Origin of the sequence: Enterobacter sp. 237C8 (assembly GCF_034106865.1) — a bacterium.
Lineage (GTDB): Bacteria > Pseudomonadota > Gammaproteobacteria > Enterobacterales > Enterobacteriaceae > Enterobacter > Enterobacter asburiae_B.
In genome coordinates this window covers 1-102,567 of the sequence record NZ_JAWNDF010000011.1, presented here as the reverse complement: position 1 = coordinate 102,567, position 102,567 = coordinate 1, and the positions used below count along the sequence as shown (strand labels likewise).

Annotated in this window: 92 protein-coding genes, 2 rRNA genes and 1 riboswitch; of the genes, 46 read left to right on the top strand and 48 right to left on the bottom strand. The window is 55.9% G+C overall.

Annotated elements, in window-relative coordinates:
- The 3 genes from USF70_RS20005 to btuB all read right to left on the bottom strand — a co-directional run.
- A 16S ribosomal RNA gene (locus USF70_RS20005) occupies nucleotides 1-586 on the bottom strand; the annotation flags it as partial.
- A 383-nt stretch (nucleotides 587-969) separates the two neighbouring features.
- Nucleotides 970-1,821 (bottom strand): glutamate racemase, encoded by an 852-nt coding sequence (gene murI, locus USF70_RS20000; protein WP_232938999.1) that lies wholly within the window; start codon nucleotides 1,819-1,821, stop codon nucleotides 970-972.
- Nucleotides 1,766-3,613 (bottom strand): TonB-dependent vitamin B12 receptor BtuB, encoded by a 1,848-nt coding sequence (btuB, locus tag USF70_RS19995; protein WP_320735949.1) that lies wholly within the window; start codon nucleotides 3,611-3,613, stop codon nucleotides 1,766-1,768. The genes murI and btuB overlap by 56 nt, the downstream gene beginning before the upstream one ends.
- Before the next feature lie 65 nt (nucleotides 3,614-3,678).
- Nucleotides 3,679-3,855: riboswitch (cobalamin riboswitch) on the bottom strand.
- Nucleotides 3,856-3,959: 104 nt separating this feature from the next.
- On the opposite strand from btuB, the gene trmA reads away from it, so the two are divergent.
- On the top strand, nucleotides 3,960-5,060 hold the full coding sequence (trmA, locus tag USF70_RS19990; RefSeq protein ID WP_045888834.1) for a tRNA (uridine(54)-C5)-methyltransferase TrmA: 1,101 nt from the start codon (nucleotides 3,960-3,962) through the stop codon (nucleotides 5,058-5,060).
- 80 nt (nucleotides 5,061-5,140) lie between these two features.
- Here trmA and USF70_RS19985 read toward each other — a convergent pair whose 3' ends face one another.
- Entirely contained in the window at nucleotides 5,141-5,500 is a 360-nt protein-coding gene (locus tag USF70_RS19985; protein WP_008501783.1) for a YijD family membrane protein, read from the bottom strand.
- A gap of 9 nt (nucleotides 5,501-5,509) precedes the next feature.
- Nucleotides 5,510-6,148, bottom strand: a complete 639-nt coding sequence (gene fabR / locus USF70_RS19980; RefSeq protein ID WP_008501784.1) for an HTH-type transcriptional repressor FabR — start codon at nucleotides 6,146-6,148, stop codon at nucleotides 5,510-5,512.
- A 196-nt stretch (nucleotides 6,149-6,344) separates the two neighbouring features.
- On the opposite strand from fabR, the gene sthA reads away from it, so the two are divergent.
- Entirely contained in the window at nucleotides 6,345-7,745 is a 1,401-nt protein-coding gene (gene sthA, locus USF70_RS19975; protein ID WP_008501785.1) for a Si-specific NAD(P)(+) transhydrogenase, read from the top strand.
- On the opposite strand, the gene oxyR is transcribed toward sthA, so the two are convergent.
- The 4 genes from oxyR to argC all read right to left on the bottom strand — a co-directional run bounded on the left by oxyR (nucleotide 7,728) and on the right by argC (nucleotide 12,247).
- Complete coding sequence (gene oxyR, locus USF70_RS19970) at nucleotides 7,728-8,645, bottom strand: DNA-binding transcriptional regulator OxyR (protein WP_023309664.1); 918 nt, start codon at nucleotides 8,643-8,645, stop codon at nucleotides 7,728-7,730. The two genes, sthA and oxyR, sit on opposite strands and share 18 nt — an antisense overlap.
- 337 nt (nucleotides 8,646-8,982) lie before the next feature.
- Entirely contained in the window at nucleotides 8,983-10,356 is a 1,374-nt protein-coding gene (argH, locus tag USF70_RS19965) for an argininosuccinate lyase (RefSeq protein WP_033146923.1), read from the bottom strand.
- A gap of 103 nt (nucleotides 10,357-10,459) precedes the next feature.
- Entirely contained in the window at nucleotides 10,460-11,236 is a 777-nt protein-coding gene (argB, locus tag USF70_RS19960; RefSeq protein ID WP_120785294.1) for an acetylglutamate kinase, read from the bottom strand.
- 6 nt (nucleotides 11,237-11,242) lie between these two features.
- Nucleotides 11,243-12,247 (bottom strand): N-acetyl-gamma-glutamyl-phosphate reductase, encoded by a 1,005-nt coding sequence (gene argC, locus USF70_RS19955; RefSeq protein WP_320735948.1) that lies wholly within the window; start codon nucleotides 12,245-12,247, stop codon nucleotides 11,243-11,245.
- Between the two features lie 88 nt (nucleotides 12,248-12,335).
- Here argC and argE point away from each other — a divergent pair, with 88 nt between their 5' ends.
- From argE to gldA, 5 genes are all read left to right on the top strand, one after another.
- Nucleotides 12,336-13,487 (top strand): acetylornithine deacetylase, encoded by a 1,152-nt coding sequence (gene argE / locus USF70_RS19950; RefSeq protein WP_023309677.1) that lies wholly within the window; start codon nucleotides 12,336-12,338, stop codon nucleotides 13,485-13,487.
- A gap of 271 nt (nucleotides 13,488-13,758) precedes the next feature.
- Entirely contained in the window at nucleotides 13,759-16,410 is a 2,652-nt protein-coding gene (gene ppc, locus USF70_RS19945) for a phosphoenolpyruvate carboxylase (RefSeq protein ID WP_023309665.1), read from the top strand.
- A 94-nt stretch (nucleotides 16,411-16,504) separates the two neighbouring features.
- Nucleotides 16,505-17,269: a helix-turn-helix transcriptional regulator gene (locus USF70_RS19940; RefSeq protein WP_064673070.1), complete on the top strand. Its 765-nt coding sequence runs from the start codon at nucleotides 16,505-16,507 to the stop codon at nucleotides 17,267-17,269.
- A gap of 128 nt (nucleotides 17,270-17,397) precedes the next feature.
- The gene (gene fsa, locus USF70_RS19935; RefSeq protein ID WP_320735947.1) at nucleotides 17,398-18,060 is read left to right on the top strand and encodes a fructose-6-phosphate aldolase; all 663 of its coding nucleotides are present in this window, start codon (nucleotides 17,398-17,400) and stop codon (nucleotides 18,058-18,060) included.
- A 12-nt stretch (nucleotides 18,061-18,072) separates the two neighbouring features.
- On the top strand, nucleotides 18,073-19,176 hold the full coding sequence (gene gldA / locus USF70_RS19930; RefSeq protein ID WP_008501794.1) for a bifunctional L-1,2-propanediol dehydrogenase/glycerol dehydrogenase: 1,104 nt from the start codon (nucleotides 18,073-18,075) through the stop codon (nucleotides 19,174-19,176).
- An 83-nt stretch (nucleotides 19,177-19,259) separates the two neighbouring features.
- Here the strand turns inward: gldA and katG are convergent, their stop codons facing one another.
- The 4 genes from katG to metB all read right to left on the bottom strand — a co-directional run bounded on the left by katG (nucleotide 19,260) and on the right by metB (nucleotide 26,297).
- Nucleotides 19,260-21,440 (bottom strand): catalase/peroxidase HPI, encoded by a 2,181-nt coding sequence (katG, locus tag USF70_RS19925; RefSeq protein ID WP_039264223.1) that lies wholly within the window; start codon nucleotides 21,438-21,440, stop codon nucleotides 19,260-19,262.
- A 147-nt stretch (nucleotides 21,441-21,587) separates the two neighbouring features.
- Nucleotides 21,588-22,475, bottom strand: coding sequence for a methylenetetrahydrofolate reductase (metF, locus tag USF70_RS19920; RefSeq protein ID WP_033146931.1), 888 nt, complete (start codon nucleotides 22,473-22,475; stop codon nucleotides 21,588-21,590).
- 226 nt (nucleotides 22,476-22,701) lie between these two features.
- Nucleotides 22,702-25,134 (bottom strand): bifunctional aspartate kinase/homoserine dehydrogenase II, encoded by a 2,433-nt coding sequence (locus USF70_RS19915; RefSeq protein WP_032662744.1) that lies wholly within the window; start codon nucleotides 25,132-25,134, stop codon nucleotides 22,702-22,704.
- A 2-nt stretch (nucleotides 25,135-25,136) separates the two neighbouring features.
- Nucleotides 25,137-26,297, bottom strand: coding sequence for a cystathionine gamma-synthase (metB, locus tag USF70_RS19910; protein WP_320735946.1), 1,161 nt, complete (start codon nucleotides 26,295-26,297; stop codon nucleotides 25,137-25,139).
- A 276-nt stretch (nucleotides 26,298-26,573) separates the two neighbouring features.
- Here metB and metJ point away from each other — a divergent pair, with 276 nt between their 5' ends.
- Complete coding sequence (gene metJ, locus USF70_RS19905; protein ID WP_007369220.1) at nucleotides 26,574-26,891, top strand: met regulon transcriptional regulator MetJ; 318 nt, start codon at nucleotides 26,574-26,576, stop codon at nucleotides 26,889-26,891.
- A 48-nt stretch (nucleotides 26,892-26,939) separates the two neighbouring features.
- Here the strand turns inward: metJ and rpmE are convergent, their stop codons facing one another.
- Entirely contained in the window at nucleotides 26,940-27,152 is a 213-nt protein-coding gene (gene rpmE, locus USF70_RS19900; protein WP_003862040.1) for a 50S ribosomal protein L31, read from the bottom strand.
- A 200-nt stretch (nucleotides 27,153-27,352) separates the two neighbouring features.
- Here rpmE and priA point away from each other — a divergent pair, with 200 nt between their 5' ends.
- From priA to rraA, 7 genes are all read left to right on the top strand, one after another.
- Nucleotides 27,353-29,548 (top strand): primosomal protein N', encoded by a 2,196-nt coding sequence (priA, locus tag USF70_RS19895; protein ID WP_087822923.1) that lies wholly within the window; start codon nucleotides 27,353-27,355, stop codon nucleotides 29,546-29,548.
- Nucleotides 29,549-29,667: 119 nt separating this feature from the next.
- Entirely contained in the window at nucleotides 29,668-30,693 is a 1,026-nt protein-coding gene (cytR, locus tag USF70_RS19890; RefSeq protein ID WP_023309683.1) for a DNA-binding transcriptional regulator CytR, read from the top strand.
- Between the two features lie 93 nt (nucleotides 30,694-30,786).
- Nucleotides 30,787-31,776 carry a cell division protein FtsN gene (gene ftsN / locus USF70_RS19885; protein ID WP_232938986.1) on the top strand — a complete coding sequence of 330 codons (990 nt, stop codon included), beginning with the start codon at nucleotides 30,787-30,789 and terminating at the stop codon, nucleotides 31,774-31,776.
- A 94-nt stretch (nucleotides 31,777-31,870) separates the two neighbouring features.
- A complete protein-coding gene (hslV, locus tag USF70_RS19880; RefSeq protein WP_008501802.1) occupies nucleotides 31,871-32,401 on the top strand; it encodes an ATP-dependent protease subunit HslV in 531 nt (176 codons plus the stop codon).
- A gap of 9 nt (nucleotides 32,402-32,410) precedes the next feature.
- Nucleotides 32,411-33,745, top strand: coding sequence for an HslU--HslV peptidase ATPase subunit (gene hslU, locus USF70_RS19875; RefSeq protein WP_023309685.1), 1,335 nt, complete (start codon nucleotides 32,411-32,413; stop codon nucleotides 33,743-33,745).
- A 68-nt stretch (nucleotides 33,746-33,813) separates the two neighbouring features.
- On the top strand, nucleotides 33,814-34,734 hold the full coding sequence (gene menA / locus USF70_RS19870; protein WP_320735945.1) for a 1,4-dihydroxy-2-naphthoate polyprenyltransferase: 921 nt from the start codon (nucleotides 33,814-33,816) through the stop codon (nucleotides 34,732-34,734).
- Nucleotides 34,735-34,826: 92 nt separating this feature from the next.
- Complete coding sequence (rraA, locus tag USF70_RS19865; protein ID WP_023309687.1) at nucleotides 34,827-35,312, top strand: ribonuclease E activity regulator RraA; 486 nt, start codon at nucleotides 34,827-34,829, stop codon at nucleotides 35,310-35,312.
- A gap of 589 nt (nucleotides 35,313-35,901) precedes the next feature.
- On the opposite strand, the gene zapB is transcribed toward rraA, so the two are convergent.
- Nucleotides 35,902-36,141 (bottom strand): septal ring assembly protein ZapB, encoded by a 240-nt coding sequence (gene zapB / locus USF70_RS19860; RefSeq protein ID WP_010436935.1) that lies wholly within the window; start codon nucleotides 36,139-36,141, stop codon nucleotides 35,902-35,904.
- Between the two features lie 399 nt (nucleotides 36,142-36,540).
- Between zapB and USF70_RS19855 the strand changes: the two genes are divergently transcribed.
- The 4 genes from USF70_RS19855 (at nucleotide 36,541) to fpr (ending at nucleotide 40,924) form a co-directional block, all read left to right on the top strand.
- Nucleotides 36,541-37,386 carry an MIP/aquaporin family protein gene (locus tag USF70_RS19855; RefSeq protein ID WP_014885705.1) on the top strand — a complete coding sequence of 282 codons (846 nt, stop codon included), beginning with the start codon at nucleotides 36,541-36,543 and terminating at the stop codon, nucleotides 37,384-37,386.
- 21 nt (nucleotides 37,387-37,407) lie between these two features.
- On the top strand, nucleotides 37,408-38,916 hold the full coding sequence (gene glpK / locus USF70_RS19850; protein ID WP_023309688.1) for a glycerol kinase GlpK: 1,509 nt from the start codon (nucleotides 37,408-37,410) through the stop codon (nucleotides 38,914-38,916).
- Nucleotides 38,917-39,070: 154 nt separating this feature from the next.
- Nucleotides 39,071-40,081: a class II fructose-bisphosphatase gene (gene glpX, locus USF70_RS19845; RefSeq protein ID WP_054829771.1), complete on the top strand. Its 1,011-nt coding sequence runs from the start codon at nucleotides 39,071-39,073 to the stop codon at nucleotides 40,079-40,081.
- Between the two features lie 96 nt (nucleotides 40,082-40,177).
- On the top strand, nucleotides 40,178-40,924 hold the full coding sequence (gene fpr, locus USF70_RS19840; protein WP_320735944.1) for a ferredoxin--NADP(+) reductase: 747 nt from the start codon (nucleotides 40,178-40,180) through the stop codon (nucleotides 40,922-40,924).
- On the opposite strand, the gene USF70_RS19835 is transcribed toward fpr, so the two are convergent.
- Nucleotides 40,925-41,344 (bottom strand): DUF805 domain-containing protein, encoded by a 420-nt coding sequence (locus USF70_RS19835; protein ID WP_023293600.1) that lies wholly within the window; start codon nucleotides 41,342-41,344, stop codon nucleotides 40,925-40,927.
- A 112-nt stretch (nucleotides 41,345-41,456) separates the two neighbouring features.
- On the opposite strand from USF70_RS19835, the gene USF70_RS19830 reads away from it, so the two are divergent.
- Nucleotides 41,457-42,053, top strand: a complete 597-nt coding sequence (locus USF70_RS19830) for a DUF1454 family protein (protein ID WP_023309692.1) — start codon at nucleotides 41,457-41,459, stop codon at nucleotides 42,051-42,053.
- Nucleotides 42,054-42,164: 111 nt separating this feature from the next.
- Nucleotides 42,165-42,932 (top strand): triose-phosphate isomerase, encoded by a 768-nt coding sequence (tpiA, locus tag USF70_RS19825; RefSeq protein WP_033146941.1) that lies wholly within the window; start codon nucleotides 42,165-42,167, stop codon nucleotides 42,930-42,932.
- Between the two features lie 99 nt (nucleotides 42,933-43,031).
- Here the strand turns inward: tpiA and USF70_RS19820 are convergent, their stop codons facing one another.
- The 6 genes from USF70_RS19820 to cpxP form a co-directional block, all read right to left on the bottom strand.
- Nucleotides 43,032-44,336, bottom strand: coding sequence for an SLC13 family permease (locus tag USF70_RS19820; RefSeq protein WP_232938982.1), 1,305 nt, complete (start codon nucleotides 44,334-44,336; stop codon nucleotides 43,032-43,034).
- Between the two features lie 73 nt (nucleotides 44,337-44,409).
- Nucleotides 44,410-45,153 carry a CDP-diacylglycerol diphosphatase gene (locus USF70_RS19815; RefSeq protein WP_320735943.1) on the bottom strand — a complete coding sequence of 248 codons (744 nt, stop codon included), beginning with the start codon at nucleotides 45,151-45,153 and terminating at the stop codon, nucleotides 44,410-44,412.
- Between the two features lie 107 nt (nucleotides 45,154-45,260).
- Complete coding sequence (locus tag USF70_RS19810; protein WP_023309695.1) at nucleotides 45,261-46,250, bottom strand: sulfate ABC transporter substrate-binding protein; 990 nt, start codon at nucleotides 46,248-46,250, stop codon at nucleotides 45,261-45,263.
- A 237-nt stretch (nucleotides 46,251-46,487) separates the two neighbouring features.
- Nucleotides 46,488-47,450, bottom strand: a complete 963-nt coding sequence (pfkA, locus tag USF70_RS19805; protein ID WP_023309696.1) for a 6-phosphofructokinase — start codon at nucleotides 47,448-47,450, stop codon at nucleotides 46,488-46,490.
- 174 nt (nucleotides 47,451-47,624) lie between these two features.
- Nucleotides 47,625-48,518: a CDF family cation-efflux transporter FieF gene (gene fieF, locus USF70_RS19800; protein ID WP_023309697.1), complete on the bottom strand. Its 894-nt coding sequence runs from the start codon at nucleotides 48,516-48,518 to the stop codon at nucleotides 47,625-47,627.
- A 152-nt stretch (nucleotides 48,519-48,670) separates the two neighbouring features.
- The gene (cpxP, locus tag USF70_RS19795) at nucleotides 48,671-49,177 is read right to left on the bottom strand and encodes a cell-envelope stress modulator CpxP (protein WP_032662714.1); all 507 of its coding nucleotides are present in this window, start codon (nucleotides 49,175-49,177) and stop codon (nucleotides 48,671-48,673) included.
- A gap of 150 nt (nucleotides 49,178-49,327) precedes the next feature.
- Here cpxP and cpxR point away from each other — a divergent pair, with 150 nt between their 5' ends.
- Both cpxR and cpxA read left to right on the top strand, forming a co-directional pair.
- Nucleotides 49,328-50,026 carry an envelope stress response regulator transcription factor CpxR gene (cpxR, locus tag USF70_RS19790; protein ID WP_006179159.1) on the top strand — a complete coding sequence of 233 codons (699 nt, stop codon included), beginning with the start codon at nucleotides 49,328-49,330 and terminating at the stop codon, nucleotides 50,024-50,026.
- Complete coding sequence (gene cpxA, locus USF70_RS19785) at nucleotides 50,023-51,396, top strand: envelope stress sensor histidine kinase CpxA (protein WP_023309731.1); 1,374 nt, start codon at nucleotides 50,023-50,025, stop codon at nucleotides 51,394-51,396. The genes cpxR and cpxA overlap by 4 nt, the downstream gene beginning before the upstream one ends.
- Nucleotides 51,397-51,449: 53 nt before the next feature.
- On the opposite strand, the gene yiiM is transcribed toward cpxA, so the two are convergent.
- Both yiiM and sodA read right to left on the bottom strand, forming a co-directional pair.
- Nucleotides 51,450-52,124, bottom strand: coding sequence for a 6-hydroxyaminopurine reductase (gene yiiM, locus USF70_RS19780; RefSeq protein ID WP_047059165.1), 675 nt, complete (start codon nucleotides 52,122-52,124; stop codon nucleotides 51,450-51,452).
- Between the two features lie 195 nt (nucleotides 52,125-52,319).
- The gene (gene sodA / locus USF70_RS19775; RefSeq protein WP_004203668.1) at nucleotides 52,320-52,940 is read right to left on the bottom strand and encodes a superoxide dismutase [Mn]; all 621 of its coding nucleotides are present in this window, start codon (nucleotides 52,938-52,940) and stop codon (nucleotides 52,320-52,322) included.
- Nucleotides 52,941-53,228: 288 nt separating this feature from the next.
- Here sodA and rhaT point away from each other — a divergent pair, with 288 nt between their 5' ends.
- Nucleotides 53,229-54,263: an L-rhamnose/proton symporter RhaT gene (rhaT, locus tag USF70_RS19770; protein WP_039264206.1), complete on the top strand. Its 1,035-nt coding sequence runs from the start codon at nucleotides 53,229-53,231 to the stop codon at nucleotides 54,261-54,263.
- Here rhaT and rhaR read toward each other — a convergent pair whose 3' ends face one another.
- Complete coding sequence (gene rhaR, locus USF70_RS19765) at nucleotides 54,264-55,112, bottom strand: HTH-type transcriptional activator RhaR (RefSeq protein ID WP_033146946.1); 849 nt, start codon at nucleotides 55,110-55,112, stop codon at nucleotides 54,264-54,266.
- A 73-nt stretch (nucleotides 55,113-55,185) separates the two neighbouring features.
- Entirely contained in the window at nucleotides 55,186-56,022 is an 837-nt protein-coding gene (gene rhaS / locus USF70_RS19760; RefSeq protein ID WP_232938979.1) for an HTH-type transcriptional activator RhaS, read from the bottom strand.
- Nucleotides 56,023-56,323: 301 nt separating this feature from the next.
- Here rhaS and rhaB point away from each other — a divergent pair, with 301 nt between their 5' ends.
- The 5 genes from rhaB (at nucleotide 56,324) to rhaM (ending at nucleotide 61,497) form a co-directional block, all read left to right on the top strand.
- On the top strand, nucleotides 56,324-57,793 hold the full coding sequence (rhaB, locus tag USF70_RS19755; protein ID WP_320735942.1) for a rhamnulokinase: 1,470 nt from the start codon (nucleotides 56,324-56,326) through the stop codon (nucleotides 57,791-57,793).
- Nucleotides 57,790-59,049 (top strand): L-rhamnose isomerase, encoded by a 1,260-nt coding sequence (gene rhaA, locus USF70_RS19750; protein ID WP_320735941.1) that lies wholly within the window; start codon nucleotides 57,790-57,792, stop codon nucleotides 59,047-59,049. Before rhaB ends, rhaA begins: the two co-directional genes overlap by 4 nt.
- Before the next feature lie 116 nt (nucleotides 59,050-59,165).
- Nucleotides 59,166-59,996 (top strand): rhamnulose-1-phosphate aldolase, encoded by an 831-nt coding sequence (gene rhaD / locus USF70_RS19745; protein ID WP_096151175.1) that lies wholly within the window; start codon nucleotides 59,166-59,168, stop codon nucleotides 59,994-59,996.
- A 41-nt stretch (nucleotides 59,997-60,037) separates the two neighbouring features.
- Nucleotides 60,038-61,186 carry a lactaldehyde reductase gene (fucO, locus tag USF70_RS19740; protein WP_320735940.1) on the top strand — a complete coding sequence of 383 codons (1,149 nt, stop codon included), beginning with the start codon at nucleotides 60,038-60,040 and terminating at the stop codon, nucleotides 61,184-61,186.
- Nucleotides 61,183-61,497, top strand: coding sequence for an L-rhamnose mutarotase (rhaM, locus tag USF70_RS19735; protein WP_320735939.1), 315 nt, complete (start codon nucleotides 61,183-61,185; stop codon nucleotides 61,495-61,497). Before fucO ends, rhaM begins: the two co-directional genes overlap by 4 nt.
- Here the strand turns inward: rhaM and USF70_RS19730 are convergent.
- From USF70_RS19730 to USF70_RS19715, 4 genes are all read right to left on the bottom strand, one after another.
- Nucleotides 61,485-62,762, bottom strand: a complete 1,278-nt coding sequence (locus USF70_RS19730; protein WP_232938975.1) for an MFS transporter — start codon at nucleotides 62,760-62,762, stop codon at nucleotides 61,485-61,487. The two genes, rhaM and USF70_RS19730, sit on opposite strands and share 13 nt — an antisense overlap.
- 44 nt (nucleotides 62,763-62,806) lie before the next feature.
- Nucleotides 62,807-64,930, bottom strand: coding sequence for an alpha-galactosidase (locus USF70_RS19725; protein ID WP_320735938.1), 2,124 nt, complete (start codon nucleotides 64,928-64,930; stop codon nucleotides 62,807-62,809).
- A 103-nt stretch (nucleotides 64,931-65,033) separates the two neighbouring features.
- Nucleotides 65,034-66,029, bottom strand: coding sequence for a LacI family DNA-binding transcriptional regulator (locus USF70_RS19720; RefSeq protein ID WP_033146955.1), 996 nt, complete (start codon nucleotides 66,027-66,029; stop codon nucleotides 65,034-65,036).
- Between the two features lie 17 nt (nucleotides 66,030-66,046).
- Nucleotides 66,047-66,595 carry a helix-turn-helix domain-containing protein gene (locus USF70_RS19715; protein ID WP_033146956.1) on the bottom strand — a complete coding sequence of 183 codons (549 nt, stop codon included), beginning with the start codon at nucleotides 66,593-66,595 and terminating at the stop codon, nucleotides 66,047-66,049.
- A 103-nt stretch (nucleotides 66,596-66,698) separates the two neighbouring features.
- Here USF70_RS19715 and USF70_RS19710 point away from each other — a divergent pair, with 103 nt between their 5' ends.
- Entirely contained in the window at nucleotides 66,699-67,358 is a 660-nt protein-coding gene (locus tag USF70_RS19710; RefSeq protein ID WP_023309745.1) for an AzlC family ABC transporter permease, read from the top strand.
- Nucleotides 67,358-67,681 (top strand): AzlD domain-containing protein, encoded by a 324-nt coding sequence (locus USF70_RS19705; protein ID WP_033146957.1) that lies wholly within the window; start codon nucleotides 67,358-67,360, stop codon nucleotides 67,679-67,681. Before USF70_RS19710 ends, USF70_RS19705 begins: the two co-directional genes overlap by 1 nt.
- 39 nt (nucleotides 67,682-67,720) lie before the next feature.
- On the opposite strand, the gene USF70_RS19700 is transcribed toward USF70_RS19705, so the two are convergent.
- Together USF70_RS19700 and fdhD are read right to left on the bottom strand one after the other, a co-directional pair.
- The gene (locus tag USF70_RS19700) at nucleotides 67,721-67,933 is read right to left on the bottom strand and encodes a DUF1471 domain-containing protein (RefSeq protein ID WP_033146958.1); all 213 of its coding nucleotides are present in this window, start codon (nucleotides 67,931-67,933) and stop codon (nucleotides 67,721-67,723) included.
- Nucleotides 67,934-68,047: 114 nt separating this feature from the next.
- Nucleotides 68,048-68,884, bottom strand: a complete 837-nt coding sequence (fdhD, locus tag USF70_RS19695; protein WP_232938973.1) for a formate dehydrogenase accessory sulfurtransferase FdhD — start codon at nucleotides 68,882-68,884, stop codon at nucleotides 68,048-68,050.
- A 373-nt stretch (nucleotides 68,885-69,257) separates the two neighbouring features.
- On the opposite strand from fdhD, the gene fdnG reads away from it, so the two are divergent.
- Genes fdnG through fdhE form a run of 4 tightly spaced genes read left to right on the top strand, consistent with a single transcriptional unit; the run spans nucleotide 69,258 to nucleotide 74,781 of the window.
- A complete protein-coding gene (gene fdnG, locus USF70_RS19690) occupies nucleotides 69,258-72,308 on the top strand; it encodes a formate dehydrogenase-N subunit alpha (protein WP_094935278.1) in 3,051 nt (1,016 codons plus the stop codon).
- Between the two features lie 12 nt (nucleotides 72,309-72,320).
- The gene (gene fdxH / locus USF70_RS19685; protein ID WP_320735937.1) at nucleotides 72,321-73,223 is read left to right on the top strand and encodes a formate dehydrogenase subunit beta; all 903 of its coding nucleotides are present in this window, start codon (nucleotides 72,321-72,323) and stop codon (nucleotides 73,221-73,223) included.
- Entirely contained in the window at nucleotides 73,220-73,855 is a 636-nt protein-coding gene (gene fdoI / locus USF70_RS19680; protein WP_010436852.1) for a formate dehydrogenase cytochrome b556 subunit, read from the top strand. The genes fdxH and fdoI overlap by 4 nt, the downstream gene beginning before the upstream one ends.
- The gene (gene fdhE, locus USF70_RS19675; protein WP_023309751.1) at nucleotides 73,852-74,781 is read left to right on the top strand and encodes a formate dehydrogenase accessory protein FdhE; all 930 of its coding nucleotides are present in this window, start codon (nucleotides 73,852-73,854) and stop codon (nucleotides 74,779-74,781) included. The genes fdoI and fdhE overlap by 4 nt, the downstream gene beginning before the upstream one ends.
- Nucleotides 74,782-74,820: 39 nt before the next feature.
- Here fdhE and USF70_RS19670 read toward each other — a convergent pair whose 3' ends face one another.
- Together USF70_RS19670 and USF70_RS19665 are read right to left on the bottom strand one after the other, a co-directional pair.
- Nucleotides 74,821-75,192, bottom strand: a complete 372-nt coding sequence (locus USF70_RS19670) for a type II toxin-antitoxin system VapC family toxin (protein ID WP_182382869.1) — start codon at nucleotides 75,190-75,192, stop codon at nucleotides 74,821-74,823.
- A 2-nt stretch (nucleotides 75,193-75,194) separates the two neighbouring features.
- The gene (locus USF70_RS19665) at nucleotides 75,195-75,437 is read right to left on the bottom strand and encodes a CopG family transcriptional regulator (RefSeq protein ID WP_094935276.1); all 243 of its coding nucleotides are present in this window, start codon (nucleotides 75,435-75,437) and stop codon (nucleotides 75,195-75,197) included.
- A 199-nt stretch (nucleotides 75,438-75,636) separates the two neighbouring features.
- Here USF70_RS19665 and USF70_RS19660 point away from each other — a divergent pair, with 199 nt between their 5' ends.
- Nucleotides 75,637-76,557 (top strand): alpha/beta hydrolase, encoded by a 921-nt coding sequence (locus USF70_RS19660; RefSeq protein ID WP_033146962.1) that lies wholly within the window; start codon nucleotides 75,637-75,639, stop codon nucleotides 76,555-76,557.
- Between the two features lie 8 nt (nucleotides 76,558-76,565).
- On the opposite strand, the gene fabY is transcribed toward USF70_RS19660, so the two are convergent.
- The 6 genes from fabY to USF70_RS19630 form a co-directional block, all read right to left on the bottom strand.
- The gene (gene fabY / locus USF70_RS19655) at nucleotides 76,566-77,507 is read right to left on the bottom strand and encodes a fatty acid biosynthesis protein FabY (RefSeq protein ID WP_033146963.1); all 942 of its coding nucleotides are present in this window, start codon (nucleotides 77,505-77,507) and stop codon (nucleotides 76,566-76,568) included.
- 44 nt (nucleotides 77,508-77,551) lie between these two features.
- On the bottom strand, nucleotides 77,552-77,989 hold the full coding sequence (dtd, locus tag USF70_RS19650; protein ID WP_033146964.1) for a D-aminoacyl-tRNA deacylase: 438 nt from the start codon (nucleotides 77,987-77,989) through the stop codon (nucleotides 77,552-77,554).
- Complete coding sequence (locus USF70_RS19645; RefSeq protein ID WP_033146965.1) at nucleotides 77,986-78,867, bottom strand: virulence factor BrkB family protein; 882 nt, start codon at nucleotides 78,865-78,867, stop codon at nucleotides 77,986-77,988. Before USF70_RS19645 ends, dtd begins: the two co-directional genes overlap by 4 nt.
- Nucleotides 78,861-79,460, bottom strand: coding sequence for a glucose-1-phosphatase (yihX, locus tag USF70_RS19640; RefSeq protein WP_143347721.1), 600 nt, complete (start codon nucleotides 79,458-79,460; stop codon nucleotides 78,861-78,863). The genes USF70_RS19645 and yihX overlap by 7 nt, the downstream gene beginning before the upstream one ends.
- Nucleotides 79,461-79,548: 88 nt before the next feature.
- On the bottom strand, nucleotides 79,549-80,019 hold the full coding sequence (locus USF70_RS19635; RefSeq protein ID WP_033146967.1) for a hypothetical protein: 471 nt from the start codon (nucleotides 80,017-80,019) through the stop codon (nucleotides 79,549-79,551).
- Nucleotides 80,016-80,759: a winged helix-turn-helix domain-containing protein gene (locus tag USF70_RS19630; protein ID WP_167819601.1), complete on the bottom strand. Its 744-nt coding sequence runs from the start codon at nucleotides 80,757-80,759 to the stop codon at nucleotides 80,016-80,018. Before USF70_RS19630 ends, USF70_RS19635 begins: the two co-directional genes overlap by 4 nt.
- A gap of 545 nt (nucleotides 80,760-81,304) precedes the next feature.
- Between USF70_RS19630 and USF70_RS19625 the strand changes: the two genes are divergently transcribed.
- A complete protein-coding gene (locus tag USF70_RS19625) occupies nucleotides 81,305-81,922 on the top strand; it encodes a transcriptional regulator (protein WP_033146969.1) in 618 nt (205 codons plus the stop codon).
- A 71-nt stretch (nucleotides 81,923-81,993) separates the two neighbouring features.
- Nucleotides 81,994-84,840 carry an autotransporter outer membrane beta-barrel domain-containing protein gene (locus tag USF70_RS19620; protein ID WP_320735936.1) on the top strand — a complete coding sequence of 949 codons (2,847 nt, stop codon included), beginning with the start codon at nucleotides 81,994-81,996 and terminating at the stop codon, nucleotides 84,838-84,840.
- 82 nt (nucleotides 84,841-84,922) lie between these two features.
- Here the strand turns inward: USF70_RS19620 and typA are convergent, their stop codons facing one another.
- On the bottom strand, nucleotides 84,923-86,746 hold the full coding sequence (gene typA, locus USF70_RS19615) for a ribosome-dependent GTPase TypA (protein WP_023333895.1): 1,824 nt from the start codon (nucleotides 86,744-86,746) through the stop codon (nucleotides 84,923-84,925).
- Nucleotides 86,747-87,124: 378 nt separating this feature from the next.
- Here typA and glnA point away from each other — a divergent pair, with 378 nt between their 5' ends.
- The 4 genes from glnA (at nucleotide 87,125) to USF70_RS19595 (ending at nucleotide 91,401) form a co-directional block, all read left to right on the top strand.
- Nucleotides 87,125-88,534 carry a glutamate--ammonia ligase gene (gene glnA, locus USF70_RS19610; protein ID WP_023309763.1) on the top strand — a complete coding sequence of 470 codons (1,410 nt, stop codon included), beginning with the start codon at nucleotides 87,125-87,127 and terminating at the stop codon, nucleotides 88,532-88,534.
- Between the two features lie 171 nt (nucleotides 88,535-88,705).
- On the top strand, nucleotides 88,706-89,755 hold the full coding sequence (glnL, locus tag USF70_RS19605) for a nitrogen regulation protein NR(II) (RefSeq protein WP_008501857.1): 1,050 nt from the start codon (nucleotides 88,706-88,708) through the stop codon (nucleotides 89,753-89,755).
- An 11-nt stretch (nucleotides 89,756-89,766) separates the two neighbouring features.
- Nucleotides 89,767-91,179: a nitrogen regulation protein NR(I) gene (gene glnG / locus USF70_RS19600; RefSeq protein WP_023309765.1), complete on the top strand. Its 1,413-nt coding sequence runs from the start codon at nucleotides 89,767-89,769 to the stop codon at nucleotides 91,177-91,179.
- Between the two features lie 111 nt (nucleotides 91,180-91,290).
- Nucleotides 91,291-91,401 carry a YshB family small membrane protein gene (locus USF70_RS19595; protein ID WP_023333898.1) on the top strand — a complete coding sequence of 37 codons (111 nt, stop codon included), beginning with the start codon at nucleotides 91,291-91,293 and terminating at the stop codon, nucleotides 91,399-91,401.
- Between the two features lie 72 nt (nucleotides 91,402-91,473).
- On the opposite strand, the gene hemN is transcribed toward USF70_RS19595, so the two are convergent.
- Nucleotides 91,474-92,847 carry an oxygen-independent coproporphyrinogen III oxidase gene (gene hemN, locus USF70_RS19590; protein WP_087822904.1) on the bottom strand — a complete coding sequence of 458 codons (1,374 nt, stop codon included), beginning with the start codon at nucleotides 92,845-92,847 and terminating at the stop codon, nucleotides 91,474-91,476.
- A 188-nt stretch (nucleotides 92,848-93,035) separates the two neighbouring features.
- Nucleotides 93,036-93,551: a Der GTPase-activating protein YihI gene (gene yihI, locus USF70_RS19585; RefSeq protein WP_032644299.1), complete on the bottom strand. Its 516-nt coding sequence runs from the start codon at nucleotides 93,549-93,551 to the stop codon at nucleotides 93,036-93,038.
- A 577-nt stretch (nucleotides 93,552-94,128) separates the two neighbouring features.
- Here yihI and yihA point away from each other — a divergent pair.
- Complete coding sequence (gene yihA / locus USF70_RS19580) at nucleotides 94,129-94,758, top strand: ribosome biogenesis GTP-binding protein YihA/YsxC (protein WP_023309768.1); 630 nt, start codon at nucleotides 94,129-94,131, stop codon at nucleotides 94,756-94,758.
- A 310-nt stretch (nucleotides 94,759-95,068) separates the two neighbouring features.
- Here the strand turns inward: yihA and polA are convergent, their stop codons facing one another.
- On the bottom strand, nucleotides 95,069-97,861 hold the full coding sequence (polA, locus tag USF70_RS19575; protein WP_167819602.1) for a DNA polymerase I: 2,793 nt from the start codon (nucleotides 97,859-97,861) through the stop codon (nucleotides 95,069-95,071).
- Nucleotides 97,862-98,301: 440 nt separating this feature from the next.
- Between polA and USF70_RS19570 the strand changes: the two genes are divergently transcribed.
- Nucleotides 98,302-99,210: an acyltransferase gene (locus tag USF70_RS19570; RefSeq protein WP_167819603.1), complete on the top strand. Its 909-nt coding sequence runs from the start codon at nucleotides 98,302-98,304 to the stop codon at nucleotides 99,208-99,210.
- A gap of 23 nt (nucleotides 99,211-99,233) precedes the next feature.
- On the opposite strand, the gene dsbA is transcribed toward USF70_RS19570, so the two are convergent.
- From dsbA to USF70_RS19555, 3 genes are all read right to left on the bottom strand, one after another.
- Nucleotides 99,234-99,857, bottom strand: coding sequence for a thiol:disulfide interchange protein DsbA (gene dsbA / locus USF70_RS19565; RefSeq protein WP_033146975.1), 624 nt, complete (start codon nucleotides 99,855-99,857; stop codon nucleotides 99,234-99,236).
- 27 nt (nucleotides 99,858-99,884) lie between these two features.
- On the bottom strand, nucleotides 99,885-100,871 hold the full coding sequence (locus tag USF70_RS19560) for a serine/threonine protein kinase (RefSeq protein ID WP_320735935.1): 987 nt from the start codon (nucleotides 100,869-100,871) through the stop codon (nucleotides 99,885-99,887).
- Between the two features lie 75 nt (nucleotides 100,872-100,946).
- Nucleotides 100,947-101,216 (bottom strand): YihD family protein, encoded by a 270-nt coding sequence (locus USF70_RS19555; protein WP_008501866.1) that lies wholly within the window; start codon nucleotides 101,214-101,216, stop codon nucleotides 100,947-100,949.
- 68 nt (nucleotides 101,217-101,284) lie between these two features.
- On the opposite strand from USF70_RS19555, the gene mobA reads away from it, so the two are divergent.
- A complete protein-coding gene (gene mobA, locus USF70_RS19550; RefSeq protein ID WP_047059138.1) occupies nucleotides 101,285-101,869 on the top strand; it encodes a molybdenum cofactor guanylyltransferase MobA in 585 nt (194 codons plus the stop codon).
- Nucleotides 101,866-102,369 (top strand): molybdopterin-guanine dinucleotide biosynthesis protein MobB, encoded by a 504-nt coding sequence (gene mobB, locus USF70_RS19545; protein ID WP_033146978.1) that lies wholly within the window; start codon nucleotides 101,866-101,868, stop codon nucleotides 102,367-102,369. Before mobA ends, mobB begins: the two co-directional genes overlap by 4 nt.
- Nucleotides 102,370-102,467: 98 nt before the next feature.
- Here mobB and rrf read toward each other — a convergent pair.
- Nucleotides 102,468-102,567 (bottom strand): 5S ribosomal RNA (gene rrf / locus USF70_RS19540); the annotation flags it as partial.

Genomic DNA, 102,567 nt, shown 5'->3' with positions numbered 1-102,567 from the left:
CCGCCTGCGTGCGCTTTACGCCCAGTAATTCCGATTAACGCTTGCACCCTCCGTATTACCGCGGCTGCTGGCACGGAGTTAGCCGGTGCTTCTTCTGCGGGTAACGTCAATTGCTGAGGTTATTAACCACAACACCTTCCTCCCCGCTGAAAGTACTTTACAACCCGAAGGCCTTCTTCATACACGCGGCATGGCTGCATCAGGCTTGCGCCCATTGTGCAATATTCCCCACTGCTGCCTCCCGTAGGAGTCTGGACCGTGTCTCAGTTCCAGTGTGGCTGGTCATCCTCTCAGACCAGCTAGGGATCGTCGCCTAGGTGAGCCGTTACCCCACCTACTAGCTAATCCCATCTGGGCACATCTGATGGCAAGAGGCCCGAAGGTCCCCCTCTTTGGTCTTGCGACGTTATGCGGTATTAGCTACCGTTTCCAGTAGTTATCCCCCTCCATCAGGCAGTTTCCCAGACATTACTCACCCGTCCGCCGCTCGTCACCCAGGAGCAAGCTCCCTGTGTTACCGCTCGACTTGCATGTGTTAGGCCTGCCGCCAGCGTTCAATCTGAGCCATGATCAAACTCTTCAATTTAAGTTTGATGCTCGTGAATTAAACTTCGTAATGAATTACGTATGTTCACTCAGAGACTTGGTATTCATTTATTGTCCGAAGACATTAAGAATCCATGTCACTTTGAGTGCCCACACAGATTGTCTGATAAATTGTTAAAGAGCAGTTGCAACGCGGCGTTAAGCTCACCGTTGCGAGGTCCCGTATATTACGTTTTCCTCATTCAGAGTCAAGCGATTATTTTTGCTTTTCTCTGCAGGTGTTCATCTCTGAACCCCGCTAACCCGGCGGCCTGTAAGCCGTTGTTCCGTGTCAGTGGAGGCGCATTATAGGGAGTTCTCAGACGTTGACAACCCCTCTTTTAAAAAAAACTTTCAACCGTCTCTTTTTTGCTCAAAACCGTGCTACAGCGCCAGTTTTTCGAGCGTTTCAAAGCCATAACGGCGTAAAACGGGTAAAAGTTGCTCAGTCTCTTTCGTGATGGTCATACAAAACGCGATATTCGCATCGGTAGATTTCGCATCCGGCGCTTCATGTTCCAGCAGCCAGGCCGTACGACGAGCGATAGCCGCACCGGAATCCACCAGGCGCGTCCCCTCCGGCAATACCTCTAATAGCTCTTCCTGTAATAGCGGGAAGTGGGTGCAGCCCAGCACAACGGTATCCGGGGGTTCAGGCATGCGCAGCCACGGACGAAGAATACGACGCAGCTCGTCGAGTGATACCGCCTTTCCATGCAGCTTCGCTTCAGCCATCTCCACCAGCTCAGCCGAACCCAGCATCGCAATCTGGCATTCGTTGGCAAAACGGTCGATCAGCTCGCGGGTATAAGGACGCTTTACCGTGCCTCGCGTTGCCAGCAAACCCACAATGCCGTTCGCCGTCAGGCGCGCGGCAGGCTTTATCGCAGGAACGACACCCACAACCGGGAACTGGAATTTTTCACGCAGGGCGGGAAGAGAAACGGTGCTCGCCGTATTACAGGCGATGACGGCCAGCGCAAGGGGATAGCGCTTTTGTACCGCGGTGACGATTTCAACCACACGCTCAACAATAAAATCTTCGCTCTTTTCCCCATACGGGAAAGCGACGTTATCGAAGGCGTAGATGTAATGGAGATCCGGCAGGAGATGCCGAATCTCATCATAGACCGAAAGCCCACCGACGCCGGAATCAAACACCAGCACGGTGGGACGCGGATTAGAAGGTGTAGCTGCCAGACAAGGTGTATTCCCGTCCTGCAGTTTGGTAGCCATAAACTGTCTCGTAATCTTTATCGAACAGGTTGGCTATTTTACCACGAACTGTGAGATGTGAGGTGACAGGATACGAAACTGCGACATCCCACAGGCTGACACCGCCCATTTTTACTTTCTCAGACGGATAAGCACCAAAGTCAGTGTCGTAACGCGTACCGAGATAGTGATAAGTCAGGCTCCAGTCGAAATCATAGATCTGCGTGTCGAGCTGATATTTCACCTGCTGTTTAGCACGACGGTCCAGAAGTTCGTTGGTTGCGGCATTGCGGGCATCCACATAATCGTAGCCAACAGTATGCGTCAACGGACCCGTATCAAACGATGCTGTCGCTTCCACACCTTTAATGCGCGCTTTACCGACGTTGTAATATTGCTGAAGGTTATTATCGAAGTCGATGAGATTATCGACGTCATTACGGTAGCCGGAGACGCGCCAGCTCACGCCGGCCGTCAGGCCTTCAAACGCACCTTCCCACTGCTTGCTCTCTTCTGGATCAAGATGGTCATTGCCATAGAAACCATAGAGTTGACCCAGATTCGGTGCTTTATAGGCCGTACCATAAGAAGCAACGAAGCGGTAACCCTCCACGAACTCCCAGGCCGCACTACTTTGCCAGGTGCCATGGCGACCGAACTGAGAGTTGTCATCGCTGCGAACCGCTCCTTCCAGAGTGAAGTCACCAAACTGCTGCAACCCGGTCAGGTAAACGCCGGTGTTACGCAGGTCGTAGCCGTTGGTTACGTAGTTTGTACCCGGCTCGGTGCTCTGCTTCTGCCAGTCAACGCCCGCGCCAATGTTTCCATGGCCAACATCAACGGAGTTCAGCCACTGGACGTTGTACTGTTTGATTTCATCCAGGGTGGCTGTCGAATCGTAGCGGCCCAAATTTGGGTCGTAGTTATAGTCCTTGCTGTGGCTATAGCTGGTGAGCAGCTGTGAATGGAAGATGTCATCATTGAAGCGCAATCCTGCATCCCAGGTCTGACTATAGAGCTGGCGGGTATCGACCAGTACGTCAGGGGTAAATGAACTGTAGTAACCGTCGTAGGCAGTACGGTTGCTGTAGCCAAAGCCGCGAACAAATCCGCTCCACTGCTCCGAGAATGCGTGATCCACTGCACCATAGAGCGTTTTATTCATAAAGCCGTCGCGATCGGTCTGGGCAAGGCCACCATTGTTGCCGTCCGCAACCACATCAAACCCTTTGGTATAGGTGTAATCACCCGCAAGCGTGACGCGCGTGCTGTCGCCCAATGTTTGCTGAGTACTGCCGCCATAATTCTGGTAACCATGCGACCCTACACCTGCATTCAGCGTGGTACCGTCCTTCGCGCGAGTGGTAATAATGTTTACGACTCCGCCAATCGCGTCCGAGCCGTATACCGCCGAACGCGGTCCACGAACATATTCGATACGCTGCACCAGGGAGATCGGGAACTGGCTGAGATCGGACGACCCCGTAATGCCCGCCTGGTTAAGGCGGATCCCATCAACAAGGATCAGGACATGGCTGGAGTTGGTGCCACGTATAAAGAGAGAAGAGAGTTGCCCCATCCCGCCATTTTGCGCCGTATCCACGCCGGGCAGGCGACGCATAACATCAAGGACTGAGGTTGATTGCCAACGGTCAATATCGGCACGCGTAACAACGGAGGTTGCAGCCAGAATAGTTTTTTCAGGTTGTTCAAAACGATTTGCCGTCACCACCAACGAGTCGGCGCTATCCTGCGCCCAGCCCGAAAATGCCGTGACGGACAACGCCGTCAACAGCGATACTTTTTTAATCATTGTTAAAGCATCCACAATATAAGAAGGATGCCGCAGGCCTCATCAATAGCACGCGATGATGAAACCAAATGCGACGTGATCCCGGCAGGTCTTCGGGCTAGGTGGCTATATAAGGATGAAGACTTCCCATTTTCACAGTGTCTACAACACTCATCCCGCCAGACTTTACCGCTGCGCGTCAGCTCCAGATTTACACTGGATTCCCTTTTCACTCTCAGGAGACCGGAAACAGAATGCTACAATTAGACACGTATGGATGTCCAGACAGCTATTGCCCATTAAATCTGGACATCCCCTGAACAATGCCTACAATCCCCGCGTAATTCTTTATCACTCAGGACGCATCATGACCCCAGAACACCTCCCGACAGAACAGTACGACGCGCAGCTGGCAGAGAAAGTCGTCCGCCTGCAAAGTATGATGACGCCTTTCAACGCGCCCGTTCCCGAGGTGTTCCGCTCTCCCGTCAGCCACTACCGCATGCGCGCCGAATTCCGCATCTGGCACGACGGCGACGACCTGTACCACATCATTTTCGATCAGCAGACGAAGTCCCGTATTCGCGTGGACAGCTTTCCGGCAGCGAGCGAGCTCATTAACCAGTTGATGACGCTGATGATGGACGGCGTGCGCAACAATCCGGTACTGCGTAACAAGCTGTTCCAGATTGACTACCTGACCACGCAAAGCAATCAGGCGATTGTCTCCCTGCTGTACCACAAAGCGCTCAATGACGAGTGGCGCGAGCAGGCAGAAGCGCTGCGCGATGCGCTGCGCGCGCAGAACATCAACGTTCACCTGATTGGCCGCGCGACAAAAACCAAAATCATGCTGGATCAGGACTACATCGACGAGCGCCTGCCGGTGGCAGGTAAAGAGATGGTGTATCGTCAGGTCGAGAACAGCTTCACCCAGCCAAACGCTGCGATGAACGTGCAGATGCTGGAGTGGGCGCTGAAGGCGACGGAAGGGTCAACGGGCGATCTGCTTGAGCTCTACTGCGGTAACGGCAACTTCTCGCTGGCGCTGGCGCGTAATTTCGATCGCGTTCTGGCAACGGAAATCGCCAAGCCGTCGGTGGCTGCCGCGCAGTACAACATTGCCGCTAACCATATCGATAACGTGCAGATCGTTCGTATGTCCGCGGAAGAGTTCACGCAGGCCATGAACGGCGTTCGCCAGTTTAACCGCCTGGAAGGGATCGATTTGAAAAGCTACCAGTGTGAGACGATTTTTGTCGACCCGCCGCGCAGTGGCCTGGACAGCGAAACCGAGAAGATGGTGCAGGCGTACCCGCGTATTTTATACATCTCCTGTAACCCGGAGACGCTGTGCAAGAACCTCGAAACACTAGGCCAGACGCACAAGGTTGAACGTCTGGCGCTGTTCGATCAGTTCCCGTATACGCACCATATGGAGTGCGGCGTTTTACTTACCGCACGGTGATCTGTAGGCCGGATAAGCGTAGCGCCATCCGGCGTTTTTGGCAGGTGGCGCTTCGCTTACCTGCCCTACAAATAAATTCATTACTCCGGTAACTGGCTCTTACGGCTACGCATGCGCGAGCCAATCCAGAACACCAGCGCCACAGACAGTACCGCAGGGAAGAAGTTAGAGCCGATATCCGGATACTCCGCGCGAACCACCGTGCTATACAGCAATACGCCCAGAATAAAGCAGGCAGCGGCCAGCCCCGGTAACCCCACCGGCATGGTGCGGTTCAGGTAACGTTGATGCAGGCAGTAAACCGTCAGCACCAGCGCAATAAGCGGGAAAATCGAAAATGGAACAATTGAGCTAAAAATAGCGGCAAACGTACCATTAATGGATAAGCCAGCGATCAATGCCAGCAACAGCGTCCCTTTATCCTGACCTGACTGTTTCATTACTCACCTTCACTCTTCGGTTTGATGTGCCAGTTTCTCTTGTTCACGGCGATACCAGTAGTACGCGCCTTTGGAGATCATCCTGAGCTGCAATACCAGTCGCTCTTCGAGCTGTTTGCGTTGTTCAATGCTGACATCCAGCGCTTCGGCACCCGCGCTGAAAACAATCGTCACCATCGCCTCGGCCTGTGCTTCAGTAAACGCACGCGGCATATGGTTTTCGAGTTCAAGATAGTCGGCAAGTTCCGCGATGAAGTGCTGAATTTCACGCGCGACGGCGGCACGAAACGCCGCCGATGTGCCCGAACGCTCGCGCAGAAGCAGACGAAACGCGTTGGGGTTATTGCCGATAAATTCCATAAAGGTCGATACGGAGGTGCGGATCACGCTGCCCCCTTTGGCGATACGCTGACGCGCCTGGCGCATCAGCTGGCGCAGCATCAGACCGCTCTCGTCGACCATAGTCAGGCCCAGTTCATCCACATCACGGAAATGACGATAGAAGGACGTTGGCGCAATCCCGGCCTCGCGTGCGACTTCGCGCAGGCTCAAACTGGCAAAACTCCGCTCAGCACTCAGTTGACTGAATGCGGCTTCCACCAGCGAACGCCGGGTTTTCTCTTTTTGTTGTGCTCTTACGCCCATCACGATAGTTGAATCCTTCCAAAGGCCTGATGGCACTATACCAGAGAATAAAATTAATCTGTTTGCCTGGCTTTGTGAATGATTGTTTACGTGCGGTTTGTGCTCCACTGCCGGAAAAAAGCACAACGATAATTGGGTTACTCTGCCAATGATGTTATGATTCTGTTGCTTTTATGTATAAGAACAGGTAAGCCTTACCATGCCACATTCCTACGATTACGACGCAATAGTTATTGGTTCCGGCCCCGGCGGCGAAGGTGCTGCTATGGGTCTGGTGAAACAGGGAGCCAGAGTAGCGGTCATCGAGCGCTACCATAATGTCGGCGGCGGTTGCACCCACTGGGGCACCATCCCTTCGAAAGCCCTCCGCCACGCCGTTAGCCGCATTATCGAATTTAACCAGAACCCTCTTTACAGCGACCACTCCCGACTTCTTCGTTCATCCTTTGCTGACATCCTGAATCACGCGGATACCGTTATTAACCAGCAGACACGCATGCGTCAGGGATTTTATGAGCGTAACCACTGTGAAATTTTGCAGGGCAACGCGCATTTTGTGGATGAACACACCCTGGCACTCGAATGCCACGACGGTTCGGTTGAAACCATCACGGCTGAAAAATTTGTGATCGCCTGCGGCTCACGCCCTTACCATCCGGCCGACGTGGACTTCTCGCATCCGCGCGTCTACGACAGCGACTCGATTCTGAGCCTGCACCACGAGCCTCGCCACGTCATTATCTATGGCGCAGGGGTCATTGGTTGCGAATATGCGTCGATCTTCCGCGGAATGGACGTCAAAGTTGACCTGATCAACACTCGTGACCGCCTGCTGGCGTTCCTGGATCAGGAGATGTCGGACTCTCTCTCCTACCACTTCTGGAACAGCGGCGTGGTGATTCGCCACAACGAAGAGTACGAGAAGATCGAAGGCTGCGACGACGGGGTGATCATGCACCTGAAGTCCGGTAAGAAGCTGAAAGCAGACTGTCTGCTGTACGCCAACGGTCGTACCGGCAACACCGATTCACTGCAGCTGGAAAATATCGGGCTTGAAACCGACAGCCGCGGTCAGCTGAAGGTCAACAGCATGTATCAGACCGCCCTGCCGCACGTTTACGCGGTCGGCGACGTGATTGGCTACCCAAGCCTGGCCTCAGCCGCTTACGACCAGGGACGCATCGCCGCACAGGCGCTGGTAAAAGGCGAAGCGACGGCGCACCTGATCGAAGATATTCCGACGGGGATCTATACCATCCCGGAAATCAGTTCAGTCGGGAAAACCGAGCAGCAGCTGACGTCAATGAAGGTGCCTTACGAGGTGGGACGTGCCCAGTTTAAACATCTGGCGCGGGCGCAAATCGTGGGGATGAGCGTGGGAACGCTGAAGATCCTGTTCCACCGCGAGACCAAAGAGATCCTCGGCATTCACTGCTTTGGTGAACGCGCGGCGGAAATCATTCATATCGGCCAGGCGATAATGGAGCAGAAAGGCGGTGGTAACACCATTGAGTACTTCGTTAACACCACCTTTAACTACCCGACCATGGCGGAAGCCTATCGGGTAGCCGCGCTGAACGGCTTAAACCGCCTGTTTTAACGCGCTGTCAAAATGGCCATCCATCGAACCACGGATGGCCTCTGCCAGCTGCTCATAGCGGCTACGCAGCGGTGAACCCGGACGATACACCAGGCCGATAGTGCGACGCGGCTCCGGCTTAATGCACGGCAGATAAACCACGCCATCACGCTTACGCTCGCGCGGCACGGCCAGCGCAGGCAGCAGCGTAATACCGCTTCCCGCCGCGACCATATTACGCAGCGTTTCCAGGCTGGTTGCGCGGAAATGGGTATCCTCATCCGCACCCGCTTCGAAGCAGAAGCCCATCGCCTGATCGCGCAGGCAGTGACCATCTTCCAGCATCAGCAGCTTTTCACCGGCCAGATCGGCCATCGGTACGCGATCGCGGTTCGCCCACGGGTGATCTTCATAGATCGCCAGCATCATCGGCTCATCGAACAGCGGCACTTCAATAAAGGCTTCACTCTCTTTCACCAGCGCCAGAATGGCGCAGTCGAGCTTGCCGCTGTCTAACTGCGCCAGCAGCTGATGGGTTTGCGCTTCATGCAGGTACATTTCGAGTTTCGGGAACGTCTGGTGCAGCATCGGAATGATGTGCGGCAGCAGGTACGGGCCAACGGTTGGGATCAGGCCGATATGCAGCGGGCCGGACATCGCCTCCCCCTGCTGGCTTGCCATTTCCTTGAGCACTTTGACCTCGCGCAGCACGGTGCGCGCCTGATCCACCAGCAGCAGACCTGCCTGTGTGAACAGAACCTTACGACTGGTGCGCTCCAGCAGCATCACGCCCAGCTCGTCTTCCAGCTTGCGGATCTGACCGCTCAGCGTGGGCTGGCTGACGTGGCAGGAATCTGCCGCGCGGCGAAAGTGACGATGCTCGGCTAACGCTACCAGGTATTCAAGATCACGAATATTCATTATTCATCCTCCGTCGCCACGATAGTTCATGGCGATAGATAGCATAGCAACGAACGATTATCCCTATCAAGCATTCTGTTGAATAATACACCACATAGACGAGGCGGCACGTGTTTGACCCTTGACGTCCCCGCACCGTCAGCGAGTTTCTCTCAAAACTCGAACAACTAAAGCCAACGTGAACTTTTGCGGACCCCGTGGTCCGCTTTTTTTTTGCGTAAAAGAGCCCGGGGATAAAAGCAAAATGGCAACCGAAGTTGCCATTTTTAGTGTTTGCTCCCTCTCCCCGTGGGAGAGGGCCGGGGTGAGGGCACCAGCCCGCACTGTTCAAACCAAATCAAACCAACCGGTTTTTCGCATCCGCTATCGCCTGCGCCACCTGCTTCGGCGACACGCCGCCTTTCGCGGCACGTTTATCCAGACAAGACTGCAGCGCAAGGATCGGATACACATCATCCCCGATAACCGCGCTGAACTTCTGCAGGTCTGCCAGCGCCAGATCTTCCAGTGGTTTACCCTGACGAATGGCTTCCACCACCGCTTCACCCACAATGTGGTGCGCTTCACGGAAAGGTACGCCTTTCGCCACCAGATAATCCGCCAGTTCGGTAGAGTTCGCATAGCCCTGCTGCGCCGCTTCCTGGCAGCGCGGACGTTTCACCTGAATGCCGTCCAGCACCAGGGCGCCCATATGCAGACAGTCCAGCCAGGTGTCGAGCGCGTCGAACAGCCCTTCTTTGTCTTCCTGCATGTCTTTGTTATACGCCAGCGGCAGCCCTTTCAGGGTCATCATCATGCCGGTCAGCGCGCCCTGCACGCGGCCACATTTGCCGCGGATCAGCTCCAGCGCGTCCGGGTTTTTCTTCTGCGGCATCAGGGAGGAGCCTGAGGTCACGCGGTCGGAGAGCTCGACGAAGCCCGCTTCGCCAGAGTTAAAGAAGATCAGGTCTTCGGCAAAGCGCGACAGATGCACCATTCCGATAGACGCATTGGAGAGCAGCTCCAGCACGTGGTCGCGGTCGGACACGCTGTCCAGGCTGTTACGGGTGGCGGAAGCAAAGCCCAGCCAGCCTGCCAGCTGCTCACGGTCGATTTCATACGCCGTACCGGCCAGCGCGCCGCTGCCCAGCGGGCTGACGTCCAGACGCTTCAGGGTATCCTGCAGACGGCTTTCGTCACGCGCCAGCATCTCGACGTAGGCCAGACACCAGTGAGCGAAGGTCACCGGTTGGGCGCGCTGCAGGTGGGTATAACCCGGCATCACCGCGTCCTGGTTGTTCTGCGCGGTCTCCACCAGCGCACTCTGCAGCTGGCGGTTAGCCGCCAGCAGTTCGCCAACGGTATCTTTGCACCACAGCTTCAGATCGGTGGCGACCTGGTCGTTACGACTGCGGCCGGTATGCAGCTTTTTACCCAGCTGGCCGACTTTGTCGATAAGTTTGCCTTCCACCCAGCTGTGAATATCTTCAGCATCGCTTTCGAGGATCTGCTGCGGGTTAAGACGCACCTCTTCCAGCAGATTGTTCAGCGCTTCTTCCAGCTGTAATTGTTCGTCGGCGGTCAGTACGCCCACCGTCACCAGCGCCCTGGACCAGGCCACAGAGCCGACAATATCCTGTTCGGCCAGGCGGTAGTCGAAGCGCAAAGAGTCGTTGAACTGTTTGAACCGCTGATCCGCTGCCTGTGTAAAACGCCCACCCCAAAGTGCCATAACATGATTCCTTTATTCGTTAGTTCTGCCGGGTGGCGCTTCGCTTACCCGGCCTACGGTCTTGTAGGCCCGGCAAGCAGAGCGCCGCCGGGCATTAAATCGATTACGCCAGAATACGCGTGCCAATCGGCGTGCCGTTAAACAGCGCCGGCAGTTGTTCCGCGTGACGCCAGGAGGCGATATCCACCGGGCGGCCCAGCGTGCGTGCGGCATCCAGCGCGGCGTTCACTTTGACGATCATGCCGTCGGTAATAATGCCCTGGGCAATCAGCTGCTCGGCTTTCTCAGCCGTCATTTCCGCAATGCGCTGGCCTTTGCCGTCCAGAATGCCGCTCACGTCGGAGAGCAGGATCAGATCTGCACCCAGCGTTGCCGCCAGTGCCGTCGCCGCCTGGTCAGCGTTGACGTTCATCAGCTCGCCCTCTTCGGTCACGCCGATAGAGCTCACCACCGGCAGGAACCCCCCTTCCAGCAGCGTGTTAATCAGCTTAGGTGAACCCGGCTGCGCCAGTCCAACGTGGCCGAGCTCTTCGTCGAGCTGGGTCACTTTTACGCTATCGCCATCGCCCAGACAGAGGCCAACGGATGCGATGTGGTGTTTCTTCGCCCACGCCAGCAGCGTTTTGTTCGCCGTACCCGCCAGCGCACCGGTAATGATGTCAATCTGGTCAGCAGGCGTGACGCGCAGGCCGTTCTTCTTTTTCACCGGCAGGTTGAGCCCTTTCATCAGCTCATCCACCACGCAGCCGCCGCCGTGCACAATCACCAGCGGACGCTGGTGTGATTCGCGATAGTTCACCAGCGCGGTAAACAGACGCTCCAGTGCTTCTTCGCTGTCCAGCAGTACACCACCGAGTTTGATAATTAATGGGTTCATCATCACACCTTAAATAAGAGCCTGCGTTTCCGGGAAACCGAAACGAATATTTGCACACTGCATTGCCTGTGCGGCAGCGCCTTTGAGTAAGTTATCTTCCGCGGCGACAACGATGAGATGCTCGCCCTGCACGGCAAAGCCGATGTCGCAGAACGGCAGGCCGACCACGTTTTTCAGCGCCGGCACGCCTTTATCGTACAGGCGCACCAGCGGTTTATCCGCATACGCCTGCGTGAAGGCCTCGTTAACCTGCTCTTTGGTCACGCCCGTTTTCAGGCGGCAGGTAATGGTTTCGAGGATCCCGCGCGGGAAGCTGCCCAGATGCGGCGTGAAAATGACGTCCGCGCCCAGATGCGTCGTGATTTCAGGGTGATGACGGTGATTAAACACGCCATACGGCTGAAGGCTCACTTCGCAGAAGCTGTTGGAAATAGCGGCCTTGCGTCCTGCACCGCTCACGCCGCTGGTGGCGTTGATCACCGGCCACTGGCTCAGATCCAGCAGGCCTGCGTCGATCAGCGGCTTCAGGGAAAGCTGCGCCGCCGTCGGGTAGCAGCCCGGAACGGCAATCAGGTCCGCTTCTTTCAGTTTATCTGTGCTCCACTCCGCCAGTCCGTACACCGCTTTTTCCAGCAGTTCCGGATGCTGATGGGTGAAGCCGTAATATTTTTCGTAAAACGCACCGTCGTTCACGCGGAACGCGCCGGAAAGGTCGAAGACCACGCAGCCAGCCGCCAGGAACTGCGGCGCCAGGTCGTGGCTGACCTCGTGCGCGGTGGCTAAAAACACCACGTCGACGCCGTCGGTAAACTCGCTGATGTCAGACATGGGCTGCAGCGGCAGATCGACAAGACCCTTAAGCTGCGGATGCAAATCGGAAATTAACTTTCCTGCATCATTGCTTTGCGCTGACACGGTCAAAGCGGTTATGGTCATATGTGGATGGCGATTCACGTAGCTTACAAGCTCTGCGCCCGCATAACCGCTAGCGCCTATAATCAGCGTATTCAACATCGGGTTCCTTTATGCTCAACGTTAATGTATTTTTATTCACATTTATTGCATGAATATTGATACTATCACGACCTAAGGTGTGTCAACAATGAAAATGAACTTACCGCCATTTATCGAGATCTACCGCGCCCTGATTGCCACTCCGTCCATCAGCGCAACGGAAGAAGCGCTGGATCAGAGCAATGAGTCTTTAATCAATCTGCTGGCGGGTTGGTTTAGCGATCTTGGGTTTAACGTTGAGGTTCAGCCCGTTCCCGGAACACGCCACAAATTTAACCTGCTCGCCAGCACCGGAACCGGTGCGGGCGGCCTGCTGCTGGCCGGCCATACCGACACTGTGCCGTTTGACGATGGCCGCTGGACGCGCGATCCGTTCACCCTGACCGAGCACGACAACAAGCTCTATGGCCTGGGCACCGCCGACATGAAAGGCTTCTTCGCCTTTATCCTCGACGCGCTGCGTGACGTGGACGTGACGAAGCTGAAAAAACCGCTCTACATTCTGGCGACCGCCGACGAAGAAACCAGCATGGCGGGCGCGCGCTACTTCTCTGAAAACACGTCGATTCGCCCGGATTGCGCGATCATCGGCGAGCCGACGTCTCTGCAGCCGATTCGCGCGCACAAAGGCCATATCTCTACGGCCGTGCGCGTGCTGGGTCAGTCCGGCCACTCCAGCGACCCGGCGCGCGGCGTGAACGCCATCGAGCTGATGCATGACGCCATCGGCCGCATCATGACCCTGCGCGACGATCTGAAAGAGCGCTACCACTACGACGCGTTCACCGTGCCGTATCCGACGCTGAACCTCGGCAGCCTGCATGGCGGCGATGCCTCCAACCGTATCTGCGCCTGCTGCGAACTGCATATGGACATCCGCCCGCTGCCGGGCATGACGCTGAGCGATCTCGACGGCCTGCTGAATGAAGCGCTGGCTCCGGTGAGCGAGCGCTGGCCGGGCCGCCTGACGGTCTCCGAACTGCATCCGCCGATCCCGGGTTACGAATGTCCGCCGGATCATCAGCTGGTTGAAGTGGTGGAAAAGCTGCTCGGTGAGAAAACCGACGTGGTGAACTACTGCACCGAAGCGCCGTTTATTCAGACGCTTTGCCCTACGCTGGTCCTTGGCCCCGGCTCCATCAACCAGGCCCACCAGCCGGATGAATATCTGGAAACCCGCTTCATCAAGCCAACCCGCGAACTGATTACCCAGGTTGTGCATCACTTCTGCTGGCATTAAAACCGCACCGAATAGTCCCCTCTCCCAGTGGGAGAGGGTTAGGGTGAGGGCAACAAATCGCATGATCTCCGTCACATTCCCATAAGCATCTCTTATCTGACGCAATGCGAATTAAATTTCGTAAATTGCCCGCATTTATTCGTTTGCTGAACCGTTTTCGCAGCAATTGACGACGGGGGTTTTACGTGGCTTTATAAAGGGAGATGACAAAATAATGTCCAGATGATTTTCGCCTGGGCATAAACAAAAATGATGGGGTGACTGGGTTTTTATGAACGAACAATATTCCGCGTTGCGTAGTAATGTCAGTATGCTCGGCAAAGTGCTTGGAGATACCATCAAAGACGCGTTGGGGGAGAACATCCTCGACCGCGTTGAAACCATCCGCAAGCTGTCTAAATCTTCCCGTGCCGGTAACGAGGCCAGTCGTCAGGAGCTGCTCACCACCTTGCAGAACCTCTCTAACGATGAGCTGCTGCCCGTTGCACGCGCATTCAGCCAGTTCCTGAACCTGGCTAACACCGCTGAGCAATACCACAGCATTTCGCCAAACGGCGAAGCGGCAAGCAACCCGGAAGTCATTGCCCGCACCCTGCGTAAACTGAAAGACCAGCCAGACCTCAACGAAGCCACCATCAAAAAAGCGGTGGAATCGCTTTCGCTGGAGCTGGTGCTGACCGCACACCCCACTGAAATTACCCGTCGCACCCTGATCCACAAAATGGTGGAAGTTAACAACTGTCTGAAGCAGTTGGATAACAAAGACATTGCCGACTACGAACGTAACCAGCTGATGCGCCGTCTGCGCCAGCTGATTGCCCAGTCCTGGCACACCGATGAAATTCGTAAGCATCGTCCAAGCCCGGTCGACGAAGCCAAATGGGGCTTTGCGGTGGTGGAAAACAGCCTGTGGGAAGGGGTGCCTAACTACCTGCGCGAGCTGAACGAACAGCTGGAAGAGAACCTCGGCTACCGCCTGCCGGTCGACTTTGTTCCGGTGCGCTTCACCTCCTGGATGGGCGGCGACCGCGACGGTAACCCGAACGTGACCGCGGAAATCACCCGTCACGTCCTGCTGCTGAGCCGCTGGAAAGCGACCGACCTGTTCCTGAAAGACATTCAGGTGCTGATCTCCGAGCTGTCGATGGTTGAAGCGACACCGGAACTGCGCGCGCTGGCCGGAGAAGAAGGCGCCAGCGAGCCGTACCGTTTCCTGATGAAGAAACTGCGTGGTCAGCTGATGGCCACTCAGGCCTGGCTGGAAGCGCGTCTGAAAGGTCAGCGCCTGCCAAAACCAGAGGGTCTGCTCAGCCAGAACGAACAGCTCTGGGAGCCGCTGTATGCCTGTTATAAATCACTGCAGGCCTGCGGGATGGGCATCATCGCTAACGGCGAACTGCTCGACACCCTGCGCCGCGTGAAGTGTTTCGGCGTGCCGCTGGTGCGTATCGACGTACGTCAGGAAAGTACCCGTCATACCGAAGCGCTGGGCGAGCTGACCCGCTATCTCGGCATCGGCGACTATGAAAGCTGGTCCGAAGCCGACAAACAGGCCTTCCTGATCCGCGAGCTGAACTCGAAGCGCCCTCTGCTGCCGCGCAACTGGGAGCCAAGCAACGAAACCCGCGAAGTGCTCAACACCTGTAAAGCGATCGTGGACGCACCGAAAGGATCGGTGGCCGCCTATGTGATCTCCATGGCGAAGACCCCGTCCGACGTGCTGGGCGTTCACCTTCTGCTGAAAGAAGCGGGAATCGACTACGCCCTGCCGGTCGCCCCGCTGTTTGAGACCCTCGACGACCTGAACAACGCCAACGACGTCATGACCCAGCTGCTGAATATCGACTGGTACCGCGGCTTTATTCAGGGCAAACAGATGGTGATGATTGGCTATTCCGACTCCGCGAAAGATGCGGGCGTGATGGCGGCATCCTGGGCGCAGTATCAGGCGCAGGACGCACTGATCAAAACCTGCGAGAAAGCCGGTATTGAGCTGACCCTGTTCCACGGACGCGGTGGCTCGATTGGCCGTGGCGGCGCACCTGCACACGCAGCGCTGCTTTCACAGCCGCCGGGAAGCCTGAAAGGCGGCCTGCGCGTCACCGAGCAGGGCGAGATGATCCGCTTCAAGTACGGTCTGCCGGAAGTGACCATCAGCAGCCTGTCGCTCTACACCAGCGCTATCCTGGAAGCAAACCTGCTGCCACCGCCGGAGCCGAAAGCATCCTGGTGCCATATCATGGACGAGCTGTCTGATATCTCCTGCGATCTGTACCGCGGCTACGTGCGTGAAAACAAAGATTTCGTTCCTTACTTCCGCTCGGCAACGCCTGAGCAGGAGCTGGGTAAACTGCCGCTGGGCTCACGTCCTGCGAAGCGTCGCCCGACCGGTGGCGTAGAGTCTCTGCGCGCGATCCCGTGGATCTTCGCCTGGACGCAGAACCGTTTGATGCTGCCCGCCTGGCTGGGTGCCGGTGCCGCGCTGCAAAAAGTGGTGGAAGACGGTAAACAGAACGAACTGGAAACCATGTGCCGCGACTGGCCGTTCTTCTCTACCCGTCTGGGCATGCTGGAGATGGTCTTCTCGAAAGCTGACCTGTGGCTGGCGGAATACTACGACCAGCGTCTGGTGAAACCAGAGCTGTGGGCGCTGGGTAAAGAGCTGCGCGAACTGCTGGAAGGCGACATCAAAGTGGTACTCGACATCGCCAACGACTCACATCTGATGGCGGACCTGCCGTGGATTGCCGAGTCTATTCAGCTGCGTAACATCTACACCGACCCGCTGAACGTCCTGCAGGCAGAGCTGCTGCACCGTTCGCGTCTGGCGGAAGAAGAAGGTAAAGAGCCGGATCCGCGCGTTGAACAGGCGCTGATGGTGACGATTGCGGGCGTTGCTGCGGGTATGCGTAACACCGGCTAATACTCTATGCCCGGCGGCGCCGCGCTTGCCCGGACCTGTGACTGGTAGGCCGGGTAAGCGTTAGCGCCACCCGGCACATTTCGGTAGTCTTCTCATGCATTCCGATATCACCCGAATTTTGGCAGACCTGGTAAACCGCACGCTACCGCTGGGTCAGATTCATTTCTCAGCGCTGTCTGAACAGCATTCCCGAACATCTCCCTGCCTCGTCATTACCCTTGATGCCCCCTGTGAGGCGATATTTTCATCCTTTGGACACTTAACGCATCCATCGTCTAACGCCCTGAGCATACATTTCGGTAAGCAGCTGCTGACTATCGAGTTACAGCATGACAATACGCTTGTGCAGCAGCTCCAGGTTGCCCGTCGCGGTCCGCGAACGGGTGCTTTTCTTCTGCAGACGCTAGCCGAATTACAGATGCAGCCGGATGAGCAAGAGACCGCGATACTGGTGGTATTAAGCTTGCTCAGCCACTGCCGGGATCTGCTTGGCAGCGATATCCACACCGCCAGCCGCAGCCGCGCCCTGTTTGAGGCCATTCGCCGCTTCATCGAAGAACATCACGCTTCGGCGTTAACCCGTGAATCCGTCGCGCAGGCGTTCTACGTCTCGCCGAACTACCTTTCCCACCTCTTTCAGAAGATTGGCAACGTGGGGTTCAACGAATATCTGACCCAAACGCGACTCGAACACGCGCGCCAGCTGCTCAAAGGCTACGATCTTAAAATCAAAGATATCGCCGCACGCTGTGGGTTTACAGACAGCAATTACTTCTGCCGTCTCTTTCGCAAGCACACCGAACGGTCTCCTTCCGAATATCGTCGCCAGTATCACAGCGAGCTGACCGCCAAAAAATAGCATTGTGATCGCTCTCGCACTTCGCTAAGGACATTACATTTGTCCAGTATTTGGCAAAATTGGCCTGTATCCGCCCTGCCTGCCCGCGTCTTATCCTTTATTCAACCTTTCTGACTTAAGGAAAAATAATGGAACTGTACCTGGATACCGCCAACGTGGCGGAAGTTGAACGCCTGGCGCGGGTCTTCCCCATTGCGGGGGTCACCACCAACCCGAGCATCGTTGCCGCCAGCCGTGAATCCATCTGGGACGTGCTGCCGCGTCTGCAAAAAGCCATCGGGCCGGAAGGCACGCTGTTTGCTCAAACCATGAGCCGCGATGCCGAAGGGATGGTGGCAGAGGCCAAACGTCTGAGTAACGCCGTCCCGGGCATCGTGGTGAAAATCCCGGTGACGGCTCAGGGGCTCATCGCGATTAAAGCGTTGAAAAAAGAGGGGATAGCCACGCTGGGGACCGCCGTTTACAGCGCGGCACAGGGCCTGCTCGCCGCGCTGTCAGGCGCGAAATATGTCGCGCCGTATGTAAACCGCGTAGACGCTCAGGGCGGTGACGGCATTCGCATGGTCCAGGAGCTGCAATCCCTGCTGGAACTGCACGCGCCGGAAAGCAAAGTGCTGGCCGCCAGCTTCAAAACGCCGCGGCAGGCGCTGGACTGCCTGCTGGCGGGATGCGAGGCAATCACGCTTCCCTTAGACGTAGCGCAACAAATGCTCGGCACGCCAGCGGTAGAGTCAGCCATAGAGAAGTTCGAGCAGGACTGGAAAAACGCGTTTGGTAACCTCAACCTCTAAGGGAGAACTGTTATGGACCGTATCATTCAATCGCCGGGAAAATATATCCAGGGCGCTGATGTGCTTACCCGTCTCGGCGACTATCTGAAACCCCTGGCCAATCGCTGGCTGGTTGTCGGCGATAAATTTGTGCTGGGTTTTGCCGAAGAGACCCTGCGCCAGAGTTTTAAAAAAGCCGAACTGCACGCCGAAATCGCGCCGTTTGGCGGCGAATGTTCGCAAAATGAAATCGATCGGCTGAAAAAGCTGGCAGACAGCGCCGACTGCCTGGCGGTGCTGGGTATCGGCGGTGGTAAAACGCTGGATACCGCTAAAGCGCTGGCCCATTTTATGGACGTGCCGGTCGCTATTGCCCCGACAATCGCCTCCACCGATGCGCCATGCAGCGCCCTTTCGGTCATTTACACCGACAGCGGTGAGTTCGATCGCTACCTGATGCTGCCGCACAACCCGAACATGGTAATCGTCGATACCAAAGTGGTCGCGGGCGCGCCGGCACGCCTGCTGGCCGCCGGGATTGGCGATGCGCTGGCAACTTGGTTTGAAGCACGCGCTTGCTCGCGCAGCGGCGCGACCACCATGGCGGGCGGCAAATGTACGCAGGCTGCACTCGCGCTGGCCGAGCTGTGCTACAACACGCTGGTTGAAGAGGGTGAAAAAGCCATGCTGGCCGCGGAACAGCATGTGGTTACACCGGCGCTGGAACGCATTATCGAAGCCAACACCTATCTCAGCGGCGTAGGCTTTGAAAGCGGCGGGCTGGCGGCGGCACACGCTATTCATAACGGAATGACGGCGGTACCGGACGCGCACCACTTCTATCACGGTGAAAAAGTGGCGTTTGGCACGCTCACGCAGCTGGTGCTGGAAAACGCGCCGGTAGAAGAAATAGAGACCGTCGCCGCGCTTTGTCACAGCGTTGGGCTGCCGATCACGCTGGCGCAGCTGAACATCAAAGAGGATATTCCGGCCAAAATGCGTCTGATCGCGGAAGCCTCCTGTGCCGAAGGGGAAACTATCCACAACATGCCCGGCGGCGTAACGCCGGATCAGGTATATGCGGCACTGCTGGTGGCCGACCAGTATGGGCAGCGGTTCCTGCAGGAGTGGGAGTAAATAGCGTGAATAAAAATCCCCGCATCAGCGGGGATTTTTTTGCCCGTAGGCCGGGTAAGCGTTAATGCCACCCGGCACAAGGGTTACTGCAGGTCAAACCGGTCCAGATCCATCACCTTCGCCCATGCGGCAACGAAGTCGCGGACAAACTTCTCGCTGGCATCGCTGCTGGCATAAACCTCTGCCAGCGCGCGCAGGACGGCGTTAGAACCGAAGACCAGATCGGCGCGGGTGGCGGTATATTTCACTTCACCGCTGGCGCGATCGCTTCCGGCAAACAGTTCATTAGATTCGTCGGTTGCCTTCCACTGGGTGTTCATGTCCAGCAGATTCACGAAGAAATCGTTGCTCAGCACGCCCTCGCGGTCGGTAAACACGCCATTCTTGCTGCCATCAAAGTTTGCACCCAGCACGCGCAGGCCACCGATCAGCACCGTCAGCTCAGGCGCGGTCAGCGTCAGCTGCTGGGCTTTGTCGATCAGCAGTGACTCAGTGGTGGACACGTCCACCTGCGCACGGTAGTTGCGGAAGCCGTCGGCAATCGGTTCGAGCAGGTTAAACATCTCGATATCCGTCTGATCCTGACGCGCATCCACGCGCCCTGGCGTAAACGGAACGTTGACGTAAACGCCTGCCGCTTTCGCCGCCTGCTCAACGCCCACGACGCCCGCCAGCACGATGATATCGGCCAGGGAGGCTTTGTTGGTGGTGCGCTGGATAGCTTCCAGAGCCGGCAACGCGCGAACCGCTGCGGCGTTCACATCCCAGTCGCGCTGAGGAGCCAGCGCCAGACGCGCGCCGTTGGCGCCGCCGCGCTTGTCGCCGCCGCGGAAGGTCGACGCTGACGCCCACGCAACGGAAACCAGTTCGCTCACGGAGAGGCCAGAGGCAGCGATTTCCGCCTTCAGGCTTTCAATGTCTTCTTTCGACGGATTGAACACCGCCTGCGGCAGCGGGTCCTGCCAGATCAGATCTTCTTTCGGCACTTCCGGGCCAAGGTAACGCGATTTTGGCCCCATATCGCGGTGGGTCAGCTTGTACCACGCGCGCGCGAAGGCTTCGTTGAAGGCCTGCGGATCGTTCAGGAAGCGGCGGGAAATTTTCTCGAATTCCGGGTCAAAACGCAGCGTCAGGTCGGTGACCAGCATGGTAGGTTTGCGTTTTTTCGACGGGTCGAACGGGTCAGGCATGATTTCCGGCGCATCCACGGCTTCAAACTGAATCGCACCCGCCGGGCTGCGGGTCTGCACCCATTCGTATTTGAACAGGTTCTCGAAGAAGTAGTTGCTCCACTGGGTCGGAGTTTGCGACCAGATAACTTCCAGACCAGAGGTAATGGCATCTGCGCCAATTCCCGTGCCGTGCGTGCTGGCCCAGCCCAGGCCCTGCGCTTCAATCGGCGAGGCTTCCGGGTCGGTGCCGACGTGCGTGGCTTCACCCGCGCCGTGGGTTTTGCCGAGGGTGTGGCCGCCCGCGATCAGCGCAACGGTCTCTTCGTCGTTCATCCCCATGTTGCCGAAGGTGGCACGAATGGCCGCCGCAGCAGACAGAGGTTCACCGCTGGCGTTTGGCCCTTCCGGGTTCACATAAATCAGGCCCATTTCGGTGGCGGCGAGAGGTCGCTTCGCCAGCGCCTCCGGGTCACGGTGGGTTAGCCAGGCTTTTTCATCACCCCAGTTCACGTCCAGGTCTGGTTCCCAGACGTCTTCACGCCCGGCACCGAAACCAAACGTACGGAAGCCGGAGTTCTCCAGCGCCACGTTACCCGCGAGGATAAACAGGTCGGCCCAGGAAATTTTTTGGCCGTATTTTTGCTTGATTGGCCACAGCAGACGGCGCGCCTTATCCAGGCTCACGTTATCCGGCCAGGAGTTCAGCGGCGCAAAGCGCTGTTGACCGCGGCCTGCGCCACCGCGCCCGTCAACGGAGCGATAGGTCCCCGCGCCGTGCCAGGCCATACGGATAAACAGGCCCGCATAGCTGCCCCAGTCGGCAGGCCACCACGGTTGAGAGTCGGTTAAAAGGGCTTTGAGGTCGCCTTTAAGGGCGGAGTAATCAAGTTTGCTGAATTCTTTGCGGTAGTCGAAGTCTTCACCCAGCGGGTTCGAACGATTGGAATGTTGGTTAAGAAGATCGATGCGGAGTTGTTTTGGCCACCAGTCGCGGCTGCCTGTACCTGCCCCCGCGCTGTGATCGACGCCGCCCTGGTGGAACGGGCATTTGCCGACCGATGCCGCTTTATTGGTCTCGTCTGACGTGCTCATCGCTATGCTCCCTTTTACAGTGTTACCGTTACGATATACACCACTAGCAATAAGTTATAGTTGAATTAATCCACAGATTCGATAGCTAATACCTTTTAACTATTCGCGTAACTAAAAAGCCCTCGTAATACGAGGGCTTTGTGCTTATTACGCCGGACGAACGCCCAGCGTATGGCAAATGGCGTAGCTCATCTCCGCGCGGTTCAGCGTATAGAAGTGGAAATCTTTCACCCCTTCACGGCTTAAAATTTTCACCATGTCCATCGCGATATTGGCCCCCACCAGCTTGCGGGTTTCCGGGTCATCGTCCAGCCCTTCGTACATTTTGGACATCCACAGCGGAATGCGGACATTGGTCATATCGGCGAACTTCTTCGCCTGTTTGAAGTTAGAGACCGGCAGAATGCCCGGGATAATTTCAACGTCGATGCCCGCGGAGACGCAGCGGTCACGGAAACGCAGGTAGCTTTCCACATCAAAGAAGAACTGGGTAATGGCGCGGTTCGCGCCGGCGTCCACTTTACGCCTGAGGTTCAGCAGATCGGCCTGGGCGCTTTTCGCTTCCGGATGCACCTCAGGATAAGCGGCAACGGAGATATCAAAATCAGCCACCTCTTTCAGCAGCGCGACCAGATCGGCGGCATACATGTCCGGCTTACCGCTGCCCGGCGGCAGGTCACCGCGCAGAGCGACGATATGACGAATGCCGTTATTCCAGTAATCCTGGGCGATGGCCCGCAGCTCGTCGCGGGTCGCGTCGATACAGGTGAGGTGCGGCGCCGCTTCCAGACCGGTACGATCTTTGATGCCTTTAATGATGCTGTGCGTACGGTCACGCTCGCCGGAGTTAGCACCGTAAGTCACGGAGACGAACTTCGGCTTCAGGCTGCTGAGACGATCGATAGAGCTCCACAGAGTTTGCTCCATTTCACTGGTGCGCGGCGGGAAAAATTCAAAAGAGACGTTAATCTGGCCGTTTACTTCGGCCAGGCTCTGATTCAGTGCTTCCCGCTGGTTGGCGTGAAAAAAGCTCATACCTTACCTCTATCAATCGCATGTCGTTATTTGTTGTGTTGTGAACTTCTATACGTTTAGACGTCCAGATGTAAAAATGACGGAAAAGCGGAGGGACGTCAACATAAATAATCAACAATAACGGTGAGGTTTGCTCAGGGAATATGAGGGAAATTCAGGATGAGGGTGAGTGCGGTCTGAGGCCCTCACCCTAACCCTCTCCCACAGGAAGAGGGAAAATCAGGCTTTACAGCAGCTTAGCCAGACGGTTGATGTCGGACTGAATGGCTCCAGCGGTGACATCGCGTCCCGCGCCAGGGCCGCGGATCACCAGCGGGTTATCGCGATACCAGCGGCTTTCGATGGCGAAGACGTTATCGCACGGCAGCAGCGCCGCCAGCGGATGTTCAGGACGCACCGCCTCGACGCCGACTCGCGCTTTTCCGTTGGCCTCGAAACGCGCCACATAGCGCAGCACCAGCCCCATCTCGTTCGCCGCTTCCAGACGCTGTACCATCTGCTCGTTAAGCTCTTCACCATTTTCAAAGAAATGATCCACAGAACCTTCTTCACAGCCGGCAGGCACCAGCGATTCGACGCGTACGGCGTCCGGTTCGATGTCATAACCGGCTTCACGCGCCAGGATCACCAGCTTACGCATCACGTCTTTGCCGGAAAGGTCAACGCGCGGATCGGGCTCGGTTAAGCCCTGCTGCCACGCCTGATCCACCAGGTCGGTGAACGGTACGGTGCCGTCAAACTGCAGGAACAGCCAGGAGAGCGTGCCGGAGAAGATACCGCTCAGCGCCAGAATGCTGTCGCCGCTTTCAATCAGGTCACGCACGGTGTGGTTAACCGGCAGGCCAGCCCCAACGGTGGCGTTATAGAGCCAGTGGCGCCCTGTTTTTTCAAACGCGTCGTGGATCTGGCGGTATTTATCGGTGCTGCTCGCCCCCGCCAGCTTGTTCGCACTGATGACGTGGAAACCGTGGCTGGCGAAATCCAGATACTGATCCGCAAGCTGTTCGCTTGCGGTAACGTCCAGCACCACCAGATCGTCATACGGGTGCGCACGCATCCAGAGGAACAGCGACTCTTCATCCTGCTCTACGGCTTCATCATTAAAGAAGGCAAGCGCGCGGCTGGCGTCCAGCCCTTCGTAGTTCAGGAGGCTGCGGCGGCTGTCCACCACGCCCGCAAGAATGAATTCAAATCCGGTACGCGCCGAGAGCGTCACCTGTTCGCGGGCAAACAGTTCCAGCCAGCGGGAACCGATGTTGCCTTTCCCGAACAGCACCAGGCCGATGCGCTTTTCCGCGCGGAACAGGGAGGTGTGCAGACCCTGAATCAGGCTCTCGGTTGGGCCTTTACGCAGGACGGCGACCAGGCTGATGCCCTCTTCCGACTGCCAGGTGAATTCCACCGGCTGGCCTTTCAGCTGCTGCCAGAAGCGGTGGCAATGCAGCGGGTTACGGGTGACGCCCGCGCCCACCATCGCCACCAGCGCCAGCCCCTGACGCAGGCGAAGCTCGCCCGGCAGGCCCGCTTCATCCAGAATTTTCAGCGCGCTGTCCGCCACTTCCGCGGTATAGCAGAACTGCAGCAGCTGGCGATCGTTATGCACGCCAACGGCCAGCGGACGCACCTGGGCGCGTTTCAGGATCGTGTCGATATCTTTATGCGCCAGCTTGAAGTCCTGGCCCGCAGGCACCTGGAACTCAATCAGGCAGATGTCGTCGTGGCTGGTGACAATACGCGCCCCGGTACCGGACGCCAGCACGCGCTCAATACGCGTAGAGCCTTGATCCGGGGTGTAACTGCAGCGCAGCTGGAGGTCGATATCGCTGCCGGAAACCGGCTGCAGCGTGCGCGCGTGCAGTACCGGCGCGGCCAGACGCGCCAGCTCGCTGGCTTCGTCGAGACGCAGCAGCGGCAGCAGGCAGGCATCTTTTACTTTGCGCGGGTCCGCGCTGTACACACCGGCCACGTCGCTCCAGATGGTGACGCGGGACACGCCCGCCAGGGCACCAATCTGCGTTGCCGAGTAGTCGGAGCCGTTACGGCCCAGCAGCACGGTTTCGCCCGCGTTGCTGCGGCTGATAAAGCCGGTGACGACAATACGTTTGCCCGGGTGCTGCACCAGCAGCTGTTGCAGCAGCGGGTAGGACAACCCTTCATCCACCTGCGGCTGCGCGGCGCGTTCGGCGCGCAGGAAATCACGCGCGTCGAGCCAGGCCGCTTCCACGCCCAGGTGTTGCAGCACGGCGGCCATCAGGCGCGCGGACCACACTTCACCGTGGCCCACCACTTCGGCATACACCGCGTCGGTAATTCCGCTGTCCAGCAGGGCAGCCAGACGCTCAAGGTCATGCGTAAAGGCGCTGATCAGCCCGTCCGCCACGTCCGCAGGCAGCAGGCCGGCAATCAGCTCGCTCTGGTAACGGCGTAAGGACTGTTGCACCTGATGCGCAGAAAGGCGATCGGTCTGGCTCAGTTTCAGCCAGCTAATCAACTGGTTGGTGGTGCTGCCCGCCGCCGAGACAACCATCATGTCACCCGGCTGTGAATATTCCGTCATGATCCCTGCAACGCGCAGGTAACATTTCACATCAGCAAGACTACTACCACCAAACTTGTGCAGTTGACGACCCTTCGCCCCTGCCTGCGCTATCACACTCATGATTACCCCTTGGCTGCGATCCGGAAGGCATTTTCCAGATCGGCAATTAAATCTTCAGAATCTTCAATGCCGGTTGAGATACGCAGCAGCGTCTCAGAAATTCCGGCGGCGGCACGAGCTTCCGGTGCCATACCTGCGTGCGTCATGGTCGCGGCGTGGGAGATCAAGCTTTCAACCCCACCTAAGGATTCCGCCAGCGTAAACAATGACAGCCCGCCCAGGAAGCGACGCAGCGTTTGCTCGTCACCGTCCAGTTCAAAACTTAACATCGCGCCAAACCCTTTCTGCTGACGCGCGGCAATCTCGTGCCCCTGATTTTCCGGCAGCGACGGGTGATAAAGCTTTTTCACCAGCGGCTGGGTTTTCAGGAAATCGACAATCGCCTGGGCATTGCGCTGCGCCACGTCCATGCGCGGCGACAGCGTGCGGATGCCGCGCAACAGCAGATAGCTGTCGAAGGCCCCCGCGGTGACGCCAATATTATTGGCCCACCATGCCAGTTCGGTGACAACGTCGGAATCTTTAGCAATCACCACGCCCGCCACCACATCAGAATGGCCGTTCAGATATTTAGTGCATGAATGCAATACCAGATCGGCACCCAGTGCGAGTGGGTTCTGAAGGGCCGGACTGAGGAACGTATTATCCACTACACTTATCGCTCCCGCATCCCTTGCGAGCTGACAAATTTTCGCAATATCGACAACGCGCAACAATGGATTGCTTGGACTTTCCACCAGAACCAGCTTCGGTTTCTCTGCCAGGGCCTGTTTCAGCGTCTGTTCGTCGTTTTGATCGACAAACAGGACGCGATAGCAGCCGCGTTTCGCCAGGCTGTCAAACAGGCGATAGCTGCCGCCGTAGCAGTCGTGCGGCGCGACCAGCAGATCGCCGGGTTTCAGGAACACCGTGGTCACCAGGTGAATAGCGGACATCCCCGTATTGGTTAATACTGCACCTGCGCCACCTTCCAGCTCGGCCAGCGCGCGCTGGGTCACGTCACGCGTAGGGTTGCCACGACGCGAATAATCATGCGCGCGGGGTTCATTAAATCCGGTGAAATTATAGGTACTGGAAAGATGAATCGGCGGGACAACGCAGCCGTACTGCTCGTCATCATTTAATCCGCTACGCACTGCAATAGTGGCCTGTTTACGCGTCATGGTGAGGGCTTCCTGGCGAATGAGGTGAAAAGTCAGGCACCAGAGTAAACACTGAAAGTATGGACGTCAATACATCTGGACATCTAAACTTCTTTGCGTATAGATTGAGCAATGCGCAAATAGCCGTTAAAATTATATGCTTTAGTGCACGCTGCAGCGGCAATATCCGTGCCACGGTATCGTCTCTACGGTAAACTAGACAAGATTGCGGTTCAAAACGGGTGGTTACAGGTTTTGCACCTTTAAATAAATGACTGAGAGGATTAAAGGTATCTCATGGCTGAATGGAGCGGCGAATATATCAGCCCATACGCTGAGCACGGTAAGAAGAGTGAGCAAGTAAAGAAAATTACGGTTTCCATTCCTCTGAAGGTGTTGAAGATCCTCACCGATGAACGTACGCGTCGTCAGGTGAATAACCTGCGCCACGCGACCAACAGCGAACTGCTGTGCGAAGCGTTTCTGCATGCGTTTACCGGTCAACCGTTGCCGAACGATGAAGATCTGCGTAAAGAGCGTAGTGATGAAATCCCGGAAGAGGCGAAGGTGATCATGCGTGAACTGGGTATTGACCCGGATACGTGGGAATACTGAGAAGCGGATACAAAAAAGGCACCTTGCGGTGCCTTTTTTTCGGGAAACTTATTTAGCGCCCGGGATGCTGAAACGCTTGTTGAAGCGGTCAACACGGCCACCGGTTGCAACGTCACGCTGCTTACCAGTGTAGAACGGGTGGCATTTGCCGCACACGTCCAGGTTCAGATCGTGACCCACGGTAGAGCGGATCTGGATAGAGTTACCGCAAGAACAGTTTGCAGTAATCATTTCGTATTTCGGGTGAATATCTTTTTTCATGGGAGAACCTCAGTTAAGGCCGCGTCGCTCTTCCAGCCCTAACGCCAGACACCACGCGATGTTGATTGTAAGTTCTTTGGCGTAAAGTACACCAAAGGCGGCGAATCATACAGAATTTGACCAACGTATGCAAACTGATCCGCACGCCGCTTTTACTAATGTGTATACTAACGCGCCACTTTTCAAGTCAGGAAGATTCGATGCCCGTCGCTCACGTTGCCCTGCCCGTTCCGCTTCCCCGCACCTTTGACTACCTGCTGCCCGACAGCATGAGCGCCAAAGCGGGCTGCCGCGTGACCGTGCCGTTTGGCAAACAGCAGCGCGTGGGGATCGTCGTCTCCGTCAGCGATAAAAGCGAATTACCGCTTAACGAGCTGAAGTCGGTCGTTGAGGTGCTGGACAGCGAGCCGGTTTACTCCACCAGCACCTGGCGACTGCTGCTGTGGGCGGCGGATTATTATCATCACCCGATTGGCGACGTGCTGTTCCACGCCCTGCCCATCATGCTGCGCCAGGGCAAAAGCGCCAGCCATGCGCCGATGTGGTACTGGTTTGCCACCGAGCAGGGCCAGGCGGTGGATATCAACAGCCTGAAGCGATCGCAGAAACAGCAGCAGGCGCTGGCGGCGCTGCGTCAGGGAAAAATCTGGCGACATCAGGTCGACGAGCTTGAGGTCAGCGAAACGGCGCTACAGGCCTTAAGAAAGAAAGGGCTGAGCGAACTGGCCAGCGAAGCTCCCGCTCTTTACGACTGGCGGGTGAGTTTCTCCGTTTCAGGGGATCGCCTGCGTCTGAATACCGAGCAGGCCACCGCCGTGGGCGCGATTCATAGCGCCTCCGATCATTTCTCTGCCTGGCTGCTGGCGGGGGTCACCGGTTCCGGCAAGACCGAAGTCTACCTGAGCGTGCTGGAAAACGTGCTGGCTCAGGGCAAACAGGCGCTGGTGATGGTGCCGGAAATTGGCCTGACGCCGCAAACCATCGCCCGATTCCGCGAGCGCTTTAACGCGCCGGTTGAGGTGCTGCACTCCGGCCTGAACGACAGCGAACGCCTCAGCGCCTGGCTGAAAGCCAAAAACGGCGAAGCGGCGATTGTGATCGGCACCCGCTCGTCGCTGTTTACGCCGTTTAAAAATCTTGGCGTTATCGTGATCGACGAAGAGCACGACAGCTCCTATAAACAGCAGGAAGGCTGGCGCTATCACGCCCGCGATCTGGCGGTCTATCGCGCGCACAGTGAGCAGATTCCCATTATTCTCGGCTCCGCCACGCCTGCGCTCGAAACGCTGCACAACGTGCGCCAGCGTAAGTACCACATGCTGCGCCTGACGCGTCGGGCGGGGAATGCCCGTCCGGCCATTCAGCACGTGCTGGATCTGAAAGGTCAGCAGGTTCAGGCCGGGCTAGCGCCTGCATTGATTACCCGCATGCGCCAGCACCTGCAGGCGGGGAACCAGGTCATTCTGTTTCTGAACCGCCGCGGATTCGCCCCCGCCCTGCTGTGCCACGACTGCGGCTGGATTGCCGAGTGTCCGCGCTGCGACCACTACTATACCTTCCACCAGGCCCAGCGGCATTTGCGCTGCCACCACTGCGACAGCCAGCGCCCGGTGCCGCGCCAGTGCCCGTCGTGTGGTTCAACCCATATCGTACCGGTCGGTCTGGGGACGGAACAGCTGGAACAGGCGCTTGGCCCCTTCTTCCCGGACGTGCCTATCTCGCGTATCGACCGGGATACCACCAGCCGCAAGGGCGCGCTGGAACAGCAGCTGGCGGAAGTGCATCGCGGCGGCGCGCGCATCCTGATTGGCACCCAGATGCTGGCCAAAGGCCACCACTTCCCGGACGTCACGCTGGTTGCCCTGCTGGACGTAGACGGCGCGCTGTTTTCTGCAGATTTCCGCTCAGCCGAGCGCTTCGCCCAGCTTTATACCCAGGTGGCAGGGCGTGCCGGTCGCGCCGGTAAACAGGGCGAAGTGGTGTTGCAAACGCACCATCCTGAGCACCCGCTGCTGCAAACTCTGCTGCATAAAGGCTATGACGCCTTTGCCGAGCAGGCGCTGGCCGAACGCCAGACCATGCAGCTGCCGCCGTGGACCAGCCACGTCATCATCCGCGCGGAAGATCACAATAACCAGCAGGCGCCGCTTTTCCTGCAGCAGCTGAGAAACCTCCTGCAGGCCAGCCCGCTGGTGGATAATCAGCTGTGGATCCTGGGCCCGGTGCCAGCGCTCGCGCCAAAGCGCGGCGGACGTTTCCGCTGGCAAATCTTACTTCAGCACCCCTCACGTGTTCGCCTGCAGCATATCGTCAGCGGCACGCTGGCGCTCATCAACACGCTGCCGGAAGCGCGAAAAGTGAAGTGGGTACTGGACGTCGATCCCATCGAAGGCTGAAGACGGATCGAAAAATTTAACGCTCCTCACACTTTTTATGAAAATTCTGTAACCGATTCCATTAACTATCTGTAAAAATGGTGATGTCAGAAGTTCGGTGTTCAGGCGAGGAGAAGACGTTGAAGTCCAGGAAAGAGGTTGCACCGGCGACCATGAAAGACGTTGCCCAGAAAGCACAAGTCTCTACGGCAACGGTATCCCGCGCATTAATGAACCCGGATAAAGTCTCCCAGGCGACCCGAAACCGGGTAGAGCAGGCTGCGCTTGAAGTGGGCTATTTCCCACAGGCGATGGGGCGTAACGTCAAACGCAATGAGTCTCGCACCATTCTGGTGATTGTGCCGGATATCTGCGACCCCTTCTTCAGCGAGATTATCCGCGGTATTGAAGTTACGGCAGCGGAACAGGGTTACCTGGTGCTGATTGGCGACTGCGCTCACCAGAACCAGCAGGAAAAAACCTTCATCGATCTCATTATCACCAAGCAGATCGACGGCATGCTGCTGCTTGGCTCCCGCCTGCCGTTTGATGCCAGCATTGAAGAGCAGCGTAATTTACCGCCGATGGTGATGGCCAACGAGTTTGCGCCGGAGCTGGAGCTGCCGACGGTCCACATTGATAACCTCACCGCCGCGTTCAACGCCGTAAACTATCTTCAGGAACTGGGGCATAAGCGTATTGGCTGTATTGCCGGGCCTGAAGAAATGCCGCTGTGTCACTATCGCTTACAGGGCTACGTTCAGGCGCTGCGCCGTACCGGCGTCACCGTCGATCCGCACTACATTGCGCGCGGTGACTTTACCTTCGCCGCGGGTGGACAAGCGCTTGAGAAACTTCTGGACCTGCCTGAGCCGCCAACCGCCGTATTTTGTCACAGCGACGTGATGGCGCTGGGCGCATTGTCGTACGCCAAACGCCGCGGCCTGCGGATACCAAAAGATTTATCGATCATCGGATTCGACAATATTTCGCTTTCAGAATTTTGCGATCCGCCGCTCTCAACGGTCGCTCAGCCGCGCTACCAAATCGGCCGCGAAGCGATGCTCCTTCTGCTGGATCAGCTTCACGGTCAAACAGTTAGCAGCGGCTCGCGGTTGCTGGACTGCGAACTGATTGTCCGCGGCACTACCCAGGCATTGACTTAAAGTAAACGTCTTTCGGATACCCTTATCTGGTCAAAGCCCCGCCGCTTAAGTAACATGGCGGACTGACGAACGAATAAATACAGCGAAACGATAGTGGCACAACGAGATTATGTACGTCGCGGCCAGCCGGCACCTTCGCGACGCAAAAAGAGTAGCTCAAGGAAAAAGCAACGTAACCTGCCTGCTGTCTCGCCAGCAATGGTCGCTATTGCTGCGGCTGTAGTCGTCGCCTTTATTGGTGGCCTGTACTTCATCACGCACCATAAAAAAGAAGAGTCTGAGGCGCTTCAGGCCAGTAAAGTTGCCGGAAATGGCCTTCCTCCGAAGCCTGAAGAGCGCTGGAGGTATATCAAAGAGCTGGAAAGCCGTCAGCCCGGGGTGCGTGCGCCAACCGAACCTTCTGCGGGTGGTGAAGTGCAGAATGCGAATCAGCTGACGGATGAACAGCGTCAGCTGCTGGCCCAAATGCAGGCCGATATGCGCCAGCAGCCTACGCAGCTGAACGAAGTACCGTGGAATGAGCAGACGCCAGCACAGCGCCAGCAAACGCTGCAGCGACGTCAGGCGCAACAGCAGATCCAGCAACAGCAGCAGTGGGCGCAAACCCAGCCGGTGCAGCAGCCGAAAGCACAGCCGCGGGTAACGGAACAGCCATACCAGCAGCAGACGCGTACGGCGCAGTCTCAGCCTGTCCAGCAGCAGCCGAAAACGCAGCCGCAGAAACAGGCGGCTCAGCCGTATCAGGATCTGCTCCAGACGCCAGCGCATACCACCGCGCAGCAGCCGAAAACGCAGCAGGCCGCGCCGGTGACCAAAGAGACCGAAGCGCCGAAGCAGACGGCTGAGAAAAAAGACGAGCGCCGCTGGATGGTACAGTGCGGTTCGTTCAAAGGCGCAGAGCAGGCGGAAACGGTACGTGCTCAGCTGGCCTTTGAAGGGTTTGATTCGCGTATTACCACCAATAACGGCTGGAATCGCGTGGTGATTGGTCCGGTCAAAGGCAAAGAAAATGCCGATGGCACCATTTCTCGTTTGAAAATCGCCGGCCACACAAACTGCATTCGACTCGCCTCCGGGGGTTGAAACCCCCGAAATCCCCCCCATCTATCATTTAATTCAGCCCTGAGCACAGGCTCAGGGCTTCTGTTTCCCGATTCTGTAACCAGGGGGTCTGCTCGTGACAACAATAGTAAGTGTACGCCGTAACGGCCATGTGGTAATCGCCGGTGATGGCCAGGCCACGCTGGGTAATACCGTCATGAAAGGCAACGTGAAGAAAGTGCGCCGCCTCTACAACGACAAAGTGATCGCCGGTTTTGCAGGCGGCACGGCGGACGCCTTCACGCTGTTTGAACTGTTTGAACGCAAACTGGAAATGCACCAGGGTCATCTGGTGAAAGCTGCCGTTGAGCTGGCGAAAGACTGGCGTACCGACCGCATGCTGCGCAAGCTCGAAGCGCTGCTGGCCGTGGCCGATGAAACCGCCTCGCTGATCATCACCGGTAACGGTGACGTCATTCAGCCGGAAAATGACCTGATTGCCATCGGCTCTGGCGGCCCTTATGCCCAGGCTGCAGCCCGCGCGCTGTTGGAAAATACCGACATGAACGCGCGTGATATCGCGGTGAAGGCGTTGGATATTGCAGGTGATATCTGCATTTATACCAACCACAACCACACCATCGAAGAATTGACCTCCAAAGCGTAAGGATCTCCCATGTCTGAAATGACCCCACGCGAAATTGTCAGCGAACTGAACAAACATATTATTGGCCAGGATAACGCCAAGCGTTCCGTCGCTATCGCCCTGCGTAACCGCTGGCGTCGTATGCAGCTTGATGAAGAGCTGCGCCACGAAGTGACGCCGAAAAACATTCTGATGATCGGCCCGACCGGCGTCGGTAAAACCGAAATCGCCCGTCGTCTGGCGAAGCTGGCTAACGCGCCGTTCATCAAAGTGGAAGCCACCAAGTTCACCGAAGTGGGCTATGTGGGTAAAGAAGTGGACTCCATCATCCGCGATCTGACCGACTCGGCGATCAAGATGGTGCGCGTCCAGGCGATCGAGAAAAACCGCTATCGCGCGGAAGAGATGGCCGAAGAGCGCATTCTCGACGTGCTGATCCCACCGGCAAAAAACAACTGGGGCCAGGCAGAGCAGCAGGCGGAACCTTCCGCGGCGCGCCAGGCATTCCGCAAAAAACTGCGTGAAGGCCAGCTGGACGACAAAGAGATTGAGATCGATCTCGCTGCCGCGCCAATGGGTGTGGAAATCATGGCGCCTCCGGGCATGGAAGAGATGACCAGCCAGCTGCAGTCCATGTTCCAGAACCTGGGCGGCCAGAAGCAGAAAGCGCGTAAGCTGAAAATCAAAGACGCGATGAAGCTGCTGATTGAAGAAGAAGCGGCGAAGCTGGTAAACCCGGAAGAGCTGAAGCAGGACGCTATCGACGCGGTTGAGCAGCACGGTATCGTGTTTATCGACGAAATCGACAAAATTTGTAAGCGCGGCGGCAACAGCTCCGGTCCGGACGTATCCCGCGAAGGCGTTCAGCGCGACCTGCTGCCGCTGGTTGAAGGCTGCACCGTCTCCACCAAGCACGGCATGGTGAAAACGGACCACATCCTGTTTATCGCTTCAGGGGCGTTCCAGGTTGCCAGCCCGTCGGATCTGATCCCCGAACTGCAGGGGCGTCTGCCAATTCGCGTTGAGCTGCAGGCGCTGACCACCGAAGATTTCGAACGTATCCTGACCGAGCCAAACGCCTCTGCTACCGTACAGTACAAAGCGCTGATGGCGACCGAAGGCGTGAACCTCGAGTTCACTGAAGACGGTATCAAGCGTATTGCCCAGGCCGCATGGCAGGTCAACGAAACCACCGAGAACATCGGTGCGCGTCGCCTGCATACCGTGCTGGAACGCCTGGTTGAAGATATCTCTTATGACGCGAGCGACCTTAACGGTCAAACCGTTACCATTGACGCAGAATATGTGAGTAAACATCTGGATGCGTTAGTGGCAGATGAAGATCTGAGCCGTTTTATCCTATAATCGCGGTTACTGGATTCTCATCACGTTTAATGGGGGCTAATGCCCCCATTTTTATTGGCTAAATACTTATGACTGACATCAGCCGTACTCAGGCGTGGCTCGAAAGTCTGCGCCCTAAAACGCTTCCTCTGGCCTTTGCCGCAATTATCGTCGGCACCGCCCTTGCCTGGTGGCAGGGTTATTTTGATCCGCTGGTCGCCGCGCTGGCACTGATTACCGCCGGCCTGCTGCAAATTCTCTCCAATCTCGCCAACGACTACGGCGACGCGGTAAAGGGCAGCGACAAGCCGGACCGCATAGGGCCACTGCGCGGAATGCAGAAAGGGGTGATTACCCAGGCGCAGATGAAACGCGCGCTGATTATCACCGTAGCGCTGATCTGCGTATCCGGCCTGGCGCTGGTGACGGTGGCGTCTAAGACCACCAGCGATTTCATTGGCTTCCTGGTGCTGGGTTTACTGGCCATTATCGCGGCCATCACCTACACCGTCGGCACGCGTCCTTACGGTTATATTGGGCTCGGGGATATCTCCGTACTGGTGTTCTTCGGCTGGCTGAGCGTGATGGGAAGCTGGTACCTGCAGGCGCATACGGTGATCCCTGCCCTGTTCCTGCCCGCGACCGCCTGCGGTCTGCTGGCGACGGCGGTGCTCAACATCAACAACCTGCGCGACATCGACAGCGATCGCGAGAACGGCAAAAATACCCTGGCGGTTCGTCTGGGGCCGGTCAATGCGCGCCGCTATCACGCCTGTCTGCTCATTGGCGCGCTGGTTTGCCTGGCGCTGTTTAACCTGATTTCCTTGCAGAGCTTGTGGGGCTGGCTGTTTGTGCTTGCCGCGCCGGTGCTGATTAAGCAGGCTCGCTTTGTGATGCGTGAACTCAGCCCGTCCGCCATGCCGCCGATGCTGGAACGCACGGTAAAAGGCGCGTTGCTGACTAACCTGTTGTTCGTCATCGGGATTGTTTTAAGCCAGACGCTGCGTTAGCTGACAAATATCAATTAACAATTGATGATTTTGCCAACAACGCATTTCGCACGATATACTGAACACATTCGCAGCAACTGAGCGTTAAACCTATGAAATACGATACCTCCGAGCTTTGTGACATCTACCAGGAAGATGTCAACGTCGTTGAACCGCTGTTCTCCAACTTTGGTGGGAGGTCGTCGTTTGGCGGTCAAATCGTCACGGTGAAATGTTTCGAGGACAACGGGTTGCTGTACGATCTGCTCGAACAGAATGGCCGCGGCCGCGTTCTTGTGGTCGACGGCGGCGGTTCCGTGCGCCGTGCATTAATTGATGCTGAACTGGCCGGCATTGCCGTCCAGAATGAGTGGGAAGGCCTTGTGGTGTACGGTTCCGTACGTCAGGTGGACGATCTGGAAGACTTGGATATCGGGATTCAGGCCATCGCGGCCATACCGGTAGGGGCGGCGGGTGACGGCATCGGCGAAAGCGACGTGCGCGTCAATTTCGGCGGCGTGACCTTCTTCTCCGGGGACCATCTCTACGCCGATAATACCGGCATTATCCTGTCCGAAGACCCGCTGGATATCGAGTAGTAAAAAGTCAGCGAGAACCATAAAAAAACCGCCAACAGCAATGTGGCGGTTTTTTTGTCCCCTCAGGATTCGCGGTCCGTTGGGAAGTTTTGCAGACTAACACCAGGGAGTTTCATCATACTCTCGTCCAAACCTTGGGCAACCCCTCAGAACCTTTATAAAGTCCTAATTGCCTATGAATACCTTAACTCCCCGGTTGATGCTCATTATGATGAAGCGTCCCTTTCCGCCATCTCGCAAATGGGCATCGGTCCAGGGAAAGGTGTATTCACTACCGTAAAGCAGGCTAATACCAGGGCTTGTGTCACCGACTTATCACCGGTGGTGAACGGTGGAGCGGTTAGCTGCAGGGACCGCATAATGAAACGCTATTTATGTATCGCGTTCATTGTCGCCAGCGTACTCGTTGTAAAGAGTGATGAACCCAATGTGTTCGTTGCTTTTGCTATGACAGCGCAGGACAAGTAGCGTTAAGGCCGCCTTTGGCGGCCTTTTTTATGGTGATCGCCGACTGACATCAAACCATAAAAAAAGCCGGGTGGCGGCGACGCCTTACCCGGCTTATTTCATCTGTATTTCCCGAGAGAAATTAGACCTCTTCCATACGTCCCAGCAGCGCCTGCAGGCGATCCTGCCAGCCGTTCTGCTGTTCGCGCAGCTGGTTGTTTTCGCGCTCCAGCTCTTCGCGGCCGTGCTGAGCGTTCTGAACTTCCTGCGCCAGGCTGTTGTTCTTTTCTTTCAGCTCTTCAATTTCCATCTGCAGCAGGGTGATGGTGTCAATCGCCTGCTGTACTTTCGATTCCAGTTTCTCAAACACTTCTAAAGACATGATGCTACCTCTCCTGAATTGCAAGGCGACGCTTTAACATAAACGCGCATGACATATACCGTCGATTGTATGGAGCGCGGCGCTCTGTGTCCAGCGACACACCGCGCAGATCGCGGTTTGCAACACTTTTAGGTCTGGTCCTGGTGTGTTCGCATCATATACCCCTAAATTGTTAACTGATTCGTTAATGAAATGATTCAGCTCACATTCCTGTACTGATGCAAAAATGTGCTTTATGGCGCGAAAACGCTCATTTTATTGACACAGACCACACATTTTGATTTCGATATTTCTCGTTTTTGCTCGTTAACGATAAATTAACACTATGTCTACAGGGCATCGTGGCTGTCACGGGCGGCCATGCTAACAATAAACATCAATTTCTTCAGGATTCCGATTATGAGTCAGACATCAACCTTAAAAGGCCAGTGCATTGCCGAGTTCCTTGGTACCGGGTTGTTGATATTCTTCGGAGTGGGCTGTGTCGCTGCACTGAAAGTGGCGGGTGCCAGTTTTGGTCAGTGGGAAATCAGTATCATCTGGGGTCTGGGCGTGGCGATGGCCATCTACCTGACTGCAGGGGTTTCTGGTGCACATCTTAACCCGGCGGTGACAATCGCACTGTGGCTGTTCGCGTGCTTCGACGGACGCAAAGTTGTTCCTTTCATTCTTTCTCAGTTTGCCGGCGCGTTTTGCGCAGCGGCGTTAGTTTACGGGCTTTATTACAATCTTTTCATCGACTTCGAACAGACGCATCATATGGTACGCGGCAGTGTCGAAAGTCTGGATCTGGCAGGTATCTTCTCAACCTATCCAAACCCGCATATTAATTTTGTGCAGGCGTTCGCAGTTGAAATGGTGATTACCGCTATTCTGATGGGCGTTATCCTGGCGCTGACCGACGACGGAAACGGCATTCCGCGCGGCCCGCTGGCACCCCTGCTGATTGGTTTGCTGATTGCGGTAATTGGCGCATCCATGGGCCCGCTGACCGGATTCGCGATGAACCCGGCACGTGATATCGGACCAAAAGCCTTTGCCTTTATCGCTGGTTGGGGCGACGTCGCCTTCACCGGTGGCAAAGACATTCCTTACTTCCTGGTACCGCTGTTTGCGCCGGTTGTCGGGGCTGCGCTGGGTGCGTTTAGCTACCGCAAATTAATTGGTCGCCACTTACCGTGCGACACCTGTGTGGAAGAAGAGAAGGAAACGACTTCTACCGCACAACAAAAAGCTTCGCTGTAATCTGACTACGGGACACATACCATGACCGAAAAAAAATATATCGTTGCGCTCGACCAGGGCACTACCAGCTCCCGCGCTGTCGTAATGGATCATGACGCGAACATCGTCAGCGTGTCACAGCGCGAATTTGAGCAAATTTATCCTCGTCCAGGCTGGGTAGAACACGACCCGATGGAGATTTGGGCATCACAAAGCTCCACGCTGGTCGAAGTGCTGGCGAAAGCCGATATCAGTTCCGACGAGATTGCCGCGATTGGTATTACCAACCAGCGTGAAACGACGATTGTCTGGGAACGCGAAACCGGTAAGCCCATTTACAACGCTATCGTCTGGCAGTGCCGCCGTACATCCGAGATCTGCGAACAGCTGAAGCGCGACGGTATGGAAGAGTACGTGCGCAGCGCCACCGGTCTGGTGGTTGACCCGTATTTCTCCGGCACCAAAGTGAAATGGATCCTCGACCACGTAGAAGGTTCACGCGAGCGTGCTAAACGCGGCGAGCTGCTGTTCGGTACCGTCGATACCTGGCTTATCTGGAAGATGACCCAGGGACGCGTTCACGTGACCGACTACACCAACGCCTCGCGTACCATGCTGTTCAACATCAACACCCTTGAGTGGGATGACAAGATGCTGGACGCGCTGGACATTCCGCGCGCGATGCTGCCTGAAGTGCGTAAGTCTTCCGAAGTGTACGGCCAGACCAACATCGGCGGTAAAGGCGGCACCCGTATTCCTATCGCCGGTATCGCCGGTGACCAGCAGGCGGCGCTGTTCGGCCAGCTATGCGTCAAGGAAGGGATGGCGAAGAATACCTACGGCACCGGCTGCTTTATGCTGATGAACACCGGCGAGAAAGCGGTGAAATCAGAAAACGGCCTGTTGACCACCATCGCCTGCGGCCCGCGCGGCGAAGTGAACTATGCGCTGGAAGGTGCGGTGTTCATGGCGGGTGCATCCATTCAGTGGCTGCGCGACGAGATGAAGCTGATCAGCGATGCGTTCGACTCCGAGTACTTCGCGACCAAAGTGAAAGACACCAACGGCGTGTACGTGGTGCCTGCGTTCACCGGTCTGGGCGCGCCGTACTGGGACCCGTATGCACGCGGCGCAATTTTCGGCCTGACGCGCGGTGTGAACTCTAACCACATTATTCGCGCTACTCTCGAATCCATCGCCTACCAGACACGCGACGTGCTGGAAGCGATGCAGGCTGACTCCGGCATTCGTCTGCACGCCCTGCGCGTGGACGGCGGTGCGGTAGCGAATAACTTCCTCATGCAGTTCCAGTCCGACATTCTGGGCACCCGCGTTGAACGCCCTGAAGTGCGTGAAGTCACGGCGCTGGGCGCGGCGTACCTTGCCGGTCTGGCGGTAGGCTTCTGGCAGAACCTGGACGAGCTGCAGGAAAAAGCGGTTATCGAACGCGAATTCCGCCCGGGCATCGAAACCACCGAGCGTAACTTCCGCTACAGCGGCTGGAAAAAAGCGGTGAAACGCGCCCTGGCGTGGGAAGAGCACGAAGAGTAATCCCCCTCACCCCGGCCCTCTCCCCAAAGGGGAGAGGGTGTTTTAAGTCCCCTCGCCCCTTTGGGGAGAGGGTTAGGGTGAGGGGAATACAGACCGCACCTTACCCACTCTGTGATAAACTTCGTGCAATTCCTTTTGATTGCACGAGTACCTCATGAAACGTGAACTTGCTATCGAGTTTTCCCGCGTCACCGAAGCGGCCGCTCTTGCAGGCTATAAATGGCTGGGCCGTGGCGACAAAAATACCGCAGACGGCGCAGCCGTCCATGCCATGCGTATTGTACTTAACCAGGTCAACATTGACGGCACCATCGTGATCGGCGAAGGCGAGATCGACGAAGCGCCGATGCTCTACATCGGTGAAAAAGTCGGTACCGGCAAAGGCGATGCCGTGGATATCGCGGTTGACCCGATCGAAGGCACCCGCATGACGGCGATGGGTCAGGCCAATGCGTTAGCGGTGATGGCCGTGGGCGATAAGGGTTGCTTCCTCAACGCGCCGGATATGTACATGGAAAAGCTGATTGTCGGTCCGGGCGCAAAAGGCGCAATCGATCTTAGCCTGCCGCTGGAAGAGAACCTGCACAACATCGCCAAAGCCCTGGGCAAACCCCTTAGCGAACTCACCGTCACCATTCTGGCGAAACCGCGCCACGACGCCACTATCGCGCAAATGCAAAAGCTCGGCGTGCGCGTGTTTGCTATCCCTGACGGTGACGTTGCCGCCTCGATCCTGACCTGCATGCCGGACAGCGAAGTCGACGTGCTGTACGGCATCGGCGGCGCGCCGGAAGGTGTGGTCTCCGCGGCAGTGATCCGCGCGCTGGATGGCGATATGCAGGCCCGTCTGCTGCCCCGCCATGAGGTGAAAGGCGACAGCGAAGAGAACCGCCGTATCGGGGAAAACGAGCTGGCGCGCTGCGAAGCGATGGGCATCGAGGCCAATAAAGTGCTGGCTCTGGACGAGATGGCGCGTAGCGATAACGTTGTCTTCTCGGCGACCGGCATCACCAAAGGCGATCTGCTGGACGGCATCACCCGCAAGGGCAATATGGCCACCACTGAAACGCTGCTGATCCGCGGTAAATCACGCACCATTCGCCGCATCCAGTCTATCCACTATCTCGACCGCAAAGACCCGGACGTGCAGACGCACATTCTGTAAAACCGTTTGATCGATAGAGCTTTCCGGCCCTGACGGGCTGGAAATTACCACCACAAGTACGGAAGATAGAACAGAGAAACAGCACAGGAGAAGATCATGGCGGACTGGGTAACAGGTAAAGTCACAAAGGTACAGTTCTGGACCGATGCGCTATTTAGTCTCACCGTACATGCTCCCGTTCACCCGTTTAAAGCCGGGCAATTTGCGAAGCTGGGACTGGATGTCGACGGCGAGCGCGTGCAGCGCGCCTACTCTTACGTTAACGCGCCTGATAACCCGGATCTCGAGTTCTATCTGGTCACCGTTCCTAAAGGTAAGCTCAGCCCGCGCCTTGCCGCCCTTAAGCCCGGCGACGAGGTGCAAATTGTGAGTGAAGCGGCAGGCTTCTTTGTGCTCGAAGAGATCCCTGACTGCGACACGCTCTGGATGCTGGCAACCGGTACGGCCATCGGCCCTTATCTCTCTATTTTGCAGTACGGCAAAGATCTGGAGCGCTTTAAAAACATCGTGCTGGTTCACGCTGCGCGCTACGCCGCAGACCTGAGCTATTTGCCGCAAATGCAGGCGCTGGAGCAGCAGTACGGCGGGAAGTTAAAGATTCAGACGGTGGTCAGCCGCGAAACCGTAGCAGGAGCGCTTACCGGCCGCGTGCCGGCGTTAATTGAGAGTGGAGCCCTGGAAGACGCGGTGGGTTTGCCGCTGAACGCTGAAACCAGCCACGTCATGCTGTGCGGCAACCCGCAGATGGTGCGTGACACGCAGCAGCTTCTGAAGGATACCCGGCAGATGACGAAACATCTTCGCCGCCGACCGGGCCATATGACCGCCGAACACTACTGGTGATCAGCGGTATTTCACCTCGACGGTGTCTTTACCGTATTTGTTTTCGCTCTGGGTGCCAATAAACGCGCCCAGATCGACAATCATCATCACGAAGATGACCGACGGCAGCAGCCTGCCCACGACCCACGGCAGGATGGACGGCAGCATCGCCCAGTTTCCCGCCACCAGCATCCACGCCAGAATAATCAAAAATGCCCACGCGCCGGAACGTCCGCGATCGTGCAGCCGTTTTACGACAACCGCCGCCGTTGGCCATAGCAGACAGACCAGCGCGAAGGCCGCCGTTTGCGTGCTCAGCCAGGCGTTGTAAGCAACGAAAAACAGAAGCAGCATGGCGACAACCCACGTCACCATCCAGATCCAGAAATCACGGCGTCCAATACGCCCTTTGAATGAAAACAGCCACTGCTGTATGGTCATGTAAGGTTCCTTATTATCGTATAGCGCGCATTTTACCCTGGAGTTGTGACCTTTTGACAAGCCGACCAGATATCGTTTTAATCATGAGCACTTACGGCCAGGGGCAATGTTGATGAAAAGTTCGGCACGTTCTCTTTTCCTGTGTTTAGCGCTGCTCAGCGCGGGTTATCCCCTGCACGCCGCCGAAACCACAGCCCCGACCACAGCACCCTATCTGCTGGCGGGCGCACCGTCGTTCGATCAGTCCATCAGCCAGTTTCGTGAAACCTTCAATCAGACCAACCCCACGCTGCCGCTGGATGAGTTCCGTGCCATTGATGGCTCGCGCGATACCCCCACACTGACCCGTGCGGCAAGCAAGATAAATGAGAATTTGTATGCTTCCACGGCGCTGGAGCGCGGTACGTTAAAAATCAAAAGCATGCAAATCACCTGGCTGCCGATACAGGGGCCAGAGCAGAAAGCCGCTAAGGCGAAAGCGCTGGAGTACATGAGCGCGGTACTGCAGGCCTTTACCCCTGCGCTGACGAAAAAGCAAAGTCAGCAAAAGCTGCAAAAACTCCTTACCGCCGGGAAAAACAAGCGTTACTACGCTGATACCGAAGGCGCGATCCGCTATGTTGTGGCGGACAACGGCGAAAAAGGACTGACCTTCGCTGTTGAACCGATTAAGCTGGCACTATCTGACACCCTCGGCGGGGCGAATTAATGACAAAAAGCAAAGCCTTTCGAGGGAAAATCTCTATACTGATTCACAGACCATGCTGCCCGACAGGGTGGCCATATTCCTTAATTCGCTTATTTAGCGTGGAGAATTGAAATGCGACATCCTTTAGTGATGGGTAACTGGAAACTGAACGGCAGCCGCCACATGGTAAACGAACTGGTTGCGAACCTGCGTAAAGAGCTGGCTGGCGTGACGGGCTGCGCGGTTGCTATCGCTCCGCCGGATATGTACCTGGATCTGGCTAAACACGCCGCTGACGGCAGCCACATCATTCTGGGCGCGCAGAACGTTGACGTTAACCTGTCTGGCGCGTTCACCGGTGAAACCTCCGCTGAAATGCTGAAAGATATCGGCGCGAAATACATCATCATCGGCCACTCCGAGCGTCGCACCTATCACAAAGAATCCGACGAGTTCATCGCGAAGAAATTCGCTGTGCTGAAAGAGCAGGGCCTGATCCCGGTTCTGTGCATCGGTGAAACCGAAGCGGAAAACGAAGCGGGCAAAACCGAAGAAGTGTGCGCACGTCAGATCGACGCAGTGCTGAAAACCCAGGGCGCGGCAGCGTTCGAAGGCGCAGTAATCGCGTACGAGCCAGTCTGGGCGATCGGTACCGGCAAATCTGCAACCCCTGCGCAGGCTCAGGCGGTTCACAAATTCATTCGTGACCACATTGCTAAAGCCGACGCGAAGATCGCTGAGCAAGTGATTATTCAGTACGGCGGTTCCGTAAATGCTTCCAACGCTGCTGAGCTGTTCACCCAGCCAGACATCGATGGCGCGCTGGTTGGCGGTGCATCCCTGAAAGCTGACGCTTTCGCGGTGATCGTTAAGGCAGCTGAAGCGGCTAAACAGGCGTAATTGCCTTTGTGGCGGGTGGCGCTTGCGCTTGCCCGCCGCTCTTCTCCTCCCTCTCCCTTTAGGAGAGGGTTGGGGTGAGGGGAAACCGCTCGCACCGAACTACACTTTCCCCAGCAAACTAAACCACAGATAATCCAGCGGCAGCAGCACCAGATAAGTCGCTATCGCCAGCGCCAGACAGAGCACCATCCCCGCCCTTGCAGGCACCTTTCCTAACCCCATCGCCACGACAATCGGCGACGCCTGATACGGCAGCAGCGGCGTGGAATAGCCCAGCACCTGAATCATGATCACCGACAGCAGCGGAAAACCGGTCGCGTCCGAAAAACTCTGTGCCAGAGTGGTGTACAGCGCCGGGACGCCGTTGGCGGTCATAATGAAGTTGAGCGCCGTGGTAATACCGGTCAGCGCCAGGAAACTGGTGAATGGTCTGTCTGCATCCAGCGGCATAATGCGAAGCAATGCCTCGCCCACGGCCGTTCCGATACCGGTTTGCGTCACCACGATCGCCAGCCCAAGAATGCCCGCGACGTAAATACAGGTACGCATATTCACCCCCGCAGAAAACTCTTCCCCGGTGATAAAGCCAACGCGCGGCAGCATAACGATGACCGACGCCGCCAGCCCCGTCCACGCCGGCCCTACGCCGTGCCAGCTCTCCGTGACCCACATCCCCAGCACCACCGCCAGCAGCCAGGCAAGACGCTTTTCATCCCGCCCCATAGGATCAGACGGCGCCTGTTCCTTCGGCGGTTTTGGGCTGCCGGGAAATAGCCAGCAGATGAGGCCAATCAGAATCAGGCCTTTGAGGATACCGAGCACCGGCGTGTGCAGCAGCAGATACGGGACATAGTTCAGATGGATGCCGTACGAGCCTTCCGCCGCACCGCTCATCACCAGGTTAGGGACGTTAGCAGGCAGGATCGTCGCCGAAAGCTGGAAAGTCCCGAACCCCACCGCCAGCGCCAGCCCGAACCAGGCGCGGGAGCCGTCGGCGATACCGGCGCGTTTTGCCATCGCCGCGACAATCGGCATCAGCAGCGCAATACGTCCCATGTTCGACGGCATCACAAACGCCAGCGCGTAGCTCAGCAGCACCACGCTCGCCACCATCATCACCCAGGAGTCGGTGAGCTTTGCCGACAGCGCCCGGGCGGCCCTGTCCGCCAGTCCGGTTTTACGGATCGCCACGCCAAGCACAAAGCCGCTGAATACCAGCCAGAAAGCCGACGAGGCAAAACCGCCGAAGATGACCTCCGGCGGAGCGATTCTGGCGGTCATCGCCGCCGTGAAGAACAGCAGCGCGGTGATAAATTCCGGCAATAGCGACGTCGCCCACAGCACGATGGTGACGCCAACGATCAGTGAGGGCAGCAGCAAAGGATACGTTAACCAGAGCGACATACCTGTCTCCTGTAGAATTTTTCAGCAAGTCTACGGTGACAGGCAGCCCGAGTAAACGCGATTTATGGTGGGGTTACTTCAGGATAGTGCATTGATGATCCTGCAGTTCCTCCGCGGACGCGCGGTTAAGCGTGAGCAGGTTACGCTCGGTCGCCAGCAAAACAAAAGAGCCATCCGACTGCTGCGCCATTGCCAGCGCGAAACGCCCCATATGGTCGCGCGCTTCCGGCAGCTCTTCCGCCAGCATCATAAACGGGCTGCGCTTGACCAGTTCATTCTCCGTCACGCGGCGAGCAAGATACTCATGTCCTTCCAGCCCCCCAGGAAGAGGCAGCCACTGGGTGCTGATTTCTCCCTGTGCCGCGTTGAGCTTCTCGCGCACGTCCGGGCGCAGGCAGGAGATATGAATATGGAAATGGTTCTGCGTGCGCCCTGTCGGGGAGTTAATCGTCAGCGAAATGGCGCTGTCAGGCACCTCGGATCCGCGCTTCAGGGTCATAAAGCTGCGCGACTGCCACGCCAGCCAGAAAAAGTTCGGCGTATGAGCGTCGGTCAATAGCGGGCTCTCGGTGCCGTTGATGCGATATGTCGGCATCAGCAGGTATTGCAGCGGCCCGTTGCGATCTTTAAATACCACATAGCCTGCATCCGTTTTCACCTGCGCACAGGGTGCAGGGTTACGGTTCTGGATCTGATTCGGCACGCACTGGTCGAGAACGATATGTCGCAACGCATTCGGATTACCCGCCTTCATCCAGTACACACCGCCAGCGGCAAGGGCGATGACAATGAGGAGCAATAAGATAATTTTTTTCACAACGCGTTCCCTGTTTTCAGTAGAGGCAAAAGAGTAACGCAAAATGATGACCAAATAAAAAACCCGGCGGATTTCTCACGCCGGGTCACCGTTTCACAGGCTAATGGTTAGCGCTGGCTAATTTGGTCGAAGGTACCGCCATTGGAGAAGTGCTCTTTCTGCGCTTTGGTCCAGCCGCCGAACACATCGTCAATAGTGAATAGCTTCAGTTTTGGGAACTCCCCTTCGTATTTCTTGGCGACCGCCGCATCGCGTGGACGATAGAAGTTTTTCGCCGCAATTTCCTGGCCTTCTGGCGAGTACAGATACTTCAGGTAGGCTTCCGCCACCGCTTTGGTATCTTTTTTCTCAACCACTTTATCGACTACAGAGACGGTAGGTTCAGCCAGAATCGATTCGCTCGGGGTCACGATCTCGAATTTGTCCTTACCCAGCTCGTGGGTCGCCAGCAAGGCTTCATTTTCCCAGGCAATCAGCACGTCGCCAATCCCGCGCTCGACGAAGGTGTTGGTGGCGCCACGCGCGCCGGAGTCCAGCACCTCAACGTTTTTATACAGCGCCTTCACGAATTCCTGCGCTTTGGCCTGGTCGCCATTGTTGTGATGCAGTGCATAACCCCACGCGCCCAGGTAGTTCCAGCGAGCGCCGCCGGAGCTTTTCGGGTTCGGGGTAATCACAGAAACGCCCGGTTTGATCAGGTCGTTCCAGTCTTTAATTTGTTTCGGGTTTCCTTTACGCACCAGGAAGACGATGGTCGAGGTGTAGGGTGCGGAGTTATCCGGCAGGCGTTTGATCCAGTTTTTGTCGATGCGGCCGCGCTCGGCGATCGCGTCGACATCGTAGGCCAGCGCCAGGGTCACCACGTCGGCTTCAATACCGTTTATCACGGACGTCGCCTGCTTGCCGGAGCCGCCATGCGACTGGCGAACCACCACGTTATCGCCGGTTTCCTGTTTCCAGTGTGCCGCAAACGCTTTGTTGTATTGCTCGTACAGTTCACGCGTCGGGTCGTATGACACGTTCAGTAACTGGATATCCTTAGCCAGAACGCTGGTCGATGCCAGCAATAATGTTAAACCCACGCCCCATTTATTCATCGCCCAGCTCTCTTGTGTAGTGTTTTGATGAATGCAGCGTGCCAGAAAGCGATTCGAGGATTAAAGAATAAAAAAAGATTGGCTATAACGTAGTGGAATAAAAGAAGTGGATGAACGGCCTGATGCCCTCACCCCACCCCTCTCCCACGGGAGAGGGAGCAACCATAAAAAACGGTAACCCAGGGGGTTACCGTTTTGCATTTACCTTGCCGCCACCCGGCACAAAACAAACGCCGATCAGTACAGTTTTTTCGCGCAGTCCAGCCAGTCACCTTTGAACGGACGCTTCATGTTTTCAATCGCGTCGATGATGTCGTGGTGAACCAGTTTTTCGTTCTGAATACCGACGCAGCGGCCGCCGTGACCCTGCAGCAGCAGATCGATAGCGTACGCGCCCATACGGGACGCCAGAATACGGTCGTAAGGGCCTGGGGAACCGCCGCGCTGGATGTGACCCAGAACGGTCGCGCGGGTTTCGCGTTTGGTTTCGGCTTCGATGTACTTCGCCAGCTCGTCAACGTCACAGATGTGCTCGGTGATAGCCACGATCGCGTGTTTTTTACCTTTCGCGATGCCCGCTTTGATTTCAGCCACCAGATCTTCACGGCTAAATTCGACTTCCGGCACGACGATAAATTCGCAACCGCCCGCAATGGCTGCCGCCAGCGTCAGGTCGCCACAGTAACGGCCCATCACTTCAACGATAGAGATACGCTGGTGAGAAGAAGAGGTGTCACGCAGACGGTCAATCGCTTCAACAACGGTACCCAGTGCAGTAAAGAAGCCGATCGTGTAGTCAGTACCTTTGATGTCGTTGTCGATGGTGCCCGGCAGACCGATGCACGGGAAGCCCATTTCGGTCAGACGTTTTGCACCCATGTAGGAGCCGTCACCACCGATAACCACCAGGGCGTCCAGGCCGCGTTTCTTCATGTTTTCGATAGCCACTTCGCGAACGTGTTCATCACGGAATTCCGGGAAGCGCGCGGAACCGAGGAAAGTACCGCCACGGTTGATCATGTCAGACACGCTGTAACGGTCGAGCTGAACCATACGATCTTCATACAGGCCCAGATAACCGTCATAAACGCCAAAAACTTCCAGGCCTTCCGTCAGCGCTGCACGGACAACACCACGAATTGCCGCGTTCATGCCCGGCGCATCACCGCCGCTTGTCAACACACCGATTTTCTTAATCATGACTACCTCTGAACTTAGGAATGCAAAATTGAAATCTGTTGCCGGAAGAAACTTATCGACCAACGAATACTGCAAATAGTATATCAATCCCTTCCAGCTGAATTGATTCAGGTCAGACCAAACGGCGGTAATTTATACACAAAATGCTGGCCTGGCTCACTTTTTTACAACGAATTACGAAAGCCCAACATGACCGGGTACAACCGAGCAGGGATCCTGGTGAATGATGACGTCTGAACCAGGAAAACGCTGCAAAATCGCCTGCTCGACCTGCTCAGCAATAACGTGAGCCTGAACCAGTGGCAGGTTGTCTTCCATTTCAATATGAATCTGAATAAAGCGGGTCGGCCCTGACTGCCGCGTTCGAAGATCGTGTGCACCGCTGACGCCGGGCCAGGAGGTCACGATAGAAAAAATTTCATTACGTTCTGAGTCCGGGAGGGCGCGGTCAAGCAGTGATTGCACCGCTTCATACCCCATCCGCAGGGCGCTATATAAAATATAGATACCAATCCCTAACGCAAATAACGCATCGGCGCGATGCCAGCCATACCAGGCCAGACCGAGCGCAATAAGAATAGCCCCATTCATCATAACATCAGATTGATAATGAAGCATATCCGCCCGTACAGCCTGACTTTGCGTTTTGCGAACAACCCAGCGCTGGAACGTTACCAGAACAAGTGTGCATATAAGCGCAACGATCGTCACAACTACGCCCACGCCGGGATCGTTCATCGGTGTCGGCGAAACGAGATGCTGAATGCCGGTTAAAAACAGGAACAGCGCAGAGCCGGAAATGAACATACTTTGCGCCAGCGCGGCCAGCGACTCCGCTTTACCGTGCCCAAATGTGTGCTCTTCATCCGCTGGCTGCAGCGAGTAACGCACCACCAGCAGGTTGGTCAACGAGGCGGCAATGTCCATCAGCGAGTCCACGAGCGCCGCCAGAATACTGACCGAGCCGGTATACCACCAGGCAAAGATTTTAATCAGTAACAGACTGGAGGCCATGACGGTCGCCGCAATGGCGGCCCGGCTTACCAGTCTTCCATAGGATTGATTCATAAACGCTCCTGTCATGTCATGCCGCTAGTATAACGGAAGCATGGGGAGTCTAAGGATGAATAAACGGTTAACAGGGCGGATGCGGGGCAAAAAAAACCCCCACATCATGTGGGGGAAGACAGGGATGGTGTCTATGGCAAGGAAAACAGGGTTTACTGGTTACTACGGGTACTGCTATTGCTACTGAAAAACGTCGTTTCTGAGCTTCGCTGCATCCGTGCAACCTCACGCAGCTGGTCCATTCGCTGCTGATGTCTGGCATTCAAAACCGCTTGCTGCTCGGGCGTTAGCAGATGGAACATCTGGTTGCGGACCTTCGCCATCTCTACCTGGCGGGCAACCTGTTCCTGTGCCATTTTTTCGGCCTGAGCGCGTACAGCGCTTTCGTCAAAATTTTCTGCGGTGACAAGGCGATGCATTGTCTCCATTTCGCTAACATTAACAGGGGGCTGGTCGTGTCGTGCCCTCTGCATCAGATCTCGCATCTGTTGACGCTGATGTTCGGTTAAACTTATGCCGTCAAACATATGGCTTTGGCTGCTGTTCTGCGTTGCGCCCTCTTGTAAGGGACTGTTATCGCTGATGATAGCTTCAGCAGCCTGGCTAAACGCACTGAACGCCAGCGTTGAGGCCATGACGGCAGCGGTAACTTTGCGCATCACTTGCTCCCAAAATCTTTCGTGTCGCGATTCAACGAGAGACAGTCTACGATTCAGGCTGCAAACATGCGTCAGGGGGTGTAAAACAACGTAAAGTCATGGATTAGACAGCCTTGATGTCGTAATTTCTGCCTCGGAGGTATTTAAACAATGAATAAAATCCTGTTAGTTGATGATGACCGAGAGCTCACATCCCTTTTAAAGGAGTTGCTCGACATGGAAGGTTTCAACGTCCTGGTTGCCCATGATGGCGAGCAGGCGCTGAGTCTCCTTGACGACAGCATCGATTTACTTTTGCTCGACGTGATGATGCCGAAGAAAAACGGTATTGATACGTTGAAAGAGCTTCGCCAGACACACCAGACTCCCGTTATTATGCTGACCGCGCGCGGCAGCGAACTTGACCGCGTACTCGGCCTTGAGCTGGGCGCGGATGACTATTTACCCAAGCCGTTTAACGACCGTGAACTGGTTGCCCGTATTCGCGCTATCCTGCGTCGTTCCCACTGGAGCGAGCAGCAGCAAAATACCGACAACAGCTCGCCTACTCTTGAAGTCGACTCCCTGAGCCTGAACCCGGGCCGTCAGGAAGCAAGCTTTGATGGCCAGACGCTGGAACTGACCGGCACGGAGTTCACCCTGCTGTATCTGCTGGCGCAGCACCTCGGCCAGGTGGTTTCGCGTGAACATCTAAGCCAGGAAGTGCTGGGCAAACGCCTCACCCCGTTTGACCGCGCCATCGACATGCACATCTCTAACCTGCGCCGTAAGCTGCCGGAGCGGAAAGATGGTCACCCATGGTTTAAAACCCTGCGTGGTCGCGGTTATCTGATGGTTTCCGCTTCATGATAGGAAGCTTAACCGCCCGCATCTTCGCCATCTTCTGGCTGACGCTGGCACTGGTTTTAATGCTCGTTTTGATGTTGCCAAAACTCGACTCACGCCAGATGACGGAGCTTCTCGACAGCGAGCAACGTCAGGGCGTGATGATCGAGCAGCACGTGGAAGCCGAGCTGGCAAACGATCCGCCAAACGATTTAATGTGGTGGCGCAGGCTGTTTCGCGCTATCGACAAGTGGGCGCCGCCCGGACAACGCCTGCTGCTGGTGACCAGCGAAGGCCGCGTGATTGGGGCCGATCGCAATGAAATGCAGATTATCCGCAACTTCATTGGCCAGGCGGATAATGCCGATCATCCCCAGAAGAAGAAATATGGCCGCGTAGAGATGGTAGGGCCTTTCTCCGTCAGGGACGGAGAGGATAATTATCAGCTCTATCTGATCCGTCCGGCGAGCAACTCCCAGTCTGATTTTATCAACCTGCTGTTTGACCGCCCTCTCCTGCTGCTGATTGTCACCATGCTGGTCAGCTCACCGCTGCTGTTATGGCTGGCGTGGAGCCTGGCAAAACCGGCGCGTAAGCTGAAGAATGCCGCCGATGAGGTGGCGCAGGGTAACCTGCGACAACACCCTGAACTGGAAGCAGGTCCGCAGGAGTTCCTTGCCGCCGGAACCAGTTTTAACCAGATGGTGAGCGCCCTCGATCGCATGATGACCGCACAGCAACGTCTGCTGTCGGATATCTCGCACGAGCTGCGTACCCCGCTTACGCGCTTGCAGCTTGGCACCGCGCTGCTGCGCCGCCGCAGCGGTGAGAGCAAAGAGCTGGAGCGTATTGAAACGGAAGCGCACCGCCTGGACAGCATGATCAACGACCTGCTGGTCATGTCGCGCAATCAGCAGAAAAACGCGCTGGTCAGCGAAACGGTGAAAGCGAATCACCTCTGGCACGAGGTGCTGGACAACGCAGCGTTCGAAGCGGAACAGATGGGTAAATCCTTTACCGTCAACTTCCCGCCGGGCCCGTGGCCGCTGTACGGTAACCCCAACACGCTGGAAAGCGCGCTGGAGAACATCGTGCGGAACGCTCTTCGCTACTCGCATACGAAGATTGAGGTGGCGTTCTCGGTGGATAAAGACGGGATCACCGTCATTGTCGATGATGACGGCCCAGGCGTGAGCCCGGAAGACCGCGAGCAGATTTTCCGTCCGTTCTATCGTACCGATGAGGCGCGCGACCGGGAATCGGGCGGCACGGGACTGGGTCTGGCGATTGTTGAAACCGCCATGCAGCAGCACCGCGGCTGGGTGAAAGCCGACGACAGCCCGCTGGGTGGGCTACGGTTAACGCTGTGGCTACCGTTGTATAAGCGTTCGTAGCTGTTAGTGCCGGGTGGCGGCTTCGCCTTACCCGGCCTACTTTCTGCGGAGGACTATTTCCCCCACAATCTCCGCGAATTATCCTCGATCTTGCTGCTTAAACGCCGCTTCTGCATCGTTCTTGTCCAGCTGATGGATAATCCCGCCGCCGACAGCAGGCGGTGATACTGTTCGTCGTCAAACGGCATATGCCAGGCAATGGCGCAGGCGTCATAAACAGACACATCGCTCAGGCGCGACGCCAGCTCAAGCGGCGCGTCCGCTGAAACCTGCCCAGCCAGCACCACGCGATACAGCCAGCCGGTTTTACCCGCTTTTTGCAGCTGGGCCGACATATCCTGAATACCGAAGTGGTAGTTGAGCTTGAAGCACGGCGAGCGTGGCTGCGTCACCTGAATCAGGGCATCGCCCCAGCGGTAGATATCACCGATAAACACGTTCTTTTCGGTGAGCCCTTCGGTGGAGAGATTCTCGCCAAACGCGGGGGCAACAAAGAGGTCCGCCTGCTCGGGAAACTCGGTTTTCCAGTGCTGATAGTGTTCACGCGGGTAGTGGCACAGCGCGCGATCGGGCCCGCCGTGGATTTTCTTTTCGGCCTGCTCGTCACCCGCAAGCCCGAGGTCGGTTAACGTCAACTCACCGTCGACCTGAATTTTGGCGATGGCACTTGGGCGGCTGCCGTCGTACTCCCTTACCTTGCCTGTAAACACGTTCACCGGGTAATGCATTGCTGCTCCTTTATATGCCCTAAATAATTCGAGTTGCAGGAAGGCGGCAAGAGAGTGAATCCCCAGGAGCTTACTCAAGTAAGTGACTGGGGTGAGCGAACGCAGCCAACGCACCTGCAACTTGAAGTATGACGGGTATACAGATACAAAAAAAGCGAGTCATAAGACTCGCTTCTCACAGGCGTCAATGCAACCTTATTTTTTAGCGGCGAAACGCGCTGCTGCTTCGTCCCAGTTCACCACGTCCCAGAAGGCTTTGATGTAGTCCGGACGACGGTTCTGGAATTTCAGGTAGTAAGCGTGTTCCCACACGTCCAGACCCAGGATTGGGAAGCCGGATGCGCCAGAAATCGCTTCACCCATCAGCGGGGAGTCCTGGTTAGCAGTAGAAACCACCGCCAGCTTGTCGCCTTTCAGAACCAGCCACGCCCAGCCAGAGCCGAAACGGGTTGCAGCGGCTTTTTCGAATTCCGCTTTGAAGTTGTCAACGGAACCGAAGTCGCGCTCGATGGCCGCTTTCAGGTCGCCCTGCAGGGTGGTACCGGTTTTCAGGCCTTTCCAGAACAGGCTGTGGTTAGCGTGGCCGCCAGCGTTGTTACGCAGAACGGTTTTCTTGTCCGCTGGCAGCTGGTCCAGCTTGGTGATCAGCTCTTCAGCAGACAGGTTAGCGAACTCTGGCAGGCTTTCCAGCGCGGCGTTCGCGTTGTTCACATAGGTCTGGTGGTGTTTAGTGTGATGGATTTCCATCGTCTGCTTGTCGAAATGCGGTTCCAGTGCGTCGTAGGCATACGGCAGGGATGGCAGTGTATAACTCATAATCCTCTCCATTATTGTCGGGCGGCACAGCTGTTAATGCCGCGTAAGCAGTTGGTTCATTATAGTTAATTAAATGATATTGAAAATGATTATCAATGCCGTAGTTTTTATAAGGTTATTCGTTTTTCGATTAATCGCGAAATTGTGAGTCTGCTCACGCGGTTAACGTGCTGATTGCCATCCAGAACACATCTGCGGCAACCTTCTGAAGGTACCCAAACCGCCTAATTTTTACACTCCTCAAGTCGGTGGGAAGCCACTGACGATAAAAACGATGAGGGTGTAAAAATGAATCATGCGATTACGATGGGTATCTTCTGGCATTTGATAGGCGCTGCCAGTGCAGCCTGTTTCTATGCTCCGTTTAAAAAAGTGAGAGGCTGGTCATGGGAAACCATGTGGTCCGTTGGCGGTATCGTGTCCTGGCTGATTTTGCCCTGGACCATTAGCGCCATGCTGCTGCCCGATTTCTGGGGCTACTTCTCCTCCTTCAGCGCCGCCACCCTGCTGCCGGTGTTCCTGTTCGGCGCGATGTGGGGCGTCGGCAACATCAACTATGGCCTCACCATGCGTTATCTCGGCATGTCGATGGGGATTGGTATCGCGATTGGCATCACGCTGATCGTCGGTACCCTGATGACGCCAATTCTCAACGGCAACTTCGACGTGCTTATTAATACTCAGGGTGGGCGGATGACGCTCCTGGGCGTGCTGGTGGCGGTCATTGGCGTAGGAATTGTGACGCGCGCGGGGCAGTTGAAAGAGCGCAAGATGGGCATTAAAGCTGAAGATTTTAACCTGAAGAAAGGTCTGCTGCTGGCGGTGATGTGCGGCATTTTCTCGGCCGGCATGTCGTTCGCGATGAACGCCGCCAAACCGATGCACGAAGCGGCTGCCGCGCTGGGCGTCGATCCGCTGTACGTTGCGCTACCAAGCTATGTCGTGATTATGGGTGGCGGCGCGATGGTTAACCTGGGCTTCTGCTTCATTCGTCTGGCAAAAGTAAAAAACCTGTCGGTAAAAACCGATTTCTCGCTGGCAACATCGCTCATCATCACCAACGTGCTGCTCTCCGCTCTGGGCGGCCTGATGTGGTATTTGCAGTTCTTCTTCTACGCCTGGGGCCACGCCAGCATTCCGGCGCAATACGACTATATAAGCTGGATGCTGCACATGAGTTTCTATGTACTTTGCGGCGGGCTGGTTGGGCTGGTGCTGAAAGAGTGGACGAACGCCGGACGTCGTCCGGTTGGCGTACTGAGCCTCGGCTGCGTGGTGATTATTATCGCTGCCAATATCGTCGGCCTCGGCATGGCAAACTGATTACGCCCCCTTTCGACTGCGATGACGCCACTGTACCGGCGTCATCCCCACCTCGCGGTTAAACACCACTGAAAAGTAGTTACTGTCCTCAAAGCCGCAGCGCATCGCCACATCACTGACCATCCACTCCGTATGCTGGAGGAGATATTGTGCATGGCAGATGCGCAGCTGGCGCAGATAGTGGTTCACCGTCATCCCGGTCAGGGTGCGGAAATGCTGGCGCAACGCGCGCTCGCTGCACTGTTCCTGCTCGCAGAATTTCTCCAGTACAAAGTTTTTATTCAGGCTGCCCGCAAGCCGGGTGATGAGCTTATCCAGCAGCGCTTCCTGCGTTGTGGCGGAGGGGTTATCAGTGGCGTAACGATGGCGCTTCAACGTCATCACCAGCTGGGCGAAAAGCAACTCCGCCAGCTGGTTAGCAACGGGGTCGTTCTTCTGGCTCTCCTGCTCCAGTTGAGAAATAACCTGCCGTACCTGAGCCATGCCGCTACTGCTTAAGCGCCAGTGCGGAGAACCCTTAGCATCAAGAAAGCCCGGGATGCTCGCGGCCCAGTCCACGTTAAGCTTGAGCCTGTCCGGACAGTAAATAACGTTTTGCAGCACCAGGTCGTTAACCGAGGCGTAGGAGTGTTTATCATCCGCGCGAATGTAGAACAGGTCTCCGCGCGTGATGCGGTAGGGACGGTCGTTGAGGATGTGCAGGCCGTTACCGCGCCAAACCAGCACCAGCTCGCAAAACTCGTGGGTATGTTCGGCAAAGACGTCCTGCGGGTAGCGATCGGCCACCGTGACGGCCTGACTCGCGGAGGCAAAAAAATCATCTTTGCGAAGAATTAACTGAGCAGCCACACCACGACCTCTACGCCGAATAACCTGACACTATTAGCTTTTTTGCGGAAATAAAACGGTGACTGCCCTCGCGTTACTGAAGCATCGCGTCTTTTCCCTGGCGAATATCGCGCGGAGACCAGTTAAATTCCCGGCGAAATAGCGTTGAAAAGTGATTGCTGTCGCCAAAACCGCAGCAATAGGCAATATCAGTGACGCTATCGTCGGTATGACGTAAAAGATGACGCGCTTTGATCAGGCGCAGACGGTTAAGGTAGCGTTGCGGCGTCAGTCCGGTGTGCTGTTTAAGCTGGCGATGCAGGGTACGCAACGACAGGGAAAAATCATCCGCAAGCGTTTCCCAGCAGACATCCTCGGCAAAATGATCTTCCAGCCAGGCCATCAGATGGTTCAGGCGCGCGTTGTTATCTTCCAGCCCTTCCACCAGGCTGCTGCGGCGCAGCAGCACCAGAAGCTGCATAAACAGCAGTTCGCGCGTGGCAATGGCGTGCGTCTCCTGCCCGTCCTCGCTCTTCTCCATCTGGCTCACCAGCTGACGCACCTGCTGCAGGATGGACTGATTCACCCGCCAGTGCGACGGATAGTGTCCGTCTTGCTCCTGGGGCAACAGCTGGCTCAGCCCCGAAAGAAACTGGAACGCGTCCGGGGAACGGTAAAGCACATTCGTCAGACACAGGTTGTCGGTATGTTCATACAGGTGCCGGTCGTGGTCGCGCACGAAGCACACCGTACCGCCGCTGATGGTATAGGGCTGGCCATTGAAAACATGAATACCCGTCCCGCGCTCAACAATCACAATTTCGTGAAAATCATGATGATGCTCCGGGAACGCAGCCTGAGGAAGCCGTGGCTCAATCGCGACAGGCGAACCTCCTGAAGGAAAAAAATCCACGCAGTGCAGTACGGTCATAACGGCCCCCACCAATGAAAAATGTTCTCAAAATAGTAATTAAGGCCTCCCACACTCACCTTCAATTTTTGGCAGTAAACCTCGCAAAAGCTGTCCATTTTTCAAGAAACAGGGGGAAAGATCGGGAAATGCGCCCAGCGTCACACTGCCTGAGCATCCCGCCACTGCTGGAAACTGTGAACGCCCTCACATTCACCTTTGCTTTCTTGCCAGCGCGAGATTTGGCCTGTCAGTGGTGAGAAGGTGACTTTTTCTTCCCTTTTTTACACTCACCGCTAATGACTTAAGAAAGGACCCGACCATGACTTTTCGCCATTGTGTGGCTGTCGATTTAGGCGCATCCAGCGGCCGCGTAATGCTCGCGAGCTGGGACCGTGAGCAGCACGCGCTTTCGCTTCGCGAAATGCACCGTTTCGCCAACTGCCTGCAAAAGCAGGACGGTTTTGATACCTGGGATATCGATGCCCTGGAGGCGGAGATCCGTACCGGACTGAACAACGTCTGCAACGACGGCATTCGCATCGACAGCATCGGCATTGATACCTGGGGCGTGGACTACGTGCTGCTTGATAGCCATGGCGAGCGCGTCGGCTTGCCGGTGTCTTATCGCGACAGCCGCACCGACGGCCTGATGGCGCACGCTATCGCCCAGCTTGGCAAGGACAACATCTACGGGCGCAGCGGCATCCAGTTTCTGCCGTTTAACACGCTTTATCAGCTGCGTGCTTTGGTCGAGCAACAGCCGGAGTTGGTCGCGGACGTGGCCCATGCGCTGCTGATCCCGGACTACCTGAGCTATCGCCTGACCGGCAACATGAACTGGGAATATACCAACGCCACCACCACGCAGCTGGTCAATATCAACTCGGATAGCTGGGATGAACATCTGCTGGCCTGGACGGGGGCGTCGCCTTCCTGGTTCGGCACACCCACCCACCCGGGTAACGTGATCGGTCACTGGATTTGCCCCCAGGGGAACGCAATCCCCGTCGTTGCCGTCGCCAGCCACGATACCGCCAGCGCGGTAATAGCGTCCCCACTTGCAAGCAAAGACGCGGCTTACCTCTCGTCCGGCACCTGGTCGCTGATGGGCTTTGAGAGCAAAACCCCGTACGCCAGCGATGCCGCGATGGCGGCAAACATTACCAACGAAGGCGGTGCCGAAGGGCGCTACCGAGTACTGAAAAACATCATGGGGCTGTGGCTGCTCCAGCGGGTGCTGAAAGAGCAGAACATTACCGACCTGCACGCGCTTATCGCCGAAACGGAGAAGCTGAAGGCCTGCACGTTCCTGATCAACCCGAACGATGACCGCTTTATCAACCCGGCGCACATGAGCGCCGAAATTCAGACCGCCTGCGTCGAGGGCGGGCAACCGGTGCCGTCGAGCCCTTCCGAACTGGCGCGCTGCATTTTTGACAGCCTCGCCCTGCTGTATGCCGACATCCTCAGCGAGCTGGCGAGCCTTCGCGGAAAACCGTTCAGCCAGCTGCATATCGTGGGCGGCGGCTGCCAGAACCAGCTGCTGAACCAGCTCTGCGCCGATGCCTGCGGCATCACCGTGGTGGCGGGTCCCGTGGAGGCCTCCACGCTCGGGAATATCGGCATTCAGCTGATGACCCTGGACGAACTTTCCAGCGTTGATGACTTCCGTTCTGTGGTGGCGGCTAACGCCAGCCTGACCACCTTCACCCCCAATCCCTGCCGTGAAATTGCTCGCTTTCGGGCGCAGTTTCAGCAAAACCGACTGACTAAGGAGCTTTGCGCATGACAACTCAATTAGAACAAGCCTGGGGCCTGGCTAAACAGCGTTTCGCCGCCGTCGGCGTGGATGTCGAAGAGGCGCTTCGCCAGCTCGACCGTCTGCCCGTCTCCATGCACTGCTGGCAGGGCGATGACGTCGCCGGTTTCGAGAACCCAGGCGGTTCCCTGACGGGTGGTATTCAGGCCACCGGTAACTACCCGGGCAAAGCGCGTAACGCGACCGAACTGCGCGCCGACCTGGAGATGGCGCTGAGCCTGATCCCGGGGCCAAAACGCCTGAACCTGCATGCGATTTATCTCGAATCCGACGAGCCGGTGGCGCGCAACGAAATCAAACCGGAACACTTTAAGAACTGGGTGGAGTGGGCCAAAGCCAACCGGCTGGGCCTGGACTTTAATCCGTCCTGTTTCTCACATCCGCTGAGCGCGGACGGTTTTACCCTCGCCCACGCGGACGACGACATCCGCCAGTTCTGGATCGACCACGTGAAGGCCAGCCGCCGCGTTTCGGCCTATTTCGGCGAGCAGCTCGGCACGCCGTCGGTGATGAACATCTGGATCCCGGACGGCATGAAGGATATCACCGTCGACCGTCTGGCCCCGCGCCAGCGCCTGCTGGCCGCGCTGGATGAGGCCATCAGCGAGAAGCTGGACCCGGCGCACCACATCGACGCCGTAGAGAGCAAGCTGTTCGGCATTGGCGCCGAGAGCTACACCGTGGGCTCGAACGAGTTCTACATGGGTTACGCCACCAGCCGCCAGACCGCGCTGTGTCTGGATGCCGGCCACTTCCACCCGACCGAGGTGATCTCCGACAAAATCTCCGCCGCCATGCTCTACGTGCCGCGCCTGCTGCTGCACGTCAGCCGTCCGGTACGCTGGGACAGCGATCACGTGGTGCTGCTGGATGACGAAACCCAGGCGATTGCCAGCGAAATCATCCGTCACGACCTCTTTGACCGCGTACACATCGGCCTCGACTTCTTCGATGCTTCCATCAACCGCATCGCAGCGTGGGTTATCGGCACCCGCAACATGAAGAAAGCCCTGCTGCGCGCGCTGCTGGAGCCTGTCGCCGCGCTGAAACAGCTGGAGGCTAACGGCGACTACACCGCCCGTCTGGCGCTGCTGGAAGAGCAGAAATCCCTGCCGTGGCAGGCGGTGTGGGAGATGTACTGTCAGCGTAACGACGCCCCGGCGGGCAGCCAGTGGCTGGACAACGTGCGGGCATACGAGAAAGACGTGTTGAGTCAGCGCGGGTAATTTTGCCCTCACCCTAACCCTCTCCCACAGGGAGAGGGAACTTTTACCCCCTCTCCCTGTGGGAGAGGGCCGGGGTGAGGGTTCAACCTCACCGCGATAACTGGAAAATGAAGACTATGCAGACCATCACCACTTCCTGGTTCGTCCAGGGCATGATCAAAGCCACCTCCGACGCCTGGCTGAAAGGCTGGGACGAGCGCAACGGCGGCAACCTGACGCTGCGCCTGGACGACGCGGATATTGAACCGTTCGCGGCCGATTTCCACCAGAAGCCGCGCTATATCGCGCTGAGCCAGCCGATGCCGCTGCTCGCCAACACGCCGTTTATCGTCACCGGTTCCGGCAAGTTCTTCCGTAACGTCCAGCTCGACCCGGAGGCCAACCTCGGCGTGGTGAAAGTGGACAGCGACGGCGCGGGCTACCACATTCTGTGGGGCCTGACCGACGAGGCGGTGCCCACCTCCGAACTGCCGGCGCACTTCCTCTCCCACTGCGAGCGCATCAGGGCGACGAACGGCAAAGACCGCGTGATCATGCACTGCCACGCCACCAACCTGATCGCCCTGACCTACGTGCTGGAAAACAGCGCCGACTTCATCACCCGCAAGCTGTGGGAAGGCAGTACCGAGTGTCTGGTGGTGTTCCCGGACGGCGTGGGCATTCTGCCGTGGATGGTGCCGGGTACCGACGAAATCGGCCAGGCAACCGCCGTTGATATGCAAAAACATGCTCTGGTGCTGTGGCCGTTCCACGGCGTGTTCGGCAGCGGCCCAACGCTGGATGAAACCTTTGGCCTGATCGACACCGCCGAGAAATCAGCGGAAGTGCTGGTGAAGGTGTTCTCCATGGGCGGCATGAAGCAGACCATTTCCCGGGAAGAACTCATCGCCCTCGGCAAGCGCTTTGGCGTGAGCCCGTTGCAATCCGCGCTGGATTTGTACGCATAACGCCTTCGCAGGACAAACGTTGATCGTTAAGGAGAATTATCATGAGCTTTATGTTGGCACTTCCAAAAATCAGCCTTCACGGCGCGGGCGCAATCGGCGATATGGTCAACCTGGTTGCGAGCAGGCAGTGGGGCAAAGCGCTGATTGTCACCGACGGCCAGCTGGTAAAGCTGGGCCTGCTCGACAGCCTGTTTACCGCGCTGGACGCCCATCAGATGTCGTATCACCTGTTCGACGAGGTGTTCCCGAACCCGACGGAAGCGCTGGTGCAAAAAGGATTTTCGGCTTACCGGGACGCGGAGTGTGATTACGTGATTGCCTTCGGCGGCGGCAGCCCGATTGATACCGCCAAGGCGATCAAAATCCTCACCGCCAACCCCGGCCCGTCAACCGATTATTCCGGCGTCGGCAAGGTGAAAAATGCGGGCGTGCCGCTGGTGGCAATTAACACCACCGCAGGCACGGCGGCGGAGATGACCAGCAATGCGGTGATCGTCGACTCCGCGCGGCAGGTGAAAGAGGTGATTATCGACCCGAACATCATCCCGGACATCGCCGTAGACGATGCCAGCGTGATGCTCGATATTCCCGCCTCCGTGACCGCCGCAACCGGTATGGATGCCCTGACCCACGCCATTGAAGCCTACGTGTCCGTTGGCGCGCACCCGCTCACCGACGCCAACGCGCTGGAAGCCATTCGCCTGATCAACCTGTGGCTGCCGGAAGCGGTCGAAGACGGTCATAACCTTGAGGCGCGCGAGCAGATGGCGTTTGGTCAGTATCTGGCGGGCATGGCGTTTAACAGTGCGGGTCTCGGCCTTGTGCATGCCCTGGCGCACCAGCCGGGCGCGACGCACAACCTGCCGCACGGCGTATGCAACGCCATCCTGCTGCCGATCGTCGAAAGCTTTAACCGCCCGAACGCGGTCGCGCGTTTTGCCCGCGTGGCGCAGGCGATGGGCGTCGATACCCGCGGCATGAGCGATGAAGCCGCCAGCATGTCCGCCATTCAGGCGATCCGCAACCTGAGCGCTCGCGTCGGCATCCCTACGGGCTTTAGCCAGCTCGGCGTGACCAAAGCCGATATTGAAGGCTGGCTGGATAAAGCGCTCGCCGATCCGTGTGCGCCGTGCAATCCGCGCGCCGCCAGCCGCGATGAGGTCCGCGAGCTGTACCTGGAGGCACTATGATCCGCAAAGCCTTTGTGATGCAGGTCAACCCGGACGCGCACGAGGAGTACGCGCGTCGACACAATCCGATCTGGCCGGAGCTGGAAAAGGTGTTGAAAGACCACGGCGCACACCACTACGCCATTTATCTCGATAGGGCCCGCAGCCTGCTGTTCGCGACCGTAGAGATTGAATCAGAAGAGCACTGGAGCGCGGTAGCGAATACCGACGTCTGCCAGCGCTGGTGGAAACATATGGGCGACGTCATGCCGTCGAACCCGGATAACAGCCCGGTGAGTACCGAGCTGAAAGAGGTCTTTTACCTGGACTGATGTGTTAACGCTGCTGCCCCCGCGGCGGCGGCGATCTCCTGCCTGCTGCTCAGCGTAAACGCCGACACCACCGTAATCGCCAGCACGAAACAGCCCAGCATCAGATACGTCTCCTGGAAGCCGATCCGGTCATACATATTCCCGGCAAAAGCGGAGAGGAAAATGGCCGCCGACTGCTTGGCGAACTGGAAGCCGATCAGATAGATAGTCGCTGACAGTCGGGTATCAAACACCCCGGTGATGTACTTAAATGCGCCCACCAGCAGGAACGGGACTTCCAGCGCGTGCAGCATCTTGAGGGCAATCACCTCCACGGCGGTGGTGGCGAACGAGGAGCCGATAATGCGCGTCGCCATAATCACCCCGGCGATCAGCAGCGTGTTCTTCGCGCCGATGCGGTTAATGATCCACGGCGAGCAGAACATAATGACGGCATTACAAATCTCCCCCGCAGTCGTTGCGAAACCAAAGGCGCGGGTTCCTTCCTGCGGCGTGGCGAAGAAGGTTTTAAAGAAGGTGGCAAACTGCTGGTCGAAAACGTCATACACGCAGGCCACGCCAATCACATAGAGGATAAACATCCACATTCTGCGCTGGCGGAACAGGTTGAACACGGTTTTGGCGGTGATTTGCGGCTGGTTCGCGCCCAGGGCATCCATGACCTGCGCCGTCTGGTTGGGCTTTGGCTTCGCCACCACCAGCAGCAGCATCAGCAGCAATGCCGCTCCCGATCCCATCCAGAAAACGTACGATGGATCGATGCCGAACAGGATGCCGCCCGTTGAGGCGCACAAGCCCCAGCCGAGGCAGCCAAACATCCGCGCCTTGCCGTACTCAAAGAAGCTGTTGCGGCTCACGCGCTCAATGTAGGCCTCAATCGCCCCCGATCCGGCCGAGAAGACAAAACCGATATACAGCCCGCCGCTCAGCGCGCCCAGCCAGATATTGGCTTTCAGCAGCGGCGCGAAGACGAACAGGAAGAACGGCGCGAACAGAAACAGCAGCACCGCGATGATCCAAAGAAGGTGTTTTTTCAGCCCCAGCTTGTCCGAAATCACGCCCAGCACTGGCTGGAAGGCGATAGCCGACAGCGAGATGCAGGAGAAGACAATCCCGGTGTGGGTTTTATTCAGGCCGATGATGTCCGACAGCCAAATCGGCAGGAACGGAAAGCAGGTGGCCATGATGAAGAAGTAGAGAAAGAAGAACAGCCCAAAGATCCAGAAGTTAGGGTTGTCTTTGTGGGTACAGGTTGTTGTGTTCATTATTTTTATCCTCAACGGAGGGCCGGCTGCCCGGCCCGTCACCCTTACACGCGTTCGACGCCAATCAGAATGGCGGTTTCCGGATCCAGAATCGGCAGCGCAATGCCCGCCTGCATCAGCCACTCGCCGCTCACCGTTTGCGGCGTTTCCATCCACATCGGCAGCTTGCGCATGGTGTGCCCTCCCTCACCCGTAATCTGAATATTCGGGTGATCGAGCAGCGTGACGCGGTACCGCGCGCTGGCCTCCAGCCCCGCCATGCGCAGCGGCATCATCAGGCTGTAGTCCGGCATCGCGAGCTGGCTGACCATAAACAGCCCCTGAGCCTTATCTTCGCTAACAATACCCTGCGCCAGCGTGGTGGCGTCCGGCATATCAATTCGCCACTGGGTGCCGTGGTGAATGACCTCCCGCCACTGCTTGTGCAGCGCGGCGTAATGGCGATAGCCTTCGCGCTCCTGTGCGTCCACGGTGAGCGGATCCAGCTCCAGTCCCATATGGCCAAACAGAGCCGTCAGCCCGCGAAACTGGATGCTATGCTGGCGGAAGGTGGCGTGGCATTGATGATGACCGATATGCGCGCCTATTATCTCCGGCGGGAAGAAATAGCTCATGCCGCGCTGGATGGTGCTGCGCTCCAGCGCGTCGTTGTTGTCGGACGCCCAGAAGCGGTGGCTGCGGGTCAGTACCTCATAATCAATGCGACCGCCGCCGGAGGAGCAGGATTCAAACTCAATATGCGGGAAGCGCTCGCCCAGCACGTCCAGCAGGCGGTAAAACTGGCGGGTCTGGGCGTCGGCGGCGGCTTTACCGTTGTGTCCAGGCTGCACCAGCTCGCGGTTCATGTCCCACTTCACGTAGTCGACCGCATGCTCGCCCAGCAGCCAGCTCATGCGCTCCACCAGGTAATCAAAGGCCTCCGGGATGCTGAGATTGAGCACCAGCTGGTGTCGTCCGGTCGCCCGGGGATAGCCCGGCAGCGCCAGTACCCAGTCAGGATGCGCGCGGTACAAATCTGAATCCGGGTTGATCATCTCCGGCTCAACCCAGATGCCAAACTCCATGCCGAGCCGTTTGACGTGGTCGATCACCGGCGTCAGGCCGTTCGGGTATTTTTTCTCGTCCAGATACCAGTCGCCCAGCGCGGCATGGTCGTCGTTACGGCCTTTGAACCAGCCGTCATCAATGATGAAGCGCTCCACGCCCAGCGCGGCAGCCTCGTCGGCCATGCGCTTAATGTAGTCCGGATCGTGGTTGAAGTAGATCCCTTCCCAGGTATTGAGGTGCACCGGGCGCGGTTTGTTTTCCGGGAAGCGGATGACGTTGTTGCGCAGGTAGCGATGAAACGGCTGGCTCATGCCGTTCAGGCCCTGCGTGGAGTAGCTGGCATACAGGCGCGGCGTCCAGAGCGTATCGCCCTCCTCAACCGCCATTTCACCCGGCAGGTAGAGCGCTTCGGCCTGAAGATAGCGACGACCGTCGGTTTTCGCTTCCGCGCGCAGGCGGTGATTACCGCTCCAGCCCAGATGCACGCCCCAGACGTCGCCCTGCATTTCGCTGAACGACGGCGTACCGGCAATCAGCGCCGGGAAGTGCTCGTGGGAGGTTTTACCCCGACGGTTTTCAATCACGAAGCTGTCGTGTTCAAGCTTTACGCGGTGCGGCTGAAACTCTCTGATCCAGCGTCCGTGGAAGGCCATCACCTCCTGCGCGCGCTCGGCCACCGGCAGCGTGACGGCGAAACGGTCAACCTGCCAGGGGATCGCTTTCAGGTTCGTTAAACCGTGACGAACCACCAGCACGCCGCTGGCATCCAGCACCAGCTCGCTGGTCAGGCGCAGGCCCGCATGCTCATCTTCGGCGGTAATCGTCAGGGTGTTTACGTCCTGCTGCACCTGCGTGGTTTTGAACACCGGGGAACCGTCCAGCCCCTGGCGATGACCCTCAATGCCAGGCGAACCAAACAGACCATGCCCCAGCTCGGCCATCAGCGTGACCGGGGAGTCGACGTCAAGCCTGCCGTTGGCAACGGGACGTGCGAGCGTAGCAACATCCTGCGGCGAAAAGTGCTGAAGGTGAGGCCCCCAGTAGAGAATTTCGGCGAACGGATGGGTTTTGATCACCACGTCTACCGTCGTGGTTTCGAGTCGTAAAACGGGATCTTGCATCAGACATCTCCTGTCATCGGGATGATCTGAGTGTTGATCCGAAACGTTTCGGATACAAACCAAAACGTTTCGGTTCTGTGATCGGGTTTGGAATTTTAGTGGTTTAGGCCGTCTGGCCCGGAGAGAATTCAGGCTGCCAGAGCACCTGAAGCTGTTCAATATCGTCGCCGTTAATCAGCTGACGCACCATATTGGCAATCTGTTTCCCGACGCCCTGGCGGGTGGACTGGATCACCGACGCCACCTCAATATCAACGATGCTGTCCTGCGGCAGGCCATCATAGACCACCAGCGAGACGGCGTTGTCGCCGGATAAACGCCCCAGCTGCGCCAGCGCCATCGCCGCGCCGTCGCCGTGGGTGTTGCAGTCGGTGATGATGGCCGTTGGCGGCTGCGGCAGGGCAAGCAGTTCTTTGGTGGTGGCATACCCGACGCGGCGCGAAGGCGGCATGGCGCGCAGCCATTCGCTGGAAAGCCCGGCTTCCCGCAGGGCGTCGAGATAACCCTGACGGCGCTGGGTGATAAATGCCTGATTGTTGCTTTCGCCAAGTAGCGCGATACGCTGATGGCCTTTCTCGATCAGCCAGCGGGTAGCCTGATGCGTACCGGCGTAGTTGTCGAAGTCAAACCACGCGTACGGCTGCGGAAGGTGGCTGCGCCCGAGCGCCAGGAAAGGAAAACCGGCGGCCTGCAGCTGCTCAAGACGGGGATCGTGATCCAGCGTGTGCGCCACGATCAGCGCGTCGACGCGGCGGCTTTGCACCATGCGCATATAGCTGTGCTTATCCGCCAGATCGTCGTCGGCGATGAGCAACAGGTCGATCTCATGTCGCGCCAGTTCGTGGCTAATTTCGCCGACCATGTCCATAAATACGCTGTTATTGAGCGGAACAGGGTGTACGGGAAACACCAGCCCGACGGCGTCAATTTTGCCCATCTTCAGGCGACGGGCGAAGGTGTTCGGTCGGTAACCACGGCGCTGAGCCTCCGCTTCCACGCGTGCGCGCGTCTCGGCGGAGACGTCGTCATATCCGTTGAGGGCGCGGCTGACGGTGGTGACTGACAGCCCCAGTTCTTTAGCAATGGCTTTAAGCGACATGAGTTTCCGTATCTCTGTTAGTTTTGTTCCGCCACCAGCAGCGCGTGCGTATCCGGCTCCAGCGCCTTAAAAATATGCGGCAGATCGGCGGGATAACAGATGTAATCTCCCGGGCCGAGTTCTTCCGCCGCGTCGATCAGGCCGACTAACGCGCGCCCCTGCGTCACAATAATGTGTTCAACGGACCCCGGCGGATGCGGCTGGGAAATGCGGTCTGCGCCCGGCTGGGTAAGCAGAAGGTATACGTCGCGTCGCGCGCCCGGCGGACATGCTGCCAGCAGTATCGCCTCGTAGTTGGCCTGTCCGGCAACGACCTTCGTACCTTCACCACGACGGATCACCTGAGTGGTAGGCTGCTGTGGTTCAAGCAGGCGGGCGAAAGGAATATCCAGCGCCACGCAAAGCGACCACAGCGTTTCGAGGCTCGGGTTACCGTTGCCTGATTCAAGCTGAGAAAGCGTGGATTTTGCGATCCCGGCACGGCGAGCGATTTCCGCCAGTGAAAGCCCGGTTCGCAGGCGTTCTCGCACCAGGCTTTTTGCGATTACGCTGATTGGCTGCGTCATAAAACGGCCTCTTTGTTCTTTAAATCGAACGAATCGTTCATCTTGAAAAACACTTCTGTTGCGTTCATTATAATGGATACCCGTTCGATATGGCTAAAAATGTATGAAGCATCATCTCTCTTGCCTGAAAGGCGACACCATAAAAGCAATCATCCTGGTCTGCCTCGCGGTCGGCGTGGTCGGGATGTCATACGGCTCCCTGGCGATGGCCTACGGTTTCCCGGTCTGGGTACCGTTTGTACTCTCCATCACCGTACTCGCGGGCGCGTCAGAGTTTATGTTTATTGGCATCGTGGCAAGCGGCGGTAACCCGCTGGCGGCCGCAGCCGCGGGGTTACTGGTCAACGCGCGGCACGTGCCGTTTGGCGTGACGGTGCGTGAGCTGGTCGGCAAACGCGGCCTGAGCCTGTTGGGCTGCCACATCATGAATGACGAAAGCGTGGTGTTTGGCCTGTCGCAAAAAACGCCCGAACAGCGCAAAGCGGCGTACTGGCTATGTGGTTTAGGCGTGGCGATTGTCTGGCCGCTGGGGGCCCTGCTGGGTGCCATGGTCGGCAAGCTGCTACCGGACCCGGAAACCATTGGCCTGGATGCGGTATTCCCGGCCATATTGCTGGCGCTGGTGGTTCCCGCGTTTAAAAACCGTACCACGCTGATCCGCGCCTGCAGTGGCGCCGCGCTGTCACTGGCCGCCGTGCCGTTTGCCCCGGTGGGATTACCGGTGCTGCTCTCCTTACTGGGTCTCGCTGCGAGGAAAAAATAATGGGAAATATGACGTTTTTTATTCTCGGTATCGCCATTTTGTCTGCGGGAACGTATCTGATGCGTCTTGGCGGGGCGAAACTGGGCAGCAGGCTGGCATTGTCAGAGCGTTCACAGGCGCTGCTGTCAGATGCGGCAACGGTATTGCTGTTTTCCGTGGCGCTGGCGACCACGTTTTATGAAGGTGACCACTTTGCCGGAATGGCGCGCGTGCTGGGCGTGGCGTTTGCGGTATTTCTGGCCTGGCGGAAAATGCCGTTAATTGTGGTGATCGTGGCGGCGGCAGTGGTAACCGCGCTGCTGCGCGTGGCGGGCATAAACTAAAAAAGCGCCCCGGGGGCGCTCTTTCGACGGTGTGACAGCTTATTTAGTCAGTTCAGCAGTCATGTGTACGCGGTTACCTGAGAACGCCTGGGTAATTTTGTAAGATGATGCGCCAGCATCCTGAGCCTGAGCCGCGATTTTAGCTTCTGCGCCATCAATGGTAGAGGCGGTTGCAGTCACGGTCTGTGCAGCGAAAGAACCGAAAGAAGTAGCCAGAGCGATTACAGCGACAAAAGTTTTGATGCTTTTCATTATATAAACCCTTTCATTAAGTTGTTTAGGTAAGGCACCGTGCCTTGATGAGATAAATACTAGACCTCATCACGAACAACTAAAAGCGGAAGGATTTGCTATTATCATTCAAAATTATTGATTAACTATTAATCGCTGCGGATGGGTATAAACGGTCGCCCTTCCCGGCTTGCAGAAGCCCACCAGCGTCAGGTTGCAGCGCTCCGCCACCTCCACCGCCAGCGTGGTCGCCGCCGACACCGCGAAGAGAATTTCCACACCGCACATCGCCGATTTTTGCACCATCTCATAGCTGGCGCGGCTGGAAACGAGTGCCGCCCCCTGCCTCCAGACATCACTTTCACGCGCACGGCGACCGAGCAGCTTGTCCAGCGCCACGTGGCGGCCCACGTCCTCGTGGCCCCCGGCAATATCGCCCGACGGCAACACCCATGCCGCCGCGTGCGTGCAGCCGCTCAGCTGGCCAATGGGCTGTACATCGTTCAGGTGCTCGAGCGCATGGTCGAGGTGAGCCAGATTAAAGGTCTGAGTAAACGGCAGTGGCGCAACGGGTTTGCCAATATCATTAAGTTGCTCAACGCCACACACGCCGCAGCCGGTACGCCCGGCCAGCGCGCGGCGGCGCTCTTTCAGCCCCATAAAGCGGCGGCTGGAGAGTTCGATTTGCACTTCAAGGCCGTTGCAAGCCTGCACCACGTCCATGCCGTAGATCTCCTGCGGATGGTCAATGATGCCTTCCGAGAGGGAAAAACCGATGGCGAACAGCTCGAGATCTTTCGGCGAAGCCATCATCACCACATGGGAGATACCGTTGTAAACGAGCGCAACGGGCACCTCTTCCGCCAGAAAATCCGGCGTGGCATTGGTAATGTGGGGCGGTCTGTGTACCGACAGTTCCACAATGCCCGCAGGCAGGGGTGACGAGTGGGGAGCACGGTTTTGTTTAGACACAGCGGTATTCCTGAACAACCACGGAGGTGAGCCTGCTATTGCATCACAAACAACAGGGCTTACGCATAGTATGGATCAACTTTTCAGCATCAAGTTTACCTACTCACTTGTGAGAGGTACAACAAAACGCATGCTACACCCCTTTAACATGCGGGGTTAATAATGTGATTAATATCACACTTTATAGTCAACAGGGTGATAATACGTTCACTTTGTATTAACGCCATTAGAACAGCTGTACCGACATTGTGGTATTCTGATGATATCCCTCGTGGAATTGAGGGATTAACGCAAATTTTTCTCCTTTGCGGTCAATTCTCAACCGCGAAGTTAAAACTACATATGTAAGCAATGTCGAAACAAGGAGTGACCCATGCAGGTCAGCAGAAGGCAGTTCTTTAAGATCTGCGCTGGCGGTATGGCAGGCACCACGGCAGCGGCACTGGGCTTTGCGCCCGGCGTAGCGCTGGCGGAAACGCGGCAGTATAAACTGCTGCGCACCCGTGAAACCCGTAATACCTGTACGTACTGCTCTGTCGGTTGCGGGCTGTTGATGTATAGCCTCGGCGACGGTGCTAAAAACGCCAAAGCGTCTATTTTCCATATCGAAGGCGACCCGGATCATCCGGTCAACCGCGGCGCATTGTGCCCGAAAGGGGCCGGTCTGGTGGACTTTATCCACTCCGAAAGCCGCCTCAAGTTCCCTGAATATCGCGCGCCTGGCTCCGATAAATGGCAGCAAATCAGCTGGGAAGAGGCGTTTGACCGCATCGCAAAACACATTAAAGAAGACCGCGATGCCAACTTTGTTGAGAAGAACGCCGACGGCGTCACGGTCAACCGCTGGCTCTCCACCGGGATGCTGTGTGCCTCTGCTTCCAGCAACGAAACCGGTTATTTAACCCAGAAATTTACGCGCGCACTCGGTATGCTCGCGGTCGACAACCAGGCGCGTGTCTGACACGGACCAACGGTAGCAAGTCTTGCTCCAACATTTGGTCGCGGTGCGATGACCAACCACTGGGTCGACATCAAGAACGCCAACCTCATTGTGGTGATGGGCGGTAACGCCGCTGAAGCGCACCCTGTCGGGTTCCGCTGGGCGATGGAAGCCAAAATCCACAACGGTGCGAAACTGATTGTGATCGATCCCCGCTTTACGCGTACTGCGTCAGTGGCGGATTTCTACACCCCAATTCGTTCAGGTACTGACATCACTTTCCTGTCAGGCGTATTGCTGTACCTGATGACCAACGAAAAATATAACCGCGAATACACCGAAGCTTATACCAACGCCAGCCTGATCGTGCGTGAGGATTACCACTTCGAAGATGGCCTGTTCAGCGGTTACGACGCCGAAAAACGCAAATACGACAAAACCAGCTGGAACTACGAGCTGGATGAAAAAGGCTTTGCGAAGCGCGACACCACCCTGCAACATCCGCGCTGCGTGTGGAACCTGCTGAAAGAGCACGTTTCCCGCTACACGCCGGAGGTGGTTGAGAATATCTGCGGTACGCCGAAGGCAGACTTCCTTAAGGTATGCGAGCTGATCGCCGAGACCAGCGCGAAAGATAAAACCGCGTCGTTCCTGTACGCCCTCGGCTGGACGCAGCACTCCATCGGCGCGCAGAACATCCGTACCATGGCGATGGTTCAGCTCCTGCTCGGCAACATGGGGATGGCAGGCGGCGGCGTGAACGCCCTGCGCGGTCACTCCAATATTCAGGGTCTGACCGACCTCGGCCTGCTGTCTCAAAGCCTGCCGGGTTACATGAACCTGCCAAGCGAGAAACAGACCGACCTGCAAACCTACCTGACGGCCAGCACGCCTAAACCGCTGCTCGAAGGCCAGGTAAACTACTGGGGCAACTATCCGAAGTTCTTCGTCTCAATGATGAAAGCCTTCTTCGGCGACAAAGCGACGGCTGAAAACAGCTGGGGCTTTGACTGGCTGCCGAAGTGGGACAAAGGTTACGACGTTCTGCAGTATTTCGAGATGATGCACCAGGGCAAAGTGAACGGCTATCTGTGCCAGGGCTTTAACCCGGTTGCCTCGTTCCCGAACAAGAACAAGGTTGTTGAGTCTCTGTCGAAGCTGAAGTTCCTGGTGACGATTGACCCGCTCAATACCGAGACCTCAACCTTCTGGCAGAACCACGGTGAATCGAACGACGTCGATCCGTCGAAGATTCAGACCGAAGTGTTCCGTCTGCCGTCGACCTGCTTCGCGGAAGAGAACGGTTCTATCGTCAACTCCGGACGCTGGCTGCAGTGGCACTGGAAAGGCGCGGACGCCCCGGGCATCGCCATGAACGACGGCGAGATCCTGGCCGGCATCTTCTTACGCCTGCGTAAGATGTATGCGGAAGAAGGCGGCGCGAACCCGGAACCGGTGCTGAACATGACCTGGAACTACTCGACGCCGGAAAACCCTGCGCCGGAAGAAGTGGCGATGGAGAGCAACGGTAAGGCGCTGGCGGACGTTATCGACCCGGCCACCGGTACCGTGCTGGCGAAGAAAGGCGATCAGCTCAGCACCTTCGCACACCTGCGCGATGACGGTACCACGTCAAGCGGCTGCTGGATCTTCGCCGGTAGCTGGACGCCGAAGGGCAACCAGATGGCCAACCGCGATAACGCCGACCCGTCAGGCCTGGGCAATACGCTGGGCTGGGCATGGGCATGGCCGCTCAACCGCCGTATCCTCTATAACCGCGCATCCGCTGACCCGCAGGGCAACCCGTGGGATCCGAAGCGTCAGCTTCTGAAGTGGGACGGCGCGAAATGGGGCGGCGTGGATATTCCGGACTACAGCACTGCCGCACCGGGCAGCGACGTTGGGCCGTTTATCATGCAGCCTGAAGGGATGGGACGTCTGTTTGCTATCGATAAGATGGCGGAAGGTCCGTTCCCGGAACACTACGAGCCGTTTGAGACGCCGCTGGGTACCAACCCGCTGCACCCGAACGTGGTCTCTAACCCGGCAGCCCGTATCTTTAAGGGCGATTTCGAAGCGCTGGGTAAAAAGGACAAGTTCCCGTACGTGGGTACCACCTACCGTCTGACCGAGCACTTCCACTACTGGACCAAGCACGCGCTGCTTAACGCCATCGCGCAGCCGGAACAGTTCGTGGAGATCGGCGAGAAGCTGGCGGGCAAGCTCGGCATTGCCCATGGCGATACCGTGAAGGTCTCCTCTAACCGCGGCTATATCAAGGCCAAGGCGGTGGTGACCAAGCGTATTCGCACGCTGAACGTTCACGGTCAGCAGGTGGATACCATCGGTATTCCGATCCACTGGGGCTATGAGGGCGTGGCGAAAAAAGGGTTCATTGCGAATACCCTGACGCCGTTCGTCGGCGATGCGAACACGCAGACGCCGGAGTTTAAGGCCTTCCTCGTGAATGTGGAAAAGGTGTAACGGAGACGACTTATGGCTTATCAATCTCAAGACATTATCCGTCGTTCCGCGACAAACAGTTTCACGCCCGCGCCTCAGGCGCGGGACCACCAGCAGGAAGTGGCGAAGCTTATCGACGTGACCACCTGTATTGGCTGTAAAGCCTGTCAGGTGGCGTGCTCGGAGTGGAACGATCTGCGTGACGAAGTGGGTCACAACGTCGGGGTGTACGACAACCCGGCGGACCTGACCGCCAAGTCCTGGACGGTGATGCGTTTCTCGGAAGTTGAGCAGAACGACAAACTGGAATGGCTTATCCGCAAAGACGGCTGTATGCACTGTGCGGATCCGGGCTGCCTGAAGGCATGTCCGTCAGAAGGGGCTATCATTCAGTATGCCAACGGTATCGTCGACTTCCAGTCCGAACAGTGCATCGGCTGCGGCTACTGCATCGCGGGCTGCCCGTTCGACGTACCGCGCCTGAACCCGGAAGACAACCGCGTCTACAAATGCACGCTGTGCGTTGACCGCGTCACCGTCGGCCAGGAGCCAGCGTGCGTGAAGACCTGCCCAACCGGCGCAATCCACTTTGGCTCCAAAGGGGATATGAAAACGCTGGCGGCAGAGCGCGTGGGCGAGCTGAAAACCCGCGGTTACGACAACGCGGGCCTGTACGATCCGGCCGGAGTTGGCGGTACGCACGTGATGTACGTGTTGCACCACGCCGACAAGCCGAACCTGTATCACGGCCTGCCGGAGAACCCGGAAATCAGCGCCACCGTGAAGTTCTGGAAAGGCATCTGGAAACCGCTGGCAGCGGTCGGTTTTGCTGCCACCTTCGCAGCGAGCATCTTCCACTACGTCGGCGTTGGTCCGAACCGCGCGGAAGAGGAAGACGACAACCTGCATGAAGAGAAAGACGAGGTGCGCAAATGAGAAAACGTGACACCATCGTGCGCTACACCGCGCCGGAACGCATCAACCACTGGGTCACCGCCTTCTGCTTCATGCTGGCGGCGATAAGCGGGCTGGGGTTCTTCTTCCCGTCCTTCAACTGGCTGATGCAGGTACTGGGTACGCCACAGCTGGCGCGCATCCTTCACCCGTTCGTGGGTGTGGTGATGTTTGCCTCGTTTATCATCATGTTTTTCCGCTACTGGCACCATAACCTAATCAATCGGGATGATATCTTTTGGGCGAAGAATATTCGTAAGATCGTCGTCAACGAGGAAGTGGGTGATACCGGGCGTTATAACTTCGGCCAGAAATGCGTATTCTGGGCGGCGATTATCTTCCTGGTCCTGTTGCTGGTGAGCGGCGTGATCATCTGGCGTCCGTACTTTGCGCCTGCTTTCTCAATCCCGGTGATCCGATTCGCGCTGATGCTGCATTCATTTGCCGCAGTGGCGTTAATTGTGGTTATCATGGTGCATATCTACGCCGCCCTCTGGGTGAAAGGCACCATTACCGCGATGGTGGAAGGATGGGTAACCAGTACGTGGGCGAAGAAACATCACCCGCGCTGGTACCGTGAAGTCCGCCAGAAACAGGAAAAGTCATCTGAATGAGTATTCGCATAATCCCGCAAGATGAGCTGGGGTCGAGCGAGAAACGCACGGCGGATTATATTCCGCCGTTGTTATTCCCCAGACTCAAGAACCTCTACAACCGCCGCGCAGAGCGTCTGCGCGAGCTGGCAGAGAACAACCCGCTGGGTGATTTTCTGCGCTTTGCCGCGCTGGTTGCCCACGCGCAGGAAGTGGTGCTGTACGACCACCCGCTGCAAATGGATCTGACCGCGCGCATCAAAGAAGCCAACGCGCAGGGCAAGCCGCCGCTGGACATTCACGTCCTGCCGCGCGACAAGCACTGGCAAAAGCTGCTGCATTCGCTGATTGCCGAGCTGAAGCCGGAGATGAGCGGCACCGCGCTGGCGGTCATTGAGAATCTGGAAAAAGCCTCTGACCTGGAGCTGGAAGAGATGGCGAGCGCGCTGTTTGCCTCCGACTTCGCTCTGGTGAGCAGCGATAAAGCGCCGTTTATCTGGGCTGCGCTGTCGCTCTACTGGGCGCAAATGGCAAGCCTGATCCCCGGTAAAGCCCGCGCCGAATACGGCGAGGCGCGCCAGTTCTGCCCAGTCTGCGGCTCCATGCCGGTATCGAGCATGGTGCAAATCGGCACCACTCAGGGGCTGCGCTACCTGCACTGCAACCTGTGTGAAACCGAGTGGCACGTGGTGCGCATCAAGTGCAGCAACTGCGAGCAGACCCGCGATCTGAACTACTGGTCGCTGGAAAATGAAGAAGCGGCAGTGAAAGCCGAAAGCTGCGGCGACTGCGGCACTTACCTGAAGATTCTGTATCAGGAAAAAGACCCGAAAGTCGAAGCCGTGGCCGACGATCTCGCCTCGCTGATTCTGGACGCGAAGATGGAGCAGGAGGGCTTTGCCCGCAGCTCGATCAACCCGTTCCTGTTCCCGGGTGAAGGGGAGTAATTCCCTCTGACAGTGCCGGGCGGTGCGAGCTTGCCCGGCCTACAGCTGGTAAGGTGAAACGACCCCGGTGATGCCCGAAAAGTCTTTCGTATTGCGTGAGATTAACGGGCAACTTCTGCTCTGAGCTGTGGCCAGAATGATAGCATCAGGCAGTTTCATTCCATGCTTCTCGCGCAAAATTACACTTCTTTCAGCGATATCTCGGGTGATATCAATAATCTCAAATACGCCCATCACTGTCGCAGTTTTCGCTTCGTGACCATGTTTGCGGGCCCCCACCATGACTTCCATCCATGTGATCAGACTAATGGCTCGATGAGAAGCTGTGCGATCAATTGCATCCGCAGCCTCAACGCGATTATTAAAAAGATCGATGAGTATATTGGTATCGAACACCGCCATGTGCTCCATGATTACCACTCCTCACGCAGCTTGCGTTCATACTCAAGCCCATCTTCCTGCTGGTTTCCCCACAAGCCAAGCGCATCGCGGATAACCGATGAACTCTGCTGGTCGAGATATTGCTCAATGGCTTCCCGAAGCAATTCGGCACGAGGCCGGTTACGCAGCTGCTTCAGATTATCCAGTCGTTGAATTACGTCATCAGACAAATCGATCAGAATTCTGCCCATATCAAGATCCGCGGAAAGAATCATATATCACCTTAGTATATCACTATTGTCTATTTTCAAGGCAACATACGCTTTCATTCAGAAGGGTTAAAGCCCGTAGCTATAGTTTTCCTGCTATTTGCGAAGCGCTTTCCAGATTTATAGTCCTCGACAATTTTCTTATTTTCTTTTGAATCAAACCAGGTTATAAAACTGTATATCCATACAGTTAAAGGGAGTTTTCATGGCACTGGAACAGGGTATTGCGCAGCTGGTTAAGGGATTTATCGCTGCAGGCCGGCCTTCGTCACATCGACAGACCATTGAGGTACGACGAGCAGGGTACATTGCCAGCACGGGGCTTGCCGGGAAGACAGAAACGCGCGTTCAGGTAGAGACGCTAGTGCTTGAGGGCCTTACCATTCGGGTATTTTCACCTCTTAATGCCCCTGAAATATTGCCTGCTGCCATCTACTATCACGGCGGATGCTTTATCAGCGGCGGCTTTGATACCCATGACAACCAACTCCGTCAGTTAGCCTGCTACGGCAATTGCCGGGTGATCGCGGTTCAGTACAGGTTGGCGCCGGAGCATACCTTCCCCGCCGCACATGACGATGCTGAAAGAGGTGCAGATCTGGTCTGGCAATATGCGGACAAATTAGGCGTGGATAAGAACCGGCTCACCCTCTGTGGAGACAGCGCGGGAGGGCATCTGGCGCTGGTGACGTCATTGCGGCTCAACACTAGAGGACAATGGAAACCCGTACAGCTCATTCTTATCTATCCTATGCTCGACGCCACCGCCAGTTTTGAAAGCTATGCCCTCAATGGCACGGATTATATTATCACCCGCGATACCCTGCTCAGCGGGTATGAAATGTATCTTGCAGAGACTGACCGCCAGCATCCGGAAGCCAGCCCGCTGTGGCGCGATGATTTTTACGGGCTTCCGCCAGTGCACATCATTACCGCAGAGTACGATCCGCTTTGCGATGAGGGAGAAATGTTGTATCAGCATCTGACTGAGCAGGGTGTGAAGTGTACCGCTCAGCGCTGGCTGGGCGTCATCCATGGCTTCTTTCAGCTTGGCGGCGTCAGCCAGTCAGCGCGAGACGTTATGCGGGATATCGCCGGGCGGATTAACCACGCCCGAGGAGAGTGAACGGAAGATTACTCCTCCTCGTTCCCACCCTCTTCATACGCGCCGAAGGGCTTCGCTGGAAGAACAATGTAGGTGCCTTCAAACACCGCACCCGGTGTTTTATCGCCAAACAGTTCAACCTGCATTTGTACGCGGGCTTTGCGGCCGCGCGCCAGGCGGTCCAGATCGCCGCCCAGTGACCCCAGATCGGCCACGGCGCTCGGCTTGCCGCTTATCGGTGCGCTATAGCGAATGTGAGCATCAGCAAGAATGATGGTGCCGCCCAGATGGCGCTCGCGAAGCATCAGCCAGATGAGCCCCCAGCCGGTGAGCGTCGCGAGGGAAAACAGACTTCCGGCAAACAGAGTGTGGTGCGGGTTTTGATTGCCGGTTTCCGGCATGGTGGTAATAAATTTTTGTCCGGTGTACTGCTGAATGCGCACACCCATTTTTTCGCTGAGCGGAATGTACTGATACCAGGCCTGCTGCAGCTGTCCACACCAGTCGGCGCGATGAAGAATATCATCCAGCGTGGCGATGGGTTTGATCATCAAAAAATGACGAATCGGCGTGGTTTGAGGGGTCGTGATTTCCCCCTGATTCACAAAGCCGAGCTTGGCGAAAAAATCTACGGCATCTTCGCGGGCGCTACAGGTGACGCGCTTAACGCCTTCCTGACGGGCGACGGACTCAAGGGTCATCGCCATTAGCGTTCCCAGACCTTTGTCCTGAACGGAGGGATGAACCGCCATAAAGCGAATCGACGCTTCGTTATCGGCGTTGATATACAAGCGCCCGACGGCGACGAGGTTACCCTCTTCGTCCATCACCATCTGATGGTGGGCCATCGCATCCCAGGCGTCGCGTTCCGAGCCTTTTGGCTGATGCAGTGGCTTGCGCAGCATTTCCCAGCGGAACTGGTAATAAGCGTCTAACTCTTCTTCCGTTTGCGGTACTCGAAGGTGATACATAGCTGTACTCTCTCTTGTTACCCGCGGCCACGCCGCCAGTTGGCTCATACCTGGAGCCAGAATGTGACGGGGCCATCGTTCACCAGCGAAACCTGCATATCTGCAGCGAATCGTCCGGTTTGCGTATTCATTTCCTGCTGGCGACAACGCTCAACAAAGTACTCGTAAAGTGTTTCTGCACGATCCGGCGCGGCGCCTTTGGAGAAGCTCGGACGCATGCCGCGTTCGGTATCCGCAGCCAGCGTAAACTGGGAAACCACCAGCACGCTGCCGCCCGCCTGCTGGACGTTCAGGTTCATCTTGCCTTCCGCATCGCTGAAAATACGGTAGCCCAGCACGCGCTCACACAAGCGGTTGGCTTTTTGTTCGTCGTCATCCTTTTCGACACCTAACAACACCAAAAGTCCTGGGCCAATTTCACCCGTCACCTCTCCCTCCACGGTGACGCTGGCACGGGTTACGCGCTGTATCAATGCAATCATGGTTGGTCTGCTTCTAATTGTTTTTCAGCTTCTGCTGCTTTTTTAAGTTCGCGGTACACACCGAGAGTGACAGTTATTTCGGCACCAAGCAAGACGATACACCAGGTCCAGTAGACCCAGACAAACAAAATGGGGATCACCGCCAGCACGCCGTAAATCAGCTGATAGGACGGAAACATGGTGATGTAGAGGGCAAATCCTTTTTTACCGAGCTCAAAAAGCAACGCCGCCACCAGCGCGCCCACAACCGCATCGCGGTTAGGTACGCGCGTGGTCGGCACGACGCTATAGAGCAGCCAGAAAGAAAGCCACGACAGGATCAGCGGAAAGATGCGAAGCGCATTATCAATTACGCCGTTTAAATCACTCGCCCAGCGCAAGGAGAGAAGATACGAACTGATCGCCAGGCTCGCCCCGGCCAGCAGCGGCCCCAGCGTAAGAATCATCCAGTACACGGCAAAGGAATAGACCTTTGGCCGCGCTTTTTTACTCCGCCAGATAGTGTTCAGCGCATTATCAATGGCGTACATCAACAGCAGCGCGGTAACGATAAGACCGCACGCCCCCACTGCCGTCATCTTGCTGGAATTGGCAACAAACTGCTCAATGTAGTTCTGGATGACATCCCCGGTTGCAGGAATGAAATTCGCGAAGACAAAATGACGAAGCTGCAGGCTGACGTCCGCAAACATCGGAAAGGCGGAAAACAGGGCAAAGATGACCGCCACCAGCGGCACTAATGAGAGCAACGACACGTAGGCGAGGTTACCCGCCAGCGTGGTCATGTTGTCCTCATCAATACGGTGCCAGAGCAGTTTCAGCCAGGCCCTCAGCGGGCGAGTATGATGCGTGGCTTTTTGATGAACGGTTTTTAGCATAGCTGCTTCGCAAAGTAGTTTGGTATCGTCTCTTTTCCGGTCACCAGAATTGACGTTATACCCAACTGGTTAGCTCCCTCTATATTATCGGCGTTGTCGTCAAAAAAGACCGCATCGGCCGCGGTGAATCCTTCCGACTGGAGAACAGCCTGATAAATGCGTGCTTCAGGTTTACGCATGCCCATCTCCTGCGAGAGATAGATCTTATCGGCCGCCGCCTTAACTTCAGGGTATTCCTCAGGCCAGAACGTGGTGTGCAGACGGTTGGTATTTGACAGCACAACGACCCGATGGCCCTGCTCGCGGAGCTTATGCATGATGTCGATCACTTCAGGCCGGATGGCGACAAATACTGCCTGCCAGCCGTGAGAAAACTGCTCGTAGCTTAACGGTAGGTCCATCTCCTGGCAGAAACGTTCAGCGAATTCTTCATCGTCGATCTCGCCGCGTTCATGCTGATGGAAGGTCTCGCCCATCGCGAAATTCTGCTTCAGTGTCGCCAGCGGAACGCGGCTAAAGTCGCTCCATGCACCCAGCACGCGATTAAAATCGATATCGACGATTACGTTTCCTAAATCAAAGATATAAAGCATGGTTATCTCCTGCTCGCCGTGGAGAGGTAACTGTAGCGGGAATAAAGAGATTTGACTATGCGTGCTGTCTAAGGTGTGCGATCGATTTCTACGGCGCGCTTTTACGACAGTAAAGTGAAGGGACGTTTGACGCGGCAAAAAGCCAGGCCCCCCGATACTCATCGATCATCAGGCTCAGCTCTCTTCCCGGCGTGCGATAAAAACCCGGCAGCGTGGCGTTGATATCAGCCTCATCCGCATTATCGGCGAAGGTTTTAACAATACGATCGTTATTTAATACGCGCGCGTTCTGATGATAGCTGTAGTGAAAATAGATGGTCCGGTTAACCTCAGAAACCGTCTGACCAAATAATTTACCGTTAATGACGGTGGATCCCTCCCGATGCTGCATCCGCCAGGAGACCGTACCCACAAATCGGTTTTTACCAATCGTCCATTCCACATCCCCCGTACAGCGTATCGGCGAACTCGAGAAATGCGAATACGCTAACCAGCCGCTGGTGATAGCGGCCCCCAGAAACGCCGCCAGAAAAATAATACGGTTCCGGAATGTCTTCATTGCTCATGCGCCCAAAAATAATGCGTGGTACATAATGCTGCCGCATCCCGTCGCGCATCGTTATTACAGACAAACGCCGCGATTCGCTCCGTTTTACTATAGCCGATCAGAAAAACGTATCGTTTTTCGGCGCACAGACCGGGATGATTTTTTAACAGGCGCAAGTAATGATCCTGAACAGGTTCATTAGGTGCATAAAAAAGCTGGCAGGCGTTGTTCGTACTGCCCGTTGAAAGTGGCAAGTAGTAGCTAAACGGCATGTTCTGGTGATGCTTATATAATATCACCCCATTCATAAGCGCGATCAGCAAAAACACTGCGGTGGTTATTATCAACCAGACCGGCATCTGCATCGCGGTATCATCAGCTATTTCCGCCTCGTTATTAACCATCACGGGCTGAGCGGTTGGGGTAAATAGTTCAACCTGGGTGGCTTCGGAAAGCGTAAGTCCGCGGCGAGAAATCGTTTTTACCGTATCGCGCGGCAACCCCACCTCAGCAAGCGCATTGCGTAATGTCAAAATGGCCTGGTAAAAGGTATTCGGTGTTGTGACGTCATTGCGCTCCCCCCATCCCACCACCATTAACTTATTTTGCGAAATTATTTTTCCAGGATGGGTGATGAGATAAAGAAAACAGAGATTGGCAGGAAGCTGCAATTGTATCGTTCGCCCGGTAATATGATTTACCAGGGTTTTGTTTTCTGGGTCATACTCGACCAACTTGTTAATGAGATACAATTTTCCTTTCCTCAGAAATAACAATACATAACTCTATACACCAAAAACATATACGTATATTTAACAACAGTATAGGTCAGATGGATTAGGACGCGATACCGCCCCATCTAAGATTAAAAACAACATATTATTTTTCAATTAGTTACAAGGCACTTTTCTTAGGTTTACCTCATCTAAAACGATATAATGAGATTTCATTACACTTCGCCAGCCCAAATAATTATATTGAGCCGCAACCAGAGAAAAGACTGACGTTGCGGCAGACTGAGGAAACGAATCTTTAGCTATTAGTGCTATTTCGTGTACCTCCTTCCTGGATTTTTTTTGCCGAATAATCTTAAAGGAGTGACAAATATTCCTGGAGCATTTCTGCCAGGTGATATTTTTTCGCTATGACGACGGACTGACTGAATAGATAAGCCCAGGAATTTATTTCCCTGATACTCTTTTTCATAAACAAGACAGGATAACTGGATATGTTTCAAGATTGACACATTTGAACGGCAATGAAATATTGACAATGAAAAAAGACAGGAGTGGACTGGATGATAACATCGTCGAAAACAGTTGCCCGCTGTATAAGCTGTGAATTGTCCTGTCAGTTATTTCCAGATAACGCAGTACGATCACAATATTGTGGTAATGCCTCGTTCGCAGTTTGGCCGGTTGGGAATCATTTCCTGCAGATTGCAGTTGTAAATAAAATATTACGCAGGAACAAGAATCACCTGTCACGAGGGTTTATTTTTGTAGACTTTTCGATGTACAACCTGCGCGTACTGGCCGATCCGCAATGGATTGAACGCCTGGCGATAACTAACATGAACATCGTTATAATCTCGGACCGTAAACTAGAGGCATTGGCTAATTACTTACTCACTCACCACAGTGAAATAAAGGGAGTTATTTATTCAGACGATAATGACGTTATATTGCAGGATAAAATCAACCACCTTTTCTCCGGAAGACGGGTAAATAGCAGACGTGGAAGTAAGTTGAATGCTGTCGAATTTACTTTGCTTAACAGGTTTTTATCAGGAGCATGCCTCCAGGAGATTATAAAAACAGACAGCATTGATGTTAAAAAAATTTATGTTCATAAAATACGACTTGAGAGGAAGTTAGGTACCAGCATTCATAAAATTCTCGTTTCTATTTTGTAATTTCAACCTCTTAGCATACCCACGATTAATCGCGTGGAGGATGTTCTACGCCTGAAAGAAAGGGGGCAGTCATGCCATATTTAATGAAACACTCACCTGTCGCAGTTGCGATTTCACTGGCGTTATCGTCAGCGTTATTTACCGCGCATGCAGCGGTAATAGATTTTGCTAATTTACCTGCCTCCGGAGCAGTAACGGATTTGCCTGCAGAAATACAGGCGCTAATTCCTGCAACGGCAAACGCGAACTTTAGCAAAAATACCAGCGATCCTAACTATGTCTACCAGTACAGCCCGGGTAATATCCCAATCTACGGAGATGGGATCACCCTCGAAGGACCGGGGGCGGAAGCCTTTGAGCATTCAGTCACCGTTATTCAGAACTCCACGTCCGGCAGCCCGGGGGTAATATTTGGTGACGATCTGACTATTCGCACCCAGTCAAAAGTGGCTGCCAATAATGGTAAAGACGTCGACGGCATTCGTACCCATGGTATGAACACGCCGGACAACCCGGTGTTTATTATTACCGGAGACCGCACCCACATTTACGTTAATGGCCAAAGCGGTGACGGCATCAATGCCGGGTACAGCTCCTTCAGCCAGGGCTCTCTTGGCTCCGCCAATATTTATGTGGGTGACGATCTCTATATCGAAACCACCGGCAGTACCGGTCGCGGCATTAGCGCCTATGCATTGAATGATGCTTCAAAAGCCAAAAATAACATTATCGTCGGCGATCGTGCACATATTGTGACGCGTGGTACCTACGCAGAGGGGATTCGTACCAACCAGAGCGGCTCTTATGTTCGTCTGGGGAGTGAGGCCACCATCGAAACGTACGGCACATCGGCCTACGGCCTGTATGCAGGCTCTGCATCCAAAATTGAGCTGGGAAAAAACGCGACGATTACCACCGACGCGGCCAGCGCCTCCGGGGTGTATTCTACCGGCTCGTCAACCATCACCCTTGATGAAGGCGCGACCATCACCACCAACGGTGCCAGCGCGCATGGCGTCTATGCGTACACAGGCGCGGTGAATCTTGGTGATAACGTCACCATTGCGGTCAACAGCAGCGAGAAAACCAGCAGCTCCGCGCAAGCGCCGCACGGGATGTATGCCTGGTCACGCGGCGTGATAACGCTCGGGGGTGGCGCAACCATTACCACCGCAGGCCAGCGCGACAGCGGTAGCTACGCCCTGAACGCCAGCAACGGTGGCGTGATTGATGCCTCCGCGGGCGGAAAATTCACCCTCAACGGTGACATCCTCTCCGCTGGCGGCGTCGCGGCCACCAGCACTGCCGCAGCGCAAAACAGCGCGATCGCGCTCACCATGCAGGACAACTCTCTCTGGAACGGGGCGTCTTACATTGAGAGCAACGCCAACGGTACCGGGACTATCGCGCTTACGATGAATGATGCCGTGTGGAATATGCGCGACAGCTCCACGCTGACCAGCCTGACGCTGAATGCGGGCGGTACGATTAATTTCCAGCATGCTGAGGATGCGGCGTGGCAAACCCTGACCATCAGTGACGATTTTATCGGCAACGGCGGCAAGCTGGTTTTCAATACCGTGCTGTTTGACGACACATCGGAAACGGACAAACTGATCGTTGAAGGCAACACCTCCGGTCATACCGGGGTGGAAGTGAACAACATTGGCGGTACTGGCGCACAAACCATTGAAGGGATAGAAATCGTCAGCGTTGGCGGCAACTCTGACGGGACGTTTGAGAAGGCCAGCCGTATCGTGGCGGGGGGTTATGACTATAACGTTGTGCAAAAAGGTAAAAACTGGTTTCTGACCAGCCTGGTTGAGCCCGTTGACCCGCCGGTCGACCCGGTAGACCCACCTGTTGACCCTGTGGACCCGCCCGTCGACCCGGTGATTCCGCCGCAGGAACCGGTCCCCCCTGCTGCACCACCGAAAAGCGAGCATCAGTATCGCCCTGAATTTGGTAGCTATCAGGCGAACAGCTATGCGGCAAATACGCTGTTTATGACCCGCCTGCACGACCGTCTGGGTGAAACGCAGTACACCGACCTGCTCACCGGCGAGCAAAAAGTAACGAGCCTGTGGATGCGTAACGTCGGCGGCCATACGCGTTTCAGAGACGGCAGCGGCCAGTTAAAAACGACCGCCAACCGCTACGTGCTGCAGCTGGGTGGTGATGTCGCCCAGTGGAGCACCGACGGCCTGGATCGCTGGCATCTTGGCCTGATGGCGGGCTACGGCAACAGCCAGAGCCGGAGTGCTTCCAGCCTGACCGGATACCACTCGCGTGGCGAAGTGAATGGCTATAGCGTCGGTCTGTACGGTACCTGGTACGCAAACGACGCGGATAAAAGTGGAACCTACGTTGATAGCTGGATGCTGTATAACTGGTTCGACAATAAGGTGATGGGGCAGGATCAGGCGACTGAGCGTTATCACTCCAGCGGCGTAACCGCCTCTGTAGAAGCTGGCTATAGCATTAAGGTGGGCGAAAGCGGCCGCAACAGCTACTGGATCCAGCCGAAAGCGCAGGCCGTTTGGATGGACGTGCAGGCTGACGACCATCGCGAACGCAACGGCACGCGGGTGAAAGACGAGACTCAGGGGAATCTGATGACACGTCTCGGCGTGAAGGCCTATATCAGCGGACATAACGCGATTGACGACGGTAAATCCCGTACCTTCCAGCCGTTTATCGAGGCGAACTGGATCCACAATACCCAGACCACGCGCATCCGCATGGATGACGTCAGCAATGAAATGCGCGGTGCTCGCAATATCAGCGAGTTAAAGACGGGCGTAGAGGGGCAGATTACGCAGCAGCTTAGCGTATGGGGCAATGTGGCTCAGCAGATAGGCGACAAAGGCTACAGCGATACCCAGGGGATGCTGGGGGTGAAATACAGCTTCAAATAACAATAAAAAAGCCGCTGAGAGATCAGCGGCTTTTTAGTTGCCGGGTGGCGCTCACGCTTACCCGGCCTACGGATTGACCGTATTACTCTTCTTTCGCACCGCGCATAGCACGTTTACGATCGTTCTCGGTCAGGTGACGTTTACGGATACGAATTGACTGTGGAGTCACTTCTACCAGTTCGTCATCATCGATGAATTCCAGAGCCTGCTCCAGAGTCATCTTGATCGGTGGAACCAGAACCGTTGCTTCGTCAGTACCGGACGCACGCATGTTGGTCAGTTTCTTACCGGTCAGGCAGTTTACGGTCAGGTCGTTAGAACGACTGTGAATACCGATGATCTGGCCTTCGTAAACTTCAGCACCGTGACCCAGGAACAGCTTACCGCGATCCTGCAGACCGAACAGCGCAAACGCAACCGCTTTACCCTGACCGTTGGAGATCAGCACGCCGTTATTACGCTGGCCCACTTCGCCCGGACGCACGTCGTCGTAGTGGCTGAAGGTGGAGTACAGCAGACCGGTACCGGAAGTCATGGTCATGAACTCTGAACGGAAGCCGATCAGACCACGGCTTGGGATCACGTAGTCGAGACGTACGCGGCCTTTGCCATCTGGATTCATGTTTTTCAGGTCGCCTTTACGCTCACCCAGAGCCTGCATCACAGAACCCTGGTGCTGCTCTTCAACGTCCAGCGTTACGTTTTCGAACGGCTCTTGTTTACGGCCGTCGATTTCGCGGAAGATTACTTTCGGACGGGAAACCGCCATTTCGAAACCTTCACGACGCATGTTTTCGATCAGTACAGACAGGTGCAGCTCACCACGACCAGAAACGCGGAATGCATCGGCATCCTGGGTTTCTTCAACGCGCAGCGCAACGTTGTGCACCAGCTCTTTGTTCAGGCGGTCAAGGATCTGACGAGAGGTAACGAATTTACCTTCTTTACCACAGAACGGAGAGGTGTTGACGTTGAAGAACATGGATACGGTTGGTTCATCAACGGACAGGGCTGGCAGCGCTTCGACGTTCTGCGGATCGCAGATGGTGTCGGAGATGTTCAGTTCACCCAGACCGGTGATAGCGATGATGTCGCCCGCTTCCGCAACGTCACTCTCGATACGCTCAAGACCCAGGTGAGTCAGTACTTTACCGACTTTACCGTTACGGGTTTTGCCTTCGCTATCGATGATAGTAACCTGCTGGTTAGGCTTCACTTTACCGCGCTTGATACGACCAATGCCGATTACGCCAACGTAGTTGTTGTAGTCGAGCTGAGAGATCTGCATCTGCAGGGTGCCGTCGAGATCGACGTTTGGTGCAGGAACACGGTCAACAATCGCCTGATACAGCGGGGTCATGTCTTCAGCCATGTCTTCGTGGTCCAGACCTGCGATACCGTTCAGCGCAGAGGCGTAAACGATAGGGAAGTCCAGCTGCTCGTCGGTCGCGTCGAGGTTAACGAACAGGTCGAAGACCTGGTCAACAACCCAGTCAGGACGCGCGCCAGGGCGGTCAACTTTGTTGATAACAACGATTGGCTTCAGACCATGGGCAAAAGCTTTTTTGGTCACGAAGCGCGTCTGTGGCATTGGGCCATCCATTGCGTCAACGACTAGCAGAACGGAGTCTACCATGGACATTACACGTTCAACTTCACCACCGAAGTCGGCGTGCCCTGGGGTATCAACGATGTTGATACGGTAGTCATTCCATTTAATCGCGGTGTTTTTCGCGAGGATGGTAATCCCACGCTCTTTCTCCAAATCGTTGGAGTCCATCACGCGTTCTTGGGTTTCGGCACGCGCATCAAACGTACCGGATTGCTGCAGCAGCTTGTCGACCAGGGTAGTTTTACCATGGTCAACGTGCGCGATGATGGCGATGTTACGCAAATTTTCGATCACAACTTTGCCTCAGGCATTTAGAAATAGCGCGTTATTGTACACGGATTAATCGCACTACAAAACAGGATCACAAACATCCCCCGCAAACAAGTATTGCAGAGATGCTTTGTGATCGCTTTCACGGAGCGGTAAAAGGGCACTTTAACGTAAATTGCACCAATATGGTGCTCAATGTTCACATTGAAGCACTATACTGGTGCAACAAATCCATTGTGGTGCAGCCCTTTTGCACTATGGTGCGCATGATAACGCCTTTTTGGGGTGATTTAAAAGTTGGCACAGATTTCGCTTTATAAAAAATACATGGCACCAGCCAGTACAAACAGAAATTGAAGACCTCGTTACCACGACGACAATGACCAATCTGGAGAGTTAAGTATGTCCGCTGAACACGTTTTGACGATGCTGAACGAACATGAAGTGAAGTTTGTTGATCTGCGCTTCACCGATACCAAAGGTAAAGAACAGCACGTCACAATCCCTGCTCATCAGGTGAACGCCGAATTCTTTGAAGAAGGCAAAATGTTTGACGGCTCCTCCATTGGTGGCTGGAAAGGCATTAACGAATCCGACATGGTTCTGATGCCAGACGCGACCACTGCGGTCATTGATCCTTTCTTCGAAGAACCAACCCTGATCATCCGTTGCGACATCCTCGAGCCAGGCACGCTGCAGGGCTACGACCGCGACCCACGTTCTATCGCGAAACGCGCTGAAGAGTACCTGCGTTCTACCGGCATCGCAGACACCGTTCTGTTCGGGCCAGAGCCAGAATTCTTCCTGTTCGATGACATCCGCTTCGGTGCCTCTATTTCTGGCTCCCACGTGGCTATCGACGACATCGAAGGTGCATGGAACTCCTCCACTAAATACGAAGGCGGTAACAAAGGTCACCGTCCTGGTGTGAAAGGCGGTTACTTCCCGGTTCCTCCGGTCGACTCTGCACAGGACATCCGTTCCACCATGTGTCTGGTGATGGAAGAGATGGGCCTGGTTGTTGAAGCTCACCACCACGAAGTGGCGACTGCTGGTCAGAACGAAGTGGCAACCCGCTTCAACACCATGACCAAAAAAGCGGACGAAATTCAGATCTACAAATACGTTGTGCACAACGTTGCGCACCGTTTCGGTAAAACCGCGACCTTCATGCCAAAACCAATGTTTGGCGATAACGGTTCCGGTATGCACTGCCACATGTCTCTGTCCAAGAACGGTACCAACCTGTTCTCTGGCGACAAATATGCCGGTCTGTCCGAGCAGGCGCTGTATTACATCGGTGGTGTTATCAAACACGCTAAAGCGATCAACGCCCTGGCGAACCCAACCACGAACTCCTACAAGCGTCTGGTCCCGGGCTACGAAGCGCCAGTGATGCTGGCCTACTCTGCACGTAACCGTTCTGCTTCTATCCGTATTCCGGTGGTGGCTTCTCCTAAAGCACGTCGTATCGAAGTTCGCTTCCCGGACCCAGCGGCTAACCCATACCTGTGCTTCGCAGCACTGCTGATGGCCGGTCTGGACGGTATCAAGAACAAGATCCACCCGGGCGAAGCGATGGACAAAAACCTGTACGACCTGCCGCCAGAAGAAGCGAAAGAGATCCCACAGGTTGCTGGCTCTCTGGAAGAAGCCCTGCAGGCGCTGGACGCAGACCGCGAGTTCCTGACTGCAGGTGGCGTATTCACTGACGACGCTATCGATGCTTACATCGCCCTGCGTATGGAAGAGAACGACCGCGTGCGTATGACGCCACACCCGGTAGAGTTCGAGCTGTACTACAGCGTTTAATTAAAGTTGTTTTACCCGGCGTGATAAGCGCCGGGGGTAGTTGCCGTGGAAACTTTTAGCCCATCTCCGGATGGGCTTTTTTCTCCACCAACAACCTGATCTCACGCGCTTTTTACGCCGAAAACGCTATACTGCACTAAATTAGTGCAAACGACTCCAGGAGACTGCTGAATGGCAACTGGCACGCTGCCCGATGCTGGGCAGATCCTCAATTCTTTGATTAACAGCATATTGCTGGTCGATGACGAGCTGGCCGTTCATTACGCCAACCCGGCCGCGCAGCAGCTGCTCGCCCAAAGCGCACGTAAACTGTTCGGCACCCCGCTTCCTGAACTCCTGAGCTATTTTTCACTGAATATTGGCCTGATGCAGGAAAGTTTGCAGGCCGGCCAGGGGTTTACCGATAACGAAGTGACGCTGGTGATCGACGGGCGCTCGCACATTCTGTCGCTAACGGCACAACGTCTTCCCGAAGGTCTGATCCTGCTGGAAATGGCGCCGATGGATAATCAGCGTCGACTGAGCCAGGAGCAGCTTCAGCACGCGCAGCAGATTGCCGCCCGTGACCTGGTGCGCGGTCTGGCGCATGAAATCAAAAACCCGCTGGGTGGATTACGCGGCGCGGCGCAGCTTCTGACCAAGGCGCTGCCCGATCCCGCGCTGGCGGAATATACCAACGTCATCATTGAGCAGGCGGATCGTCTGCGGAATCTGGTAGACCGTCTTCTCGGTCCGCAGCAGCCGGGAATGCACGTTACTGAAAGCATCCATAAAGTGGCTGAGCGGGTGGTGAAGCTCGTCTCAATGGAGCTGCCGGAGAACGTCACGCTGGTACGTGATTACGACCCAAGCCTGCCGGAACTGGCCCACGACCCGGACCAGATTGAGCAGGTCCTGTTGAATATTGTGCGTAATGCCCTGCAGGCGCTGGGGCCTGAAGGCGGTGAGATTATTTTACGCACCCGCACCGCCTTCCAGCTCACGTTACACGGCGTGCGCTACCGGCTGGCCGCCCGAATCGACGTTGAGGATAACGGGCCCGGCATTCCATCGCATTTGCAGGACACCCTGTTCTACCCGATGGTAAGCGGTCGCGAAGGCGGAACCGGCCTGGGCTTATCCATTGCCCGCAGTTTGATCGATCAACACTCCGGGAAAATTGAATTTACCAGTTGGCCGGGACATACCGAGTTTTCGGTTTTCCTGCCGATTAAAAAATAAAGGTGACGTTTATGCAACGAGGGATAGTCTGGGTAGTCGATGACGATAGCTCCATCCGTTGGGTGCTTGAACGCGCGCTCACTGGGGCAGGATTAAGCTGCACGACGTTTGAGAGCGGCAGCGAAGTGCTCGACGCACTCACCACCAAAACGCCAGATGTTTTGCTTTCGGATATCCGTATGCCGGGCATGGACGGGCTGGCGCTGTTAAAGCAGATCAAACAACGCCACCCTATGCTTCCGGTCATCATAATGACCGCGCACTCCGATCTGGATGCCGCAGTGAGCGCCTATCAGCAAGGGGCGTTTGATTACCTGCCCAAACCGTTTGATATCGACGAAGCGGTGGCGCTGGTTGAGCGCGCGATTAGCCATTATCAGGAGCAGCAACAGCCGCGCCACGCGCCCGATTTTGGGCCAACGACAGATATCATCGGTGAAGCGCCGGCGATGCAGGACGTGTTTCGCATTATCGGTCGTTTGTCCCGCTCGTCCATCAGCGTATTGATTAACGGTGAGTCGGGAACCGGTAAAGAGCTTGTGGCGCATGCATTGCACCGCCACAGCCCGCGGGCAAAAGCGCCGTTCATCGCCCTGAATATGGCGGCGATCCCGAAGGATTTGATTGAGTCCGAACTGTTCGGCCATGAAAAAGGGGCATTTACCGGCGCCAATACCATTCGCCAGGGGCGGTTCGAACAGGCTGACGGCGGCACGCTGTTCCTGGATGAGATCGGCGATATGCCGCTGGATGTCCAGACCCGCCTGCTGCGCGTGCTGGCCGACGGGCAGTTTTATCGCGTGGGCGGCTATGCGCCGGTGAAGGTGGACGTGCGCATTATCGCCGCGACCCACCAGAACCTGGAGCAACGCGTGCAGGAAGGAAAATTCCGTGAGGATTTATTCCACCGTCTGAACGTTATTCGCGTTCATCTGCCGCCGCTGCGTGAACGTCGGGAAGATATTCCCCGCCTGGCGCGTCATTTCCTGCAGGTAGCCGCCCGCGAGCTGGGCGTGGAAGCCAAGCAGCTTCACCCGGAAACCGATGCCGCTCTGACGCGTCTGGCGTGGCCGGGCAACGTGCGTCAGCTGGAAAACACCTGCCGCTGGTTAACCGTGATGGCCGCCGGGCAGGAAGTGCTGATTCAGGATTTACCGGCCGAGCTGTTTGAAGCGACCGCGCCTGAAAGCAGTACCGGGCACGCGCTGCCGGACAGCTGGGCGACGCTGCTGGCGCAGTGGGCCGACCGCGCGCTGCGTTCCGGTCATCAAAACCTGCTGTCTGAAGCTCAGCCGGAGATGGAGCGTACGCTGTTAACTACCGCGCTTCGTCATACGCAGGGCCATAAGCAGGAAGCCGCTCGCCTGCTGGGATGGGGACGTAATACCCTGACGCGCAAGCTTAAAGAGCTGGGAATGGAGTGATCGTACGCCGCTGTGTAAAGGTTATTCATTGAGCGCAAATTGCCGTTATTTTGCGCTTTACTGTTCCGATGAGTTTTGTATGATCGTGCCCGGAAATTGGGGGTGAACATCATGCTGGAAACAATCGTGAATATGCTCTCTAGCGGAGCCGCTGAAAGCCACACGCCACAGACAGCCGTTGCGGCTATGTTGTGTGCGGCGCTGGTGGGGCTGTTTAGCTAGCGAGTTGAACGTAAAAGCCGGGTGGCGGCTTCGCCTTACCCGGCCTACGTTTTGTGCATTTTGCAATGCGCCTTAAATCACCCGCGAGAACTGCTGTAGTCGCGCTTTCTGACGTAGATACGCGTCAAAGCACATGCAGATATTACGGATCAAAAGACGCCCTTTCGGCGTGACCTCAATTGCGTTCTCCGACACATCCACCAGCCCGTCTTTCGCCAGCGGTGCAATCAGCTTCAGGTCTTCCGCAAAATAATCGCTGAAGTGCAGATCCCACTGCGACTCAACGTCGCTGAAATCGAGACGGAAGTTGCAGATTAGCGCCTTAATCACATCGCGTCGGATGCAGTCGTCGCGCGTTAACGCAATGCCGCGCCACAGCGCGTTGCCCGTTTCATCAACCTGCTGGTAGTAAAGCTTCAGCTCTTTCTGGTTCTGCGCGTAACAGTCGCCAATCATGCTGATAGCGGAGACGCCCATCCCCAGCAAATCGGTATCGCCCTGGGTTGTGTAGCCCTGGAAGTTGCGGTGCAGAACGCCTTCACGCTGCGCAATCGCCAGCTCGTCATCCGGACGGGCAAAGTGATCCATCCCGATAAACTGATAGCCGGTTTCGGTCAGCGAGGTAATGGTTTCCTGCAGGATATCCAGCTTCTGCTGGGCAGAAGGAAGATCGGCATCTTTGATTTTGCGCTGAGCGGCAAAGAGCGTCGGCAGATGCGCATAGTTAAAGACGCTCAGGCGGTCCGGGTTGAGTTCGGCCACGCGCTTCAGGGTGAAGGCGAAGCTTTCCGGCGTCTGCTTTGGCAGGCCGTAAATCAGGTCAATATTGGTCGAGGTGAAACCAATCTCACGCGCGTGATTGAGTAAAGCAAAGATAAATTCTTCGTCCTGCTCGCGGTTCACCAGGCGCTGAACCTCTTTATTGAAATCCTGCACGCCCATGCTCAGACGATTGAAGCCTTCGGCGCGTAAGTGATCCAGTACATCCAGCTCAATTTCACGCGGATCGACTTCGATCGAGATTTCAGCGTCGGCGTTAAAACTGAAATTGCCGCGCAGCAGGGTCATCAGGCGGCTGATTTGCGCTTTATTCAGATAGGTTGGCGTACCGCCGCCCCAGTGCAGCTGGCTGACTTGACGGCCAGCAAACAGCGGCGCGCGATGCACAATTTCTTGTTCGAGCGCATCAAGATATTGGTCGGCTTTGTGCTGCTGACGGGTAACGATTTTATTGCAGCCGCAGAAGTAGCAGAGCTTGTGGCAGAACGGAATATGGACGTAGAGCGACAGCGGACGCTCAGGATAGCGCGCGACAGCCTGCTGGAAATCAGCCTCGCCGAAGGCATCGGAGAACTCCAGCGCGGTGGGGTATGACGTATAACGCGGCCCGGAATAGTTATATTTCTGGATTAGGGCCAAATCCCAGTCGATAGTTGGTGCTGACATGCTCACTCCTTCCGTTGGTGTCGCGTTCGTATACGGCGGCCCGTTCTGGCCCCATCGCGGGCCATCATTCGGGTGCGCAGCCACTTCTGTCGCCGCGACAACCGCCGTAGTTTAACGAATAACCACACCAGATAACATATAACCGGAAGGGTTATAAGCAGGACTATCGTGCCTGCCGGGTGCAAATGTTAGTTTCCACCCTTCAGAAGACGCATCATATCTTCCTGCTTCTCGTCTTCTTCTTCATCTTCGTCATCGTCGTATGACAGGCCCAGCTTCTGCATCAGTTCATCGATACGATCCAGTTTGGCATCCACCCATGACTGCTCTTCAGCGGTCAGGGTTTCACCCTCTTCAAGACGTTCCAGCAGCGCGTCCAGGCGCTCATCGTTCTCCAGCAAATCCAGCTCAGCCTGCGGTGAAAGCATAGGTTTCTCGCTCTTTGGTTTGTGCTGCTTAGTGACCGGGGTGTCTGTCACGCCCAGTGGAATGGGAGTTTTACTGCCGATACGAGGGTCTTTCTGCTGTTTGCCTTTTGCAGAAGCACCCGCTGCACCACCACCGTTGGCACGGCTACCCGCAGCATGACCGCGATGTTTTTTGTCGCGTTTGCGATCGCGCGCTTCCTGGTTCAGTTCTTCGCGCGTTTTGCGGCGTGCTTTTGCGGGGCGTTTCGCGCCCGCAGCGGAGGTTGGTTTTTTCATGATGTTTTATCTTTAAGTCGTTTTCTTCAGTATAGAATTGCGGCGAAATCTAGCAGAAAGCAAGCAAAGAAAAAAGGCGACAGAGCAATCTGTCGCCTTTTTTCCTGACTCACAACCCTTAGCGGGTCAGACTTTCCGTGTTTGCCAACAACAAACCCTGTTTATCCCTTGGCTAATACCGTCCGTGATACGGTTCCATTTCCTTTTAAAACGCCTCCAGGCGTTGGTCATCCTGACAATCCTGCGTCTTCGCCTCCTGGCGCTCCTGACCCTAATCCTTAAGTCGATTTCCTGTTGGCTTCCTCGCCCTGACGCACACTTTACCTTGTTCCGTTAAACTAACAAGCAACGAAACGGTACAAAAAGGATTTTTCAGACAATTACCCGGAAATAAGCTTATGATTTAAAACAGTTTGTCTTTTTTGACGCCTGCGAATTCTCTGAAATCTCCCATAGCATCACTGGCCGCTCTCTCACACCGGTTGGGGCATTCGCCTACAGCTCATAGCAATCAGAAAAGCCTTTTGGCTGCATTCGGGTATAATCCCCTTCAGATTACGATTTTGGAGACGACCACGTGACTACCTGGAACTACCAACAGACGCATTTTGTCACCAGTGCGCCCGATATTCGCCACCTTCCTTCTGATACCGGTATTGAAGTGGCATTTGCTGGCCGCTCCAATGCGGGGAAATCCAGCGCCCTGAATACGCTGACCAATCAGAAGAGCCTGGCGCGTACCTCAAAAACACCTGGCCGTACCCAGCTGATCAACCTGTTTGAAGTCGCAGAGGGCAAACGCCTGGTCGACTTACCGGGCTACGGTTACGCGCAGGTACCGGAAGAGATGAAAATCAAGTGGCAGCGTGCGCTGGGTGAATACCTGGAAAAACGCCTGTGCCTGAAAGGTCTGGTGGTGCTGATGGATATTCGCCATCCCCTGAAAGATCTGGATCAGCAGATGATCGACTGGGCTGTAGCAAGCGATATCGCCGTGCTGGTGCTGCTGACGAAAGCCGATAAGCTGGCGAGCGGCGCGCGTAAAGCGCAGGTGAATATGGTTCGCGAAGCGGTGCTGGCGTTCAACGGTGATGTGCAGGTTGAGCCGTTTTCCTCGCTGAAAAAGCAGGGCGTGGACAAGCTGCGTCAGAAGCTCGATACCTGGTTTAGCGAGCTGGAACCCGCGACGGAAGCGGAAGAAGAGTAATACCGAGCGCGGCGATAGCCGCGTTTTTTTGCCTGAATTTTTCTTTGCCGCAATAAAAAACGCCCCAGTCATTACTGACTGGGGCGGCTAAAATATTCAGCCAAATCCGATTACGTGAAGTAAAAGGTCTGAAAGATAGAACATCTTACCTCTGTACCCTACGCCGACAACTCTACCCCTTTTTGTGCTGCAGAAAAAGCACTTTTTGTAGTTTTTTTTCATTCTTTACATAGGGAATTCTAATGATTGTCACAAAACGCGCGTTGTTATGTTGCAAACTTACATAAAAAGCGCGTTATGCGAAGAACCGTTAGTGAGCCTGATCCCAGTTTTCGCCACTTCCCACTTCCACCAGCAACGGTACGTCAAGCGTCATGCTGCTTTCCATCAGTTCGTGGATCTTCTTCGACACGGCGTCGAGGTCGTCTTTGTGCACTTCAAATACCAGTTCATCGTGTACCTGCATGATCATTTTCACGCGAGGCTTCTCTTTTTCAAGCCAGGCATCAACGGCGATCATTGCACGCTTAATAATGTCCGCCGCAGTACCCTGCATCGGGGCGTTGATCGCCGCACGCTCTGCGCCAGCGCGACGCGCCGCGTTGCTGGATTTGATGTCCGGTAGGTAGAGACGGCGGCCATCCAGGGTTTCGACGTAACCTTTTTCCTTCGCCTGCGCGCGGGTGCGTTCCATGTATTCCAGCACGCCCGGATAACGCTCGAAGTAGAGATCCATATACTTCTGCGACTCTTTGCGCGGAATATTGAGCTGGCGCGAAAGACCAAATGCACTCATGCCGTAAATCAGACCGAAGTTGATCGCCTTAGCACTGCGGCGCTGTTCGTTGGTCACGCTGTCCAGCGGCAAGCCGAAGACTTCCGCCGCGGTTGCCCGGTGGATATCCTTCCCTTCGGCAAACGCGGTCAGCAGGCCTTTGTCGCGGGACAGATGCGCCATAATGCGCAGCTCAATTTGCGAGTAGTCAGCAGAGACAATCAGATAATCCTCTGGTGCGATGAAAGCCTGGCGAATACGGCGGCCTTCTTCGTTACGTACCGGGATGTTCTGCAGGTTGGGATCGGTTGATGAGAGACGACCGGTCGCCGCGACAGCCTGATGGTACGACGTGTGCACACGACCCGTTTTCGGGTTGATCATCAGCGGGAGCTTGTCGGTGTAGGTAGACTTCAGCTTCGCGAGGCCACGGTACTGAAGAATCACTTTTGGCAGCGGGTAATCCAGCGCCAGCTCTTCCAGCACCTCTTCAGAGGTTGACGGCGCGCCGCCAGGAGTTTTCTTCAGCGGCTTGATGCCCTGCTTTTCAAACAGAATGGTTTGCAGCTGCTTCGGCGAAGAGAGGTTAAACGGCTCGCCTGCAAGCTCATGCGCTTTTTGCTCGAGCTCGGTCAGACGCTGCGCCAGCTCCCCGGAGTGGTTATGCAGCACCGTTGGGTCGATTTTCACGCCGTTGCGTTCAATGCGGGACAGCACGGGCACCAGCGGCATCTCGATATGCTGGAACACGTTCAGCGGACCTTCATGCTTCTGCAGTTTTGGCCACATCTTCAGGTGCAGCTGTAGCGTGACATCTGCGTCTTCCGCCGCGTAGCGCCCCGCTTCTTCCAGAGCAATCTGGTTAAAGGTGAGCTGATTTTTCCCTTTACCGGCAATCTCTTCAAAGGTGATCGTTTTGTGCTTGAGCCAGCGGTCAGATAAGGAATCCATATCATGGCGGCCCGCGACGCTGTCCAGAATGTAGGATTCAAGCATGGTGTCGAAGGCAATCCCGCGCAGTTCAATGCCGTAGTTTTGCAGAATGCCGCGGTCGTACTTGAGGTTTTGTCCAACCTTGAGCGCCTTTTCGTCTTCCAGGATCGGCTTCAGCAGCTCAAGCACGCGTTCACGGGAGATCTGCTCCGGCGCATCCAGGTAATCGTGCGCCACAGGGACGTAGGCGGCAATACCAGGCTCTGTCGCAAATGACAGACCAATCATATTGGCAGAGATGTTATCGAGGCTGTCGGTTTCGGTATCAAAGGCAAAGACGGGCGCCTTTTTCAGTTTCTCGATCCAGGCGATTAGCTGTGACTCTTCAAGAATGGTTTCGTAGTTGTCGAAGGAAAGCGCCACGGCTTCTTCTTCCGCCTGCTCTTCTGCGTCAACGACGATCGTCTCCTTCGGCTTTGCAGCAGGTTTGGCCCCTTTCGCCTGCAGCCATTTACCGGCTTCCACGTCAGCCGTCCAGCGCTTGAATTCGTATTTCTTAAACAGGCTCAGCAGATCGTCAGCGGAAGGCTGTTGCACTTCAAGCTGCTCACAGCCCAGCTCCAGTTCGACATCGGTTTTGATTGTGGCCAGCTTATAGGAGAGATAAGCCACCTCTTTGTTCTCTTCCAGTTTTCCGGCCATGGTTTTTGCGCCACGGAAGGAGAGCCCGGCGATTTTGTCTGGCTCCGCGTAGAGCGTATCCAGACCACCCAGCCCCTGGAGCAGCGCCTGCGCGGTTTTTTCACCGACGCCAGGGACACCCGGGATGTTATCCGAGGAGTCGCCCATCAACGCGAGGAAGTCGATAATCAGCTCAGGCGGCACGCCGTACTTTGCGACAACTTCTTCAGGCCCCAGAATGGTGTTGGTCATGGTGTTAATCAGGGTGATACCTGGCGTCACCAGCTGCGCCATATCTTTATCACCGGTGCTGATCAGCACAGGACGACCCATCTTTTCTGCTTCACGCGCCAGCGTGCCGATGACGTCATCGGCTTCAACGCCTGAGACGGCCAGCAGCGGCAGCCCCATCGCTTTTACCATGGTGTGCAGCGGCTCAATCTGCGCGCGCAGATCGTCAGGCATTGGCGGACGGTGAGATTTGTAATGTTCAAACAGCTCGTCGCGGAAAGTTTTACCTTTCGCATCAAAGACCACAGCCGCATGGGTTGGCTGATACTGAAGGATCAGGCTGCGCAGCATGTTCAGCACGCCGTACATTGCGCCGGTGGGTTCCCCTGCGCTATTGGTCAGAGGAGGAAACGCATGATATGCCCGATACAGGTAAGAAGAGCCATCGACGAGAATAAGAGGGTTTTCTGGGATCTGAACCATAATGTCCGTGCCTTTAATCAATTTATGGGTAAAGGATGCCACAGAAGGATGAAAACATCAGGTATTAGCGCCAGATACAGGAAAAGATTTTGCGATCGTGAGGATCGCTCGCAAAAATCAAACTGTGGATAAGTTTGTGTATATTTTCACTTCATCTGAATAACAGACGTAAAAAATACATATGCGTTAATTTTTAGATGTTAATTATCATGCTGTTATAGCATTAGATCTTATCTATATGGTCAACTGATGGCAATTTAGTCTATGTGGATATAAGCCTTGTTAAGCGCGCAATCACAGAGAAATCGTCTGCGACAGAGTAAAAGCGGCCAAATCATCACGTCAAAGCGCCATTAATTTGTCTGTTTTCTGGTAAAATCAGCGCCCGGCGTTGCATAGCCGACCGCTCACTTACAGCTAACTACCTGAAAAAGCTCATCATGCCGAGATTGCTCGCAGCAATAACATTACTGTTAAGCATCATTTTAACTATCCTTGTGACTGTCGCCTGCTCTGTGCCGATCATTATCGCCGGGATCGTTAAACTGCTGCTGCCTGTTCCCATGGTGTGGCGAGCCGTGTCCGCATTTTGTAACTTCATGATGTACTGCTGGTGCGAAGGACTGGCGATCCTGCTGTGCCTGAACCCACATCTGAAGTGGGATATCAAAGGGCTGGAGAGTCTTAACAAGAAGAACTGGTATCTGCTGATCTGCAATCACCACAGCTGGGCGGACATCGTGGTGTTATGCGTACTTTTTCGCAAACACATCCCGATGAACAAATACTTTCTGAAACAGCAGCTCGCCTGGGTGCCTTTTATCGGGCTGGCCTGTTGGGCACTTGATATGCCGTTTATGAAACGCTATTCGCGCAGCTATTTGATTCGTCATCCCGAGCGTCGCGGCAAAGATGTAGAGACCACACGCCGTTCCTGCGAAAAGTTTCGCGCGCATCCTACGACCATCGTGAACTTTGTTGAAGGCTCCCGGTTTACGAAAGAGAAGCATCAACAAACCCGCTCTCCTTACCAGCACTTGCTGCCGCCAAAGGCTGCGGGTATTGCGATGGCGCTTAACGTGCTGGGATCACAGTTCGATAAGCTCCTGAACGTCACGCTCTGCTATCCGGAAAACGATAAGACGCCGTTCTACGATATGCTCAGCGGCAAACTGACGCGCATTGTTGTGCGTGTCGATCTGGTTCCGATAGATGCCGGGCTGCACGGTGATTACGTTAACGATAAGAATTTCAAGCGTCGTTTCCAGCAGTGGCTTAATACGCTCTGGAAAGAGAAAGACGAACAGATAGACAATATCAAATCTTCATACAAAAACGCCGGTCAGTGACCGGCGTTTTTACATCCGCGAAATTACTTCTTCTCAACCAGGTATTTCACGGTATCAGCATACTGCTGTACGAAGATATCCATGCTGCTGGTGTCCATGCCCTGCATGTTCAGCTGGTATTTGCCGTTAACAAACATCGCCGGAACGCCCTGAAGCTGGAGGTCAGCAGCCGCTTTTTCCTGCTGAGCAACCAGAGATTTCACCACAAAGCTGTTCCATGCTGCGTCATACTCTTCCCCTTTCACGCCGGCATCAACGAACACTTTACGGATATCCGCAGTGGTCTGAACGGTCTGGGTTTTCTGTACGGCTTCAAACATTGGCGCAGTAATCTTATCTTCCACGCCCAGTGCCATCGCAACCGCCCACGCCTGGGTCAGGTCTTTACCCAATGGGCCCAGGAACTCGACGTGGTACTTGGTCATTTTGGTGCCTTCTGGCAGCTTTTTCTTCACGTTGTCAGAAACATGCAGAACCTGCTCGAACTGATAGCAGTGTGGGCAATAGAACGAGAAGAACTCCAGAACCTGTGGCTCGCCAGCGACCGGTTTGTCCAGCGTGATGAACTGTTTGCCGTCGGTAAACTGCGCAGCAGAAGCGCTAAATGCCAGAATCATACCTGCCAGCGCCAGCCAAATTTTTTTCATGATTAACTCTCTCCTGGGTGTGTCCAATTAATACATCGGCGTTAATTGCAGAGGGGGTTCCTGAAGAACCTTGACCTGCTTAGTAAATGTAGATATCTGGCTACGCCAGTAATCCTCTCCGGTAAGCCACGGGAAATTCCGGGGAAATGCGGGATCGTCCCAACGCCTGATTAACCATGCGAGATAATAAACAAAACGCATCGCACGTAAAGGCTCAATCAGGGCAATTTCGTCTGAATTAAACGGGCTAAATTCTTCATAAGCTTCAATAATGGTTTCAAGCTGCATGCGTTGCTCGGCTTTGTCGCCATTGAGCAACATCCACAGGTCCTGAACCGCTGGCCCCATACGCGCATCATCGAGATCGACAAAAAGCGGGCCATCACGCCAGAGGATATTTCCGGCATGACAATCGCCATGCAGGCGCAGGACAGAAATATCGTCGCGCCAGCAGGTTTTAACAGCAGCAATGAGCTTATCGGTGGCGTTGAGGAAATCATCCTTTAACGCAGTGGGGATCATGGCAGACGTTTCGAATATTCCGCGTGGCTCAAGAAGGTATTCCTGAATTCCGATAGTCGGGCGGGCAATAAAGGCTTTTTTGCGTCCCGTCTGGTGTATGCGCCCAAGATAGCGGGCAACCCACTCCATCTGATCGATATTATCCGCTTCAAACTGGCGGCCACCCAGGCTCGGGAATACAGCGTAGTAAAACCCTTCGTGCGTGAGGAGCGTTTGGTTATTGAATTTTAGCGGCGCGGCAACGGGAACATCGTCATCCAGCAGATCGTGAGCAAACTGATGCTCTTCCTGAATTTGTTCTGCGGACCAGCGTTCAGGACGATAGAATTTTACGACGAAGCGCTGACGATCCTCATCCTGAAACTGATAGACGCGGTTTTCATAGCTGTTTAACGGTGTTAGCCCGGAATCCACCCGAATACCCTGTTCAAACAGGGCATCCATAATGGTGTCCGGGTGTAATGTCTGGAAAGTAAAAGCCTGGTCGTTCATCCGATCATCCGGAAATTATACGAATGATTCAGGATATCATCTTGTGGCGATTTCGGTGCCGCCGCTTACAAGCTTTTACTCTTTAATTACGCCTCGGGCGCGCAGTAATGCGGTCTTAAAATCTTCCTCATAATCTTTCTGAATACCAGGAATAACAGCATCTTTGGCAGAGTCACGCATTTTAAGGTGATAGATCAGGATGTCGTCAGAAAGGTCTGCCAGATCGCCGTCAAAACCTGACTCTTTCGCCAGTTTCTGTAAAAATTGCATCAGATTTAGCTCTGGCTCTTTTTGCCAGGCGGGCTGGAGGAGTTCAATAACTTCATTCAGACGTTTACATTTCATGGTGGTGCTCCTTTCATTTAGAGTGACACGTTAGCAGGGTCAATCCCACAATAAAAGAGGCGATATTCGTGAATCTTAGCCAGGAAATCATTGGGGTCGTTCTGGCAGGTGGCAGGGCGACGCGAATGGGGGGAAAAGATAAGGGGCTTCAACGCCTGAACGGCAAACCCTTATGGCAATGTGTCGCTGATACGCTCGCAGGCCAGGTGTCGACAATGGTCATCAGTGCTAACCGGCATATCGACACTTACCAGCTCAGCGGGTATGCCGTTTATCAGGATATCCTTGAGGATTACCCGGGACCGCTGGCCGGCATGCTTTCGGTCATGCAACAGTCTCACGGAGAGTGGTTCATCTTCTGTCCCTGCGATACCCCGTTTATTCCGTCCTGTCTTGTCGAACGTTTGTTGCTGATTCGGGGTACGGCTCCTGTGGTTTGGGTACATGACGGCGAGCGTGATCATCCTGCTATCGCATTGATGCACCGATCCCTGGTGCCAGCCCTGCAGTCCTATCTGGCTGCGGGAGAGCGCAGGGTGATGGCTTTTATGCGCGAGTCTGGTGGTCATCCCGTTGATTTTAGCGATTTAAAATCAGCTTTTGTGAATGTGAATACGCCTGACGATTTGCAGATGATGCAGGAGAAAAGATGATACCTGTTGTCGCCATTTCTGCCTGGAGTGGGACCGGAAAAACCACGCTGCTGAAAAAGCTCATTCCTGCGCTTTGTGCCAGAGGTATCCGTCCAGGATTGATTAAACATACCCACCATAATATGGATGTCGATAAACCGGGCAAAGATAGCTATGCGTTGCGTAAAGCGGGTGCAGCGCAAACGATGGTGGCAAGTACTCAACGCTGGGCGCTGATGACAGAAACGCCGGATGAGGCACCGCTGGATCTCGCTTATCTGGTCAGCCGGATGGATCACGCCACGCTGGATCTGGTGCTGGTTGAGGGATTTAAGCATGAGGCCGTGCCTAAGATCCTGCTGTTCAGAAGCGATGCCGGGCATGATTTCAGCGAGTTAACGCTGGATGAGCATGTGATTGCGGTGGCCAGTGATGTTGTATTGCCGCTTGAAGTTCCGATGCTGGATTTAAATGATGTGGATGGGATTGCGGAGTTTATTGTGGAGTGGAGTGCGATCTGACTTGCCGGGTGGCAGCTTTGCCTTATCCGGCCTACAAATTTCTGAATGCTTAAACGCAAAAAGGCCATCCTTGCGGATGGCCTCTTCACTTATTTGATGCCTGGCAGTTCCCTACTCTCACATGGGGAGACCCCACACTACCATCGGCGCTACGGCGTTTCACTTCTGAGTTCGGCATGGGGTCAGGTGGGACCACCG

Excerpts from the sequence above, each read along its gene's own strand:
- murI (WP_232938999.1), bottom strand. The coding sequence starts at position 1,821 with ATGGCTACCAAACTGCAGGACGGGAATACACCTTGTCTGGCAGCTACA.
- btuB (WP_320735949.1), bottom strand. The coding sequence starts at position 3,613 with ATGATTAAAAAAGTATCGCTGTTGACGGCGTTGTCCGTCACGGCATTT.
- trmA (WP_045888834.1), top strand. The coding sequence starts at position 3,960 with ATGACCCCAGAACACCTCCCGACAGAACAGTACGACGCGCAGCTGGCA.
- USF70_RS19985 (WP_008501783.1), bottom strand. The coding sequence starts at position 5,500 with ATGAAACAGTCAGGTCAGGATAAAGGGACGCTGTTGCTGGCATTGATC.
- sthA (WP_008501785.1), top strand. The coding sequence starts at position 6,345 with ATGCCACATTCCTACGATTACGACGCAATAGTTATTGGTTCCGGCCCC.
- oxyR (WP_023309664.1), bottom strand. The coding sequence starts at position 8,645 with ATGAATATTCGTGATCTTGAATACCTGGTAGCGTTAGCCGAGCATCGT.
- argH (WP_033146923.1), bottom strand. The coding sequence starts at position 10,356 with ATGGCACTTTGGGGTGGGCGTTTTACACAGGCAGCGGATCAGCGGTTC.
- argB (WP_120785294.1), bottom strand. The coding sequence starts at position 11,236 with ATGATGAACCCATTAATTATCAAACTCGGTGGTGTACTGCTGGACAGC.
- argC (WP_320735948.1), bottom strand. The coding sequence starts at position 12,247 with ATGTTGAATACGCTGATTATAGGCGCTAGCGGTTATGCGGGCGCAGAG.
- argE (WP_023309677.1), top strand. The coding sequence starts at position 12,336 with ATGAAAATGAACTTACCGCCATTTATCGAGATCTACCGCGCCCTGATT.
- ppc (WP_023309665.1), top strand. The coding sequence starts at position 13,759 with ATGAACGAACAATATTCCGCGTTGCGTAGTAATGTCAGTATGCTCGGC.
- USF70_RS19940 (WP_064673070.1), top strand. The coding sequence starts at position 16,505 with ATGCATTCCGATATCACCCGAATTTTGGCAGACCTGGTAAACCGCACG.
- fsa (WP_320735947.1), top strand. The coding sequence starts at position 17,398 with ATGGAACTGTACCTGGATACCGCCAACGTGGCGGAAGTTGAACGCCTG.
- gldA (WP_008501794.1), top strand. The coding sequence starts at position 18,073 with ATGGACCGTATCATTCAATCGCCGGGAAAATATATCCAGGGCGCTGAT.
- katG (WP_039264223.1), bottom strand. The coding sequence starts at position 21,440 with ATGAGCACGTCAGACGAGACCAATAAAGCGGCATCGGTCGGCAAATGC.
- metF (WP_033146931.1), bottom strand. The coding sequence starts at position 22,475 with ATGAGCTTTTTTCACGCCAACCAGCGGGAAGCACTGAATCAGAGCCTG.
- USF70_RS19915 (WP_032662744.1), bottom strand. The coding sequence starts at position 25,134 with ATGAGTGTGATAGCGCAGGCAGGGGCGAAGGGTCGTCAACTGCACAAG.
- metB (WP_320735946.1), bottom strand. The coding sequence starts at position 26,297 with ATGACGCGTAAACAGGCCACTATTGCAGTGCGTAGCGGATTAAATGAT.
- metJ (WP_007369220.1), top strand. The coding sequence starts at position 26,574 with ATGGCTGAATGGAGCGGCGAATATATCAGCCCATACGCTGAGCACGGT.
- rpmE (WP_003862040.1), bottom strand. The coding sequence starts at position 27,152 with ATGAAAAAAGATATTCACCCGAAATACGAAATGATTACTGCAAACTGT.
- priA (WP_087822923.1), top strand. The coding sequence starts at position 27,353 with ATGCCCGTCGCTCACGTTGCCCTGCCCGTTCCGCTTCCCCGCACCTTT.
- hslU (WP_023309685.1), top strand. The coding sequence starts at position 32,411 with ATGTCTGAAATGACCCCACGCGAAATTGTCAGCGAACTGAACAAACAT.
- menA (WP_320735945.1), top strand. The coding sequence starts at position 33,814 with ATGACTGACATCAGCCGTACTCAGGCGTGGCTCGAAAGTCTGCGCCCT.
- rraA (WP_023309687.1), top strand. The coding sequence starts at position 34,827 with ATGAAATACGATACCTCCGAGCTTTGTGACATCTACCAGGAAGATGTC.
- zapB (WP_010436935.1), bottom strand. The coding sequence starts at position 36,141 with ATGTCTTTAGAAGTGTTTGAGAAACTGGAATCGAAAGTACAGCAGGCG.
- USF70_RS19855 (WP_014885705.1), top strand. The coding sequence starts at position 36,541 with ATGAGTCAGACATCAACCTTAAAAGGCCAGTGCATTGCCGAGTTCCTT.
- glpK (WP_023309688.1), top strand. The coding sequence starts at position 37,408 with ATGACCGAAAAAAAATATATCGTTGCGCTCGACCAGGGCACTACCAGC.
- glpX (WP_054829771.1), top strand. The coding sequence starts at position 39,071 with ATGAAACGTGAACTTGCTATCGAGTTTTCCCGCGTCACCGAAGCGGCC.
- fpr (WP_320735944.1), top strand. The coding sequence starts at position 40,178 with ATGGCGGACTGGGTAACAGGTAAAGTCACAAAGGTACAGTTCTGGACC.
- USF70_RS19835 (WP_023293600.1), bottom strand. The coding sequence starts at position 41,344 with ATGACCATACAGCAGTGGCTGTTTTCATTCAAAGGGCGTATTGGACGC.
- USF70_RS19830 (WP_023309692.1), top strand. The coding sequence starts at position 41,457 with ATGAAAAGTTCGGCACGTTCTCTTTTCCTGTGTTTAGCGCTGCTCAGC.
- tpiA (WP_033146941.1), top strand. The coding sequence starts at position 42,165 with ATGCGACATCCTTTAGTGATGGGTAACTGGAAACTGAACGGCAGCCGC.
- USF70_RS19820 (WP_232938982.1), bottom strand. The coding sequence starts at position 44,336 with ATGTCGCTCTGGTTAACGTATCCTTTGCTGCTGCCCTCACTGATCGTT.
- USF70_RS19810 (WP_023309695.1), bottom strand. The coding sequence starts at position 46,250 with ATGAATAAATGGGGCGTGGGTTTAACATTATTGCTGGCATCGACCAGC.
- pfkA (WP_023309696.1), bottom strand. The coding sequence starts at position 47,450 with ATGATTAAGAAAATCGGTGTGTTGACAAGCGGCGGTGATGCGCCGGGC.
- fieF (WP_023309697.1), bottom strand. The coding sequence starts at position 48,518 with ATGAATCAATCCTATGGAAGACTGGTAAGCCGGGCCGCCATTGCGGCG.
- cpxP (WP_032662714.1), bottom strand. The coding sequence starts at position 49,177 with ATGCGCAAAGTTACCGCTGCCGTCATGGCCTCAACGCTGGCGTTCAGT.
- cpxR (WP_006179159.1), top strand. The coding sequence starts at position 49,328 with ATGAATAAAATCCTGTTAGTTGATGATGACCGAGAGCTCACATCCCTT.
- cpxA (WP_023309731.1), top strand. The coding sequence starts at position 50,023 with ATGATAGGAAGCTTAACCGCCCGCATCTTCGCCATCTTCTGGCTGACG.
- yiiM (WP_047059165.1), bottom strand. The coding sequence starts at position 52,124 with ATGCATTACCCGGTGAACGTGTTTACAGGCAAGGTAAGGGAGTACGAC.
- sodA (WP_004203668.1), bottom strand. The coding sequence starts at position 52,940 with ATGAGTTATACACTGCCATCCCTGCCGTATGCCTACGACGCACTGGAA.
- rhaT (WP_039264206.1), top strand. The coding sequence starts at position 53,229 with ATGAATCATGCGATTACGATGGGTATCTTCTGGCATTTGATAGGCGCT.
- rhaS (WP_232938979.1), bottom strand. The coding sequence starts at position 56,022 with ATGACCGTACTGCACTGCGTGGATTTTTTTCCTTCAGGAGGTTCGCCT.
- rhaB (WP_320735942.1), top strand. The coding sequence starts at position 56,324 with ATGACTTTTCGCCATTGTGTGGCTGTCGATTTAGGCGCATCCAGCGGC.
- rhaA (WP_320735941.1), top strand. The coding sequence starts at position 57,790 with ATGACAACTCAATTAGAACAAGCCTGGGGCCTGGCTAAACAGCGTTTC.
- rhaD (WP_096151175.1), top strand. The coding sequence starts at position 59,166 with ATGCAGACCATCACCACTTCCTGGTTCGTCCAGGGCATGATCAAAGCC.
- fucO (WP_320735940.1), top strand. The coding sequence starts at position 60,038 with ATGAGCTTTATGTTGGCACTTCCAAAAATCAGCCTTCACGGCGCGGGC.
- rhaM (WP_320735939.1), top strand. The coding sequence starts at position 61,183 with ATGATCCGCAAAGCCTTTGTGATGCAGGTCAACCCGGACGCGCACGAG.
- USF70_RS19730 (WP_232938975.1), bottom strand. The coding sequence starts at position 62,762 with ATGAACACAACAACCTGTACCCACAAAGACAACCCTAACTTCTGGATC.
- USF70_RS19725 (WP_320735938.1), bottom strand. The coding sequence starts at position 64,930 with ATGCAAGATCCCGTTTTACGACTCGAAACCACGACGGTAGACGTGGTG.
- USF70_RS19720 (WP_033146955.1), bottom strand. The coding sequence starts at position 66,029 with ATGTCGCTTAAAGCCATTGCTAAAGAACTGGGGCTGTCAGTCACCACC.
- USF70_RS19715 (WP_033146956.1), bottom strand. The coding sequence starts at position 66,595 with ATGACGCAGCCAATCAGCGTAATCGCAAAAAGCCTGGTGCGAGAACGC.
- USF70_RS19710 (WP_023309745.1), top strand. The coding sequence starts at position 66,699 with ATGAAGCATCATCTCTCTTGCCTGAAAGGCGACACCATAAAAGCAATC.
- USF70_RS19705 (WP_033146957.1), top strand. The coding sequence starts at position 67,358 with ATGGGAAATATGACGTTTTTTATTCTCGGTATCGCCATTTTGTCTGCG.
- USF70_RS19700 (WP_033146958.1), bottom strand. The coding sequence starts at position 67,933 with ATGAAAAGCATCAAAACTTTTGTCGCTGTAATCGCTCTGGCTACTTCT.
- fdxH (WP_320735937.1), top strand. The coding sequence starts at position 72,321 with ATGGCTTATCAATCTCAAGACATTATCCGTCGTTCCGCGACAAACAGT.
- fdoI (WP_010436852.1), top strand. The coding sequence starts at position 73,220 with ATGAGAAAACGTGACACCATCGTGCGCTACACCGCGCCGGAACGCATC.
- fdhE (WP_023309751.1), top strand. The coding sequence starts at position 73,852 with ATGAGTATTCGCATAATCCCGCAAGATGAGCTGGGGTCGAGCGAGAAA.
- USF70_RS19670 (WP_182382869.1), bottom strand. The coding sequence starts at position 75,192 with ATGGAGCACATGGCGGTGTTCGATACCAATATACTCATCGATCTTTTT.
- USF70_RS19665 (WP_094935276.1), bottom strand. The coding sequence starts at position 75,437 with ATGATTCTTTCCGCGGATCTTGATATGGGCAGAATTCTGATCGATTTG.
- USF70_RS19660 (WP_033146962.1), top strand. The coding sequence starts at position 75,637 with ATGGCACTGGAACAGGGTATTGCGCAGCTGGTTAAGGGATTTATCGCT.
- fabY (WP_033146963.1), bottom strand. The coding sequence starts at position 77,507 with ATGTATCACCTTCGAGTACCGCAAACGGAAGAAGAGTTAGACGCTTAT.
- dtd (WP_033146964.1), bottom strand. The coding sequence starts at position 77,989 with ATGATTGCATTGATACAGCGCGTAACCCGTGCCAGCGTCACCGTGGAG.
- USF70_RS19645 (WP_033146965.1), bottom strand. The coding sequence starts at position 78,867 with ATGCTAAAAACCGTTCATCAAAAAGCCACGCATCATACTCGCCCGCTG.
- yihX (WP_143347721.1), bottom strand. The coding sequence starts at position 79,460 with ATGCTTTATATCTTTGATTTAGGAAACGTAATCGTCGATATCGATTTT.
- USF70_RS19635 (WP_033146967.1), bottom strand. The coding sequence starts at position 80,019 with ATGAAGACATTCCGGAACCGTATTATTTTTCTGGCGGCGTTTCTGGGG.
- USF70_RS19625 (WP_033146969.1), top strand. The coding sequence starts at position 81,305 with ATGATAACATCGTCGAAAACAGTTGCCCGCTGTATAAGCTGTGAATTG.
- USF70_RS19620 (WP_320735936.1), top strand. The coding sequence starts at position 81,994 with ATGCCATATTTAATGAAACACTCACCTGTCGCAGTTGCGATTTCACTG.
- glnA (WP_023309763.1), top strand. The coding sequence starts at position 87,125 with ATGTCCGCTGAACACGTTTTGACGATGCTGAACGAACATGAAGTGAAG.
- glnL (WP_008501857.1), top strand. The coding sequence starts at position 88,706 with ATGGCAACTGGCACGCTGCCCGATGCTGGGCAGATCCTCAATTCTTTG.
- glnG (WP_023309765.1), top strand. The coding sequence starts at position 89,767 with ATGCAACGAGGGATAGTCTGGGTAGTCGATGACGATAGCTCCATCCGT.
- USF70_RS19595 (WP_023333898.1), top strand. The coding sequence starts at position 91,291 with ATGCTGGAAACAATCGTGAATATGCTCTCTAGCGGAGCCGCTGAAAGC.
- hemN (WP_087822904.1), bottom strand. The coding sequence starts at position 92,847 with ATGTCAGCACCAACTATCGACTGGGATTTGGCCCTAATCCAGAAATAT.
- yihI (WP_032644299.1), bottom strand. The coding sequence starts at position 93,551 with ATGAAAAAACCAACCTCCGCTGCGGGCGCGAAACGCCCCGCAAAAGCA.
- polA (WP_167819602.1), bottom strand. The coding sequence starts at position 97,861 with ATGGTTCAGATCCCAGAAAACCCTCTTATTCTCGTCGATGGCTCTTCT.
- USF70_RS19570 (WP_167819603.1), top strand. The coding sequence starts at position 98,302 with ATGCCGAGATTGCTCGCAGCAATAACATTACTGTTAAGCATCATTTTA.
- dsbA (WP_033146975.1), bottom strand. The coding sequence starts at position 99,857 with ATGAAAAAAATTTGGCTGGCGCTGGCAGGTATGATTCTGGCATTTAGC.
- USF70_RS19560 (WP_320735935.1), bottom strand. The coding sequence starts at position 100,871 with ATGAACGACCAGGCTTTTACTTTCCAGACATTACACCCGGACACCATT.
- USF70_RS19555 (WP_008501866.1), bottom strand. The coding sequence starts at position 101,216 with ATGAAATGTAAACGTCTGAATGAAGTTATTGAACTCCTCCAGCCCGCC.
- mobB (WP_033146978.1), top strand. The coding sequence starts at position 101,866 with ATGATACCTGTTGTCGCCATTTCTGCCTGGAGTGGGACCGGAAAAACC.